Here is a 99,790-nt window from a genome sequence, read left to right as displayed (position 1 = left end):
GGTACGTGTCGCTGCGCACAAAAGGCCTTATCTGACCCGCCGCACCCTAGCCTGCGATCAGATCTTGGGCTTGATCCCCCAACCGGCGAAATTGTCACGCAGAGCGGGCCATTGCCGCAATGCAGCCTCCACGTCGGCCTTGCCGCCCTTGTCTCCGCTGTTCAGCCGGACCACCCCGCGCAGGTATCGCGAAGAACCCTGAGCGGGAGCAAGCCTCAGAACCTCGTCGAGGTCGGCAAGAGCCTCCGGCAGATTGCCCAGGCGGTAATGCACCAGCGCCCGGCTATCCATGGGGGCGGCTGCGTTTCTCGCGCTTTCGACGGCTCGTGTGCAGACCTCCAGCGCCTTGTCCAGTGCCGCAGCGAAGCGTCCGCGATACCAGCAGTCGGTATTCAGTATCTGGGCGGAAGCGTCGCGCGCCGCAGCCCGTTCGGCAATGATCTTCAGCCCTTCGTCCTCGCGCCCAGCCTCTGCCAGAATGTCGGCACGCGAGCCGGCGACGGTGTCGAGCGTCTCCTGCGACACCGGCAGAGCATCCAGAAGCTCGAGCGCTTCCTCGGTTCGGCCCATTGCGCCAAGTTGCACCGCTACCTCGGCGCCGATGGCCAGATCGGGCTGAAGGTCGTAAGCTGCACGCAGGTCGGCGAGGCTGCTTTCCTGAAGACCCAGCGCACTGGCAGCTTGTGCCCGCTCTAGGTACAGATCAGCCGTCGGTTCATGCTCGATCACGCTTGCGTAATCCGCCATCGCGCTTTCGTAATCGAAATATGTCGCCGCGAAACGCGCCCGCGAAAGCAGCGGGTTGTAATCGTCATCCTGTGCTTCGGCCACGGCCTGATCGTGCAGCTTCGCTATGGGCGCAAGCCTGCGGCTCAGTTCGGCCTCGGGATAGTCCCAGCGCCATTTCACATCTTGCGGTGCAAGCACGCGGAAGTCGGCATTTGCGAGCGCCAGAACCGCCTGTTTCTGCCCAGGGATCTCCTCGGGTGCGATTTCTCCGAGCATCCAGGTGACATCGTCAGATACGGTCAGAAGAGCGCCATCCTGGCTGAACGTACGGCGGTAAAGGGTGTTGGCAGCCGTGGTATCGACATTGCCCTCACCCTCCACGCGGTAATTCGCGCCGCCGTCGGGCAGGGTCATCGCAATGGTCCATCGCTGGCGTCTCGGGCCGTATGTCGCCACGGGAATGTCGCGCCACGCAGATCGGGCACGGTCAGCCGTGAATTCTCCACCGCCGGTCAGGATTTTCAGGTCTGAAGATATTTCGCCGCCGTCATAGCCGAAGGCGGGGGGCGCCACTCCGACGAAGTTCAACGTGCCCACAGCCGCTTCGTCGTCATAGTCCAGATCGACCGAGACGATCTGTCCACCGTCCATCCTGTTCGCACCAATGGTACGGGCCAGTTCGCGGCGAGCATCCTCATCTGCCGCATCGACGAATCTCTCGATGTCCGCGCTGCTTACTCCGGCGAAGTGCATCGTCATTTTGACGACGGACGGCAGATCGAAACCTGCAGACTGGTCCAGTCGAATGTCGACGATGTTGTCGGGATATGGCTGCGCCCTCTGGGTCATGGGCACCAGATCGGCACCTTCGGCCAGGAGAGGCAAGGCGTAGTGGAATGCCGGCACTTCACCGATATTCGTTATTCGCGTCGCCGTGCTGGTTCCGTCGAGCCAGTAATCCTTGCCGCCGATATTCGCCCGCACGATCATGTGGTCGAAATTGCCCGGCATGGGCAGCAGTTCAGGCACAGCATCGCCCCCCTCGGTGGTCACCAGCACCGGGTCGGCAGCAATGCCCATCTGGCGCAGCATGGCCGTCAGCAGAACGGATTTTGCCTTGCAGTCGCCGTAACGCTTCGCCCAGGTATCGTCGGCGTCCTGCGGCAGGTAGTTGCCGCCGTCCAGCCCGTCGAGCAGATAGCTTATTTCGTCCTGAACCACCCGCGTCGCCATCGCCGCACGCTCCAGCGGATCGGAGGTCGCCGCCATGATCTGCGCCACCTCGGCCGCCGCTTCTCCATCCGCAGCGATCTTTGCCGCCGCGATGTAGTGGGGTGCCATGCTGCGCGACAGATCCTGCCAGCCATCATAGGTCGACATGCGGACCATGCTGGGACGGTTGAATCGCGAAGGCGCGTCTTCGGGCACCGGGTCGCGCTTCGCCAGCGGAAAGTCGGCGCGAAGCCAGCGATAGCCGTTTCGAAGTTCCGGCTCAGGCAGATCCGCATCCGGCCCCGACTGCCATCTCAAATCCAGATCGGCGGGCCAGCTGGCCACCATCTTGCCGGTTCCGATCCGGTAGGGCGCGGAAGGCAGATATTGATAGGCCTGCATGTCCTTGCCCATTGCCTGATCGCTGACCGTGACCGAGTGGATCAGTCGCAACACGTCGCCTTGCTTCAGACCGGGTACGGCAAGCGTGGCCGTGAGTTCGCCGTCGAGCAGACGGTTTTCGAGGTCGCGCTCACGCCTGATCACCTCGAAGGTCTCACCGGCGGCGAGCAGGTCGATCGTTTCTCCACCGCGCAGGATCTGAAGCGCATGGATGAAGAGGTCGCCCTTGTCGGGCATCCATTCGAGCTGCAGCGTTCCCTCGGCGGTCAGCGAATCGCCATTGTCGATTCGCACGGCGCGGTCACGATAGGACTGCACCTTCCCGTCCTCCAGCCGGTGCTGCCAGACCAGCAGCACTTCGGCAGGGCCTTTTTCATCGCCTTGCGACACGATCTGCTGCGGTTCGACCCATTCCGGTGCATCTTCGTAGCGGACGGTCTCGCCGGCCAGCGCTGGCGCGGCAATCGCAATTGCGGGCAGACTCGCCCAGTAACGCCAAACCCCAGCCATATGTGCCCCAATTCCATTTAACCCCTGTAGAGCACCGTTCAACCACGAAAATGGTGACCTTACAATTATCAAATTCTGGCTGTTCGGCGATATTGTGGCGCAGTGGCCGTCGTTCCTGCGCCTGTTGCTCTTGCGCTGGAAGCCAGACACCCTTAGCCGCGCACACGGTGCAGCACGGCCTGCCCCGCTGCGCCTGCCGATCTTCAACCCTCCGCGACGTTCAGAACGGAAACATCATGGTCCCCCGCTACGCCCGCCCGCAAATGTCCGCCATCTGGGAAGCGGAAGCCCGGTATCGCATCTGGTTCGAGATCGAGGCGCATGCCACCACGAAGCTCGGGCAATTGGGCGTGGTGCCGGAAAGCGCGGGCAAGGCGCTGTGGGACTGGTGGAACACGAACCCTGTGATCGATGTCGAGGCTATCGACGCGATCGAGGCCGTGACGAAACACGACGTCATCGCCTTCCTGACGTGGGTTTCGGAACAGGTGGGCGAGGAAGCCCGCTTCATGCACCAGGGCATGACCTCGTCCGACGTGCTCGACACGACTCTGGCGATCCAGCTGGCACGTGCTTCCGATATCCTGCTCGAGGATCTGGACCTTCTTCTCGCCGCGCTGAAGAACCGTGCGGAAGAGCACAAATACACGCCGACCATAGGCCGCAGTCACGGCATTCATGCCGAACCGGTCACCTTCGGGTTGAAGCTGGCGCAGGCCTATGCCGAATTCAAGCGCTGCCGCCAGCGGCTGGTGAATGCGCGGGCGGAAATCGCGACCTGCGCAATATCGGGTGCGGTCGGGACCTTCGCCAATATCGACCCTGCGGTCGAGGCGCATGTGGCGGAGCGGCTGGGCCTCGCGGTCGAACCCGTCTCCACGCAGGTGATCCCGCGCGACCGCCACGCCATGTACTTCGCCACGCTGGCGGTCATCGCCGGTTCCATCGAACGGCTGGCGGTCGAAATTCGCCATCTGCAAAGGACTGAGGTTCTGGAAGCCGAGGAGTATTTCTCGCCCGGTCAGAAGGGTTCGAGTGCGATGCCGCACAAGCGCAATCCGATCCTCACGGAGAATCTGACCGGCCAGGCGCGCATGATCCGCGCCTATGCCTTGCCGGCGCTGGAGAATGTCGCCCTTTGGCACGAGCGCGATATTTCGCATTCGAGCGTCGAGCGCTTCATCGGGCCGGACGCGACCATCACCCTCGACTTCGCGCTCGCCCGCCTGACCGGTGTCGTGGACAAGCTGCTGGTCTATCCCGAACGGATGCAGGCCAATCTCGACCGGATGGGCGGCCTCGTCCATTCGCAGCGCGTGCTGCTGGCCCTTACGCAAGCCGGCGTCTCGCGAGAGGATGCCTATGCCATCGTCCAGCGCAATGCGATGAAGGTGTGGGAATCCGACGGGCGGCTCAGCCTTCTGCAATTGCTCAAGGACGACAGCCAGGTCACCGCCGCGCTTTCCGATAAGGAACTGGAAGAGAAATTCGACCTCGATTACCATTTCCGCGAAGTGGACACGATCTTTGCCCGGGTCTTCGACTGAACGCCCTGCTTTCCAAAAAGAATGAAGCGGCCTAGCATCGCTGCCAATAGAAACGACCGGAGCGTTCAGAATGCAGGTTTTCCGTACCATCGCCTGGGGTCTTTTGCTGTTCGGCCTGCTGCTATTCTCCTTTGCGAACTGGGACCAGAAGGTCGCGGTTCAGATCTGGAGCGATCTGGTGGTGGAAACCAACATCCCCGCCATCGTCATCATCTCGTTCCTGCTCGGCTTCATCCCGCTGTGGCTGTTCCATCGCGGTGTCAAATGGCGACTGTCTCGCCGTATTGCGCATCTGGAGAACGAAATGCGCCCGGCAGCCACAGACGACACAGTTCCGGTTGCCGCCCACGATAATGCTGCGCCTGCTCTGGACGAGCCTGTCGTCACCGACCATGAAACCGCGCGCGACCGCTACACCCCCATCGCGCCCAATGCCGACACTGCTCCGCGCCCCGTCCGACATGACAGGGACGGCCTGACAGTCGATCAGGACGAAATTTCCGCGCGGCCTCGGGACAGCGAATGAGCCATCCCGTCTATCTTGCGCTGGACCTCCCCAGCCTCGGCGCTGCCACCGATCTCGCCCGCAAGGTGAAAGCGCATGTGGGCGGGCTGAAGCTCGGCCTCGAGTTCTTCTGCGCTCATGGCAGCCACGGCGTGCATGAGGTGGCCAAGATCGGCCTGCCTATTTTTCTCGACCTGAAACTGCATGACATTCCCAACACCGTCGCAGGCGCGATGCAGGCCGTGAACGTGCTGGAGCCCGCCATCGTGACCGTCCACGCCAGTGGAGGCCGGGCGATGATGGAAGATGCCAAGGCCGCGGCACGCGAGAATACGAAAGTCGTTGCCGTGACCATGCTGACCAGCCTCGACGAACGGGACATGGCCCGCACGGGAATGATGGGCAGCGCGCATGATCAAGTGCTGCGTCTGGCCGAACTGGCCCGGACGGCCGGCCTGGATGGCATCGTGTGCTCCGGGCATGAGATTGCCGCCGTTCACCGGGAGTGGAAAGACGGTTTTTTCGTCGTTCCGGGTCTGCGTCCGGAAGCGACCGGGTCGACTTCTGGCGGGGCTGACCAAAAGCGCGTGGTGACGCCGCGCGCGGCCCGCGATGCAGGTGCCAGCGTGCTCGTCGTCGGGCGGCCGATCAGCCGCGCTGCCGACCCGTTGCAGGCTGCTCGTGATATCGAGGCGACGCTTTGATGAAGCGGCTTGCGAAAAGTGCGTTCCTCGCCACCGCGGCATCGATGCTTTCGGCTTGTTATCAGATGCCGGGCGATGCCTACCGTCTCGCAGAAACCCGCCAGACCTATGCTTCCGAGACCTTCGGCGAAGTCGTTTTCAGCCGCATTTCCGACGATGTGGTCATGCATACCAGCACCCTCGATCTTCCCGGAATGGGGCCAGTGCGCTCCAATGGGCTGATCGTCATTGCTGATGGCCGCAGCATCCTGGTGGATACAGCCTGGAGCGATGCGCAGACCCGCAACATTCTGGATTACGCCGAACAGGTGCTGGAAGCGCCGGTCAGCGATGCCGTGGTCACCCACGCGCATCAGGACAAGATGGGCGGCATTGGCGCGCTGAAAGCTGCGGGCATCACCAGCTGGGCGCATCCGCTGACCAACAGCGAGGCAGTTTCCCAGGAACTTCTGCCAGCGGAAAGAACGCTCACCTTTGATCGGGGTTGGGCGGTGGGGCCGTCGCGCCATCAACTGGCACCGCTTGCCATCTATTATCCCGGCGGCGGTCACACGGTCGACAACATCACGGTCGGGATCGAAGGCACCAATATCGCTTTCGGTGGATGCCTGATCAAGGGGAGCGATGCGCAGACCCTCGGCAACCTCAGCGATGCGGATGTCCGAAACTATGCGTCGTCCGCGCGCAACTTCGGCGCCGCGTTTCCGGCGGCTGACACCATTCTGGTCAGTCACTCACCGCCGCAGGGCCGCCGCGCCATTGTTCACACGATTGCTCTCGCGGAACGGCTCTGATCCGCGATGGCAGCAGAGATCAAGATATGCGGCATTGCGGCACCCGACGCGCTCGAGGCGGCCATCAAGGCCCGCGCCGAATACGCTGGCTTCGTCTTCTATCCGCCTTCTCCCCGTAATCTGGCGCCCAAAGTCGCAGGCGATCTGGCCCGCCGAGCAGGCGACCGGATCCGCCGCATAGGTCTGTTCGTCGATGCTGACGACACACTTCTGAACGAGTCGGTGGAAGCAGCCGATCTCAACGGCATACAGCTTCATGGGTCAGAGCCGCCCGCCCGCGTTGCCGAGGTAAAGGCGCGCTTCGGCCTTCCCGTGTGGAAGGCCCTGCCGGTTGCCAGCAGCAACGATGTCGCGGCGGCGGAAAAGTATGAAGGCGCTGCCGACCTCATCTTGTTCGACGCCAGGACACCGAAAGGGGCTCTGCCGGGCGGGATGGGGCTGGCATTCGACTGGAGCCTGCTCACCGCATGGCGCGGGCGTATGTTCTGGGGTCTGGCGGGCGGATTGACACCTGACAATGTCGCGGACGCACTCCGCCGCACCAAGGCTCCGCTGGTCGATACTTCCTCGGGCGTCGAGAGCGCGCCTGGCGTCAAGGATGTGGACAGGATTGCCGCCTTCTGCAAAGCGGCACGGCGATGAGCAAGCCAATGACAGAGACGCCCAATTCCTTCCGCGCCCAGCCGGACGAGGCAGGCCATTTCGGCGAATATGGCGGACGCTATGTCGCCGAAACGCTGATGCCGCTGGTGCTGGATCTTGAGCGCGAATACCGCGCCGCGCAAGCCGATCCCGCCTTTCGCGAACAGTTCGACGATCTGCTGGAACATTATGTCGGCAGGCCCAGCCCACTTTATTTCGCGGAACGGCTGACCGAGGCGCTCGGCGGCGCGCAGGTCTGGTTCAAGCGCGACGAGCTCAACCACACCGGCGCGCACAAGATCAACAATTGCATCGGGCAGATCCTGCTGGCGATCCGCATGGGCAAGACGCGGATCATCGCCGAAACCGGCGCGGGCCAGCACGGCGTGGCCACGGCTACGGTCTGCGCGCGCTTCGGCCTTCCCTGCACCATTTACATGGGCGCGACCGACGTCGTCCGCCAGCAGCCCAATGTCTTCCGCATGAAGCTGCTCGGGGCAGAAGTCGTGCCCGTGACCAGTGGCGCTGCGACGCTGAAGGATGCGATGAACGAAGGCATGCGCGACTGGGTCGCGAATGTGCACGATACATTCTACATCATCGGCACCGCCGCCGGGCCACACCCATATCCGGAGATGGTGCGCGATTTCCAATCGATCATCGGACGCGAAGCGCGCGAACAGATGCAGGGACGGGTCGGTCGCCTGCCCGATCTGCTGGTCGCCTGCATCGGCGGCGGAAGTAATGCCCTGGGTCTGTTCCATCCGTTCCTCGACGACCGCGACGTGAAGATGCTGGGAGTCGAGGCTGCGGGCCATGGGCTGGACGGGACCGAACATGCAGCGTCCCTGCTCGGCGGGTCGCCCGGGGTGCTGCATGGCAACCGCACCTACCTGCTGCAGGACGAGGACGGGCAAATTACGGAAGGCCATTCGATCAGTGCCGGGCTGGACTATCCCGGCATTGGCCCGGAACATGCGTGGCTGAAGGACAGTGGCCGCGTCGAATACACCGCCGTGACCGACGACGAAGCGCTGCAAGCGTTCCAGCTGCTCTGCCGCACCGAGGGCATCATCCCCGCGCTGGAACCCAGCCATGCGATTGCCGCCGTGCAGAAGCGCGCCAAGGACATGCCGAAGGACAGCATCATCCTCGCCAATCTGTGCGGGCGCGGAGACAAGGACATCTTCACTGTCGCTGAAAAGCTGGGAGTGGAGATTTGAGCGAACGGCTCGCTTCGGCTTTTGCGAAGGGACACCCCGCCCTCGTCTGTTTCCTGACGGCTGGCGACGGTGATACCGCCGCCAATCTCGATGCGCTTGTCGCCGGCGGCGCGGATGTGATCGAGCTCGGGATGCCCTTCACCGATCCGATGGCGGATGGCAGCGCAATTCAGAACGCGAATATCCGGTCACTGGCTAAGGGTACGCGCACGGCGAACATTTTGGAAATGGCGGCTCAGTTCCGCATCCGGCATTCCGAAGTACCGCTGGTACTCATGGGCTATGCCAACCCGATGATCCGTCGCGGGCCGGAATGGTTTGCCTCCGCCGCTCATGAAGCCGGCGTCGATGGCGTGATCTGCGTCGATATACCGCCGGAAGAGGATGAGGCGCTCGGCCCCGCATTGCGCGCCAAGGGCATCGCCCCGATCCGTCTCGCCACTCCGACAACTGATGCGAAGCGTCTGCCACGGGTGCTGGAGGGATCTAGCGGCTTTCTGTATTACGTCTCCGTCGCCGGCATCACCGGCAAGCAGCAAGCCGCGCAGGCCAGCATCGAGGATGCGGTGGCCCGGTTGAAGTCCGCGACTGACCTTCCTGTGGCAGTCGGCTTCGGCGTGCGTACGCCCGAGCAGGCGGGCGCGATAGCCCGGGTTGCCGATGGTGTCGTGGTCGGTTCCGCTCTGGTCGAACTGGTTGCGGAACATGGCGAGGCGGCGCCGGAACATCTCCGCACCCTCACCGCATCACTGGCGCAGGCGGTCCACGCCGCGCGAAAGGTTTGACATGAGCTGGTTCAACAAAGTTCGCAATTCTCTGCCGTTTCTGCCGAAGCGGGAATCGCCCGATACATTGTGGATCAAATGTCCCGGATGTCAGGAAATGATCTTCGCAAGGGAATATCACGATAATCTCGAGGTATGCCCGAGGTGCGACCACCATGGCCGGATCGGTGCAGACCGCCGCCTGGAGCAGATGCTCGATGCTGGGTACGAAGTGCTTCCGCAGCCGGAGGTGCGTGAAGATCCCCTGAAGTTCCGCGACACCAAGCCATATGTCCAGCGGCTGAAGCAAGCTCGGGCGAAGAACCCGCACCGCGATGCCTATACGGTGGGTTCGGGGATGATCGAGGGCAACCCCGCCGTGATCGGCGTGCAGGATTTCGGCTTCATGGGCGGCAGCATGGGCATGGCCGTGGGCACTGCGTTCTGTGCCGGCGCGCAGCGGGCGCTGGAACGCGGCTGCGCCTATATCGTGGTCACGGCAGCGGGCGGCGCGCGGATGCAGGAAGGCATCCTCAGCCTGATGCAAATGCCCAAGGCGACGGTGATGACGCGCCGCCTTCGCGAGGCTGGCCTGCCTTATATCGTGGTGCTGACCGATCCGACGACCGGCGGTGTCACTGCAAGCTATGCCATGCTGGGCGATGTGCAGATCGCAGAACCCGGCGCGCTTATCGGCTTTGCCGGCCAGCGGGTCATTCAGGATACCATCCGCGAAAAGCTGCCCGAAGGTTTCCAGCGCGCGGAGTATCTGCATCGCCACGGCATGGTCGACATGGTGGTGGAGCGCGGCAATCTGCGCAGCACATTGGCGACGATGCTGGACTATCTTCAGCCTCGCGCGGCAGCCTGAATCTGAAATGCCCGGCGCGGGCGGCGATTTCGCACGGTCCGACAATCCCGCCGTGCAAGAGCAACTGGACAGGTTGGCAGCGCTCAGCGTCCCGCAAGGGCGGCTCGGGACTGACACTATCCGGACGCTGCTTGGACGGCTAGGCAATCCGCAGGACCGCTTGCCTCCTGTTTTCCACGTTGCCGGAACCAATGGCAAAGGATCGACCTGCGCCTTCCTGCGCGCGATGATGGAGGCCGAGGGCCTGCGCGTCCACGCCGCGATCAGCCCGCATCTGGTGCGCTACAACGAACGCATCCGATTGGCCGGCACGCTGATCGACGACGCCGCTCTTGCCTCGGTTCTGGCCGAGGTTCTGGATGCCGGTGCCGATCTGGCACCCAGCTTCTTCGAGGCGACTGTCGCGGCGACTCTGCTGGAATTCGCGCGTACTCCGGCCGATGCCTGTGTCGTAGAGGTCGGCCTCGGAGGGCGTTTCGACGCGACGAATGTCTTCGAAAGCCCGGCCGCTTGTGGCATCGCCACGCTCGGCATCGATCATGAACAGTTCCTTCTGCTGCCGGAAGCAGGAACGCCCGAAGTGCCGCTGGCGCGCATCGCTTTTGAAAAGGCTGGCATCGTTCGCCCGGGCTCGAGCCTCGTGACCCTGTCCTATCCGCCGGAAGCGGAACTTGAGGTCGAACGCGCGGCCATGGCAGCGGGCGCACCGCTCGCCATGCGGGGTCGGCATTGGACCTCAAGTGCAGACGATCTCTTCCTTGAATATCAGGACCGGCACGGGCGTTTGACCCTGCCGGTTCCGTCGCTGCCTGGCGCGCATCAGGCAGACAATGCCGCTCTCGCTGCCGCGATGTTGCGGCATCAGGATTTCATCACCGTATCGCCGGAAGCGATGGCCGCAGGCATTCGCAAGGCGAAATGGCCTGGGCGCTTGCAGGCCATCAGGACCGGTCCTTTGGCAGTAGCCGCGACTGGTCACGAATTATGGCTCGATGGTGGCCACAATCGTAACGCTGGCGAAGCTGTCGCCCGGCACTTCGCCGAGCAGCACCTGCATCTTGTTATCGGCATGCTCGCCAACAAGGACCCCGGGGCGTTGATCGATGCGCTGGACGATAGGCTGGTCAGCATTACGGCCGTTCCGGTTCCGGGGCATGACTATCATCAATCGGAAAACTACGGCAGCCGAGTGCGGATGGCCGATGATGTTTTCGTCGCCTTGCAAGCTATCCCTCCAGACGGCCTTCCGGTGCTGATCGGCGGGTCCCTTTATCTCGCCGGAGACGTCCTGCGACTGTCGGGAGAAATCCCCTATTAAGGCCGGTCAGGCTGCTGCAATCCCCCGATCGGGAACAACGACCCCCGACTTGGCTCCTAGCCGGGCGATGCGTACCCACTCCACGATGCACAGGAACACGGCGAACATGCCGATTGCAGTCGTCAGGATGAACACGTCGTAATAGCCCTGCACCTCGATCATCTTGCCCAAGGCGCCGCGCCCCAATGTGCCCACCAGCAATGTCAGTGAAGAGAGCAGCGCATATTGCACGGCGCTAAAGCCTTTGGACACGATGGAGGAGAGATAGGCCACGAAAGCGGCCCCTGCTATTCCGACGGCGATATTCTCTCCCGCGATCGCCATCATCAGCTTAGCAAGGCGGGCATCGCCGCCGGTCTGCGTAACCAGCCATGTAAAGCCTGTCGCGTTGCTGACCGCTTCCATGGTCTGGCCGCCAAGCGCGAGATCGGCGTAGAGCAGGTTGGTCGCAGCGGCCAGGAACGCGCCGAGCGTCAGCGTCAGCATTCGTCCGATTGCGGTCAGCAAATAGCCACCGAGCGCCAGCCCGAGGATCAGCGCACCCACGCCGAAGAACTTCGATGCGACAGCAACCTCGTCCTTCGTATATTGCAGCTCACCCAGGTAGAATGGATAGGCGAAGCTACCCCAGATCGCGTCGGTGATCCGGTAGGTGAGCACAAGGGCGAACACGATGATCAGCGCCCAGCCGAGACGGCCCACGAAATCGGTCAGCGGCAGGATCAGAGCCCGGTAAAGATGGTCCATTGCCCGCTCGCCGGTCGTCGCGGCAGGCCGGGTTTCCCGCACCAGATGCTGGCCGGACCGCTGCATCTTGACCAGCCAAGCCGCTATCAACGAGGGCAGAACGACGGTCGCCACGACGATCAGCGGCCCCATGGTCGAGATGAATTCGACCGAATCCGGCCTCGCTTCGGGATCGCTGCCGAGCGATCGGACCATGAACACCCCGACGGTTACCAATGCCCAGCCCCAGAGCAGCCCCACGGCGCCAAGGGCGATGCCGCGCACGCGTGGGGTCAACTCGCCCTCGTTGCGCATGGCGAGCATGGCATCGGCATCTTCCGCATCGGGTGCGGAGGCATCCGTATCGGGCGCCCATAGTCCTGCGAAGCCAACCAGCAGCATGACGCCGCCCATCACGAGGTAAACGGTCGGCCAGTCGGTGCGCTCGGCAAGGAAAAGGGCTAGCGCCCCGCCCACCAGCGCGGCCACGCGGTAGCCCATCTGGTAAACCGTGGAAAGAATGTCGATCGTGGCAACATCGTCCGCGACATCGACGCGCCATGCATCGATTACCACGTCCTGCGTCGCGCTGGCGAAAGCCCCGATCCCCGCCAGCAGCGAAAACACGCCCAACGCGCCGAGCGGGTCCAGCGTGGACAGGATCACCAGGATCGCGCCCAGCAGGATCTGGGCCGTCACAATCCATTGCTTGCGCTTGCCCAACCGGCGCAGTCCCGGAATATCCACGCGGTCGAGCGCTGGCGACCAGAGGAATTTGAAAGCATAGGCCAGGCCGATCAGCGAGAACACGCCCATCGTCTCCAGATCGACCTCGGCGTCGGACAGCCAGGCATATAGCGTGCCCAGCAGCAGGGCATAAGGCAGACCAGCGGCAAAGCCGAACAGTAGCATATAGGCGGTTTTCGGATGCTTCAGCGCCCGCAACACCCTGCGCCAACCAGGCTTGCCGTCCTGTTCCGCCGTTTCTGCCATATACGCCCGTCCCTTTTTTCGTGTCGCGATCTGATGTAGCCTTAACAACGCGCTCGATTAAGGGAACCCCGCAATGAACGACAGCCGAACACCCGTCATCGGCAACCAGCCGGCAATCGGCGGCAATCCGACCGCGGGCATGCTCGCCCTGGCCCAAAGGATCGCTGAAGGCGGGGGTAGCGGCGACGAATCTCGACAGATCCGCCATGTGCCAGCGAGCGTCTATACCGAACCTGCGCATTGGTTGCGCGAGAAAGCTGCGCTGTTCGACCGGATGCCGCAGGTCATCGCACCTTCGGCCCTGCTTCCCGAACCGGGCATGGCGGTGCCGCATGACGCCACCGGGCGTCCCCTGCTCATCACGCGCGACAAGCAGGGAGACATACACGTGTTCCTGAATGTCTGCCGGCATCGCGGCACGAAGCTGGTGGAAGGAACCGAGGTGCAATGCGCCGGTCGCCTCGTCTGCCCCTACCACGCCTGGACCTACAGGCTTGACGGTGCCCTGATCGCCCTGCCCCGGCCAGACACCTTTCCGGAATTGAACAAAAGCGACTTCGGACTTGTCGAACTGCCTTCGCGCGAAACCGGCGGTCTCATCTGGTTCTCTCCTGCCCAAGACGCCGATTTCACCCATGCGGAAGCCTTGGGTGAGGATTTCGACGCACTCGGCATGGCGGACCATGTGCTTTACAGGCGGCGAACGCACCATGTCGCGGGGAACTGGAAGCTCATCATGGATGCTTTCCTTGAAAGCTACCACGTGACGCGGCTTCATTCGCAAACGATCGGACCCTTCTTCAAGGACGGCATCACCGCAGGCGACATGATCGGTCCCCATCAGCGTTCCGCCGTCGGCCGGGCGGAGGATCTGACCGATCCGGCGGCGATGGATATGGCGGCAATGCGCCGGCACATAACCTTCGCCTACCAATTGCTGCCTGCAACAGTCATCGTGCCCAGCCCGGATTATTTTAACGTCATGGTGCTGATGCCGCACAGCGAGAAGGAGACGCTGGTAGAAGACTTCATGCTCATCCCCGAAGCGCCTCAGAACGACAAGGCACGGGCGCATTGGGAGAAGAGCTGGAACCTGCTCGACGGCGGCGTCTTCGCTTCGGAAGATTTCCGTGCTGCCGAACTCGGCCAGCAAGGGCTGACCAGCGGCGCGATATCACGGCTGTCGCTCGGCACATTGGAAAGCGGCATCCACCGCTTTCACGAGACCTTGGGCGAGATCCTGCGCGCGTCCAACTGATTGCTTGGCTCACCCCCGCTCTGTCCCTATTGCGCCTGAATGACCGACAAGACCAAAACTGACAGCTGGGATCCAGCCGCCGACCGGCCCGAGGGCCACCGCATCGCCAAGCTGCTTGCCCGCGCTGGTGTCGCCAGCCGCCGCGAAGTGGAACGAATGATCGCCGACGGGCGCGTGGCGATAGACGGTAAGGTGCTGGATACTGCGGCCACCATCATCCCCGATCTGAAGGGGGTGACCGTCGATGGCAATCCGGTCGGCAAGGCCGAAGCCACGCGCCTGTTCGTGTTTCACAAGCCCACCGGCATGTTGACGGCGGAGCGGGATTTTTCCGGCCGGCCCACCATCTACACTGCCCTGCGGAATGCCCTTCCCGCGGATGCGCCGCGGGTCATGCCCATCGGCAGGCTGGACATGAATACCGAAGGCCTGCTGCTGCTCACCAACGATGGCGAATTGAAGCGGGCAATGGAACTTCCCAGCACCGGCATGCCGCGCACCTATCGCGCCCGCACCTTCGGCGGCATTACGCAGGCGCAACTCGAAGAACTAATTCACGGCATCACCATCGAAGGCGTCCGATACGGCCGGATCGACGCCAATCTCGAACGGGGCAAAGGCGTGAACCAGTGGGTCGAACTCACCCTGACGGAAGGCAAGAACCGCGAAGTTCGGCGCGTCCTGGAGCATTTCGGGCTGGAGGTTTCGCGCCTGATGCGGCTCGCCTATGGTCCGTTCACCCTTGGCAATGTTCAGAAGGGGCGCGTGTCTGAAGTTCCGCAAAAGGATGTCGAGCGCCTGCGCAAGGAACTGTTGCGCGGAAAATCCGAGCAGGCGGCCAGATCGGGCGGCCAGCGGGCGAGCGACGCACAATGAGGATTATCGCCGGCAAGTGGCGGGGCCGCAATGTGGCGGCACCCAAGGGCGAGTTGACCCGGCCCACGGCGGACCGGATGCGCGAAACGCTCTTCAACATGCTGAACAGCCGCCTGGGTACATTCGAAGGCCTGACCGTGGCCGACATGTTCGCAGGCTCCGGTGCGCTGGGGCTGGAGGCCTTGTCGAGAGGCGCGTCCCACTGCCTTTTCGTCGAGCAGGATGAGAACGCACTCGCAACCATTCGCACCAATGTGTCCAGTTTGGGTGCAAGGCTGTCTTGCGATGTTCGCGCAGGATCCGTTCTGACGCTTGGTCCGGCGAAGGTGCCGCACGATCTCATACTGCTCGACCCGCCGTATGAAACTGGTGCCGGCCCTGTCGCGCTCGAACGGTTGCTGCGGCTGGGATGGATCGGCCCTGCCACCTGGATCGCCTTGGAAACCGGCGCAAGAGAAGACGTCCTGTTGAAGAGCTTTACCATCGAAGCCGAACGCAAGGTCGGCAAGGGCAAGCTCCGACTATTGCGCCTGCGCAGCGCTGCACATGTTGCTGGCGACGCCGACGCCTGACCATGGCATGCACACGAAAACGGGCGCCGCTTAGGGCGCCCGTTTTGCGTGACTAAGAGTTGTTTGCGTGTTCGCGATCAGCGATTGCGCGGACCGGCTTCACCGGGGAAATATTCCAGCGGACGGTCTACACCCGGTCCCCGGCGCCCTGCTTCCCACGGGTTCATGCAATTGTCGGTCCGGCCATCATTGCAAAGCGGATATTCGCCCTGATGCGGAGCAGGAATGTTCTGCACGGTTGCATTGCTGACGTAGTTGATCCGCACGTTGCCGTTCATGGCTGAATTGTTCATGCCCGCCATATTGTTCGGCATGGTGTTGTTCGCCATCGGCGGCGTGGCACCACTCATCTGCGCCTGGATCGACGCCCAGGCCTGCGTGCGCTGCTGCGGCGTCATCGCCAGGACGCGGCTTCGCTGTTCGGCGGTCAGGGCCCACCAGCCTTCGCGCTGCTGCGGCGTCAGCGACCAGAAATATTCCTGTGTGCTGCGATCCCACTGCTGGTAATCGATGCGGTTCTCATCGTCCCAGTTCATGTACATTTGCTGCTGCTGCTGGTTCATCGGATAGGCTTCGGCGCTCATCGTGGTCGACATTTGCGCGCTTGCGACGTTCGGCATCATGCCCATGGCAGCGGCGGCGGCTCCGGCGAGAATAATGTTCTTCATGTGTTTAACTCCATACTATTGCTTGTGGAGTCTACGCCATAGCGCGCGGGTTGTTCCGGCAAAGCTTGCCTAGAGCAGCGATGTTCCCTAGCTGTTCACCTCTGACATGACTGACAATGCGCCCCTCCCCATGCCCGCAGACGCATCCAACGGCGGCTCGGTCCCTGCCTACGCAGCCAATCTCAACCCGCCGCAGCGCGAGGCCGTGCTGACGGTCGAGGGGCCTGTGCTGATGCTGGCAGGAGCCGGCACCGGCAAGACTGCCGCATTGACGGCGCGGCTCGCTCACCTGGTGGCGACGCGACGGGCCTGGCCCAGCGAGATCCTCTGCGTCACATTCACCAACAAGGCCGCTCGCGAGATGCGCGAGCGGGTCGGGCATCACATCGGCCCTGCGGTGGAAGGCATGCCATGGCTCGGCACCTTTCATTCGATCGGTGCCAAGATGCTGCGCCGACATGCCGAAATGGTGGGGCTGCAGTCCAATTACACGATCATCGATACGGACGACCAGTTGCGGCTTCTGAAACAGCTCATTTCCGACCAGGATCTGGACGAGAAGCGCTGGCCTGCTCGCCAGTTGGCGGGGCTGCTGGACAGATGGAAGAACCGCGGGCTGAACCCTGAAGACCTCGACGCTGTGGAGAACGAAGCCTATGCGAACGGCCGCGGACAGGCGATGTATCAGCTTTACCAGGATCGTCTGAAGGCGCTGAATGCATGCGATTTCGGCGATCTGCTCCTGCACATGCTGAATATCTTCCGCCGCGAAACCAGCGTGCTGGAACAATATCAGCAGCGCTTCAAATACATCCTCGTCGACGAATATCAGGACACCAACCAGGTTCAGTACCTCTGGCTGCGGCTGCTCGCACAGGCGCGCAAGAACATTTGCGTCGTGGGCGACGACGACCAGTCGATCTACAGCTGGCGCGGCGCGGAAGTGGCCAACATCCTGCGGTTCGAGAAGGATTTCCCCGGCACCAAGGTTGTGAAGCTCGAACAGAACTACCGATCGACGCCGCACATACTTGCGGCGGCTTCCGGTCTGATCCATGCGAATAGCGAACGGCTCGACAAAACCTTGTGGACGCAGTTCGAAGGCGGCGACAAGATCCGGGTCATCGGCATCTGGGACGGGCCGGAAGAAGCGCGCCGGGTAGGCGAGGAAATCGAGCGGCTTGAACGCGAAGGCGCATCGCTGGACCAGATCGCCATTCTGGTGCGAGCGCAATATCAGACGCGTGAGTTCGAAGACCGCTTCATCCAGATCGGCCTGAATTACAAGATCATCGGCGGGTTCCGCTTCTACGAAAGGGCCGAGATCCGGGACGCTCTCGCTTACCTGCGGGTGATCGCCCAGCCGCAGGACGATCTTGCGTTCGAAAGGATATACAACCAGCCCAAACGCGGCCTCGGTGCAAAGACGCTGGAGAAGATGCACAGCCACGCCCGGGCCACGTCATTGCCGCTCGCGGCCGCCGCGCTTGAACTTGCAGATAGCGACGAATTGCCGAAGCGCGCGGCGAACACCATCGGCGCTTTGATGCGCAACTTCCTGAATTGGCGAACAGTGTCGGATACGGTCTCCCCGTCCGAACTGCTGCGACAGGTGATTGAGGAGTCGGGATACGAAGCGATGCTTCAGGCCGAACGGTCTGCCGAAAGTGCGGGCCGGCTGGAAAACCTTTCGGAACTGGCCCGCGCAATGGAGGAATATGACTCGCTTGGCGACTTCCTCGAACATGTCAGCCTGGTGATGGACAATGAACGGGCCGGCGATGGCGAGAAAGTCACCATCATGACGATGCATGCGGCCAAGGGCCTGGAGTTCGACAACGTCTTTCTGCCCGGCTGGGAAGAAGGCGTCTTTCCGAGCCAGAGAAGTCTGGACGAAGGCGGCCTCGCCAGCCTGGAGGAAGAACGGCGCCTCGCCTATGTCGCGATTACCCGCGCCAGGCGACATTGCACCATTCTGCACGCAGCAAACCGGCGCATCTACGGGCAATGGACGAGTTCGATACCGTCGCGCTTTGTCGAGGAACTGCCGGAAGCGAATGTCGAGAGAGAGACGACCATGACAGGTGGCGCGTCGCTATGGCGTGCGAACTGGTCGGAGACCGAAGATCCTTTCGCCCATCTGGTCTCCAGTCGGCCCGACCGCAGTCAGCAACGCGGCCCCGGATGGCAGCGAGCGCTCAGCACGGGTTACGAGACGAAGCCGGTCCGCGTGAAGGAGCCCGGCCGAAGTGCTGCAAGCTTCGCCGCCAAGCCGCGCGGCGACATCGGCATGGGAGACCGGGTCTTCCACGACAAGTTCGGCTATGGCGAGGTCATCGGACAGGAGGGCAACAAGCTCGAAATCGATTTCGAGCAGAGCGGGCCCAAGCGCGTCATCGACAGCTTCGTAAAACCGGCAGATTGAGCGCTCGCACGAAGGCTTGCGACCCCTCTCCGCTGATCCTGCTCAGTTCAGCGCCGAAACGCCCAGGAACCCCGGAATGGGCCCGTTCCAATCGGCGTTCGTCAAGTCATCATCGAGATGCGTGACGGCCTTTCGAGGCTTGGATGCTCTAGCCTGACGCGATCCCTCGGGACTGCTGTCGCTTGTGCCGCCAGCGGAAGGCCCGTGATTGGCCTGATCTTCAGATCGGCGATCACGTGAACCGCGACGGGCCTTTTCTTCAGACGCGCTGTTATCTGTTTCATTCGCGGCAGGCTTGCGCCGGCTGCGCTTCGGCTTCTCTTCCACCGAAGAATTGTCATCCTGCTTCGGCGCAGGCTTCACCGGAACCGGGTTGAGGATGTCTTCCTTGCCAAAGGTCGGAATAGGGATGCCGGTCAGTTTCTCGACATTGGCAATCGCCTCGGCATCATCGGCCGTCACGAATGTGAAGGCACGGCCCTTTGCACCCGCCCGACCCGTCCGGCCAATGCGGTGCACGTAATCGTCAGGATGCCAGGGCGTATCGTAATTGAAGACGTGACTGACGTCCTTCACATCCAACCCGCGTGCCGCCACGTCGCTGGCGACGAGGATGTTGATCTCACCATCCTTGAAGCGCTGCAACTCGCGATTGCGCGTATTCTGATCGATGTCGCCGTGGATTTCCCCTGCAGAATACCCTTCCTTCTGAAGCGTCTTGGCGAGATCGCGAACGGTCGTCTTCCGGTTCGAAAAAACGATGGCTGTCCGCACGTCATCCGTGCGCAGGAAGTGGCGCAATGCCTCCTTCTTCTTGCGTGGCGAGACCGGCACCTTGAACTGCTGGATATTCTCGTTTGCCGTCGCGGCACGCGCCACTTCGATTCGCTTGGGATTGACGAGGAACTTCTTCGCCAGTTTTTCGATCGGGGGCGGCATCGTAGCCGAGAACAACATGGTCTGACGCGGCACCGGCAGCTTGTCGCAGATGAACTCGATATCGGGAATGAAACCCATGTCGAGCATACGGTCTGCCTCGTCGATGACGAGCAACTCGCAGCCATTGAGCAAGATCTTCCCGCGCTCGAACAGATCCATCAACCTGCCCGGCGTAGCGATGAGAACGTCGACACCTTCATCCAGAGCACGGACCTGATCGCCCATCTGCACACCGCCGATCAGCAGAGCCATCTTCAGATCGTGATTTGTGCCGTATTTCTCGAAGTTCTCGGCCACCTGTGCCGCCAGTTCGCGGGTGGGTTCGAGAATCAGCGAACGCGGCATGCGGGCGCGGCGGCGGCCACTTGCCAGCACGTCGATCATCGGAAGGACGAAACTTGCCGTCTTGCCCGTTCCGGTCTGCGCGATGCCGACCAGATCCTTCATCATTAGCACGGCTGGAATGGCCTGCGCCTGGATGGGAGTCGGTTCGCTGTAGCCGGCGGTTTCCACCGCCTTCAGCAGTTCGTCGGATAGGCCGAGATCGGCAAAGGTCATTATGGCAAATATGTCCGGATATGAGGGCAACGTGCCCGATTGATCGACAGGCAGATGCCCGCCGTGACTGGCCCGCCCATACAGGCCCAAGGCAAACCGGGCGCCCTTTGCGGGTTCACGGTAAAAAAGTCAAGATTCGTGTGGAGGACAGCTCGATCAGAGCGCGTCAGTTGACCGGCAGCAACTGCCTCAGACCGGCTATTTCACATCGCGCGCCGCTACGCGCCTGCAGCACATCGCGCCTTTCGCAGAGCATGCCGTCGCCAGCGGGTTCGACGTAGAAGCCGGAATAGAAATCGGCCGCACTGCAAGTATTGCTCATCACCGCACTGACCATCTGCTTATTGGGCAGATAGAAGACCAACCGATTGCTCTCCAGCGCCTGCACGGCCCTGATCGAAGAGAGCGAAAGGCATTCCGGATGCGGATGTTCCGCCATGCGGCGGGTCCGAACCCTCGTACCCTGCGACACGAGTTCCTGGCGAGATATGGCCGAGAGTGGCGATATACGGATCGTCACCCGGCGCTCTATGCGCACCTGATGCTGTATGGCGGCCCGTTCCAAAGCCTCGAGCGCGACCCAGCCACTGCCCGGCAGAGTCGCCGTCGGATCGGCGGGTGAAGCGGCCAGAGACATGGAAGCGGGCACTGCGATCAGCAGAGCGGCAGGCAGGAAGGCACGCAGCATCGACATTGTTGATTAAGCGGTCCTTCCCGTATCCAAGCCAGCACGGTTTCTCTTTGTCGCCTGAAGCACCTTGAAGGCGCACGCTTGAATATCCGCTTAATCGCAGAAACCCGTTTCGGGAACCGGGTGGCTAGAGCCCCGTGTTCTATGGCAGACGCAAGTAATGACTCGCATGAAGAACTTCCTGGCAAGTGCTGCCGAACTGCTTGGTCCGCGCGGTCTGATCAGCGATAAGGAGGCCATGGCGCCATGGCTGACCGACTGGCGGGGTCGATATCAGGGGCGCGCCTGCGCGATGGCCCTGCCCGTCTCCACGGATCAAGTCGCGAAGCTCGTCGCTTTGTGTTCGCACCACGGCGTCGCAATTGTTCCGCAGGGCGGCAACAGCGGCATGTCCGGCGGCGCCACTCCGGATCAATCCGGTGAGGCATTGCTGCTATCGCTGCGCTGCATGACGGCAATTCGCAATTTCGACACAGATGCCCGGCAGATCACTTGCGAAGCAGGGGTTATCCTTCAATCGTTGCAGGAAGCGGCATCAGCCGAAAAGCTGCGCTTTCCTCTCACCTTCGGGGGCAGGGGTTCCGCCACTGTTGGCGGGCTTGTCTCCACCAACGCTGGCGGGACACAGGTGCTGCGCCATGGATCGATGCGGTCCCAGGTACTCGGACTCGAGGCTGTGCTGGCCAGCGGCGATATCTTTGATGCCCTTGTTCCGCTGAAAAAGGACAATCGCGGGTTCGACCTCAAGCAATTGCTGATCGGATCTGAAGGCACGCTGGGAATCGTGACCGCGGCGACGCTCCGGCTCCTGCCGGAAATCGGCGGCAGGGTGGCAGCCTGGGTAGGCATGGACGATGTGCGACACGCTCGTAAACTGCTGCTGCAACTCCAGGACAAATTGCCTGAGTCTCTGGAGAGTTTCGAGATAATGCCGGCGCAGGCGATGGCGGCGGTGCTCGAACACTTGCCCAATGCTCGTCTGCCGCTGCAGAAGAATCACCCTTGGCATGCCCTGATCGAATTAACTTTCTCCGGCGGTGAAGATGACGGCTTGAACCACAAGATCGCGGGCCTGCTTTCCGAATTTTTGGATGATGGTATCATAGGCGACGCGACGATTGCGGCGAATGAAACACAGGCGGAGGCGTTCTGGACCTTGCGCGATTCGATCTCCGCAGCAGAGCGCGCGCTCGGACCGGCGATGCAGCACGATATCTCGGTGCCGGTACCGGCGATGGCAGATTTCATTGCCAAGGCGATCCCGCTTGTGGAGGCGCACTTTCCAGGCGCCAAGGGCGCCGCCTTCGGCCATTTGGGTGACGGGAACGTGCACTTTCACGTACTCGCCCCGGAAGGTGCAGCACCGGGCAAGTGGGAGAGCGAGCAGGGTCCGGCCGTAAGCCGTTTCGTGCATGATCTGGTTACGTCGGAAGGCGGATCCATCAGTGCAGAGCACGGCATCGGCCAGATGAAACGCGATGAACTCGGCAGAACGGGTGACCCGGTGCAACTGACCATGATGCGAGCGGTAAAGGGGGCTCTCGACCCCCATGGCATTCTCAACCCCGGCAAGCTGGTGCCGGTTGCAACCGAACGCAGTAATCCGTAAAGCGCATCGCTTCATACAGCCGGCGAGATATTCGCCGACCTGAACCGTTTATCCTTTGCGTTTTGGAGAGATCCCGATGGCCAGCGCGCCTCAGCCCACCCTGCCCTTGTTCTACAAGGATCTTATGCCCCTCAACAGCCGCGATCATTCGGATTACCGCAGCAAGACGATGGACAAGGCAGATTGGCTGATCGGCCAGCATGCCATTCCCCTGACTGTAGACGAATTCGCTCAGGCGCAACGCGATTACCCTATCATCTTTTCATCGGGTCCCAACCCGCTTCCGCTGGCACTGATGGGCCTGAACGAGGGCGTGAACACCTTTGTCAACGATGAAGGCAAGATTACGGACCCTGTCTACGTTCCCGCCTATGTCCGCCGTTATCCCTATTTGCTGGCCAAGCTCAACAACGATAGTGAGGAGCTTTCGCTCTGCTTCGATCCGACCTGCGAAGCGATCGGTGAATTCGATGAAGGCGACCGCCTGTTCGACGATGAAAAGAAGCCTTCGGAAGCTACGCAGAACATCCTCGCCTTTTGCCAGCGGTTCGAAGAAGCCGGCGTGCGGACCAAAACGTTCGTCGAGGAACTGCAAAAGCACGAGTTGCTGATGGATGGCGAGATCGCCATTACCTCGCCCGAGAATCCAGACAAGCCTTTCATCTATCGCGGTTTCCAGATGATCAATCAGGATAAGCTGCGCGAACTTCGCGGCGACACTCTGCGCGGTTGGAACCAGAACGGTCTGATTGCCCTGATCTACGCACATATGATGTCGCTGGACCTGATGAGGAACATCTTCGGCCGCCAGGTCGGTCAGGGCAAGGGACCGAAGCCGCAGGAACAGTTCAGCGAGGGCGACGGCACGGCAGGGAGTTTCGACCCTGTGAACTGAGTGCAGCCACCTGAGAAGGCGGCGAAAAGACGAATATTCGCGATGGGCCGAGTCTTGTAAAAAGGCTCGGCCTTTACCATTTCAGACGCATCCGGCGGTGCACCCCCCTCATAGCCCGCCGGACTGGCGCATTCATTTGCGCTTCCTCCCTGAACCTCGGCCACCTCGTGCATCGTGCACGGGGTGGTTTTTTTGGTCGTTCCGCATCATTCTGCCGCCATTCGGCCTTTCGGGGGTGACGATGCCAAATCCGCAACCCGGGCAGCGAGATGGCGGCAAAGATCATCCAGCAGATTACAAAGGGCGGACATTCCGGAAGCCGGCTGCGTCATCGGGTCGTCCAGGTACAATGATCGGGACACTTCCAGCTGCAATGCGTGGATATTCCGAGCCGGCGCCCCATGCCGGTCAAGAACATAGCCACCTGCATACGGGCGGTTATGGGCGGCCGCTTGGCCATACCCGGCGAAGAAGCGAAGAGACTCAGCTACAAGAGCAGGCGCGCAGCTTCCGCCAAACCGGTCGCCGAGAACGAAATCCGCGCCGTTCTGGCCCCGTTCTGACCGGAGAGGCGGCATGGAATGCAGGTCAAGCAGCAGCACCGCCCCCCAGCGATCGCGCATCGCTTCGAGCGCCGCGCCGAGAACCGCGTGATAGGGGCGATGTACAAGCTGAATTCGGTTTTTGAGATCCTCGGCAGCCAATCTCCTGCTCCATACCTCTCCCGTGCCCGGCAAACGGCGGGGCACCAGGCCCAGACCGCTACGTGCCCGTCGATTGTTGCCGTGCCGAACGGCATTTTCCGGCGCCGGTCCGCTGACCATGCTCCAGTCCACATCGTCGGAAGATCGGTTGAGATCGATGATCGCACGAGGCACGTGCGCGATCAGGCTTGCCGCGCCGACACTTGTTGCGACCGCGCGCGCCACAAGATCGATGAACCGGTCTTCCAGTTTGACCGAGACACTGTCGAAATCTCGCATGTTCTGCACCACGTCGGCACCGTAATTGCGCCCGCCGTGCGGCGCAGCGATCAGTAGCGGGACAGCACACTTGTCGATGCCACTGATTGAAAACGGAGCGACATCTCGCCAGGAGTTCTTCAGGTCAGCTGTTCCATCGCTCATCCTGCTGGAATGGACGCTTGACGAATGTGTGTCAAAATCGTCCAGCTTCGGTTTTGCCAAAGAATTCTTAAGCGATACCGGCTAGGGAATGATCATGAGCAAATCACCGGACAGCCTGCGCATCCTTCTGGCCGAAGATAACGAACCCATGCGCACATATCTGACCCGTGCGCTGGAAAACGCCGGGTATGATGTTACAGGCGTGGCTTGCGGAACCGAAGCAGTCCCCCTTCTGAGCGAAGGCTTCGATTTGTTGCTGTCCGATATCGTTATGCCGGAGATGGACGGGATCGAACTTGCACAACGTTGTAGCGAGGTAAGTCCCGGCACGAAGGTCATTTTCATTACCGGATTTGCAGCGGTCACGCTGAAGGCCAGCAGGGAACAGCCTCAGGCAAAGGTGCTGTCCAAGCCCTTTCACCTGAAGGACCTCGTCATGGAAGTCGAACGTGTCTTCGAAGGCGATGCGGCTATGAGCCTGTGATGTGTGTTCGGGACAGTACAATTGGCCTTGCGCGCAAGGTGCAGCACGGCTAAAGGGCTGCTTCCCGAAGGGTCTTGGGCTCGGACGGACTGCAAATGGTGTGGGCGTATAGCTCAGTGGTAGAGCACTGTGTTGACATCGCAGGGGTCGGAAGTTCAACTCTTCCTACGCCCACCATTTGAAACCCCGCGGGTCATTTGACCAGCGGGGTTTTTCGTATCTTCAGCACGGGCATTAGCGAGGCGGCACAAAAAACCGCGCCGGAGTACGTGCTCCGGCGCGGCATGGTTTTTACACTATTTCAGGCGATGGCGGTGTGAAGCGCCAATTGGTCGAAGTGATCGAACCGGCTGCCTTCGGCGAAGAAGGCGTGACCTGCAGCAGAACCGCCATCATTGACGGGGGCAAAGGCAGCCATATCGACCAGTTCATGAGCGCCGCCATGATGATGAGCGTCCGTGTTACCGGCCAGCAAGTGGTCCATGCTGTCCCCGGCGAACAATTCGGCGGCATCGAGCGGGGATTCGGGCGCGGCGGCAATCGCAGCCCCTCCTATCCCGCCGCTGGCGGCAAGGACGTTGGCCAGTGAAGCCGAGATCGTTCCTTCAGCGCCGAACTCACCACCGAGATCGATGAAATCACCCATCGACACCGAAGAGGTTCCGATAAGAACAAACGCGAAATCCGCGCCTCCGCCATCTACATCACCGAAAACGACAGTGACCTTGCCAAGGTTGGTATTCGGACCGGAATAGCCGGGAATGTCGATGCCCAGCGACTTTTCGGCAGCATTGAGATTTCCGAACGTCTTGGTGTAAAGTTCACCGGCCTGGCCGCTTTCCTTCTTCACGAAGACGAAGCCCTGCTGGCCATCGACCCCGGTATTGGCGTCGATCAGGCCCAGATCGATCTTATCGGTGCCGGATACGAAATCGGTGACGATATCCAGTGAAACCGGCCCGGATTTGCTCGCTACGGTCGTCGAATTGATCTCCGCAAAGAAGGTGTCCCTTCCCGCGCCGCCAGTGAGGCTATCGATCCCGTCACCGCCGACCAGCGTGTCGTCGCCAGCATTGCCGGTCAGCACGTTGGCGACGCGGTTCCCGACCAGCAGATCATTGCCCGAACCGCCGACTGCATTCTCGATCACCGCGCCGTATGCAATACCGACATTGTCGGTCAATTGCCCCACTACCGGGTTCTGTTCGAGAACCGCCATGTTGGCGTCATAAGTTGCGCGCGCAATCGGAGGGAAGCCGGCTTCCGCCCGGTTCGCATTTACTTCTTCGAACGAAGGAGCGGTTTCAAAATTGACGCCGCCGATGCTGGAAAGAGATCCTTCGCGCAGATCGATGATCTGGTTTGTAGCATATCCCGATGCATCCAGCGTATCCATTCCGCCTGCGTCCCAGATCGCCATGACCGGTGCCGGTGTCGAATCGAAATCAAATGCGTCACGCCCTGCATTGCTGTTGAAGCCGTAGGTGGTGTCGCCCGTACGCGTCGTCATGTCGGCGCCGTACATCGCCTGGATGGCAGCGATATCATGGATCAACGGCACGCCGGCGTAAACAGTCGTCGACAGATTGAAATCGAAGTGGCGTGCACCCGTTGAACTCGCGTTAAAATAGGACATGACGGAGTACGCACGCGTGTCCTGATAATATTCGGCATTGTTGCCGTAGGTGATGCTCAGGCCCGGAGCCGCGTTGTAGCCGCCTGGGTGCGAAAGGCCGAGAGCATGGCCGACTTCATGTGTCAGCGTCTGCAAACCGTAACCCCCTTCATCCAGCTGGAAGTTGCTGGCCTGGCTTGCAGAAATCCACACGTCGCCGGCAATCGGCTGGATCTGCGCGTTCAGGTCGGGATTGGCCGTCAGAGTTCCGAATGGCAGGCGGGCATAGGCCTGTGTCGTCGGTGCGCTCGCCAGATTGCCGAAATTGATGTCGGCATCACCTGCCGCGGTTTCGACGAAGGTCACCGCAGCGACATCGTCCCAGCTCTGCATCGATTCCCGCGTCGCGCCGCGCTGCGCTTCTGTAAAGGCGGCGAAGTTGAAATATTCGCTGAAGCCGTAGCCATTCGCACCAATGAAATAAACATAGCCGTTTTCGAAAAGCTCGTTCTGATTTTCGAAAAAGCCGAAGGTAATCGTATTCGGATCCTCATCACCACGCTGCGGCGCCGGGTCCGGTCCTTCCGTCCAGCTTGCGCCTGAACGGTTCAGGTGGGCAGAGATCTGTTCGACAGACCAGATCGGCTTGCCGTTTGCAGCGGTCGTGCCGGCAAGGTAATCCACGGACGCGCCGACGCTGTCGGAAGCCGGGACATGCGCTGTCAAAATATCCGGATCGAATGCGGGTTCCGCGCCCGTAGAAATAATCGGCTTTGCCATCGCCCCACCCGTGGTCCCGGCATAAAGTTCAGTCTTCATTTTGCTCATCCTCTCCAAAAACTATTGAATTCAGTAATTTGTTTATTCGGTAATCCGTTTTGCGGCAGTCTCCCCTCGGCACCAAGGGAGCAATTCATCCAAAGCTTTACCGATGGCGGCCTTCCTTGCGGGATCATCGTCGAAGCGGATCACCTGCGGCGGGGCACCGAACAGGATGTCGGATTGCCCGCCGGTCACCCGATAGGGACGCATGGCAAGCACAAGAACTCTTTCGCCGCCATCTCCTGCAATCGAGCCATGTGTCAGAATTGTAAGGCTGCCGGGTGCCAGAACCTGAGGATCGCCGAGCGCTATCGCCGTAACCGGTACGGGAGACGCCCTGGACGCTTCGCTGACAACGGCATCGCAAAGCCTGTCCCTCTCCACCGGCGGTGCAACGCCATTCTCACCTTGCAGCAGGCAGAGAACCTGAAGTCGCTCCACGCCCTGAAAAGCCAGAGGAACGCTCATGCCGGATCTCGACGTGACTTCCTGCCCGTGACCCGTTCCGGAACACGCAAGAAGCGCAACTGACGCGCTGGCAAGCAGGATAACAGATGTACGAAAGATAACATCGACCCTCGACACCGGCAGAGTTCAAGCGACCGTTCGCCGCCGGTAAGGACGCCTTGAGTAAGGATTAAGGTGCTAGGAAACAACAATTATTAAATTACGTTTTGCTTTGCTCATGTAACGTGAGGGCGCTCTTCTATTCCCGGAAGGCTCGCTCGGTCACGCGCGTGATTGGCGTCAGGATGTAACTCAGCACCGATCTTTTATCGCCGAGCAGGCTGATCGTTGCGGTCATGCCAGGGCCTATGGGCAGTTCCCGCCCGTCCGGACCTTTGATCGACTGGCTGTCCGCACGCACGGTCAGCAAGTAAAACGACTCGCCGGTGCGTTCGTCCTCAGTCGCATCGGGACTGATGGTGACGACGCGCCCATCGAGCGATCCGTATATTGCAGAATCGTAAGCTGTAATGTCGATCCTGGCGGGTTGGTCGATCCGCACGAAACCGATGTCCTGTGGCCTGACCCGTGCCTCCAGCACAAGGCGATCTTCACTGGGCACAAGCTCAACCAGAGGTTCGCCCGCAGGTGCACTTCCGCCGATTGTGGAAACCAGCACCCGGTTCACCCGGCCAGCCACCGGAGCCGTCAGAACGGTGCGGCGCGCCCTGTCGGCAAGCGCCGGTAATGTGGCGCGCCTTGCGCTAGCCTCAGCCTGTGTGCTCGCCAATTCGCTGCCCGCCTGTGAGCGCCAGTCCTGTCTGGTCTGCGCCAGCGATGCGCGTGCTTCAGCGACAGCAGCGCGCGCACGGCTTACCGACTCGGCGGCGGCGGCGACTTCGCTGTTGTTCACGGCAATTCTGTTCTCAAGCTGCACCAGCGCTAGCCGCGGCTCGATCCCGCGTTCAACCAACGGCTGAATGGTTTCATATTCGGCTTGTGCTGCCCGCCTTTGCGACAGGCGCGACTGGTAATTCGCCTCGGCCTCGGCAACGCTGCGCTCCGCCTGATTGATGCGTGCCTGCGCAGCAGCAATCGTGCTGTTTAGATCAGCGGCTCGCGCTGCGTAGAGCTGTCGCTCGATACCTATCTGCTCCGCCTCGCGTGCATTACTCGTACCTGGAAACGCAGGCGTGCGGCCCGTCGCTTCCGCTTCGAGCCTGGCCAGCCGGGCGTTCTGCGCAGCAATGGTCGAGCGCGTGCTGTCCAGTTCCGCATCGGCAAGCGTTTGGTCGAGCCGGACAAGCGGCGCACCCGCTTCCACCTGTTCACCCGCCTCCACCAGAATTTCGCTGACAATCCCGCCTTCGAGGTTGGAAATCACCTGCAATTGCGAACTCGGCACCACGCGGCCCGGTGCGCGAATGCTGCGGTCGATGTCTGTCAGTGCCGCCCAGGCAATGGCGATGACGAGGAACGCGAGAATGATCCAAAGCAGCAGACTGGATGCGGCTTTTGGCCGAAGTCGCTTGGTGAAGTCCTGCGGTGCGCCCTCACGGTCATCTTCGCCAGCCATGTTCATGCCGCAGCCCTTTCCTGCCCCAATTCGCGCAAGATAGCGTCGCGCGGTCCGTCGCGTACTATCTTGCCGCGCTCCACGATGGCGATCCGATCGACGAGCCGCAGCAACGATGGGCGATGCGTCACTAGAATGACCGTGCGCCCCTTCAATTCGGTTTCGAGGCGAGTGAGCAAATCCGCTTCCGACCGGGCATCCATCGCACTCGTCGGTTCATCGAAGATCATGACCGGCGGCTTGCCAGCCAAAGCGCGCGCAATGCTGATGGACTGCCGCTGGCCACCCGACAATCCCTCGCCGCGGTCTGCAAGGACGAGGTCGTACCCGTTAACGATGCTGCCCATGAAATCATGCGTGCCGGAAAGGCGTGCGGCGCGCAGCATCTCCTCGTCGTCCAGTCCGGGCCGGTCGAGCAGGATGTTTTCGCGCACAGTGCCCGACAACAGGGATGTTTCCTGCACCACCGTGCCGATCCGGGCCCGCATGTCCGATGGAGAGAGCTGGCGAATGTCGTTATCGTCGATCAGGACCAGGCCTTCCTGCGGTTCGAACAATCCTAGCACTAGCCGGGCAATGGTCGATTTGCCGGAGCCGACCTTGCCGATCAGAGCTATACGTTCGCCCGCTGCAACGCGCAGATTGACGCTGTCCAGCGCCTTCTCCACCTTGCCGGGATAAGTGAACGACACGTTGCGCAACTCGACGGCTCCAGCCGTGGTGCTGGGGCGCAAGGGCGTCCTGACCGGCCCTTCGGATGGCTGGCGCATCATTCCCTCCACCTGATCGTAGGCGATGCGAGTCGTGGAGAGCCGCGACATAAGACCCGCGATGGTCGTCAGTGGCTGCACGGCACGGCCCGAAAGGATTGAACATGCAACGAGCCCGCCGACGGTCAGCTGCCCGTCCGCCACCAGGAACACACCTGCGATCACTACGCCCGCATAGGAGAGGGTGTTCACCGTGGTCGCTACTGTGACTGCGATGCTGGAGATCAGCCGCTGCCGCAGCGAATTGTCGGAATGTTCGTCGATCGCCTGAATCCAGCGCTTGCGAAGCATCGGCCCCGCCCCGCTCGCCTTCACCGTTTCGAGAGCGCCGATGGACTCCACCAGCACTCCCTGCTTGTAGAGGCCGCCGTTCATCGCCCGGGCCGAAACTCGGTCCAGCGCGGGCTTCGTCGCCAACCCCGCCACCAGCACCAGGGGGATCATGGCCAGCGGTACGAAGACGATAGGCCCACCAATCAGCGCAATGACCGCAAGGGTCAGGACGATGAAGGGGACATCCACGAGTGCGGTTATGCTGGCACTAGCGAAGAAATCGCGCAGGGTTTCCAATTCTCGCATCATGCCCGTGAGCGCACCTGTCGATCCGCGCTTGCTGTCGAGGCGTATCTGCATCAGCCGGTCGAATACCCGGCGGCCCACGTCGCGGTCGATATCGGCGCCTGCGAGGTCGACGAAATAGGCGCGGAGGATGCGCAGGACGAAATCGAAGATCAGGATGATGCCGAGACCGATCGACAGCGCTACCAGTGATTCTATGGCATCGTTGGGCACGACCCGGTCGTACACCGTCATGGTGAACAGCGAGGTGACGAGGCCGAATAGGTTAATGACGGCGGCAGCGACGCCGACCTTGATGTAAGTCGCCCGATTTTCCCGGATCGGCTCGGAAAGCCACTCCGCAAACCGAGGCGGCTTTTCGGCATAGATGCTTCTGTCGTCATGGCCGGAACTGCTGCCAAGCTGCTGGTAATCGCTCATTCGCTTGAACCTTCGGGAAATTGGGCGCGATTTACGCCAACATCGTCGCTTTGCTGGGCGGAGGGGGCCTGTTCCGACAGCACCGCCCCGATGTCTCCATCGGCGATCTCGATCGCCGGCAGCAGTTGTCCGGTCCGGGCCAGCAGAACATAGCGCGCCACGCCGAGTTCGGTCATCACCTGAACATAGCGCGCGGCAACCTGAAAGAAATTGTCTTCAGCCGCGAGCACGTCGAAAAGGCTCCCGCGCGCTACTCGAAACCTCTCGAGCAAAACGTCACGTGCCGTGCGACTGGCGATGTAATTAGCTTCGATCGCCGCCGCCGCAGTTTCGAGAGCTTCGACGTCACCCCAAGCGATGCGCGCGTCGCGAAGCGCCTGATTGCGTATTCGCCTGTAAGACGCTTCTGCCGACAGCTCGCGTGCTTCGGCAGCATCCACCCGCGCCGGACCGCTGCCGCCCAGTCGGTAGGTCAGGGCGAGGTTTGCCCGCACGTCGTAATCACGGCCGCTATCCACGACACCGTAGTCACCGGCGTCGATGCCGGCGGTCAGCCGCGGCAATTGGTCGGCCCTTGTCGCCGCGACGTCCAGACCCGCTGCATCGGCTCTCTTGCGAGCGGCTAGAACGACTGGAACGGACAAGGCGAAACGTTCGGCAGCAGAAAGGTCGGGCACCGGCGCAATCACGGGAACAGGGCCGATGGATTGCGGCGGCAGTGTCCCAGTCAACTCGCGGAAGGTGGCTTCAGCACTTGCGGCAGCGCGGCGATAATCGGCAAGCCGCGCATCCGCCGCTGCGAGGTAGCTTTCTACCTGGGCGTAATCGCCGCGAGCAGACACGCCGCTGGCGATCCGTTCCTCCACCAGAGCGCGCAGGTCTTCCTGCGTGCTCTGGAAGGCGCTGCCAAGGCGAACCAGGGCGCGAAAGCCGAACACGCTGTTCCAGGCGTTCACCGCGTTGAGCGCGACCGTGTTTGCAGCAACGCTTTCGCCATAAATCGCGGCGGCCACCCTGTCCCGTTCGGCGGCGACCCTGCTGGCGCTGGCTCCAAAATCGATCAGCGGCTGCTGAATGCGAAGCAATGCATCGGCGCGCGAGCGTGGCCGCGATCGTTCGAGCAAATTGCCGGGATCGTCCGAAAAGTTTCGTGCAATGGTTCCGAAATAGGAGAGCGTGAAATCCGCCACCGGATAGCGCGTGCTGATCGCCAAATCCTCGTTCGCCTCCGCTTCCGCCGTTTGTGCGAGCGCTTCATCCGTGACCGGGTTCGTTGCGATTGCAGAAGCCAGGGTTGCCCTGAACCTTTCGGCGTCATCGCTTTGTCGCACCATGATCAGGATCGGATCAGTAGCCGGATCAATTGCAAGAGGGTTTCGGTCGGGCAGCGGCAGACCGGGAAGCGGGGTCAAAGAGGGCACCACTTGCCCTTGCCGATCCAGCGGCCCCGGAACAGCATCGGTCTGCTGCTGCGCCTCTATTTCGCCTCGTTCTTCGACATCGCGCTCGAGGGGAACTGGTGTTGCACCCTGCTGCGGATTGGCCTGCAGCCCTTTGGGTTCCTGAAGGGATGATCTTTCGGCACTTTGGACAGCGGATAAAGTCGCGATCAATGCCCCAGCGCAAAGAAGGTCAAGCATGATGAAAATGCAGCATCATGTCACAATTTGCCTCTCTCGCTCTGATTGAACGCGTTCGCACCATCATCCCGAGATGTGCCGCACGATGCTGGTTAGGCAGGCCCGCCACCGTTGGCAATGGGGCCATAATGCATCATGGTGACGGAACCTATGGCATCATCTAGCGCTTTGACACCGACAATGCATCGAAAACGGCCCGCTCCGCGCATCAACGCGATCGCCACTGCGGTTCCAACCTGCGACGTACAGCCAACCTATCGCGAATGGGCAAACCGGCAGTTGACCGATCCGCGTAAGGCAAAGCTTTTCGCGCGCATGTGCGAACGTTCGGGTATCGAGCATCGCTGGTCCGTTCTGCCCGAAGCCGACGCGAGACTTGAACCCGGCAGCTTGTATGCGGGCGAGACACCCCCGGGTACTGCGGACCGGATGCGCATTTACGCCCGGGAGGCTCCTGAACTTGCTCTTGAAGCTATCGGAGCCTTGCCGGACCTTGGACAGGTAACGCACCTGGTGGTCGCGAGTTGCACAGGCTTCATAGCCCCGGGCATAGATCAGATCATCGCAAGGCGTCTCGGCCTTTCCGATCATGTCGAACGGGTGCTGATCGGGTTCATGGGATGTTACGCCGGTGCGGTCGCATTGCGCACCGCGGGGCATCTTGCCCGATCCGTCCCGACTGCACGGGTGCTGGTGGTGACCGTGGAACTCAGCAGCCTGCATCTGCAACCCGCAGACGAGATCGAACCGCTTCTGGCCATGCTGCAATTCGGCGATGGAGCAGCGGCGGCCATCGTCAGCAATGAAGGGCGAGGCCTGAAGATCGGCGAAGGACTGTCGGTGGCGCTGGAAGAAAGCGACGAACTCATCACCTGGACCATCGGCGACACAGGTTTCGCCATGCATCTTTCCGGCGCGGTTCCGGGCCGACTGGCCGAAGCTCTGGCTAACCCTGAACTGGTCCGGCGAATTGCGGGTACCGACGCGATCAGCGACCTGGACGCCTGGGCCGTCCACGCAGGGGGACGGTCGATCCTGGATGCAGTGGAGCGCGCGCTGGCTCTACCTGCGAACAGCCTCGACGCTTCGCGCGACGTGTTGCGCGCCTTCGGGAACATGTCGTCGGCGACATTGCTGTTCGCCCTTGCGACCATCATGGAAGAACAGCCTGAAAAAGGCGTCGCTCTGGCTTTTGGCCCGGGCCTCGCGCTGGAAGGTTTTCGCTTCGGGTGGACCGACGATGCTGGCTGAACGCCTCATTGCCGAAGAATTGATGGATGATCCCGATCTGGATCCCGTCACTTACCAGGATGTCGTTCATGACCTCGCCAGGGTCAATCGCATCACCTTGGCCTACCGGCCAACTCTCGCTTTTCTCGAGCGCGCAATCGGCAGCAAACGGCGGTTCAGCCTGCTGGATGTCGGCTTTGGCGATGGCGACATGCTTCGCCGCATTTCGCGCTGGGCGAGGAAGAACGGCATCGAGGCGAAACTCGTCGGTGTCGATCTCAACCCCCGCAGCGAACAGGCCGCACGTTCTGTCCGTCATTCTGGCAGGCCTATCGAATACCTCACCGGCGACTATGCAGACCTTGCGGGAGATGGTTTCGATTGCATCGTCTCCAGCCTGGTCGCCCACCATATGTCGCGTGACGAGTTGATTGCCTTCCTTCGTTTCATGGAAGCCGAGGCTGCGCTTGGCTGGTTCATCAACGATCTGCACCGGCACCGCGTCGCCTATTTCTTCTATCCGCTGCTCGCGGGTTTGATGCGATGGCACCCGATCGTGCGGCATGACGGCAAGACGTCTATCGCGCGAAGCTACAGGCCCGGCGAATGGGCCCCGCTCCTCGCCGAAGCAGATGTGAGGGACGCACAGGTAAACCGCTATTTTCCATACCGCCTCTGCGTCGAAAAGCTGCAATGAACGGCCCGGTGATCGTGGGCGCCGGGCCTGCCGGATGCGCCGCCGCGATCGTTCTTGCGCGTGAAAATGTCGCATCGCTGCTTGTCGACCGTGACGCGGAGGCAGGCGATCCCTTGTGCGGTGGCTTTCACAGTTGGCGAACGATCCGTACTCTTGAGAGCCTTGGCATCGACATCCAGGCTTTGCGTGCAGCGCCTGTACATCGCGCTGTTCTGTTCGCGAAGAACCAGACGGCGGAACTGGCGCTACCCCGCCCCGCTTTCGGCCTATCCCGACACAGGCTGGACAGCGCCTTGAGGCGCAGAGCTGAATATCTGGGTGTGCAGATCGATGTGGACACGATCAGATCGGTCGAACCCGGCGCGGCAATTGGCCGGAGCAGGCATCATGAGGGAAACGGCCTGTTTCTTGCAACAGGCAAGCACGATGTGCGTGGCGAGAGCCGTCCGCGCAACGCTAGCGATCCGGCACTCGGGATTCGGCTGCGGGTGCCAGCCGATGCTGCCCTCAGCCGGATCATCGGGGATGCCATCGAACTGCATCTGTTCGATGGCGGCTATGCGGGGATCGTGATGCAGGATGGTGGATATGCAAACATCTGCCTTGCCTTGAAGAAGTCGCTGTTCGAGCAGGCGAACAAGGACCCGCACGAGCTTCTTGTGATGTTGTCTGAGGAGCACCCCCGATTTCGCGAGCGATTGCCGGAAGGCTGGCGGGAACAGCGAATCGACAGCATCGGAGCGGTGCCCTATGGATGGATCGCTCAACATACCGAGGAAGGACTGTACCGATTGGGGGACCAGGCCGCCGTGATCCCCTCTCTTGCTGGCGAAGGCATTTCCATCGCGCTCGCCAGCGGAACCATGGCAGCCCGTTACTGGCTGGCAAACGGATCAGCGGGATCACGCGCCTATCAGGCAGCATTCGCGGCAAGGGCGCGCCGACCCGTCATGTTCGCGCGTATGGCGCGCTCGATAGCAGAACACCCTGTAAGAGCATCAACCGGGATTCGTGCAGGTCGGGCCTTTCCATCCGCGCTTCGCCTGCTGATGCATCTCACGCGCATCGGCTGACCCGTAACGTCCGATCTCGCCCCGCCTTGCGCTGTCGGGCGGCGCTGTCTAGGAGCGCAGCAATCTTTTTTCTGAATTGAACGAGCAGGATGACAATGGCCAAGATCAAGGTGCAGAACCCGATTGTCGAAATCGACGGCGATGAAATGACCAGGATTATCTGGGAATGGATCCGCGAGCGGCTCATTCTCCCCTATCTGGACGTCGATTTGAAATATTACGATCTTTCCATCGAGAGCCGTGATGAAACGAACGACCAGATCACGGTCGATGCCGCGAATGCCATCAAGGAGCATGGTGTCGGCGTCAAATGCGCGACCATCACGCCCGACGAGGCACGGGTCGAAGAGTTCGACCTGAAGAAGATGTGGGTTTCGCCCAACGGCACCATCCGCAACATCCTGGGCGGCGTCGTCTTCCGCGAACCCATCGTCATTGAGAACGTACCGCGTCTGGTGCCGGGCTGGACCGATCCCATCGTGGTCGGCCGCCATGCATTCGGCGACCAGTATCGCGCAACGGACACCCGCATCCCGGGTGCCGGCAAGCTGCGCCTCGTGTTCGAGGGCGAAGACGGCAAGAAGATCGACCTCGACGTATACGAATTCCAGGAACCCGGCGTCGCGATGGCGATGTACAATCTGGACGATTCGATCCGCGACTTCGCCCGTGCATCCTTCAATTACGGTCTCGATCGTGGCTGGCCGGTCTATCTCTCGACCAAAAACACCATTCTCAAGACCTATGATGGCCGTTTCAAGGATCTGTTCGAAGAAATATTCGAGAAGGAATTCAAGGACAAATTCGCCGAAAAGGACATTACATACGAACATCGCCTGATCGACGACATGGTCGCTTCGGCCCTGAAGTGGAACGGCAAGTTCGTCTGGGCCTGCAAGAATTACGATGGTGACGTTCAGTCCGATATCGTGGCGCAGGGCTTCGGCAGCCTCGGCCTGATGACTTCGGTGCTGATGACTCCTGATGGCAAGACGGTGGAAGCGGAAGCGGCACATGGCACCGTCACCCGCCACTATCGCCAGCATCAGCAGGGCAAGGCGACGAGCACGAACCCGATCGCGTCCATCTTCGCATGGACGCGCGGCCTGATCTATCGCGGCCGGTTCGACAATACGCCGGAAGTCGTGAAGTTCGCCGAAACGCTGGAACGCGTCTGCATCCAGACGGTCGAAAGCGGCAAGATGACGAAGGATCTCGCCCTTCTTATCGGCCCCGGACAGAACTGGCTCACGACAGAACAGTTCTTCGAGGCCATCGTCGACGGTCTCGAAGCCGAAATGTCGAAAGCAGGTTGAAGTTATCCTGCCCGATGAAAGCCTCTCGATCGAGCAAAGAGTAGCATGACCGAACAACGCCGGAAGGCCCGTCTGGAAATCCGTCGGGCCAAACCGAAGGACGTGCGCGCAATCGCCGATCTGGTGCGCCGGGCCTATAAGGACCTTCCGGCCTATACTCACGGTGAAATCCGCGGGCAGATCAACAATTATCCCGACGGATGCTTCGTCGCCAAGCTGGACGGTGTGCTGGTCGGCTATTGCGCCTCTATGCGCCTGGACGAGCGCATCGCCCTGTCGGATCAGAACTGGGATACGATTACCGGCAACGGCTTCGGCAGCCGCCATGACCCCACCGGCGACTGGCTCTACGGATACGAGATGTGCGTCGATCCCGCTACGCGCGGCACCCGCATCGGGCGACGCCTGTATGAAGAACGGCGCAGTCTTGCCGAGCAATTGGATCTGACCGGCATCGTTTTCGGCGGGCGAATGCCGAACCTGTCGCGGCATTGGCGCAAGGTAGAGGGGCCGCAGGATTATCTCGACCAAGTTCTGGACGGCAAACTGCACGACCCTGTCCTGCGCTTCCAGCTGGCCAACGGCTTCGAGCCGATGGGCATTCTCAAGAATTACCTACCCGAAGACAAGAAATCGAAAGCCTTCGCGGTCAAGATGGCCTGGCGCAATCCTTACATCGACAGCGATGCGCCCAAGAAGCATCGCCTGCCTCGGGGCGTCGAAAGTGTGCGGATTGCCACATGCCAACTGCAGGCACGGGCAGTTGCAGACTTCGACGAGTTCATGCGCCACGTAGAATACTTTGTCGATGTTGCAGCAGATTACGAGGCGGACTTCATAGTCTTTCCCGAACTCTTCACACTCATGCTCCTGTCCTTCGAAGAGAAGGAACTGAGCCCGATGGAGGCCATCGAGGCCTTGAGCAAATACACGCCTCGCATCCGCAAGGCGCTGTCGGACATGGCACTGAAGTTCAACATCAACATCATAGGCGGCTCGCATCCCACCCGCATGGATGACGGCGACATCCACAACGTTGCCTATGTTTGCCTCCGCGACGGGTCCGTCCATAGTCAGGAGAAGATACACCCCACGCCTAACGAAGCCTATTGGTGGAACATAAAGGGCGGCGACTCCATCGACGCCATTCCCACCGATTGCGGCCCCATCGGCGTATTGATCTGTTACGACAGCGAATTTCCCGAACTCGCCCGGCGACTGGTCGATGAGGGCGCCCGAATCATCTTCGTCCCCTTCTGCACCGACAGCAGGCAGGGCTACATGCGGGTACGCTATTGCGCGCAGGCGCGTGCGATCGAGAACCAGTGCTATGTGGTGATGAGCGGAAATGTAGGCAATCTGCCGAACGTCGGCAACATGGATATTCAGTACGCGCAAAGCTGCATTCTAACGCCCTGCGATTTCCCCTTCGCCCGCGACGGCATCGCTGCCGAGGCCACGGAGAACGTCGAGACGCTGACCATCAGCGATGTCAATCTGGCGGATCTTTCATGGGCGCGCGCAGAAGGCACGGTGCAGAATCTGGCGGATCGGCGTTTCGATCTTTATCGCATCGAATGGGACAAGAGCGTCGGATCGCTACCCCAGCATACCCGCATTGGCGAAGATCACGACTCCTCCGCTACAAGGCCTACCGGACCGCCGACCCCAGGCGGCGGGTAGACGGAAACCGCGTTCAAGCTCGTATGCTTTGTTAAACGCGGCCTAGTCGCCCTGCAGTAGTTACGCTAACACTCGCCTAGATGGCAGCCGAGTTTTCCTCCCCCGCATTATCGGACGCGCTGGTGATCCTGGGAGCGGCAGGGATCGTGATCCCGGTCTTTACGCGGTTCCGCATCACGCCCGTAATCGGCTTCATCCTGATCGGAATTGCCGTCGGGCCGTTCGGATTGGGCAGTCTGGTCTATCAGCAGCCTTGGCTGACCCACATCACCATCACAGATCCGGAGGCGCTCGAACCCTTTGCCGAGTTCGGCATCATTCTCCTCCTCTTCACCATCGGCCTTGAATTATCTTTCAACAGATTGTGGAAGATGAGGAGGCTGGTCTTCGGCCTCGGCGCGCTGGAGCTGCTGATCATCGGCTTGCTGATCTCGATCTTCCTGTCGATGATGGGCCAGTACTGGACGGGAGCGCTGGGCCTTGGACTGGCGCTGGCGCTGTCCTCGACCGCGATCGTCTTGCCCATCTCCGGCACGCAATCGCCCGTTGGACGTGCGGCGCTGTCCATGCTGTTGTTCGAAGACATCGCTATCGTGCCGATAATCTTCATGCTTGGCGCAATGGCACCATATGCGGCGAGCGATGGCTGGGAGGGCCTGCTCGAAACATTATGGCTCGGCGGCGCGGTGGTGATCGGACTGCTGGTTCTCGGACGTTTAGCCCTCCCCCGCCTCTTCGCTCAGGCTGCCCGCACTAAAAGTCCTGAGCTGTTCCTTGCAGCGACTTTGCTGGTCGTCATCGGCGCCAGTCTGGCCACGGCGCTTGCCGGACTTTCACCAATCGTCGGGGCATTGCTCGCTGGTCTGCTCATCGCCGAAACCGAATATCACGGCGAGGTCGAGACGATTATGGAACCGTTCAAGGGGCTGGCTCTTGGCGTGTTCCTCATCACCGTGGGGATGAGCATCGACCTGAACACGATCTGGGACAATCTCGGCATGATTGCCCTTGCGCTTGTGCTGGTGCTGACCTTCAAGGCTACGGTGACCGGCGTGCTGCTGCGGCTGATGGGAGCGCGCCGGAGCACTGCCGCCGAAACCGGCATTCTGATGTCGAGTCCTTCCGAGACGACCCTCATCGTGCTTGCCGCAGCAAGTTCGGCCCTGCTCATCCAGCCTGGAACCGCGCAGTTCTGGCAGATCGTGACGGCTATCGGTCTGACCGTGACGCCGATACTCGCGCGGCTCGGTCGCAGCATAGCGCGCCGCGTGGAGCCGCAAGTTGAACTGCCGCCGGAAGATCGCGGTGTTCCCCGCGTCATCATCATCGGCGCGGGCCGGGTCGGCCGCCTTGTCGCGCAGATGCTCACAACGCATGAGAAGAGCTACATCATGCTCGATTCGGATCCGGAGATCGTCGACCAGGCGAAAAGGCGTGAATACCGCGCCATGTTCGGGGATGCAGCGCGCGGCGATACGCTGGACCGACTTGGTGTCGAAAATGCGCCGGCGGTAATCCTCACGATGGACGAACCCATCCTGGCGCAGCGCCTGACGACCAAGCTGCGGAAGGCTTATCCCGAACTGCCGATCATCGCGCGCGCCCGCGATACGGCTCATGCAGCGGAACTATATCGCAGCGGAGCCAGTCACGCAGTTCCCGAAACCCTGGAAAGCTCCTTGCAATTGTCGGAAGCCGTGCTCGTCGATCTGGGCGTTCCCATGGGTCCGGTAATCGCCTCGATCCATGAAAAACGCGATCAGTTCCGTTCGCAAATTCAGGAACAGGGCGCCTTGTCGGCCAAGCCGCAGCTGCGGACGCGGACGCTGGGTAGCAGCTAGTTTCTGCAATCATGCCGGCAACTTTCTGCCTTTCCGACCATTGGTTAATGAAGGAGAGCAGATATGACCGACAAGAACGATCCCACAAAGCCAAAGAGCAATGACGAGAAATTCAAGCCGCAGAACGTGGCGGATGAAAGCGCCGGAAGTGTGACAAGCAAGGGCCGCGCAGACCGCAACATGAGTGACGATACTGCCCGCGGCAGCGAGCCCGAAAATCAGTCCCGATCAAGCAACAGGCAAAGCTGAGCAAGCAGCCGTGCGCTCAGCCCTGCAAGCTGCTGCGCACGGCTTCGATCGCGTCCTCAGCCCGTTCGCCCGAGGGCCCGCCGCCCTGAGCCATATCCTTTCGGCCACCGCCACCTTTGCCGCCAAGTGCTGACACCCCGGCCTGAACCAGGCTTACGGCGTCCAACCGATCGGTCAAGTCGTCGGTAACGGCGACCGCAAATGCGGCGCGGCCTTCGTTCACCGCAACGATCGCTGCTACCCCCGAGCCGATCCGACTCTTCGCTTCGTCCAGAAGCCCGCGCAAATCCTTCGGATCAAGTCCATGCAGGACCTGGCCGCTGAACGTAACGCCGCCAATATTTTCGTCTGCCGCGCCAGCTTTCTCCGCACCACCGCCGCCCAAGGCAAGTTGACGGCGGGCTTCCGCAAGTTCGCGTTCCAAATTCTTGCGCTCGTCCAGCAACGCCGCGATCCGGTCTTTTACATCGTCCGGCCCGGTCTTGAGCGTGGCGGCAATGGTCTTCAGCTCTTCCTCACGTTTGACCAACCACTGCCTCGCTCCTTCTCCCGTAAGCGCTTCTATGCGTCGAACGCCTGATGACACGGCGCTTTCGGCGATGATCCGGAACAAGGCGATGTCGCCGGTCGCATTGACATGGGTGCCGCCGCAGAGTTCAACGGAGTAATTGCGGCCCTGCATGGTGCGCCCCATTGAAAGCACGCGCACCTCATCGCCATATTTTTCACCGAAAAGGGCCAGCGCACCTGCTTCGACCGCTTCATCAGGGGTCATCAAGCGGGTGGCGACCGCTTCGTTCGCACGTATCTCTGCATTCACTTCCGCTTCGATCGCGGCGATGTCCTCGGCAGTCAGCGGCTTTGGGTGCGAAAAATCGAAGCGAAGGCGCTCCTGTGCTACCAGTGAACCTTTCTGCGTAACGTGTTCGCCAAGGCGGCCACGAAGCGCTGCATGGAGGAGGTGGGTCGCAGAATGATTGGCCCTGATCGCGTCGCGGCGCTCGACATTGACATGCATGTGGACAGTGTCGCCAACCGAGAGCTTCCCCTTCAGCACCTTGCCATTATGCGCATGCAATCTTCCCAGCGGCTTCGATGTCTCGGTCACCTCGATCATCAGGCCTTCCGGCATCGTGATCGTGCCGGCATCACCGGTTTGCCCGCCACTTTCACCGTAGAAAGGCGTTTGATTGGTGATGACGGTAACGCTTTCGCCTGCGCGCGCCAAGTTCACCTCGCCGCCGTCCTGCACGAGGGCGACGACCCGGCCCTCACCGTCTGTCGACGAATAACCGGTAAACTCCGTCGATCCCTCGCGTTCGGCAATGTCGAACCAGAATTCGCCAGATGCCGCTTCACCAGAGCCCTTCCAGGCAGCCCGTGCGGCAGCCTTTTGCTGGGCCATCGCGGCATCGAACCCGCTTCGGTCGACGCCGATGCTGCGGTCGCGCAAGGCGTCTTCCGTCAGATCGTAGGGGAAGCCATAGGTGTCATACAGCTTGAACGCTGTCTCTCCATCAAGAGACTCGCCGGCAACCATCGTGGCCGTCACATCGTCGAGCAGACGCAATCCCTTGTCCAGGGTCTGCCGAAAGCGTGTTTCCTCACGCTCCAGAACTTCCTCTACAAGAGCCTGCGCTCGCTGCAATTCCGGATAGGCCTGGCCCATTTCGGTAACGAGCGCCGGAACAAGGCGGTGCATCAACGGGCGTTCGGCACCGAGCAGATGTGCATGCCGCATGGCGCGGCGCATTATGCGCCTTAAGACATAACCGCGGCCTTCGTTGCTAGGCAGGACGCCATCGGCCATCAGGAAGCTGACCGACCGCAGATGATCGGCAATGACGCGGTGACTGGCGCGCGACGCTCCTTCTGCGGCGACGCCGGTCAGATTGACGGATTCCTCGATCAATGCACGAAACGTATCGATATCGTAATTATCGTGAACGCCCTGCATAACGGCGGCAATCCGCTCAAGGCCCATGCCAGTGTCGATGGACGGACGCGGCAAATCATGACGGCTGCCATCCGCTGCCTGTTCGAATTGCATGAAGACCAGGTTCCAGATCTCGATAAACCGGTCACCGTCCTCGTCCGGCGAACCAGGAGGTCCACCGGCAATGTGATCGCCGTGATCATAGAAGATCTCGCTACATGGCCCGCATGGACCCGTATCACCCATCGACCAGAAATTATCGCTGGTAGCGATACGGATGATCCGGTCTTCGGGCAGGCCTGCAATCTTGCGCCAGAGTTCGAACGCTTCATCATCGGAATGATAGACAGTCGCAAGCAAGCGGTTCGGGTCGAGGCCCCATTCACCGGTCAGCAGTGTCCAGGCATTCAGGATCGCTTCTTCCTTGAAGTAATCGCCGAAGCTGAAATTGCCGAGCATTTCGAAAAACGTGTGGTGGCGCGCGGTGTAGCCCACGTTGTCGAGGTCGTTGTGCTTGCCACCGGCGCGCACGCATTTCTGGCTACTGGTTGCCCGATCGGCCGGAGGTGCCTCAAGACCGGTGAAAGCGTTCTTGAAAGGAACCATGCCCGCATTCACGAACATCAGCGATGGATCGTTATAGGGCACCAGCGGCGCACTGGGCACCTTGAGGTGGTCCATGCCCGCAAAGAAATCCAAGAAGGAGCGGCGAATGTCGTTGGTCGAGAACATGAGACCGCAGGTAATCGTTCGTACAGGCGGCGACAAGCAGGATTAGCAGCAGTGTATTGGTCGTGCGGTGCAGGAGTGATCGTCAGATCGGGCGGGCAGTAACGATCCAGGCAGCCGCTTCGAATGCCACGATGTCGTGATCGCACCTTTTCCGCAGCAAGGCTTCCATGCCGCTTTCGAACCGGTCGCGAGCCGACCCCGCGAGCTTTGCCGCGGCAGCGGCAGCAGGCCCGATGGCAAGGAGATAGGCTTTCGCATCTTCGACGGCCTCTGAACCTGCTCCGGCTACATAGGCGTAGTCAATCGGTTCACAATGAATGTCGCCCCATCCTGCATCGGAAAGGACATTGTGAATGCGCTCCTCCCGTCCGAAAGCGAATGGACCGGGAGCTTCTTCGACCGGTTCGCCCTCTTGGGGAGCGAGTTCGGCAAACTCGGTCGCCCAATCGTTGTATCTGCGTTCACGAAAGCAGGAAAAGATCAGCCTTGCATGCGAGAATGCTTCGCCGCGAAGATTGCTGAAGGCAGCGACGGGATCATCGAAGAACATGGTTCCATGCCGGGAGATCAAGAGATCGGCCTTCTGTCCTTCAGCGCTCCACTCTTGTGCGTCGCCGGTCACGAACTCAAGATTGTGCAGATTACCGCCCCTTGCTCTCGCAACCTCGATCAAGTCGGCGCTCACATCTATGCCGGTCACCGACGCTTGCTGATTTGAACGCGCTAGTGCGAGCGAGATTTCTCCGGCTCCGCAACCGATGTCGAGCACATTGTGCACCGGAATGGAGAGAGCTTTCCTGAGCAACTCTTCCGTCAGGCCCGTGAAGCTGCGGTCGGTCCGGCGCCATTCGGCCGCCCACTTCGCGCCGACACCGGTGCGCCATTCGTCTCTTCCCGTCATTTATCGGCCCCTGCTGAGTGATGCTGAGTGATGCTGAATGTGCGACCGACGGGTTCTTGTGCCCCTTGCGGCAGGGTCTAGACTTAGGAAAAATCAAGTCAAACCTTTGTTTGGCAATCTTGTGGAATGCTCCCAAAGAAAAGCCGCCTCCAATCTGCTCAGATCGAAGGCGGCCTGGAAATCGCGCGAATGATTTACTAAATTTCTCGTTACTCTGCGTCGTCCTCCGACGACGGACCGGTCATCATTTCCTCGGCAACCTTGTCTTCCCGGCCGCGAATAGCGGCTTCGAGCTTGGCCTGCATTTCCGGATTTTCCTTGAGGAATGTCTTGGCGTTTTCACGGCCCTGACCAATTCTGACGCTGTCATAGCTGAACCAGGAACCAGACTTCTCGACGATGCCTGCCTTGACACCCAGATCGAGAATTTCGCCGATCTTCGATATGCCTTCGCCGTACATGATGTCGAATTCAACCTGCTTGAAAGGCGGCGCAACCTTGTTCTTGACAACTTTCACACGCGTTGAATTGCCGATGATATCGTCGCGATCCTTAATCTGCCCCGTCCGGCGAATGTCGAGCCTGACCGAAGCGTAGAACTTGAGCGCGTTACCGCCCGTGGTCGTCTCGGGGTTACCATACATCACGCCGATCTTCATCCGCAGCTGGTTAATGAAGATGACCATGCATTTCGACCGGTTAATCGAGCCGGTAAGCTTGCGAAGGGACTGCGACATCAGACGGGCCTGCAGGCCGACGTGACTGTCCCCCATCTCGCCTTCGATTTCCGCACGCGGGACAAGAGCGGCAACGGAGTCGACAACCAGCACATCGATCGCGTTGGAACGCACCAATGTGTCGGTAATCTCCAGCGCCTGTTCGCCAGTATCGGGCTGCGAAACGATCAATTCGTCAATGTCGACGCCCAGCTTTCTCGCATAGACGGGATCGAGCGCATGTTCCGCATCGACGAAAGCCGCAGTGCCGCCATTCTTCTGCGCTTCCGCAATGACATGGAGTGCCAGCGTCGTCTTGCCCGAACTTTCAGGTCCATAGATCTCGATGACACGGCCCTTGGGCAGGCCACCGATTCCGAGGGCGATGTCAAGGCCGAGCGAGCCTGTCGAGATCGCCTCGACGTTCATGGCCTCCCGACTGCCAAGCTTCATTGCCGAGCCCTTGCCGAACGCGCGATCGATCTGGGCCAATGCGGCATCGAGTGCTTTCTGACGGTCCACGTTGTTTTCCTTGCCTTCAACCAGTTTCAGATTCGCTGCCATGACACGGCCTCCATCTATTTCCTAGGCCAGCACCAAGCTTATGCCCGGCACCTATATAATCAGATGATGGGGGCGGAACAAGAGGGGAACATTTATTTCCTGCGTCAGCTTTGCTGTCGTTTGCCGCTGCTCGCCAGGATCGCACCTACCTGCTCGCCAATCTGTTGAACGCTGAACGGCTTGGCGAGGAAATGCATGTTCTCGACATCGATGTCCCGGCGGAGCTGTTCTTCAGCATAGCCGGACATGAACAATACCGGCAGGTCGGGTTTGACCCTGCGGATTGCGCGCACCATGGCCGGACCGTCCATGCCCGGCATGACCACGTCGGAGACCACCATGTCATATTCCCCGCCGTTGGCGATCGCAGCCAAACCCTCTTCGCCATCCGAGCAAGGCGTGACCTCGTAGCCTGCGCGCGACAACGCCCGTTCGGCAACGGCGCGGACCATGTCCTCATCCTCCACCAGCAGTACGCGCCCCCCGCCGGACCACGAACTGGCCTCGGCCTGCACCTCTGCCGGTGCGGCGCTTTTTCGCTCCGGCAGGTCGCCGTGATACACGGGGAGGTAGACGGTGAAGCGCGCGCCTTCGGGCTTCTCGCCTGCAGTGCCGATGTTATCGGCGAAGATGAAACCGCCGGATTGCTTGACTATCCCATAGACTGTGGAAAGGCCAAGTCCCGTTCCCTTGCCAAGCTCCTTCGTCGTGAAGAAGGGTTCGAAAATCTTGCTCAGCTTGTCTGCGGGTATGCCGCCGCCGGTATCCTGAACCAGCAGCACCGTGTAGTCTGCGACCGGCAGGATATCCGAACCCATCTTGCGAATGTCACTTGCAGAGACACGCCGGGTGGCGAGCGTCAGCCGGCCCGTGCCCTCGGGCGAAGCAAGCATCGCATCGCGCGCGTTGACGGCCAGGTTCACGATGACCTGCTCCAGTTGCTGCGGGTCGGCGCGCACGGGCCCAAGATCCCGATCGTGCCGGACCCTCAGAGTCACTTTCTCGCCCAGAAGCCTGTTCAGAAGCTGACTGACCTCGCTCACCACATCGGGCAATTGCAGAATTTCGGGCCGCAGCGTCTGCTGGCGCGAGAATGCAAGCAATTGCCGCGTCAGGCTGGCCGCACGATTGGAATTCGCCCTGATCTGCTGGATGTCATCATAGTCACTGTCGCCCGGCGTATGGCGCAGCAACATCAGGTCGCAATATCCGATTATCGCGGTCAGGACATTGTTGAAGTCATGAGCGACACCGCCAGCCAGCTGGCCAACCGCCTGCATTTTCGTCGCCTGAGCCACCTGACGCTTCAGCCTCGTTTCCTCGCTGCTGTCCGCAAGGCTGAGCAAGACCGATGCCTCGCCTAAACCCCTCACCCCAGCCAAGCCCAACGACACGGGATCGTCAGGTTCGCTGAGAAGGCGCACTGCCATGTCGCCATTGTTCGCTGGGCCTTTCCCGAACCGGCGAACGGCATCGGCCAAAGCGCCCTTGTCCTCACGCATGACAAGATCGGAAGGATATTGCGGCATCGCCCTGCCCTCGAAGCCGACTGCCCGGGTGAATGCAGGATTGGCGAAAAGCAGCCGCCCGTCCCTGTCTGTCAGGGCAAGGCCCAGCGGCAGGGCACCGAGCAGCGCCTCCAACTGAGGCGTTGCCGAAGCGGTCGACGATCCTGCATCGAAACCGCCTCCGGAAGAGCCGCCGATACCCACTCCGCTATCGACCAGCAGCATCAATGAAGGCGCTTCGTCGGCAGACGGCGCCGCGCCTTCGGAAAGCGGCACGTGTATCAACGTCTGCGGAGTGCCGCGCCGCGCCTCGCGAGCGTAGTAAATGCGGTCCCTTTCGTCAGACCGCAACAAGCCGACGAAATCCTGCCCCGCCAGTGTCGCGCTGGCGTCGCCAGCTGCCCGTTCCGCAAAGCCTGCGGCCACGGCCTGGATAATGCCGTCAGCACCCACCAGCGCACTTTCGATGCCGGCCTGACTCAGCAAGCGGCCCAATTGGCCGGTAACCTGATCTGACAAGGTCTGCACAGGGTCGGGCGCAACCTGCTGGCTCACACGCCAGACGAGATAGTCGTCGCCCCGGCCCGCGCGACTGGCAGTAGCGGACCAGATTGCCGATCCGTCGTTCGCTTCCAGCGGATCGGCAGAGCCCGAACCATCCCGCCACGCATCGCGCGCCGCGCGGGTGAGTTTTTCAAGAGAAGCACGGTCCACCGGCAGATTGGGAGGCGCATGTGCAGTGCCGAACCACTGCATATAACGCGCATTCGCACAAACCATCCTGTTCGCCCGGTCGGTGATGGCGATCGCGGTTTCCGGCGTCTCTATGGCCGCAACCGTGACCGACCAGTCGGGTGCGGCAAGCGCGTCCTTCTCCGTTCGGCCGCCGAGCTTCGCGATAGCTGCCCCGCAGGCGGCAAACACGGCCAGACCGCAGGCGTATGCAATTGCAGCCCCTGCATTGCCGCTTACAATCCATACCAGAGCAACACTGAACGCAAATGCCACAGCCACGAACAACAACAGACGGTGTAGACCCGCAGCCTCGATGCCCGACTTCAAATCCTTTTGATATTTCACTCGTCAACCCGCGCTGAAGCAGAAGCTGTTTTCTCATGGAGGCGAACGCGCTTGTTCCGTCTGCGAACGACGATAATCCGCCAAACCATGCTCGCGATCAGGTAACCGATGGCGGCCGACACGATCGACATGACAACGAAGCCAAAGGCTGTGACACCGGCAGTTTCCAGAAACCATCCGAATTTCTGCCAACGCCCGCTAGCGAACTGGTCCTGCGCAACAAGCACCGTTTCCGGATCGACCTTCAACATGAATTCGCCGAGCCGGTTTGCGACAACAAGCCAGAATGCAAGGGTAAAGGGATTAGTGATGAAGGTTACCAGGGCCGACAGGGGAACGTTGGCCCTCGCAGGCAAGGCGAGAAAAGCGGCAAGAAATATCTGCCCAACCGGTACGATGAAGGCCGCAAACAGGCCCAGTGCTACTCCGCGGGGGACGCTGCGCCGGGTGAAACGCCACAGTTCCGGGCTGAGGAAGCGATGGGCGATCGGTGCGAGATAACGATTGTCGGCCATCTGCTCGCGCGTCGGCATGTGCCGCACGATCCAGTCTGCCAGAAAGGTTTTCGAAGGCTTGCGGTTCATTGTTTCGCGCTTCCCTTGCGCGCCCGTTTGCAAGAGCGCAACCCTGCGATGCAGTGCATCCCAGTCGCGAGCGCCAAGGCGTTGTTTACGAGCGCCCGCCCTAGCTGAAACGGCATGGCCGGCTACTGAACGGCGCTTCCCTAATTATGCTCGCGCATGACCCGCGCCTTGTCGCGCTGCCAGTCCCGGTCCTTGATGTAAGCGCGCTTGTCCTGAGCTTGCCGACCCTTTGCCAGAGCCAGTTCAACCTTGGCGCGGCCGCTCTTGTTGAAATAGATGCTCATGGGCACCAGCGTCATGCCCTTCCGCTCGACCGCGCCCGTGAGGCGAGCAATCTCGCGCTCGTGCAACAACAGCTTCCGCGGTCGCTTCGGTTCATGGTTTAGGCGGTTGCCGTGGCTGTACTCAGGTATGTTGGCGTTGATCAGCCAGACCTGACCGTCGCGAACTTCGGCATAGCTTTCCGCAATGGTGGCCTGTCCTGCACGCAAGGCTTTTACCTCGGTCCCTTGCAGCGCCAGCCCTGCTTCGACCTTGTCGTCGATCGCGTAATCGAAACGCGCGCGGCGGTTCTCCGCAACGGTTTTCTGCTTGTCGAAAGTCTCGGGTTTGGGGCGTGCCATATGTGCGATGTAGGACCGGTTGGCGGAAAGGGAAAGGTAACTGGCAGGTGATTGCGCGGGCCAATTTGCTGCAGCCATGGTAGCATGACACCCGAACTTACCTGATGCCGGCATGTTCCAGCGCCGCATCCACCGCCGCACGAGCCTCGGCGCTGGCGGAGCAAAGAGGCAGGCGCACCTCGTCAGTCAGCCAGTCGTGAACGCGGGAAAGCGCGTATTTGACCGGCGCGGGACTGGCATCTTCAAACATGGCGTAGTGCAGGGGATACAGCCTGTCGTTCAATTCACGCGCGCGCACCAGATCATTGCCGGCGCAGGCCTTCTGGAATTCTGCACACAGCTTCGGCGCGACGTTGGCGGTGACAGAGATGCACCCCGCCCCTCCCGCGGCATTGAACGGCAGGGCCAGTTCGTCGTTGCCGGACAATTGGCAGAAGGAATGCCCGATGCCCATGCGGTGGTCGGCAACCCTGGAAAGATCCTCGCTCGCGTCCTTGATGGCCACGATGCGATCGGGGAATTTCTGCGCGAGTTCGCACACCGTTTCCGGCGCGATATCCGTTACCGTTCGCGCGGGCACATTGTAGAGAACGATGGGCAGGTCGCAATTGCTGGCCAGATGGCTGAAATGGGCGATCAGGCCCCGTTGACTTGGCCGATTGTAGTAAGGTGCGACGCATAGCGCCGCCGCAGCGCCGGCTTTCTTCGAGAACTGCATGTGGAGCAAGGCATTCTGCGTGTCGTTGCTGCCGCATCCCGCAATGACAGGCACACGCCCGGCTGCCTGTTCCACGCAGATTTCGACGACCCTGTGATGCTCTGCATTCGAAATGGTCGACGCCTCACCGGTCGTTCCGCAAGGCACGAGAGCAGACGATCCGCTTTCGATCTGCCAGTCGATCAGCCGCCGAAAGGCGCTTTCATCCACCTTCCCTCCGCGGAAAGGCGTAATCAGGGCGGGGATCGATCCGGAAAACATCTAGGCCTCATGCATTTGATCCGATACAGAAAACGTGCGGCCTCAGGCCATACGCGTAACGGGTTCTATTCATTGCCTGATAATGAGCGATACGGCATTATGTCCAGCATGGACCGTATCTCACTCACATTCGCAAGCATTCTGGCCAGTACTGCTCTGGCCTCCACCGCAACTTCCGCCATGGCACAGCAGGTTAGCTTGCCGAGCTCCGCAGGTGACCAGATCCGCGCCCAGATGGTCGCGCAAGCTCCCACGCGTGCGGATGCCGCTGTCGACCGCTGGCGCTATCTTTCGAAAAATGACGGCCTCAGCTTCGAGGATTACGCTGGCTTCGTTCTGGCAAATCCGGATTTTCCAATGGAGGCCCGTCTTCGCACTTATGCCGAAGACGCTCTCGATCGTGATCCGGTTAGCCCGGAGAAACTGGTCGCCTATTTCGACGCCAAGCCGCCGCTGACCAACAGCGGGCTTGCTCGTTACGCCCTCGCCCTCGCCACACTGAACCGGCCCGAAGCGCCAGATTACGCCCGGAAGGCGTGGCGCGGGGGCGAGATGAGCGGACCTGCGGAAGCCTATATCACCGGCCTGTTCGGGTCGCGTTTTTCGGCAGAAGACCACGATGCGCGCATGGACGCGCTGCTGTGGCAGGGCAAATCCGAAGCGGCCGCTCGCCAGATCGTCAATGTTTCCCCCGCCTATCGCGACATAGCGATGGCGCGCCTGGCTCTTCTGCAAGGGCAGGATCCCGCGCAGGCCGGTCTGACCATCCCCGCAAGCGCATCCAGCGATCCTGGCTATGTCTACAATGTGGCCCGGCAGTATCGGAACGGCGGACAGAGCAGTGCCGCAGTGTCGCTCCTCGCCAACCGCCCGGCCTTTTCGCGTCCGGCGGTCAATCCAGAGGCCTTCGTTACCGAAATGCTGGCGAATGCCCGCAATGCGTCGGCGCGTGACGCCGTCAGGATCGCAGCTTCCGCTGACGACCTCTTCGCTCCCGGAGCCGACGTTTCGACCATGAGCTATCGTCTTCGCGACGATTACACTTCGCTGATGTGGCTCGGCGGAACAAATGCGCTGTATCAGCTCGGCGACGGAAATGCAGCGGCACCCCTGTTCTATCGCTACGGGGCGGCTGCACAGACTCCGCAGACGCGCTCGAAGGGTTTCTACTGGGCCGGGAACGCGTCGGCACGGGCCGGTAACGCAGCCGAAGCAAACCGCTATTTCGAGATGGCTGCCGAATACCCCGAATATTACTACGGGCTGCTGGCCCTCGAAAGACTTGGCCGCTCTGTTCCATCCTATGCCGGACAGACACTGGCTGTCCCGACACAGGAAGAGCGCGCAGCTTTCATTAGCAGTCCGCTGGTGCAGGCGATCCGCTCCCTTTCGCGGGGCGGTTCGGACTGGCAGACAGCGCGGTACTTCTACACGGCGCTTGCCGATTCCGCCGATACGCCGGGTGAACTTGCCCTTGCCGGTGAACTCGCCAGCGGGCTGAACCTTCCCGAACTTGGTGTCGTGGTCGGCCGCGTCGCTCCGGAAAAGAATTTCTCCGGTTTCACTGAAATTGGTTTTCCGACCCTCTCCACGCCGCAGGGCGCGAACTGGACTTTCGTACATGCCATCGCGCGTCAGGAAAGCGAGTTTGACGAAACGCGGGTCAGCCATGCTGGCGCGCGGGGGCTGATGCAGCTGATGCCCGGCACTGCGCGGGAACAGGCAGGCAAGCTCGGTATGAACTACATGTCCAGCGATCTCATTGGCAATCCGACCTACAATCTGCAGCTAGGCACAGCCTATTTCGACAGGATGCTGAACTATTACGGCGGCAGCTATCCGCTCGCAGTTGCAGCATATAATGCCGGGCCTGGCAACGTTAACAAATGGTTGCGTCAGAACGGCGACCCGCGTGAAGGCAACATCGATTGGTTGCGCTGGATCGAGGAAATCCCGTTTTTCGAAACGAAGAACTATGTGCAGCGCGTACTGGAAAACGCGGTGGTTTATGAAGCGATGAACCCCGGACGGGCGGAATACGGCCGACCCCGGACCGTCAGCCAGTTCCTCGGCAAAGCTCCTGGCTGAGCTCAACACTCTGAACATTATAAGGCCGCGCCGATTGAAAGATCGCGCGGCCTTTTTCTTGGCGTGAGAGAGTCACTCTGGTAGCTCTCCGCTCATGACACCAGCCGCAGATGGCAGCAGGGCTATCCTGCCGGTAAGGCGCGTTTGCGCTACCCTGACAATTTCGCTGGCGATGATCGTCGCTACCGTCCCATTTGCGGCTAGCGCACGAGATAGCCTCGGCATATTTCAGAATTGGGGGGCTTTTCGCGACGGGACAGTCCCGCGCTGCTACGCCATTGCCAAGGCGGAACCCAGTACTCTGTCTCGGCAATACCGCCCGTTTGCGTCCGTCGGTACCTGGCCTAAACGGAACATCCGCGGACAATTGCACATCAGGCTATCCCGGGAGTTGGCGCCGCAAGCGACTGTTACCCTTTACATCGGCGGAGAGCGTTATCGGCTCGCCAGCGGCGGCGGAGATGCCTGGGCAAAGGATCGCGCCATGGATGCAGCGATTGTTGCTGCCATGCGGGTTGCAGGCCAGATGATCGTTGGCGGCCGTGACAGCAGCGGACGAAGGTTCTCGAATACTTACGACTTGTCTGGTGCAGCAACCGCGATGGATGCGGCGACGGTGGCTTGTGCGCGTTACCGATAGCCAGAACGGAAAAGGGCCGGAAGCTTGCGCTTCCGACCCGTTCCCCTCGGTGGTGGTGAATTAGATTAAATCAGAACCGGTAGCCGAAACCTACCATGACCTGATGACGATCGGTATCGAGATCGAATCGATCAGTGTCGGGCACATCGGCGTCAAAGTCGATTTCGCCTTCGCCATAGTTCGAATAGCGATATTCGATCTTGGTGTAGCTGTTTCCGCTGAGGGCATATTCAAGGCCCGCACCGATACGATAGCCGTCGGCATCGATGTCCTGATCGAATTGGCGGGTGCCATCGGTGCTGCGTAGATTGTACTTGGCGTTGGTATATCCGCCCTTCGCATAGACCAGCAGGTCGGGCTGCGCCAGCACACCGACGCGGGCGCCGACGTAAAGGTCACGGCCGGTCTCGACATTGCCGAAGCCGAAACCTTCGAAATCGCCGTCGACGAATTCAGTGTCTGCGGTCGATCCGGTATATTCGGCTTCAGCACCGACGAGCACGCCGCCGAAGGCAACGTCGTAACCGATTGCCGCGCCGTAGGTGATGCCGTCGATCGACTGATCGTTATCGACGTTGATGTCGTCATCGATCGTGGAGCCTGCTGTGGAGCTGTCATAGCCCGCCAGAACTTCGGCGCGGGGTCCGGTGAATGCAGCATTCGTATCCTGCGCCAGCGCCGGGGAGGCGAGCGCGGCAACCGAGCTGGCAGCGAGAATTGCAACTGTATACTTCATTGGGTAGTTTCTCCGTTCATGCCGACCCGGCGTGCATGTAAGTTCGCCGCGTCGTGGATCAGTGAAACGGTATCGTCGGGTGCTTTGTTTCATTAACATAGCACAACGATATATATGGTGCATAACCGCAACACATTCTTGCGCAGACATTAACGACTGGCAGCGATCATGTCTGCCGCGTGGCACGCAACTTTTCCTCTCCTGCTTTGCGCTTTCTCGCTTCACACTCTATATCAGGGCCATGTCGCACACTGCTTTGATGCCGATACCCGGCCAGATAGATCCCGTCCCGGTTGCCCGGGACGTCACACCGCGGCCCGATGGCCGGATAGACCTGACGGGACTTGCGCGCACTCGCATCCGGGATCTTTTCGAAGAAGCAGGAATGGAACCGAAGCAGGCGCGCCTTCGCTCTAAGCAGATCTACCACTGGATGTATCATCGCGGCGCACGCGAGTTCGACCAGATGACGGATATGGCGAAAACGTTGCGGCCCTGGCTAGAGGAACGTTTCGTGGTGGGCCGCCCTGATGTGGTCGAAGCGCAATTGTCCGAAGACGGCACCCGCAAATGGCTGTTGTCGACCCCTGATGGCCATGAGTTCGAGATGGTCTTCATCCCCGACGACGATCGCGGCACTCTGTGCGTGTCCAGCCAGGTCGGCTGCACTTTGAACTGCACCTTCTGCCACACGGGAACCATGCGCTTGGTCCGAAACCTGACGCCCGGTGAGATTGTGGGACAGGTGATGCTGGCTCGCGATGCCCTCAGCGAGTGGCCGGAAGGCACAGCGAAGCTGGCGCAAGAGCCTGAAGGGAGTGATGACGGATCCTATAATCCTGCTGGCAGACGCCTGACAAATATCGTCATGATGGGGATGGGAGAACCGCTCTACAATTTCGACAATGTTCGTGACGCCCTGCAGTTGGTCATGGATGGTGACGGCTTGGCATTGTCCAAACGCCGCATCACACTATCGACCAGCGGCGTCGTACCCATGATGGCGCGGTGCGGCGATGAAATTGGCGTCAATCTCGCCGTGTCCCTACACGCCGTGACCAAGGATGTGCGGGACGAGATCGTTCCGATCAATCGCAAATATGGCATCGAGGAACTGCTCGCGGCCTGTGCAGCCTATCCCAGCGCTTCCAACGCGCGCCGCATCACTTTCGAATATGTCATGCTGAAGGACAAGAACGACAGCGATGACGATGCTCGGGAACTGATAAGGCTGATCCGCGAATATGATCTGCCTGCCAAGGTGAACCTGATCCCATTCAACCCATGGCCGGGCGCTCCGTATGAATGCTCCACGCCGGAAAGGATCAAGCGCTTCTCTGCCATCGTGTTCGATGCTGGGATCAGCGCTCCGATCCGCACACCGCGCGGCAGGGATATCGATGCAGCCTGCGGACAGTTGAAGACCGCCGCCGAAAAGAAAAGCCGTGCTCAACGCGACCGGGAGGCGGCAGAGGTTGGGTGAATGTTCGTGCCATTAGCAGGACCCCACGCGTGACCCGGAGATCCGTTCTCGTGACCGGCGGAGCACGCCGAATAGGCGCCGCAATCGCGCAAGAATTCGCTGATGCAGGTTGGCACGTCATCATCCACTATGGCACCTCGCACAAGGAAGCACAGGAATTACGCGCAAGCTTACCATCGGCAGAAACAGTTCGCTGCGACCTAGCAGACACTTCGGCCGCGCGAGCGATGGTTGCCGAATTGCTGGAGCGGGCGCCCGACTGGCGAGTACTGGTCAATTGCGCTTCGATCTTTCGGCGGGACGGTGCCGATTGCCTCGACGAGGACGTATTCGACCGCTCCATGGCCGTCAACGCGCGTTCGCCTGCTGCGATGGCGCAGGTTTTCCTTTCAGATCGACGGACAAGAGCCGGACGCGTGGTGATCAACGTCACTGACCAGAAACTGGAAAACACGAACCCCGATTTTTTCTCCTACACGGCCAGCAAGCATGCTCTGGCTGCTGCGACGGGCATGCAGGCGCTGGACGAAAACGCGCATGCTGATGATCGCGTCTATGGACTAGCGCCTGGCGCAATTCTGCCCAGTCACGACCAAGCTCCCCGGGAAACGGAGGTATCGCACCGCCTGAACCTCTTGAGGCGGAAGACGGAAGCAGCAGAAATTGCGCAGGCGGCATTGTGGTTGTCAGAAGGCTGCATGCAGAGCGGCGAAACTCTCTTCGTCGACAGCGGACAGCATCTGCTGTCACAGCCGCGCGACGTTATCTATCTGGCACGAGAGGGGCTGCGGCAGTGACACCGGGCACGAACACAGCGTCTGCGGAAGCGCCGCTCGAAACTCATCGTAAAGACACCCCGCCCCGCGCTTCTGCTGAAGACGCACGCCCACGGCACCGCCTGTCGACGCGGCTGTGGCACTGGATGAATTTTGGCTGCCTCGTCATCTTGTTCATGTCGGGGCTGAACATCTCCAACGCTCATCCATGGCTTTACTGGGGTGATGCCGGCTTCTTGCCTGAAGAAGCATGGATTTCCGTCATGCGGTTTCCCGGTTGGGCAACGATCCCGGACTACTACAGTCTCGCTCCTGCAAGAGATTGGCATCTGAGCACAGCCTGGCTGTATGCAATCGGGCTGCTGTTCATCTGGATCAGCATGCTGATCAATCGACACTTCCGCCGCGACATCGCGATCCGCCGCAGGGAGTGGAACTGGACAGCCATCAAAGAGGATGTACGAAATCATCTGCGCTTCAAATTCGATCCCGAGGAAGGCAAATACAATTTCTTCCAGAAGCTTTCATACGGTCTGGTCTACGTCATCCTGCTCCCGCTGATGATCTTTACGGGAATGGCAATCAGCCCCGGTTGGGAACCTACGCTGGGCTGGATGATCGAACTGATGGGTGGACGACAATCTGCAAGATCGCTCCATTTCTTGGCAGCCTGGGCGCTCTTCGCATTCTTCGTCCTCCATGTTGCGCTGGTCTTCGTGTCCGGCCCACTCGGGCAACTAAGATCCATGATCCTCGGAGATCGGAAATGAGTCTTCACCGCAGAAACATGCTGCTTGCAATGGGAGCGGCTATGGTCGGGGCTTGCTCGAAAGTGGCTGACAGCGGCGGATCGAGTGTGTTCGATGCAGCCGAAGATCTTCACCGCAAGGCGCAACAGCTTTTCCGCAGCCGGACAGCACTGGTGAAAGAATATTCTCCCGCAGACATTTCTCCCTTCTTTCGGGGAAATGGCACAACCCAGCCCGATCAGGCTTCCTATGCGCTATCTGCCGCAAACGGTTTCGCTGATTGGCGTCTGACCGTCGGTGGGCTTGTTGATAATCCCCTCAGCTTCAGTGTCGATAACATACGCCGACTGCCTCAGCGGACACAAATTACGAGGCACGACTGCGTTGAAGGGTGGAGCGCCATAGGGCAATGGACTGGCCCTCGTTTGTCTCTCATCCTCGACGCAGCGGGATTGCAGAATAGCGCCCGTTTCATCGTGTTCCGCTGCGCTGACGAACTGAACGGCAGCGCCTACTACGAAAGCATCGACCTACTTGATGCCTACCATCCGCAAACCATCATCGCGCATCAGTTGAACGGCGAGCCCTTGCCTGTCAGAAATGGCGCGCCCCTAAGGATGCGTATCGAACGGCAACTCGGTTACAAACATGCCAAATATCTGACCGGCATCGAAGCAGTCGCCAGCCTCGACGGCATAGGCGGAGGCGAAGGCGGCTATTGGGAGGATCGCGGCTATCAATGGTACGCTGGCATCTGACATTCCACACGGGCAAGCCCTTCTTGTTTGCGATGCCCCTGCGCGGCTGATAGGCGCGCCCGGACACCATTAACTTACAACCGGGATCGCGCATGTCGGATATCAGGAAAGTCGTCCTTGCCTACTCCGGAGGCCTGGACACGAGCGTCATTCTAAAGTGGCTTCAGGTTACTTACGGTTGTGAAGTAGTTACCTTTACTGCCGATCTCGGGCAGGGTGAAGAACTCGAGCCTGCCCGGCGCAAGGCGAGCGCCATGGGTGTGCCGGACGATCACATCTACATCGACGATCTGCGGGAGGAGTTCGTCAGCGACTTCGTCTTTCCGATGATGCGGGCCAATGCGCGATACGAAGGTGACTACCTTCTGGGCACATCCATTGCGCGTCCGCTTATCTCCAAGCGGCTTATCGAGATCGCTCGCGAAACCGGTGCCGATGCCATCGCACATGGTGCGACCGGCAAAGGCAACGATCAGGTCCGTTTCGAACTCAGCGCATACGCCCTGAACCCAGACATCCGTATCATTGCCCCATGGCGGGAATGGGACCTGACATCGCGCACCGCGCTGATCGAATGGGCGGAACGCCACCAGATCGAAGTTCCCAAGGACAAGCGCGGCGAAAGCCCATTTTCCACCGATGCTAACCTGCTGCACACATCTTCCGAAGGGAAGGTGCTGGAAGATCCGTGGGAAGAGACCCCGGATTATGTCTATTCCCGCACCGTCGATCCCGAAGATGCGCCGGAGGAAGCGGAGTACATCACCATCGACTTCGAACGAGGCGACGGCGTCGGCCTGAACGGCGAGAGCATGAGTCCGGCCACCTTGCTTGCCACTCTCAATGATCTTGGCCGCAGGCACGGTATCGGGCGGCTGGATCTGGTCGAGGGCCGCTTTGTCGGCATGAAGAGCCGCGGGATGTACGAAACGCCCGGCGGGGAGATCTATGCCCGGGCGCATCGCGGGATCGAGCAGATCACCCTCGACCGCGGGGCGACGCATCTGAAGGACGAATTGATGCCCCGCTATGCCGAGATGATCTACAACGGCTTCTGGTTTTCGCCCGAGCGCGAGATGTTGCAGGCGGCCATCGATCACAGCCAGGCGAAGGTCAGCGGCACGGTCCGGCTCAAGCTGTACAAGGGCAGCGTCAGCGTCGTCGGGCGCAAGTCGCCCAACAGCCTTTATTCGGAGCGGCATGTCACTTTCGAGGACGATCAGGGTGCCTATGACCAGCGCGATGCGGAAGGGTTCATCAAGCTGAACGCCCTGCGCCTCAGGCTGCTGGCCCAGCGGGACCGTCGCTAGGCGATTCTCTCCTTCGGTTTCGCGCTATAACTTAGGTTGTGCACAAAGGTTCCCGCATTTTCGGGACGGGTTGAGTGATTCCAGGGGCGGAGCGGTTTGGCTGGACTGCCGCTGTTTAGGTTCGCCCTGTAAAAGCACCCTTCATGAACAGCCCCAAGCTTTTCGCCCGTCCCCGGCTCAGCCGGACAGCCAGCCGCCGCATCGCCACCGTTGCCGCCGTGCTGCTCCTCCCCAATCTCTCCGGCGCGCCGGTTGCGGCGCAGCAGGCCGTTTCCGCCGAGTTCACGGCGGAGTTCGTCCGTTTCCGCGCCCTGCCCCCCGCGCCGCAGCCTGCAGGCAACGTGGTGGACATCACCCAGATCGACCCGCCGGTCGAGGAAGAGCCCGCCGCACGCATCATCGGATCGGGTAACGCCAGCTATTACGGGGCGCGTTTCGCCGGGCGGCGTACGGCCAGCGGCGAGCGGTTCGACCCCGGCCAGTTGACCGCCGCGCATCGCACCCTGCCCTTCGGATCGATGGTGCAGGTGACCAACCCCGCCAATGGCCGCAGCGTCACGGTGCGGATCAACGATCGCGGGCCGTTCCATGGCAATCGCATCATCGACCTGTCCCGCTCCGCCGCCGAGAACATCGGCATCGTCCAGCGCGGCCACGGCCATGTGGAACTGGCGCTGCTGGACTGAACCGCCCCCTCAGGCCGCTTCTTCCGGCGGGTTGAAATCCTCTTCTCCGGTGACCAGCCACCAGCCTTCCTGACCGGCCTCGAAGGCCTCCAGCTGCCAATATTCGACCTCGTCCGCATCGCCCATCTGGTGCGGCAGCAGAGCGCCGGACGGGCGCGCGAATTCCATTGCGTTCAGGCGACGGCTTAACGGGGTGGAATTCTCGAACTCGCCGTCCCCGTATTTCGGCCAATCTTCTGGCCAGTCTTCCGGCCAATCTTCCGGCCAGCCCTCCCCTTCATCGTCCATGTCCGCATCTTCGCAGGAGCGGGATGGAACGGGTGGAACACGGTCCTGAACCTCTTTTTCCGGAGCCGCCTGCGGCAGATCCTCCCCGCGCCGCAGCGCGTCGATCTGATCGTCGAGCAGCGGGAGAGTGGCGGCCACATCGTCCCGCGCTTCCAGCCGATCGAGCCGCGCCAGATGGGCGAGCAGCAGGCGGGAGTCGAACCGCCGCCGCCGCGCGACCTCCTCCCCGTGATAGAACACCGCCTCCTCCACCCCGTTGATCGCGCGGTCCGCCAGCACCTCCTCGGCATGAGCGCGCACGCTGAGCAAAGCCGCATCCCAGCCCCTCGCAAACCCGGCAAGCCGCCGCCGCGCCCGATAGGCCGTCTGCGGCGAAACCGAAGCCGCGCGGCAGGCGAGCCGCACATTGCCGTAGAGTTGCAGACTCGTGAGGAAGTCAGCCTGCCGCTCGGGAGTGAGGATTGTGTGGTTTGCTGGCGTGGTGGTGGCGGTGAAGGTGTCGTGGGCGACAAGAGCGGTCATGGTTCACCTGCTAGGTATGTTCAGGGGAACCGAACCAGTTATACAAGTCGCAGCAAGTAGGACAGGAGGAATGCTATGGCCACTCTGGCAGAGCTGAAGAACGCAGTACGCGAATATTGCGCGCGGTATCACATCCAAGAATTCGAAATCAGCGAGCCGTATGATCTACATGCAAGTTGGCAGAGCACATCTTTTCCATTTGCGGAAAAGGCTGGTTGCTATGCGTTCTTCGATGAGGGAGGCACACTGCTTTACGTTGGTAAGGCATCTTGCGGCAGCACGATTGGCCGGCGAGCAGACACGTATTTTCAATGGGATGGAAAAATAAACAAGCTCGCGCGAACCGGCTCAGAGTCTTGGACTAAGGTACCGGCTATCCTGCACACCGTTCCTGTCCACGAAGCGCATCAAGCGCCGTCGCTAGAAGAGTACATAATCGAACAACTTGATCCACCTGCAAACCGGAATGGTCGTCGTTCTATCCAACCAGCCGTTTAGTCAACTTAACTCCTGAGGCATTGCTCCAGCCACTGAGTTGCGGATGTCTCTTAGTTTACGAACACTGACGTGACCCCCTGATTTTCCTCCAAGTTGGATTAGAGTCCGGCCCTGACAGAAGGACGGACGAGATGAAGAGAACGAGGTTTACCGAAGAGCAGATCATTGGCGTGTTGAAGGAAGCGGAGGCGGGTGCGAAGACCGCCGACCTGGCTCGGCGGCACGGAGTGTCGGAAGCGACGATCTACAACTGGAAGTCGAAGTATGGCGGGCTGGAGGTGTCCGATGCCCGGCGGCTCAAGGAGCTGGAGAGCGAAAACGCGAAGCTGAAGCGGTTGCTGGCCGATGCGATGCTGGACAAGGCTGCGCTGAAAGATCTTCTGGCAAAAAAGTTTTGACGCCCGCCGCGCAGCGGGAAGCTGTTGCTCATCTCCAGGCCTGCCACGGAATGAGCGAACGGCGGGCGTGCCGTGTCATGGATGCCGATCGCAAGAGCGTGCGATACCGTTCCACGCGGGACGATAACGCTGGTCTGCGTGAGAAGCTGCGCGAGCTGGCCAACCAGCGTCGCCGGTTCGGCTATCGCCGTTTGCATATCCTGCTGCGCCGGGAAGGGATCATGATCAATCGGAAGAAGACCCAGAGGCTCTACAAGGAGGAAGGGCTGGCAGTGAGGCGACGACGCAGCCGCAGGCGTGCTGTCGGCACGAGGGCTCCTGCTCCGGTTTTGGCTCTGCCGAACCAGCGGTGGAGCCTCGACTTCGTTCATGACCAGATGGCGTCGGGCAGACGGTTCCGGGTGCTCAACGTGGTCGATGATGTGACCAGAGAGTGCCTGGTAGCGGTGCCGGACACGTCGATCTCCGGTCGCCGCGTGGTGCGGGAACTGACCGAGCTGATCGCCCGGCGTGGCAAGCCCGGCATGATCGTCAGCGATAATGGGACCGAACTCACCAGCAATGCGGTGCTGGCATGGTGCGGCGAGATCGGCGTGGAGTGGCATTACATCGCGCCGGGAAGGCCGATGCAGAATGGCTATGTCGAGAGCTTCAATGGCCGGATGCGGGACGAACTGCTCAACGAGACGCTGTTCTTGAGCATGGCTCATGCACGTGTCGAGATCGCTGCCTGGGTAGATGACTACAATCGGGAGCGACCGCATTCATCCCTCGGCTACGCAACACCGGCGGCGTTCGCCGCCGAACTGGATAAGCAATGGCCTGCTTCGCTACGCCCTACGGGCTCCGCTACGCAGCCCATTGCTTCAACCGCGCTCATGCGCAACAAAGCTGTCCGGCTCTAATCCCAGCTGGAGGAAAGCTGGGGGTCATGTCAACCCTAGAGAACTTGATAGGAACGATATACATTGGGTTTGGCGGCCTTATTGGATCTACTTTCGCCGGTGTTAAAGAAGGACTCAAAACATCTGCAAAGATCATCACAGTGACGGTTCTTTTGTCTTCAATTGCAACTAGCGCCTACAATTTATCGCCCTCCGTTAGTAAGGTAATAAATTCGGACTGGCTCGAAAAGGCATCGAAAATCGTCGAAAAGTCGTTAGCATCCTAATGATCTTCCTGCGAGGTGTGGCATCAACTTGCTTCTCGTTCTCTCACTCTCTCCAACATCGGCGCAAGATAGTGCCCCGTGTAGCTGCGCGGCTCTTTCGCCACTTGCTCCGGGGTGCCTTCGGCCACGATCTCGCCGCCGCGGACGCCGCCTCCGGGGCCGAGGTCGAGGATCCAGTCGGCGACCTTGATCACGTCCAGATTATGTTCGATCACCACCACAGAATTGCCCTGGTCCACCAGTCGCTGGAGGACTTCGAGCAATTTCCGCACATCCTCGAAATGCAGGCCCGTCGTCGGCTCGTCCAGAATATACAGCGTCTGCCCCGTGCTGCGGCGGGCGAGTTCCTTCGCCAGTTTCACGCGCTGCGCCTCGCCCCCTGACAGGGTCGTCGCCTGCTGGCCCACCTTGACGTAGCCCAGCCCCACCTCGTTCAGCATCGCCATCCGGTCGCGGATGGGGGGGACGGCCTTGAAGAACTCCTCCGCATCCTCGATCGTCATGTCGAGCACGTCGGCGATGCTCATGCCCTTGAAGCGCACCTCCAGCGTCTCGCGGTTGTAGCGCTTGCCATCGCATTGTTCGCAGGTGACATAGACGTCGGGCAGGAAGTGCATCTCGATCTTGATCAGCCCGTCGCCCTGGCACGCCTCGCACCGGCCGCCCTTCACATTGAAGCTGAACCGCCCCGGCTTGTATCCGCGCGCCTGGGATTCCGGCAGGCCCGCGAACCAGTCGCGGATATTGGTGAAGGCGCCGGTATAGGTCGCCGGGTTCGAACGCGGAGTGCGGCCGATGGGCGACTGGTCGATTTCGATCACCTTGTCGCAATTTTCGAGGCCGGTGATCTTGTCATGCGCTCCGGCGATCACGCGCGCTCCGTTCAGCGCCCGCGCCGCGCCTGCGTGCAGCGTGTCGATGGTGAAGCTGGACTTGCCGCTGCCCGATACGCCGGTGATGCAGGTAAAGGTGCCGAGCGGGATGCTGGCGGTGACGTTCTGCAGATTGTTGGCGCGGGCGTTGTGGACGGTGACCTTCTTGCCGTTGCCCTTGCGGCGCTGTTTGGGGACGGCGATCTCGCGCGTGCCGTTCAGATATTGGGCGGTGAGCGACTTCTTGGATTTCAGCACCTGTTTCAGTGTGCCTTCGGCCACGATCTCTCCGCCATGCACGCCGGCGCCGGGGCCGAGGTCGACCACGTAATCGGCGGTGCGGATCGCGTCCTCGTCATGCTCCACCACGATGACGGTATTGCCGAGGTCGCGCAGGCGCTTCAGCGTTTCGAGCAGGCGGTCGTTGTCGCGCTGGTGCAGGCCGATGCTGGGTTCGTCGAGCACGTAGAGCACGCCCGACAAGCCGCTGCCGATCTGGCTGGCGAGGCGGATGCGCTGGCTCTCGCCGCCCGACAGCGTGCCGCTGGTGCGATTGAGGTTGAGGTAGTCCAGCCCGACATTGTCGAGGAAGCCGAGCCGTTCGTTGATCTCCTTCAGGATGGCACGGGCGATCTGCTGCTGCTGGTTGGTGAGTTTGAGTTCGAGGGTGAGGAACCAGTCCTTCGCATCGGCGACGGACATGCGGGTGGGGCCGGCGATATCCTCGCCCGCGACCTTCACCGCCAGCGCCTCGGGCTTGAGGCGGGCGCCGTGGCAGGTCTCGCAAGGCTGCGCGGTCTGATACTTGCCGAGCTCCTCGCGCATCCAGGCGCTTTCGGTCTGCAGCATGCGGCGGTTGAGATTGCCGATCACGCCCTCGAACGCCTTGTTGACCGTATATTGCTTGCGCCCGTCCTTGAAGGTGAGCGGCACGGGTTTGCCCTTCGTCCCGTGCAGGACGGTGTCGCGCTGCTCCTGCGTCAGGTCCTGCCAAGCGGTGGTCAGGTCGAAATCATAGGCGCTGGCGAGGCTGGAGAGCACCTGCATGTAATAAGGCGACGGCGGGTTGGACTTCGCCCATGGGACCACTGCGCCCTTCTTCAGGGTGAGCGCTTCGTTCGGTACGACAAGCTGCGGGTCGAACAGCATTTTTTCGCCCAGCCCATCGCAAGTGGGGCAGGCCCCCTGCGGCGCATTGAAGGAGAACAGGCGCGGTTCGATCTCCTCGATGGTGAAGCCGGACACCGGGCAGGCGAAGCGTTCGGAGAAGACGATGCGGTTCGCTGGAAGGCCTGCGCCTTTCATCTGCCCACCGTCGGCACCTGCGCCGTCTGCCACGCGTCCTGGCACGACGCCGTCGGCCAGGTCGGCATAGGCGAGGCCGTCGGCCAGCTTCAGCGCGGTTTCGAAACTGTCGGCCAGGCGGGTCTGGATGCCGTCTTTGACCGCCAGCCGGTCGACGACAACTTCAATGTCGTGCTTGAACTTCTTGTCGAGAGCGGGCGCTTCCTCGATGGCATAGAGTTCGCCATCGATGCGCACGCGGGTGAAGCCGGCTTTCTGCCATTCGGCCAGTTCGCGGCGGTATTCGCCCTTGCGGCCCCGCACTACCGGCGCGAGCAGATAGAGCCGCGTGCCTTCGGGCAGCTCCATCACCCGGTCGACCATGGTGGAGACGGTCTGCGCCTCGATCGGTTCACCGGTAACGGGCGAATAGGGAATTCCGACCCGCGCCCAGAGCAGGCGCATATAGTCGTAGATCTCGGTGACCGTCGCCACCGTGGAGCGCGGATTGCGCGAGGTGGTCTTCTGTTCGATGCTGATCGCAGGACTTAAACCGTCGATATGTTCGACATCCGGCTTCTGCATCATCTCGAGGAACTGCCGGGCGTAGGCCGACAGGCTTTCGACATAGCGGCGCTGCCCTTCGGCATAGATCGTGTCGAAAGCGAGGCTGGATTTGCCCGATCCCGAAAGCCCGGTGATGACGATCAGCGCATCCCGTGGCAGGTCGATATCCACGCCCTTGAGGTTATGTTCGCGCGCGCCGCGCACGGAAATCTTGGTTAAGGCCATGAAGGGCGTGTTCCGCAAATGTTCGGTTGGGTCAAGTGCGCCGAATGCGCTCCGCGCGATGTGGGCGCTGGGCATGACATTTCAACCGGAAGGGCCGCAGGCGACGCCCGGCGGCGGCGAGTGGCGAGCGGATCCGCACGGACGTACACCGTGATTTTCTGAACCGCAGGTTGCTGAAATGTAAGGTATATTTACATCCGGCGCCTGCCTGGATCGTTCGTCCTTGCTATGCAACGGCTGGTCCCGCGCGCTCTTACAAATGCGAAAAGACCTCCGATTTCCAGTAGAGCGAAACCGCCAGCCGGTCCTCCGACAGGACGAAATCCGGACCTATTGCCGTCATTGTCCGTTGATTGGGCAGAGGGGCAGAACATGCCGGGCCGCACAAAGACCAGTGAGGCCAGAACGCCGATTGGCAGACCAGCGATCGAAATCGCGGCTTTCAGGAAATCAGCAGATACGGGGTAGAACCATTAGTACTTTGAACATCAACATGCCGGAAATGCGAACTGCGCCGGGGCTTTCGACCCCGACCGGCCTCGACCGCGCCATGGCGCTGATCGTCAAATTGCGGCTGCGGGCGCGCGATGCTGGCCGCGAGCGGATCCAGCGCGATGCTACGATCCAGCGCGATGCTACGGTTGCCGGCAAAGGCAGTTCGGGTAGGAAAAGCCCTGCGGACAAGCTTCGCGGCGTTGGTCGCCGGAAATCCGCCGTCATGGCGCTGTCGGCAGGGGCAATGGGCCTTGCTGCCTTCACCACCCAGCCGACGGAGAGCCAGAAGCAGACGGCTCATGCGGCGCCGATGGTGCAGGATCTTCGCCAGAACGCGCACTTAATGAAAACCAGCGAGAGCTTCAAGGAAGCGCTGGTGCAGGAAGAAGGCGTACGCCTCACCGTCTACCGTGACGTCGCAGGGTACCCGACAGTAGGCGTCGGCCATCTGGTGACGCCGGCCGACAATCTGTCGGTCGGCCAGCGGATCAGCTATGACCAGGTCATCGCTTTCCTCGAAGCCGACCTCGCCAAGGCAGAAGCCGCCGTAGCACGGCTGGTCGGCGGGCTTGCCCTGCACCAGCATGAATTCGATGCGCTGGTCGATCTCGTCTACAATGTCGGTGAAGGCAATGTCAGCGAAAGTGAGAGCCCGCGCCTGAACGCAGCAATCCAGGCAGGCGATTATGACGGAATCGCAAGAGAACTCGACTATACCCATGCCGGCGGTCAGGTGGCAGGCGGCCTCGTGAACCGCAGCGAACGCCGCATGGCGATCTTCATGGAAGCCAATTACGAAGACCCCCGCCTGGCCTGATCGCAGGGGCGGCTTGGGTCGAGAGCCTGAGTCGAGGTATCGCAAGAGTGCACAGGATCTTCATCGGCATACGCCCTCCGCCGCCCACCCGCGATCTCCTGATAGATACGATGGACGGTGTTGACGCGGCGCGTTGGCAGGATGAGGATCAGCTTCACCTGACCCTCCGCTTCGCCGGTGAATGCGAAACGCCGCAGGCCAACGATCTTGCCGATGCGCTGACGAATGTCACGATGCCGGCTTTCGAATTGCAGATTGCCGGCACCGGCTTCTTTACGCGCAAGGGAGCGGTTCGCGCCCTGTGGGCGGGACTTGCCCCCTCCCCCGAATTGCACCGCCTGCAGCACAAGGTAGAGCGCGTTTGCCAGTCTGTCGGCCTGCCTCCGGAAACACGCAAATCCACGCCGCATATCACCCTCGCCCGGATGAACACCATGAGCGGCGATGCGGCAGAGTGGCTGGCGCGATGGGGAAATCTGCGCAGTTCACCCTTCACCGTCGATGCAATGACCCTGTTCGAGAGCCATCTACGCGACGCGGGCTCAGCCTATGAGACAGTGCTCAAGATTTCACTGCCCGGAGAGACTGGGTCGGAAGCGCCCTTCGACGAGGCAGATTTCGAACAATCCGGGGCAACTCAGGCGGGTTCCGTGCGTTGATTCAAGAGCGGCACGAGCAATTCGGCCGCAGCTTTCCGCGATCCGCCGCCCCGCTTCACAATTTGCCGACAAAGGATATCATGAGAAATCGCCTGCAGCCACCGCGCCCCCATCTGCCCAACTGGCGGAATGGTCTTCCGGCGCTTCTTCCAGCCTTGCTGCTCGCAGCCTGCGGACAGGCGCCGCCCGCCACTCCGCCCGAGCGGGCGACATCGGCGCGGGATGCGATACTCGCCTCTGCCACCCAGAGCCCTGCGGAGGATTGCCTGCTTCTCGTCTGGGAAAGACAGGCCGCCAACGGAGCCGCTCCCGATACGGATTTCGACCGGGCCAATGACCGGGCAGAAGGCGGCGCGATCTCCTGCGCAACGGGATCGTCCCCCAGCCAGTTCGAAGCTGCGCTGGAGACAATCCGAACCGCTGCAAGGCGCGGCGACAAGGCAGCCATATTGCACGAGGTCGGCATTCCCGTCCTCCACATCGATGCCGAGGGCAACCGCCGCGAACTGACCGCGCAGGCGGACGTCGATGCCGCTTTCGACGAGGTGTTCGACGCGGGCATTCTGGACATGATGAAGACCGTCGATCTGGACGACATGGCGGTGGTGGAAGGCAAAGGCGGCTATTTCGAACTGGGCTCGCTCTGGCTGGTGGTGCCGGAACCCGGCGAGCGGCCCAAGATCGTCACCGTGAACAGGCAGGCGCTCGGCGAAGCAGCGAGCGCGGCGAGCCAGCAGGCTGACGCGGGCGGAGGGCGTGACCTTCCGGCACAATGAGCCGCCCTGAGTGATCGGGCGCCGGCTGACGGTTACAAAAGAAACCGATTGGCCTTTTCGACGTTTATCGGGCAATCGGGATCTGCGCGACTTCAGCGTGCATACATGCGCGCCCAGCTAAGGTCTTGCACTGTAACGATAATGACGACTTGGACGGAGACGATATGAAAGCCCAGTATATGGCCGCAGCCGCAATTGGCGCGCTGCTCGGAGGATGCACCACGATGAACGACATGGACATGGCCTCCGCCCAGACGAATGAAGTTCTGCCCGGCACCGAGGCAGGGCCTTTCGAAAACGCCGATATCCCTGCGGGTACCGGCTATTTCGCCGCCGACAGCACGCTGCCTTTCCTGGCGCCCGACTTCAACCAGATCCAGCCTGCCGATTTCCGCCCCGCTTTCGAGCAGGCGATGCAGATTCACGCTGCCGAGGTTGCGGCCATCGCGAACAATCCCGCGCCCGCGACTTTCGCCAACACCATCGTACCGCTTGAAACATCGGGCCGTATGCTGAACCGCGTCGCGTCCGTGTTCTACGCGCTGACCGGCGCAAACACCAACGACACGCTCGATGCGATCGATGCCGAGATCAGCCCTGCGCTCTCCGCGCATTCCGACGCGATCCAGCTGAACCCGCAGCTTTTCCAGCGGGTCAAGGCGGTTTACGACAATCGCGCCGCGATGGCGATGGTGCCCGAAGATGCCAAGCTGCTGGAGGAAACCTACGAGCAGATGGTCCATGCCGGCGCGATGCTGAACGAGGCGCAGAAGGCCGAGGTCAAACAGATAAATTCGCGGCTGTCGACGCTGACGACCGAATTTTCGCAATTGCTGACCAAGGCGACGAATGAGAATGCGCTCGTGGCCGACGATGCCTCGCTGCTGCAGGGCCTGTCGCCCGCAACCATCGAGGCGGCCTCCAAGGCTGCTGCCGAACGCGGATTGCCGGGTAAGTACGTGATCGCCCTGCAGAACACGACGCAGCAGCCGCTGCTGCCTGAGATGGAGAACCGCGACGCGCGTGAGGCTCTGTTCATGGCCAGCATCAATCGCGCCAATCGCGGCGATGCCAACGACACCCGCGCGATGGTGGCGGAAATCTCCGCATTGCGGGCGCGCAAGGCCGCCCTGTTCGGCCAGCCCGACTGGGCAAGCTATGTCATGTACGACCGCATGGCGAAGAACCCCCGCACGGCCATCGACTTCATGGAAGCCATGGTCCCCGCTCTCGCCGCGACCCAGCGGCGCGAGGCAGAGGTGCTGAACGCGGCCATCCGTGCCGAAGGCGGCGACTTCGAAGTGCAGCCCTGGGACTGGGACCGGTACGCCGAAAAGGTTCGCAAGGCGCGCTACGACCTCGATGAAAACGCAGTGAAGCCCTATTTCGAAGTCGAGAACGTCCTAGAAAACGGCGTGTTCTACGCTGCCAACCAGCTTTACGGCCTGAATTTCGAACAGCGCACCGACCTGCCGGTCTATCATCCCGACGTCACTACCTACACCGTGTTCGACCGCGACGGATCGGAACTGGGCCTGTTCTATTTTGACCCCTATCAGCGCGACAGCAAGCGCGGCGGGGCGTGGATGTCGAACTTCGTCGACCAGTCCAAGCTGTATGACACCAAGCCGGTCATCTACAATGTGCTGAACATCCCCGAGGCACCCGAGGGCGAGCCGCAGCTGGTCAGCTTCGACAATGTGCAGACCATGTTCCACGAATTCGGCCACGCGCTGCACGGCTTCTTCGCGGACCAGACTTATGCCTCGCTTTCGGGCACGGCCACGGCGCGGGACTTCGTCGAATACCCCAGCCAGGTGAACGAGATGTGGGCGACCGATCCCAAGGTGCTGGCGAATTATGCCAAGCATTACCAGACGGGCGAAACCATCCCGGCCGAACTGATCACCAAGATCGAGGAAGCCGCGCAATTCAACCAGGGTTATGCCCTGGGCGAAACGATGGAGGCGGCGCTGCTCGACATGAAGTGGCATTCGCTCAGCGCGGCCGAGGCAGCTGCCATCGACACGCCGGAGGAAGTGAGCGCATTCGAAGCGCGTTCGCTGGGCGAGCTCGGCCTTGAAACGGAACTGGTGCCGCCGCGCTATCGCAGCCCCTATTTCCGCCACATCTTCAGCAGCCCCGCCGGTTATTCGGCAGGCTACTATTCCTATCTGTGGACGGAAATGCTGGACCGCGACAGCCGCCAGTGGTTCCGCAACAATGGCGGTCTGACCCGCGCGAATGGCGACCATTTCCGCGAAACCGTGCTCAGCCGCGGCGGGACGATGGATTATCTCCAGATGTTCGAGAACTTCGCCGGACGCCAGCCCGACGTGCAGCCGATGCTGGAAGCGCGCGGCCTGGTCGGTAACGATCCGAAGCCGAACCTCGCCGACGAAACCGGCTGAGGTAGAACACTCCCAATCGGGTCAGCGGGGCAATGATTTGCCCCGCCAGACCAGCGAGCGGCGGTTGAGAGCGGCGAGGTCTTCCTCCCCTTTCGCCGCCGCTTCGCCGAGGGCGACAGCTTTCGCGAGCTGTTCGTCGCTTGCGTTGCGATAGGCAGGCGGGCGAATGACATCGCGCCATGCCATGCCAACTGCATTGTCGAGCAGGATGCGCTGGAAACAATGATCGAGATGAACTGGCCAGCCCTGCTCGCGCGCCATGCCCGGCAATTCTTCCCGCGTGAGCGAAAACCAGCGCGCCTCCAGTTCCTCGCGGGTCATCGGGCAGGTCCGTTGGACAGCGCGAAGCGGCCTTCGCTTCCCAGCCATTCGCATTCTACGCCCCAGACGCGGCGAATGATTGAAGGGTCGAGAGCCACCCCGCCGGCTCCATCTGCCGCCACATGTCCCTGATCGAGCACCACGACGCGATCGGCATGGTTCATCGCCAGTGCCAAATCATGCAGAACCAGCACCACCCCCGCCCCGCCCCGCGCGGCGTGCCCGAGGTGGCGGATGAGGCTGTCCTGATGAGCAATGTCCAGCGCCGCCAGCGGTTCATCCGCCAATATCCACGCAGGCGTTCCCGCCAGCACACGCGCCAGCAAGGCACGGGCGCGTTCGCCACCTGAAAGCTGCGAGACTGGCCGGTCGGCGAAGGGCAGCAGATCCAGTGCCTTCATAGCCTGGTGAACGGCCCCTTGTCCGGCGGGGTGATCGGCATCACGGTGCGGCATGCGCCCCAGCTTGACCAGGTTGCGCACCGCAACGTCCCAGGCGATCTCGGCAGCTTGCGGCAGATACCCGACACGCCGGGCGCGTTCCAGAGCAGCGATATCGGCAAGCGCCCTGCCGCCAAGCAGGACGTTGCCGCTTGCTGGCCTGTTCAGCCCTGCCAGGGCTTCGAGAAGCGTCGATTTTCCCGCGCCATTCGGGCCGCAAATGGCTGTGATCGTGCCCTGTTCCAACCGCAGCGATACATCGTCGAGGACGCGCCGTCCGCCGCGCGTGACTGAAAGGCCCGCGGCTTCCAGTCCGAGCGACGCGCTCATGTCAGCCGCCTGCGCATCTGCAGCAGCAGCCACAGGAAGAAAGGCGCGCCGATCAGGCTGAGCGCGATGCCGAGCCGCAACTCCGTCACAAGCGGCAGGATGCGGCAGATGCTATCCGCCACCAGCACCAGCAGCGCACCGGCAAGCGCGCTCGGCACGATCAGGCTGGACGGCTTCTGATCGGTCAGCGGGCGAACCAGATGCGGCACGATCAGCCCGACGAAGCCGACGATGCCCGCCACCGCCACTCCGCTGCCGACGGTCAGGCCGACACCAACGATCAGCAGCGCCTGCAATCGCGCCGGATTCATGCCCATCGACCTGGCAGCCGCTTCCCCGAGGATGAGCGCGTCCAGCCCCTTTCCGGCGAGGATCAGACACGCGATCCCCACCACCGTCAGCGGCAGGGCGATCCAGAAATCACCCCAGCTGCGATCGGTCAGCGCGCCCATCAGCCAACTGACGATCTCCGACATGGCGAAGGCGTTGGGCGCAAGGCTGATGGCAAGGCTTGTCAGCGCTCCCGCAAGGCTGGCGATCATCATGCCCGCCAGCGTGAACAGGGCGATGCCTCCCGTGCGCCCGGCGATGAGCGAGAGCAGTGCCATCGCCCCGCCCGCTCCGACAAGGGCGAAGATCGGCACCAGCAAGCCGGTCGAGGCGAAAGGGAGGGCCGCGCCAAACCACAGGCAGATGACGGCACCCAAAGCTGCGCCCGGCGCGATGCCGAACAGGCCCGGGTCCGCCAGCGGGTTGCGAAGGTAGCCTTGCATGGCGGCCCCGGCAGCACCCAGCCCGGCACCGATCACAAGCGCCAGCAGGCCGCGCGGCAGGCGCAGTTCAGCGAGGATCACCGACGCGTTCGGCGTGCTGGCAGGATCGATCCAGACCCGGCCAGCGAGCAGCGACAGCGGAAGGGCCGCGCAAATCAGCAGGGCGAGCAGCAAATTGGGGCGGTGCAAAAGACCGGGTTTGGCCGGCAGCGTCATGTGCCCGGCATCTCCGCACGAATAGCTGCGAGCCGCCCAGCCGCCCGGACGATGGTTGGCCCGCCGCAGTACAGTAGCGCAGGATCGAAACGGGCGTGGTGCATGCTGTCCATCTCCGCTAGCGAAGGATGCCGCTGCATTCGCTCCTGCCCCGCCACAAGCACCAGATCCGGCGGATCGGCAAGCAGGCGCTCGAGCGGCAGGTAATCGGCCTGCCCCATGCCTTGCTCCGCGCTGTAGCTGGTAAAGCCGGTGCGCCGCATCAATTCGCTGACCAGCGCATTGTCGCCCGGTACGATGCCGCCCGGCTGCCACAGGATCGTTCGTACGGGCGGCTGATCCTTGGCCGGTTCGGCGGCGGTGAGAACGTTCTCGATGCGGGCGGCGAGCCTCTCTCCATCCTCTCCGTGCCCTGCAACATTCGCCACATCGCGCACCTGCGCCAAGCTCTCGGCCACGCTGCTAGCGATGCCGAAAGTCTCGACGCGGATACCGAGATTGTTGAACGCGGCGCGAGCCGCGGGAGGCAGGAAGGCACCGGCGACAACGATGTCGGGGTCCAGCGCCAGCACCTCCTCGACCGTACCGCCGGTTGCGGGGAAACGCATCGCCACAGGCAGATCCATCGACGTCGCCCGGGGATCGTGGCTGTAATGCGAAATGGCAAGCAGTTGCGCCGGATCCGCCACTTCCGCGAGGATCGCGTCCGTGCAGGGATTGAGGCTGACGATTGTCGGCAGGGGCGGTGCAGCTTCTGCCGCCTGCGCCGGGGTGCGTGAGAGGCCAGGTGCCGTAGCGGCCGCATCGGGCGGCGCACAGGCAGCGATCTGCACCGTCAGCGCGGCGAGGATGAGGGCGGCGGCGTGCCTCATAACCGCAACCGCGCACCGACATAGGCGGCCCGCCCCTGCGTCGCGTAGCCTGCTACCTCGACATAATCCGCATCGGTGACATTCTCTACCCTGCCGAACAGTTCGAAACTGTCGCCGAAGGGCAGGCTGGCGCGAATGTCGGCCAGTGCATAGCCGTCCAGCGGGACGAGATTGCCCGCATCGTCGAAGCTGTCACCGACCAGCCGGATGTCCCCGCCCAGCACCAGCCCGAGCGGCGTCTGCCAATCGGCACTGACGGTCAGCGCGTGCATGGGTCTCCGGGCCAGTTCGTTACCGAATGCGCTGCTGTCCGGGGTGCGGTTTTCCATGTCGATATAGGCGTAGACGAGGCCGAAGCGGGTATTTGCGTCCGGTGCGATGCTGCCTTCCACCTCCACGCCCTGCGCCCGTGCTTCACCGATATTGTCGTATGTGCCGAAGGGACGGTCGACGCAGATCGGCGCGGCGGAACCGAAACAGGAAACGAAGTCGATCAGATCCTTGCTGTCGCGGCGGAAGGCTGTGATCGCGGCGAAGAACGCCTCATCATGCGCTCCGTATTCCAGCCCAGCATCGTAGGATGTGCTGCGTTCGGGCTGCAAGGCGCGATTGCCTAAGTCGGACAGCAACTGGAACAGCGTGGGCACCTTGAATCCCTCGCCATAGGATGCACGAACGCGAAGATCAGGTGCGATGGAGTAGGCCGCATTGGCGCCAAGGCTCCATTCTCCGCCGAAGCGCGAATGATCGTCGTAGCGCGCGCCGCCGGCGATGGTCAGGCGCGCTCCGTAATGGCCGACCAGCGCATGCAGGCTGCGCAACTCGGCAGAGCCTTCGGTGGCAGCGAAACCGTCATCGGCACGAAAGTCGGTCCACTCGTAATCGCCGCCGAAATCGAGCGCGAATGGTCCGGGCAAACTGAGGCGGCCGAAGGTTTCCGCGCGAATGGACCGTCCATCGGTCCGGTAATACGGTTCCGGTCCGACCGCTTCGTCGACAAGGTCGCGGCTGATGTCGGAAAGAGCAATTCCGCTGCGCAGCGTCAGCGCTTTGCCAAGATAATCCGCGCCGATGCGGCCCGAAATCTCGCGCTGGTCCTGCCGCTCGAGCGTATCGGCAAAGGTGAAGGCTGGCGCAGGGAAGCCATCGATCTCAAGTTCCGAATGGGCATAACGGCCATTAGCGTTTAGCGAAACGCCGCCGCCGAGTCTTACGTCCAAGCGTCCCGTGGCGTTGTACTGGCGGAAGCCATCTGCCTCCGTTCCCGCAGCGGCGGAAGAAGAGCCTGCTTCATTGACATAGCCTCCGCCAAATGTTGCCGAGAGCGCGCCGTGGTCGATGCCATAGGCCAGATTGCCGCTGTACCGCTCGTCGCCGCCATATTCCGCATCGGCTTCGAGGCCCGCAGCGCGCCTCGTGGTCAGGTTCATCACCCCGCCAAGCGCATCGGAACCCCAGATCACGGAGCTTGATCCGCGCAGCAATTCGACGCTTTCGACCGCTCCGCCCATCAATCCGCCGAAATCATAGCCGCCGCCGGGGCTGGAGACGTCATTCACCCGTACGCCGTCGACCAGCACCAGCACCTGTTCCGCCCCGGCCCCGCGCACTCTGACGCCGGTGAAGCCACCCAGCCCACCGTTGCGGGTCAGCGTGACACCCGGCAGCCGCCGCAGGGCACGCGACAGGTCAGGGCCCTGGACAGAATCCAGCACCTCTCGGGTCAGAACGGTGATCGCCTGCCCGGTACGGTCGGCGGCATCGGGTAAGCCGGTGGCGACGACGATCAGCTCGTCCTCGGCTGCCTCTTCGAGTTCGGCACCTGACGGCGTATCCTGCGCCAAGGCAGGCGCGGCAATGGCGAGAGCGGATAGAGAAACAAATGAAATGAGAAATTTGCGCATGATACTTCCCGTAATGGACGAACACATGTCGCCCATGACGGGAGCCAGGCGCAGCGCCTGCCTCACATCTGCCTCCGATACACCCCGCCCGGCGGCTGGTACGACCGACAGGGGCAGGTCTCCTGGCTCCCGGATCGACACCTCGCGTTCCGCCTTCCCGGCCAGAACCTGCATGCAGCAGGCAGCGGCCAGTGGCTCGATGGAACGCAGGCTCCCCGGTCACAGTTGCGGGGGCAGCGCCGGTGTTGCACCGGCTTCCCTCTTAGGCCCGCACCGAAACCGATACGGGCAACCCATGACGTGATGCGCCCCTAACCTGCTCCCGCATAGTCGGCAAGCGTGCTGCTGACTTGTGCCGCTGTAGGCCGCGTTAACTTCATCGCTTTACCTGTCCTGCTATGGGGCAGCGCCGTCCTCAGGAGTCGCCTGCAGCGCTCCGGAGAGATACGCGCCGAGGCGCGACATTTGCAGGAGACTTTAGCTGCCCCCATACGCCAACCCTCTCAGCGAAACATTGCTACGCGACGATGAACGGCCTGCGGATTTCCGCGCGCGTTTTCGTCGCGGGGCCATGGCTCGGGCCGGGGTCCAGCGTGCAGCAGCACATCGCCGGCGGCGTTTGATAGCCCTGTCGGCGGCGATTGCGCTTCCGGCCCTGATGGCGCCGGGGAGCTGGGAAGTGGCAGGCGCATGGCCCATGTGGAAGGACGATAGCGCTTCTGCCGACTCGGCTGGCTCTCAGTTCTCCGGAAGGACAGGAGCAGGCTTCCCTGAGACAGACCTCTACTATCTTGCGGAAACGCGAAACGCTGCTGGTGATGCCGGATCGGGCGATAAATCCGGCATCAACACGCTTCCTGCAAGCAACCATGCGGTTGCGCCTGCTGAGCTTGCCGCCAGCCGGATCTCCGAGACGGCACGGGGCTTCCGGGCAGCAGGCAGCGGGATCGACAAGGCACGGGCGCTGCAATGCCTGTCCATGGCGGTTTACTACGAGGCGGCGAGCGAAAGTGCCGACGGTCAGCGCGCGGTGGCACAGGTGGTACTCAACCGTGTGGCGCATCCCAGCTATCCTGCAAGCGTTTGCGGCGTCGTTTTCCAAGGTTCGGAACGGCAGACCGGATGCCAGTTCAGCTTTACCTGCGACGGAGCACTGGCGCGGCGTCCCTCGCCTTCCGCCTTCGCCCGTGCCCGGCAAGTGGCGCATCAGGCGCTGAGCGGCGCAGTCTATGCTCCCGTCGGCCTTGCCACCCATTATCACACGATCTGGATATCGCCCTATTGGGCGCCGAGCCTGCACACGATCGGCTCGATAGGGGCGCACAAGTTCTATCGCTGGCGCGGTGCGGCCGGAATGAAAAGCGCTTTCTCCGTACGCTACCGCGGCGGCGAGCCGGTGGCCGCTCCTCACCCCCGCGACACCGCGCCCGAGCCGGCCAGCGCGACCGATCCCATTCTGCTTGCGCGTGAATACGAGCGCGTTTTCGCCGAGGCACGGCGAAAAGCGCAGCAAGCCGCTACCCTCGATGGGGCCGGCGCTGCCGCGACACCCCGAGACGTTTCGCCGCACGCACCGACACCCGCAGCGGCCCTGCGGCGGCTGCAGCCGACCTCCCGAGCGGAAGTCGAGGCAATGGAGACCGTGCCGCCTGCGCAAGGATCGCCTTTGCCGGAATCCGGCAGCGTAAGGCCCGAATTCCGCAACAGCGGGCGCTGGATAGCTCAGCCAAACTGAAGCTCGTCACATCGTTAAGAAGCCGGAAACCCTGCGTCGGAACAAAGCCTTAGCGCCTTGAGGTTAGTGCCTTGCCGAAGGGCGACACATGATCGCCGGTTTCATAAGGTCCACACCGCCATGACGGTCCACTTCGCCGCCGCGCGCTCCGCCGCTGCCTGCTCCCCGGTCGCACGGGCGCTTTCGCGGCGCGCGCCTGCACGGCATGCGAACGACAATGGCTCGGCATCCGACCGGGCACGAATGGCCGACGATCTTCAGTTGCAGCAATCCCTGCGCCACTTCGCACTTCACGGAATGAATGCGGCCGATGTTGCCATGCAGAATGGGTTGGAGGCGTTGAAAGTTGGTCATATGGCGGATTATCGCCACTGGCTCGGCATCTGCAGCAAACTCGACCGACGCGCCGCTGCGCAGCTGCAAGCATTGGCAGTCATGCACAAACAGCGGTAGAACTTCTGCACGGCGACCGTGCCTGACGGGAACCTTCGGCCTGCCGGCCGCCTCAAGGAATGGTGGCAAGCTACCGTATGCGCCTGAAATGGGGCGGGCCAAGGGAACGAAGCCGCCTGCGAAACGTCATTCCGGTGAACACAAAAAGCCTTGCTGCTAATGCGAACTGTTTGCAAAGATAGTCTGCAGGATCAGGGCTTTGGTGTTGCAATCATTAGTCGCCGGGCCTAGTCCGGCGCGCAAGTTCATCGGGCATCGGCCCCGCCGCGGGACGTGGGGGTCGTTTGCCAAATCGCCGCAAATCCGATCCCGCCCGGGAAGGACCACACGACACGCATGGCCAAAGATACTGCCAACAACGCCGGCAACCCCGTCCGCCGCAGGAAGATTGCGCTGATCGGCGCCGGGATGATCGGCGGCACACTCGCCCATCTCGCCGCGATGAAGGAAATGGGCGATGTCGTGCTGTTCGACATCTCCGAAGGCATGCCGTCTGGCAAGGCTCTCGATCTGGCGCAGGCCGCACCGGTCGAAGGGTATGATGCGAAGCTGAAAGGCACCAGCGATTACGCCGATATCGCCGATGCCGACGTTTGCATCGTCACCGCTGGCATTCCGCGCAAGCCGGGGATGAGCCGCGACGATCTGCTCGCTACCAATCTCAAGGTCATGAAGGCCGTCGGCGAAGGCATCAAGGCCAATGCACCCAATGCTTTCGTCATCTGCATTACCAACCCGCTCGACGCGATGGTCTGGGCGCTGCGCGAATTCTCCGGACTGCCGCATGGGAAGGTTGTCGGCATGGCCGGTGTGCTCGACAGCGCACGCTTCCGCCACTTCCTGGCCGATGAATTCGACGTTTCCGTCGAAGACGTGACCGCATTCGTTCTTGGTGGCCATGGCGACACCATGGTGCCGGTGCTGGAATATTCGACTGTCGCGGGCATTCCTGTGCCCGACCTTATCAAGATGGGCTGGTCGACGCAGAACAAGATGGACGCGATCGTCGACCGCACCCGCAAGGGCGGCGGCGAGATCGTCGGACTGCTCGGCAATGGCAGCGCCTTCTACGCGCCCGCCACCAGCGCGATCATGATGGCGGAAAGCTATCTCAAGGATAAGCGCCGGGTTCTGCCCGCCGCCGCGAATCTGACCGGCCAGTATGGCGTGAACGATCTGTATGTCGGCGTGCCGGTGGTGATCGGTGCGAACGGCGTGGAAAAGATCGTCGAGATCGAGTTGAACGCCGAAGCCAAGAAGAACTTCGACGTCAGCGTCGATGCAGTCAAGGAACTGCTGGAAGCCTGCAAGGGCATTGATAGCAGCCTTGCATAAGGCATTCGCCTTCCTTGCCCCGGCGGTAGTGTTCGCCGGGGCTTCGGCCGCCATGGCCGCTCTGCCGGTCGCCACTGGCGATAGTGCGGCAGAGGCTGTGCAGGATTGCGCTGCCGCGACTTCGGCGAAATCCGTGGACCCCGCAGTCCTTATAGCGCGGGGCTGGACCGAGGCACGCTTCAAGAAGGACGGTAGGGAAATCGAGGCCGAGATGTCGATTTTCGGTAAGGCGCAGGGTGCGCCGCTCGTCATGCTTTCCGAAGATGCGGCCGTTTGCATGGTAGTTGGCGGGTTGTCGTCTCCGGCGGCCTTCGACGAACTGCGCAGCGCCTTTGGCGAAACCTTTGCCGATGCCGGCAGCAAGGATGGCGATTTCAGATATATGGCAGGTCGCGATTTCGTCCTGCTGAAACCGACAGGATCGAAGCGGCAACCGGCGTTCCGAGCCACGGTAGTCGAAGTTGGAGATTAGAAGATGAGCATTCTCGTAGACAAGCACACCAAGGTTATCACGCAAGGGATGACCGGTGATACCGGCACGTTCCACACGCAGCAGGCGCTGGATTACGGCACCAAGATGGTCGCGGGCGTGACCCCCGGCAAGGGCGGAACCACGCATATCGGCCTGCCGAACTTCAACACCGTGCGGGAAGCGAAGGCCGAAACCGGTGCAACCGCATCGTGCATCTATGTGCCGCCACCATTCGCCGCTGACGCGATCTGCGAAGCCATCGATGCCGAGATCGAACTGATCATCGCCATCACCGAAGGCATTCCGGTGCTCGACATGGTGCGGGTGAAGGCAGCGCTCGAAGGCAGCAAGTCGCGCCTGATCGGTCCCAACTGCCCCGGTGTGCTGACGCCCGGCGAATGCAAGATCGGCATCATGCCCGGCTCCATCTTTAAGAAGGGCAGCGTCGGCGTCGTCTCGCGTTCGGGCACGCTGACCTACGAAGCGGTGCACCAGACCACTCAGGTCGGCCTGGGTCAGACCACGGCTGTCGGCATAGGCGGCGATCCGGTCAACGGCACGAACTTCATCGACGTGCTAGACTTGTTCCTGAGCGACGACGAAACCAAGTCGATCATCATGATCGGCGAGATCGGCGGCAGCGCAGAAGAAGAAGCGGCAGCCTTCATCAAGGAACAGGCTGCGAAGGGCCGCCGCAAGCCGATGGTCGGCTTCATCGCCGGACGCACCGCGCCTCCGGGTCGCCGCATGGGCCATGCCGGGGCGATCGTCTCGGGGGGACAGGGCGGCGCTGACGACAAGATCGCGGCGATGGAAGATGCGGGCATCCGCGTTTCGCCCAGCCCCAGCGAACTCGGCACCACGCTTGATGCAATGCTGAAGGAAAACGCCTGAGTTCAAGCCGGGCGGGCCAGCGCTGGTCCGCCCTGCCCTGCCAGACGATGTTTATGATTGCGGCGATGTGACCGTCCGCGCGAAAGGTGACCCGCATGGGTAATGAAAGCCACGATTTTCTGCCCGATCAGGAAGGACCGCAGCCCGGTCCATCCTGGGACCGGCCAAACTGGCCTTTGCTGGACAGCGCCGATGATCTGATCGCCGCACTCGACCCCACGGCGATGCAGATCGCCGTCAAGGCTGCAGCGGCGAAGGCCGGGAAGGTCATGGACGATGCGGCTGTGGAGCGCGCAGCGGGCGATTCCATCCGTGCCATGCTGCTGATCCGCACCTACCGCGTGCGCGGGCACCTGGCTGCCGATCTCGACCCGCTGAACCTGTCGCAGCGCGAATTGCCCGAAGATCTCAAGCTCGACTGGCATGGCTTCACCGGCGAGGCGCTGGACCGCGAGGTCTATCTCGGCGGCACGCTGAACATGGAATGGGCCACCCCGCGCGATCTAGTGGACGTCCTGCGTGCAAATTACTGCGGGCAAGTCGGCCTCGAATACATGCACATCTCCGATGTGGAGGAACGGCGTTTCCTTCAGGAGCGGATCGAGGGGCCTGACAAGGTCATCCAGTTCACCGACGAGGGAAAGCGCGCAATCCTGTCAGCCGTCGTGCGCGGCGAACAGTTCGAGAAATTCCTCGGCAAGAAATATGTCGGCACCAAGCGTTTCGGCCTGGACGGCGGCGAAAGCATGATACCGGCGCTGGAAGCGGTGATCAAATATGGTGCGCTTCTTGGCGTGCGCGAGATCATCTACGGCATGGCGCACCGCGGGCGGCTCAACATTCTCTCGAATGTCATGGGCAAGCCTTACAAGGTCATCTTCCACGAATTCCAGGGCGGCAGCGCCAATCCCGACGATGTCGGCGGCTCGGGCGATGTGAAGTACCATCTCGGCACCAGCACCGACCGCGAGTTCGACGGCATCAAGGTGCATATGAGTCTGGTTCCGAACCCCAGCCATCTGGAAGCGGTGGACCCCGTGGTTCTCGGCAAGGCGCGCGCGCAACAGGCGATCCGCGACGATCTGAAGAAGCATGAGCAGGTCCTGCCAGTGCTGATCCACGGCGATGCGGCCTTCGCGGGACAGGGCATCGTGTGGGAATGCCTCGGCTTTTCGGGTGTGCGCGGGTACAATACCGGCGGCTGCATTCACTTTGTGATCAACAATCAGATCGGCTTCACCACCAGCCCGCAATTTGCGCGCTCCAGCCCCTACCCCAGCGATGTGGCCAAGGGTGTTCAGGCGCCGATCCTGCATGTGAATGGCGACAATCCGGAAGCCGTGACCTTCGCCTGCAAGCTGGCCATCGAGTATCGCCAGCAATTCGGCCGCGACATCGTGATCGACATGTGGTGCTATCGCCGCTTCGGCCACAATGAAGGCGATGAACCCAGCTTCACCCAGCCGCTGATGTATGACCGCATCCGCGCGCATGACAAGGTGAGCGTGCTCTATTCCAAGCGCCTGGTCGATGAAGGCGTGATCGCCAAGGACGACCTCGATGCGCTGGAGACGGAATTCAGCGACCATCTGACCGAGGAATTCGACGCCGCAACCAGCTACAAGCCCAATGAGGCCGACTGGTTCACCGGCCGGTGGAGCGGCCTGCACAAGCCTGCCGATGCCGAAACTTCGCGTCGCAATGTAGATACCGCGATCGAAGGCAAGCTGTTCGACAGCCTCGGCCGCACGCTGACGACTGTTCCCGAAGACCTGAACATCCACAAGACCCTGGGCCGCGTGCTCGCTGCCAAGGCGAAGATGTTCGAGAGCGGCGAAGGCTTCGACTGGGCAACAGGTGAAGCGCTGGCCTTCGGCAGCCTCGTTACCGAAGGTCATGGTGTGCGCCTGTCTGGTCAGGATTCAGGCCGCGGCACCTTCAGTCAGCGCCATTCCATGTGGATCGACCAGACGGATGAACGCAAATATCTCCCCCTCGCTACCCTGCCCCACGGCAAGTTCGAGGTCTATGACAGCCCGCTGTCCGAATATGGCGTGCTCGGCTTCGAATATGGATTCGCGCTTGCGGACCCGAAGACCCTGGTCTTGTGGGAAGCGCAATTCGGCGATTTCGCGAACGGCGCGCAGATCATCATCGATCAGTTCATCGCTGCTGGTGAGGTCAAGTGGCTGCGGGCGAACGGCCTCGTCATGCTGCTGCCTCATGGCTACGAAGGACAGGGTCCGGAACATTCCAGTGCGCGGCTCGAACGGTTCCTGCAGCTTTGCGCCAATGACAACATCCAGGTCTGCAACATCACGCTGCCGGCCAATTACTTCCACGTCCTGCGGCGGCAGATGTTGCGGCCCTTCCGCAAGCCGCTGGTCATCATGACGCCCAAATCGCTGCTGCGGCATCCGATGGCGCGTTCGGCTCGTGCGGACTTCACCGGCGACAGCCACTTCCGCAGGATCGTTTCAGATACAAAGGACATCGCCGACGACAAGGTGCGGCGTCTGGTGCTCTGTTCGGGCAAGGTCGCTTTCGACCTGATCGAAAAGCGGGATGCCGAGGGGTTGGATGATGTCTCCATTGTGCGGATCGAGCAGCTCTACCCCTTCCCGGGCGAACCGCTGGCCAAGCGCATCGCGCGAATGAGCAATCTGGAAGATATTGTCTGGTGCCAGGAAGAACCGCGCAATAACGGTGCCTGGTTCTTTGTCGATCGCCAGATCGAGGATGCCGCCGTGGACGCCGGGAAGACAATGCGGCCGCTGTATGCCGGACGTGAGGTTGCGGCCAGTCCGGCGACGGGCTTTGCGAAGCGTCACGAGGTTCAGCAAGAGGCGCTGGTCAAGATCGCGCTCGGCCTTGCCGATGGCGGCCACGCCGAACGCGAAGGCGCGCGCGTCGGGTCGACCCTGATCACGCCGGGCGCGGCATCCCAGACACAGACCGAATCCAGGAAAGCGAAATAATGGCAAGCGAAGTCAAAGTCCCGACACTGGGCGAATCGGTTACCGAAGCCACTATCGGCGAATGGCTGAAACAGCCGGGCGATGCGGTCGCGCTGGATGAACCCATCGCCAGCCTCGAAACCGACAAGGTCGCGGTCGAAGTGCCCTCGCCCGTCGCCGGTGTGCTCAGCGAACACAGCGCCGCAGTCGGCGACACGGTCGAAGTCGGCGCAGTCATCGCGCTGGTCGAGGAAGGCGCGGCTCCCGCTGCTGGTGGATCGGAAGCCGGACGCAAGCAGGAGGAGAAATCTTCCGGCCCTGTCGGCGGCGACCGGAGCGAAACTGCCGCGCCTTCTTCTGGCGATGAAAGCGCAGGCAATCAGACCTTGTCGCCTGCGGTGCGCCGCGCCGTTCTGGAACACGGCATCGATCCTTCCAGCGTCAAGGGATCTGGCCGCGATGGCCGCCTGACCAAGGAAGACGTGTTGGAGGCGGCAAAGTCCAAGGGCTCGGGCAGTCAGGCAGCAGCGCAGGCTAGCGAAACCGCTCCCGCCGCCTCGGCGTCTGCCGCTCCTGCAGGCGAACGCCGCGAGGAACGCGTGAAGATGACGCGCATGCGCCAGACAATCGCCCGGCGCCTGAAAAGTGCGCAGGATGAAGCGGCGCTGCTCACCACCTTCAACGATTGCGACATGAGCGCGGTGATCGCGACGCGTGAGAAGTACAAGGATCTGTTCGCGAAGAAGCACGACATCAAGCTCGGCTTCATGGGCTTCTTCGCCAAGGCCGCCTGTCTTGCGCTTAAGGACGTCCCCGCCGCCAACGCCTATATCGAGGGCGACGAGATCGTCTATCATGATTACGTCGACATCTCCGTCGCCGTCAGCGCGCCGAACGGCCTGGTCGTCCCGGTCATCCGCAATGCCGACCAGAAGGGCTTTGCCCAGATCGAAAAGGACATCGCCGATTTCGGCAAGCGGGCCAAGGAAGGCACGCTGACGATGGACGACATGAAGGGCGGCACCTTCACCATCTCGAATGGAGGCGTGTTCGGATCGCTGATGTCCACGCCGATCATCAACCCGCCGCAGAGCGCCGTTCTCGGCCTGCACCGGATCGAGGATCGCGCCGTCGTGGTCGATGGCGAGATCGTCATCCGCCCGATGATGTATATCGCCCTTTCCTACGACCACCGCCTGATCGACGGGCGCGAGGCCGTCACCGCACTCAAAATCATGAAGGAGGCGATCGAGGATCCCACGCGGATGCTGATCGACCTTTGAGGACCGAACATGGCTGACCACATTTACGATTACGACGTTCTTGTCATCGGTGCCGGACCCGGCGGCTATGTCGCCGCGATCCGCGCCGCGCAGCTTGGCCTGAAAACCGCCTGCGCGGAAAGCCGCGAGACGCTCGGCGGCACTTGCCTCAATGTCGGCTGCATTCCGTCCAAGGCACTGCTGCACGGCAGTGAGTTGTTCGACGAAGCGAATGGCCACATGGCGAAATGGGGCATCAGGGCTCCGAATGTGGAGCTCGACCTCGGCACCATGATGGGCGAGAAGTCGAAGGCGGTGAAGGAACTGACCGGCGGCATCGAGTTCCTGTTCAAGAAGAACAAGGTCGAATGGCTGAAGGGCCGCGCGTCGTTCGAAGATGCCCATACGGTTTCGATTGGCGGCAAGAGCGTCACCGCCAAGGACATTATTATCGCCACCGGGTCCAGCGTCACGCCCCTACCCGGCATCGATGTCGATAATGACGCGGGCCGCATCGTGGATTCCACCGGCGCGCTCAAGCTGGAGCAGGTGCCGGAACATCTGGTCGTGATCGGCGGCGGGGTTATCGGGCTGGAACTGGGTTCCGTCTGGCGCCGCCTGGGAGCCAAGGTGACGGTTGTCGAATTCCTCGAGCAATTGCTGCCCGGCATGGATGGCGATGTGCGCAAGGAAGCGGCCAAGATCTTCAAGAAGCAGGGCATGGACCTGAAGCTGAAGACCAAGGTCACCGGCGCGAAGGACACGGGCAAAGGCGTCACCCTGACGGTCGAACCCGCAGATGGCGGCGAAACTTCGACCATCGAGGCAAGTCATGTGCTGGTTTCCATCGGGCGCCGCCCCAATGTCGAGGGGTTGAACCTCGACGCGATCGGGTTGAAGCAGAACAAGCGCGGCCAGATCGAAACGCATCACGACTTCCGGACCGCAGTAGACGGCGTCTGGGCGATCGGTGATGTCATCCCCGGGCCGATGCTCGCGCATAAGGCTGAAGACGAAGGCATCGCCGTGGCCGAAAATATTGCCGGGCAGACCGGCATCGTGAACCACGATCTTATTCCCAGTGTCGTCTATACCATGCCGGAAATGGCGGGTGTCGGCCTCACGGAAGAAGAAGCCAGGGAAAACGGCCGCAAGATCAAGACCGGCAAGTTCCCGATGATGGCTAACAGCCGCGCCAAGACCAATCGCGAGCCGGAGGGCTTCGTAAAGGTCATTGCCGATGCGGAGACAGACCGCGTACTCGGCGTGTGGTGCATCAACTCGCTGGCGGGCACCATGATCGCGCAGGCGACGCAGGCGATGGAATTCGGCACGACGGCCGAGGACATCGCCTACACCTGTCATGCCCACCCGACCCATTCGGAAGCGTTGAAGGAAGCCGCGATGCTGGTGAACGGCAGCGCGATCCATATCTGAGGCGAGTTCTTCCATGTCCCTGCGTCCCTTCCACCTGGCCTTCCCCGTTCACGATCTGACCGCCGCGCGGGCGTTCTGGGGCGGAGTGATGGGCTGCGCGGAGGGGCGCAGCAGTGCGGATTGGGTGGATTTCGACTTCTACGGCCACCAGATCGTGGCTCACCAGGCGCCCGGGCTTGTCGCGGATCGTGCCGCCGCGTCGAACCGTGTGGACGGAGATGACGTGCCGGTCCCCCATTTCGGCATCGTGCTGTCGATGGCGGACTGGCAGGAACTGGCCGACAGATTGCGCCAGGCCGATACCGAATTCGTGATCGAACCGCACATCCGCTTCGCCGGTCAGGCAGGCGAACAGGCGACGATGTTCTTCCACGATCCCAGCGGCAACGCGATCGAAATGAAGGCCTTCGCCGACGACAGCAGGATTTTCGCGCGCGACTGATGCGACCGCGCTGGCACTGCGCTCGCTAGTACTTTATCGGCCCGCCAAACGGCTGCAGGACGCCAAGGATGAGTTTATCGACAATGCATCGCCATCTGGCGCGGTGGCACATCTGGCTCGGGTGGTTGGCGGGTGTGCCCCTCGTGATGTGGACCGTAACAGGCCTCGTCATGGTTGCCCGCCCGATCGAAGAAGTGCGCGGCGAGCATCTGCGCAAGCATGTTCCCGAGTTACCGCTGCCTGCGGGATCAGAAATCGACATTTCTCTGCCTCAGGGATCCGATCGCGCGATCACGGCGGTAGAGACCACCATGGAAGGGCGAGCGCCGGTTACGCGCATAACCTACATGGACGGCGTCGTGCAACGCTATGCAGAAAACGGCGTGAAAATGCCGCCGCTTTCCGACGTTTCCGCACGCATGCTGGTTGCCGATGCTATCGTCGGCGGGGAGAAAGTGATCGACACCAAGCTGTTCACGGCTGAGGCTCCTCCGCTCGATTTCCGGCGCCCCGTCGATGTCTGGAGAGTGTCACTTGCCGACGGCACCTACGTCTATGTAGGCCACGAAACGGGCCGGATCGAAGCGGTTCGGACCCGGTGGTGGCGCATTTTCGACATGATGTGGGGCCTGCACATCATGGATCTGGACGAGCGGGAGGACACCTCACACCCCATCCTCATAGCGACGGCGACCCTCTCTTTCGTTGCAGTGCTGATCGGCGTTATTCTGCTGTTCCGCCGCCGCAGGGCGGTCGCCCGTTGACCGGTCCGATGATGTCCGTGGAAGTCCTGACGCCGGTTCTCGACTGGCTGGATCTGCTGGGCGTGGCGATCTTCGCCCTGTCGGGAGCGCTGATCGCGGCGCGCGAGGGGCAAACCTTCGTCACCATGTCGTTCTTCGCACTGGTCACGGGCGTCGGCGGCGGCACAGTGCGCGATCTGCTGATCGGTGCGCCCGTCTTCTGGATCGAGGATGCCTGGGTGGCAGCGGTGTGCCTCGGCGTTGCTTGTATATCGTGGCTGACGCCAACGCGCTGGTGGGAAGGCAAATTGCTCGAATTTGCCGATGGTCTGGGGCTGACGGGCTATGCCGTACTCGGCACGGCCAAGAGCCTTTCCTATGGCATTCCGCCGATCCCGGCGGTAGTCATGGGTGTGGTCACCGGCTGTGTCGGGGGGATCATCCGCGACATCGTTGCAGGGCGTCCGTCGATCCTGATGCGCCCCGAACTCTATGTCACCGCCGCTGGACTGTCTGCCTTGCTTGCGATGGCGGGTGAATTGGCGGGCCTGCCGCGCTACGTCGCATGGCCGGTCGCCACCTTGGCCGGATTCGCCCTGCGCGCCGCTGCGATCCAGTGGAAACTGGCCCTACCTGCCTATCGGGAAAGGTAGGGCCGCTCCCGTCTACCTTCATCGTTCGCGAAACGGATCGTCTTCGCGTTGGTATTCGTCACCAAAATCCTCACCTGGGAGCGGTCCGCCGGGGTATGCTGGAAAGCTTTCCTCTGCGGCGGAGTCAATCACCGGTGCCGCGCCATCGACGCGCAGCCGCGCCTGCCGATAGATGTCCGCATTATGCTGCCGGTCGTCCACCACTGCTGCCTCGGTATAGTCACCCCGACCATCGGAGCCGTAAACATCATCGGATGGCAAAACATAGGCGCCGCTTGCCGCCACGCCATAGCTGATTTCATCGACACGGCCCGAGCGATCGATGGAACAGGAGAATGCGCTTCCGTCATAAAGAGTGCCGGATATTCGCCACCCTTCCGACGTGCGATCCACCGTATCCACCGCAGCGACCCGTACCTCTTGTTCGACTTCGCGGATGCAGAGATCGACGGAGCGGTCGATGCCGCCGCCGTCCCGCCAGCTATTATCGCCGCGCACCCGATATCGATAAGGCTGCTGCGGGTAACGGGCATCGCGGTAACGGTACCGATCATTGCGGCTCGCGGAAGTAGCGGCGCTGGCGACCGCAGCTATGCCGCCGATGACCAGCACACCCGTCAGAATGTCGCCTAGATCGGTGCCGCTGCGGCGATGGCGGTAATTGCCATAACGTCCGCGCCGGTAATTGTGCATGTCAGTCGCTTCTCCGTCGAAGGAACCGATATGCGCGATGCCGCTCTGCGGCAGACCGGCGGGCAATGGTGCCGCAATCGCAGGCGAAGAAGCCATGGATGCTGCTGCCAGCACGGCAGGAACCCCGATCAGACGGCGAAGTAGCATGGATGTCCTCTCAATCATGAAACTGGCTCCTTCAGAAGCGACGGCCATTCAGCGCATGCCGCGCCGATCAGCGGAGACCGCGAATGCCGCTGTAATCGATATCGGTTATACGGCCATATTTGATGTCGCAGGTAAACCGCCCCGTATCATACCCGCGGCGATCGTTCCGATAGCGATATCCTCGGCGGGAAGCATATCCGTCATCCACAGCGATGGTGCCCTTCACGCGGTAGCCGTTTCGCTTCCGGTCGACATCACGGATCTGGGTGACGTTGGCCCGGCCATAGGTGTACCGTCCGGCGTCCTGCTCTGCGGCACGTACGCAGCGATCGATCGCCTGGCGTGCCGAGCCACGGCGATAATTGTCGCGATAGTCATATCGGTCACGATAGCGATCATCATACCGGTCGTAGCGATCGTAGCGATCATATCGGTCGCGCCCCGCTGAGGACGCAATCGCAGCGATGCCACCTAGGATAACGGCCCCGGCGATGATTTCACCCGCACTGATGCCATCATTGTCATCGTAGCGGTCATTATATCGCTGGGCAGACGCGGGGCTTGCCGAAGCCACCGCCATCGCCCCTGCGGCGACGGTTGCGACCGATGCTTTGGTCAGGGTTCTGGAAATGGTCTTCATCGTTCAAACCTCCGGTTACCCTCGCCGCAGGAGTGCCGCGAGTTCACCACGGGTTCTACCAGCTTCCAGCTTCGTCGAAGCTGAATTGCGATGTCAGGAGGCGTTCACATTAGAAGCCTTTATTATGAACACCGGTGCTTTGCGTTCGACGGGAGGTACATATGGACGGAATTCTGTTCGGTCAGCGTCCTGTGGCAGACGTTCGAGAACGTCGCGCGTGAATGCGGCGATGTCGAACCGGCTCCCTGCCGGGTCTTCGCCCCTGCGCACCATCACCACATCACGGCTCGGCACGATCACGATATATCGCGCACGCTTGCCCATGGCGGCGAACGTGACTGCCAGCACTCACTGCTATCTTTCAGAAGCCAGAAGCCGGCGCCGTAGCCAAAAGGGTCCGGGTTGCGGGCCTGCGAAAGCGGACATGTAGCTTAACCGTTTCTCAGGCAGAATACGCGTTTGATTCCAAACCCCGTCCTGCAGGTAAAGCTGGCCCAACTGGCCCAGATCGCATGTCGTGGACCAAGTCATGACTGGAGAGGATGTAATTGCCCTGCCAGTCGGTCTCACTAACGGTGGTTTGCATGCCTAGGCGGCCAGACAGTTCTGCCGGAGGATGAGCCGCGAATGGCGGTGCGATCGCCTCCACAGCCATCAGCGTGTCGTTTTTGGCATAGCGGAAAATGATGCCGGGCGGATGGAGCAGCGGCCATGTCGCCGCGCCCTTGTCCACGGTGGCCCCGCCCCAGTAGATCGGATCGATCCTGTTTCCCGGCGTGTCGGAATAGCGGCCCGACTGCATGCACGGCGGATTATCGACCGTGATCGCCCGCCTGGGACCGCCTTGAGCGGACTACGCCTCTATCGCGGCAGGAGCCAGAACATCTATATCGCCGCGATACACCGCCGCACCGATCAAGGTCGCAGCGACGCTTTTGGCTACGGACCAATTGCGTTGCGAAAGATCACCGTCGAAGCCGGCGGCATAGGCCTAACCAAGAATACGGCCCGACTGCATGATCAGAGCACCGGTCCCACGCTTTCCTTTTCAGTAGCTCTCACCGAGTGCCAGTTGCGCGGTCGCGGTCAGGTCGCTGCGGATCTGGGGGGCGTCAAGTCCAACTTCGGCATGTGCGGGTGGAAGGTGCTGCGATCTTGTCACCTTCACGTCGCCAGCAGGCACGGCCGCTCCGATCGGCAAGAACCTGCACCGGCCGGAACTGCTGAACACTGCCACTCGCGGCGGCATGTCCGACGCCCGGTCGACGGTGACGCGGTCGAACCGGCCGTCCGATCCTGTAATCAGCCGGTACAGAAGATCGCGTAAAAAACCGTCCAGCGCTGGTTAGATGCCCTGCAGTTCGTATTCGTTTACGGATTGCACGTTTCGCCGGAGACCGTCTGGTCCCGAATTGCCGATGGCGCCGCACAACATCAACACCTTGTACCCTGCCGTCAACGCCCGATCATAGCGGCCACTCTCCTCCCCTTCCTGCGCAAGTGAAGAGGCTGGAGCAAGGATTCCCGAAAGCAGCGACAGAGCGCCCATTAGGTGGAGCTTCATCGTCCCAATCTGCACCTAGCCGGATGCGCTCTCAAAGCAGATACGAAAAAGGCCGGCGAAATCGCTTCCGCCGGCCCACTCGGTGTCTTTGTAGAAAACCGCTTTAGGCAGCTTCGAATTCTTCTTCGTCCTGGTTCATGACCGGGCCGCTATCCTGCCCCTTGGCAGCAACGTCGCGGTCAACCAGTTCAATGATCGCCATTTGCGAAGCATCGCCTGCGCGATAGCCGGCTTTGATGATGCGGGTGTAGCCGCCTTCTCGATCGGCATAGCGCTCAGCGAGGACTTCAAACAGCTTCCGCGCCTGCGCATCGTCGAGCAGACGTCCAGCAGCCAGGCGGCGGTTAGAAAGCCCGCCGCGCTTCGCCAACGTGATCAGCTTCTCGATATAGGGGCGCAGTTCCTTAGCCTTTGGCAGGGTAGTCTTGATCTGCTCATGCTTGATCAACGCACCCGCCATGTTGCGGAACAGGGCCTTGCGATGCCCTGACTTGCGGCCGAGTTTACGTTGTGAAATACCGTGACGCATAATTCTTACTCCGTTCGTAAGGGGCCCGTATCAGGTAGCCCGGTACTGGCGGCGCTTGCGGGTGCGCCGCCCTGACCCGTTCAACCAAGAAGTTCCTGTTCGAGCTTCTTGGCCATTTCCTCGATGTTTTCCGGCGGCCAACCAGGAATGTCCATTCCAAGACGCAGGCCCATGCTGGAGAGCACTTCCTTGATCTCGTTCAGCGACTTGCGGCCGAAATTCGGCGTGCGGAGCATTTCCGCTTCGGTCTTCTGGACCAGATCGCCGATATAGATGATGTTATCGTTCTTCAGGCAATTGGCCGAACGGACGCTGAGTTCCAGTTCGTCCACCTTCTTGAGAAGGTAGCGGTTGAGCTGGTTGGCGTCGCTCTCTTCCGGCTGCGCGGCCACACCAATCATGGTGCTGCTCGGCTGCGGAACGCCTTCCTCGAAGTGGACGAAGAGAGCAAGCTGGTCCTGCAGAATGCGCGCGGCATAGGCCACGGCATCTTCCGGGGTAACCGTGCCGTCGGTCTCCACCGTCAGGCTCAGCTTATCGTAGTCGAGTTCCTGCCCGACACGGGCGTTCTCGACCTTGTAGCTGACCTGCCGGATCGGCGAATACAACGAGTCTATCGGAATGAGCCCGATCGGCGCGTCTGCAGGGCGGTTCTGAACGGCAGGCACGTAGCCTTTGCCGATGTCCGCAGTCAGCTCCATGTTCAGCGAAGCGCCTTCGTCGAGATGGCAGATGACGAGGTTCTTGTTCATGACCTCGATATCGCCCGACACCGAAATGTCGCCAGCCTTCACCTCACCAGGACCGGTAACGGAAAGCTGCAGCCGCTTCGGGCCTTCGCCTTCCATCTTCAAGGCGATCTGCTTTACGTTCAGCACGATGTCGGTCACGTCTTCACGAACGCCGGCGAGGCTGGAAAACTCGTGGAGGACGTTTTCGGCCTTGATCGACGTGATTGCGGCGCCCTGCAGGCTGGAAAGCAGCACGCGGCGCAGGGCGTTGCCCAGCGTCAGGCCGAAGCCCCGCTCCAGCGGTTCCGCAACGAAGGTCGCCTTACGGCTCTTGTCGCCGCTTTCCTTGACCTCGAGGCCATTGGGTTTCTTGAGTTCCTGCCAGTTCTTCATATTGACGGACATGGATTTCCCCTAGGTTCAAATACGGGCGGAGCTGGCCTTGAGCGTGACACACGTTCTGACCGGCCCCTTGAGAAGTTGGCGCACCCGGACAAGCCGGGCCGCCGGGCAGGCTCAGACGCGGCGGCGCTTCGAAGGGCGCACGCCATTGTGCGGGATCGGGGTAACGTCGCGGATCGAGGTGATGGTGAAACCCACCGCCTGCAGCGCACGGAGCGCACTTTCGCGACCCGAACCCGGGCCCTTGACTTCGACTTCAAGCGTGCGAACGCCGTGTTCGGCGGCCTTCTTGCCTGCATCGTCGGCTGCTACCTGCGCAGCATAGGGCGTCGACTTCCGGCTGCCCTTGAAACCCATCATACCTGCGCTGGACCAGCTGATCGCATTGCCCTGCGCATCGGTGATGGTAATCATCGTGTTGTTGAAACTGGCGTTTACATGCGCAACGCCGCTGGAAATGTTCTTCCGCTCGCGGCGCCTGATGCGCTGGGGTTCGCGTGCCATGGTTCGTATCCTGTCTTTAAAGAAGTATGGGTAAGCAAAAGCAGGCCTGTCGGCCGATGCTTGGCTTACTTCTTCTTGCCGGCGATCGGCTTGGCCTTGCCCTTGCGGGTGCGAGCGTTGGTATGGGTACGCTGACCGCGTACCGGCAGACCGGCGCGATGGCGAAGACCGCGATAGGACCGCAGATCCATCAGCCGCTTGATGTTCATCGCCGTGTTGCGGCGAAGATCACCCTCGACCTGATAGTCGCTGTCGATCGTTTCGCGGATCTGCAGGATTTCAGCATCTGAAAGATCCTGGATCCGGGCGGTGTGATCGATACCCAGCTTGTTGGCAATATCCACGGCAGTCGTGCGACCGATTCCGTGTATGTAGGTAAGCGCGATGATAACGCGCTTGTTCGTGGGGAGGTTTACCCCGGCAATACGAGCCACTTTTTTCTCCATGCTCCACAGGGAACGCGCGATTGACCGCTACGGTCGAAAGGCGCCCCTATCTCATCGCTGATATTTCATCGAAACTGCAAGCGCACCGCAATGGCAAACATCCGGTCAACAGATACCTTTTAGGAATCTGCCCTCCGGACTTTACTCGAAAGCTTCGAATGAAGCCCGCTCTTATGTCGATTCGCATCAGGCGTCAACCGCCTGCCGGCAGATTAGCCGGAGAGAAGCCCCATACTGCTCCTGCTAGGCCAGCAGCTTGTCCAACGCGGAGGTCACTTCCTTGATCGTCGCCATTCCATCGACCCTGCTCACGAGGCCACGGCTCTCATAACCCGGCAGGATGGGTGCGGTCTTCGCGCGATATTCCCGCATACGCGTCCGGACGGTTTCCTCATTGTCATCAGGACGCCGCTTGAACTCGGTCGCACCGCATTTATCGCAAACACCAGCCTGCTTTGGCTGATTGAACACGTCATGGTAATTCGCGCCGCAATTCGCGCAGGAATAGCGCCCGCTGATCCGTTCGACCAAGGCGTCTTCGTCAACTTCGAGTTCTATGACATGGTCAAGGTCGCGGCCGTGGCTGGCGAGGATCCCGTCCAGGGCTTCAGCCTGAGCCGCAGTACGCGGATAGCCGTCGAAGATCGCACCGACATCCGATCCCATTGCGGTCAGTTCGGCGTCGATAAGTTCGGAAACGATTTCGTCTGACACGAGTTCGCCCCGCTCCATGACCGCTTTTGCCTTCAGTCCAATGGGAGTGCCGGCCTTGACCGCAGCGCGCAGCATATCCCCCGTGGAAAGTTGGCGCATGCCATGATGCTCCACAAGGCGCTGCGACTGCGTTCCCTTGCCTGCGCCGGGAGGTCCCAGAAGGATAATGTTCATGCCCGCGTCCCCCGTTCCGCTACGCTTAACGCAGTCGGCCTTTCAGCTTCGCTTTCTTGATCAGGTCTCCATACTGGTGCGCCAGAAGATGGGACTGGATCTGGCTGATCGTGTCCACGGTAACGTTCACCACGATCAGCAGACTTGTTCCGCCAAGGAACAGAGGAATGCCGGTCTGGGCAATCATATATTCCGGAATAACGCAAACCAGCGTGAGATAGATGGCACCGACAACGGTCACGCGCGTCAGTACGTAATCCAGATAATCCGCCGTCCGCTTGCCCGGGCGGATGCCAGGTATGAAGCCGCCGTTCTTCTTCAGGTTCTCAGCGGTTTCCTCGGGGTTGAAGACGACCGCGGTGTAGAAAAAGCAGAAGAATATGATGCCCGCCGCATACAGCGTCATGTAGATGGGCTGACCATGTTGAAGGTAGAAGTTCAGCGAGTTGATGAACCCTCCCATCGTCGTGTTGGGATCGATGGAGTTGCCGGCAAACTGGCTGATCGTCAGCGGCAGCAGCAGCAGCGAACTGGCAAAGATCGGCGGGATCACGCCTGCCGTGTTGAGCTTGAGCGGCAGATGCGAACGGTCAGCCTGCATCATGCCCCGGGCGCTTGCCCGCTTCGGATACTGGATCAGTAGACGCCGCTGAGCCCGCTCCATGAAGCAGATGAAGAGGATCAGGACCACCACCATCACGATGAACCCGATGATGATAACGGGGCTGATGGAACCGCTGCGACCGCCTTCGAACAGGTTTGCGGTAAAAGTCGGGAACTGGGCGACGATCCCGGCCATGATGATGAGCGAGACACCATTGCCGATGCCCCGGCTAGTGATCTGCTCGCCAAGCCATAGAAGGAACATCGTACCACCGATGAGACTGATGACTGCGCCGATGCGGAACATGATGCCCGGATCGACCACTGCCTGCATGCCACTGGCGGCACCGAAGCTCTCCAGCCCCGAAGCAAGGAACCAGCCCTGGACGGCGGTCAGGAAGACCGTTCCGTAGCGGGTGTACTGATTGAGCTTCTGTCGCCCGGTCGCCCCTTCCTTCTTGAGCGCAGCGAGCGCCGGATGAAGGGATGCGGCGAGCTGAATGACGATGGACGCGGTGATGTACGGCATCACGCCAAGGGCAATCAGACTCATCCGCTCGAGACTGCCGCCCGAGAACGTGTTGAAAAGATCGAGAATCCCGCCGCGAGCGGTGTCGTACAGCGATCCGAGGATGAGTGGATTGACGCCAGGAAGCGGAACGAAGCTCAGAAAGCGGAACACGATAAGCGCCCCGATAGTGAACCAGATTCGCTTCTTGAGTTCCGTCGCCTTTGAAAAATTGGCGAGACTCATGTTGCTGGCGATGTTGTCGGCGCGTGATGCCATTTTAGCGTGATTGTCCCGGTTTTGCGCCGATCATTGCGGCGCGGTCAGGATACATAAGGGGCGGCGGCCCGTCTGTCGAACCCCCGCCCCACGATTGGCTGATTATTTGGCAGCTTTCTTTGCTGCAACCCGTTCCGCCTGAGCGGTGACGCGCGGTGCGATCACCTCTACCGAACCGCCCGCCTTTTCAACGGCTTCGATAGCGCTCTTGGAAGCCCCGGCAACCTTGAAGGTTACAGCTGCGGAAAGCTCGCCCTTGTTCAGAAGGCGCACACCGTCCTTGCCGCCACGGGCAAGACCGGCCGCCTTCAAGGCGTCGTGATCGAGCGGACTCTTCGCATCGAGCTTGCCTGCGTCGATGAACTTCTGAACCATTCCGACATTCACTTCCGCGAAGTCCTTGCCGAACGGATTGTTGAAGCCGCGCTTCGGCAGACGCATGTGGAGCGGCATCTGCCCGCCCTCGAAGCCCTTCACGGCTACGCCGGAACGGCTCTTCTGGCCCTTCTGCCCGCGACCGGAGGTCTTGCCCTTGCCCGAGCCGATGCCGCGACCGACGCGCATCCGCTTCTTGCGGGCACCGGGATTGTCGTGGAGTTCGTTGAGATTCATGTTTGCACTCGCTTTCGCTTTTGTTCGCGCTGATGTGAACCCGGGCCACTAGCGTCAACGCGCTGCGGAGTCACCCCCCAATTCGCTTTTCACGCTTCAGTTCGGATATCTTGCTCGCTTGCGGCCACAACATCGCGTGCGAACCCTTCTGCCTGCTGGTCAGACCTGTTCGTCTGGAACGACGACCGCACTTTTCCCGCGCTTAGAAGCAGGCGTGACCCTGCCCGTTACCGCCTTGGTCGGCGCAAAGACTTGCCGCAGGCCGAGCGCGGGCTTTTCGATCAGGCGCCATGAAGCGGCCGCGAACATTATGGAGAGCATCATGGTAGCCGGGAAGAGCAGCATCAACTGAACCGGTTTGGACAGTTCGCCGATACTGGTAGGCGCAAAAACCCAGATCAGGGTTTGCACCAGCGGGAAGTGGTAAAGATAGATGCCATAGGAGTAGTCGGATTTGACCAGCCTGTCCCACCACGGAAAGGCCGTCATGCCGATGTACACCATCATGTAACCAAGCGGAATGCCGGCCAGGGGAACGACAATGTTGAAAAACATCATTGCCCAGTACGTGGCGCCGGCCATTAGAAAGAGCCACAGGCGCAGCGGCACCCTGTCGGCGTAGAGATAGTAGATCACGCCGAACCAGAACAGCGCAACGATGTACCAGGGCAAGAACATGTTCTCGCCCTTCGCATCGAAGTGGACTGGATCAAGAAGGTACAATGCCGTCATGATTGTAAGCGCGGCAATACCGGCAATCAGAAGCCATCCGCGTTTATGCACGATCCCGGCGGCCATGCAGCCTGCCATCAGGGCGTAACACCAGAATTCCGGCTGCAACGTCCAAAGCTGACCATTCACCGTGCGGGGCAGCGGATTGTCGAGAAACACGCCGGGAAGGAAATAATACACCCAGCCAATCATATTACCGAAATAGCGGAAGAATTCGGGGTTGCTGAAATATGCGCCGAAGGTCAGCGAGGTTACGATCGGCCCCAGAATCAAAGCTGAAAGCAGCGTCTCCACGCCCAGAGCAGGAAATATCCTCAAAGCCCTATTGGTCAGGAAACGACCGGTCGAACCTGTTCGCAGAGCAGAACCGGCGACCAGAAAACCGCTGAGTGCAAAAAAGATGCCGACCAGCGAATGGATGGCTGGCCTTACGATGTCCTCGAGATTGAACTCCGACGGGCGGGACAGTCCAACATTGATGGTTCCCTGCGACTCCAGCAGCAATGCGCTGTCAGCCCACCATAGCGCCTGCCGGCAGTGAAAGAGCACGATGGCCAGAGCGAGCACATGACGCATCAGGTGAAAGCCCGGGCCAATGTTGCCGTTTCTATCCAGAGCTTCCCGCAACGTCATGCGACAGAGCCGTCAGTGACAAAGCATCTAGGCGCGCCGCGCCCGAAATTGACAGGCAAGCTCATCTAAGGCCCTGCCGGCTCGTTCACGGCAGAAGTTTCAGTGATGACGGGCATTCGAGACCTTACCCATTTCGCACGCCTTTCATTCAACGGGCGATCTATCCACATCCAGATCAACCAGGAAATAATCGGTACCAGCGCGAAACACGTGGCTGCGACCGCGAGGCGTTCGCCGAACGAACCTGCAACGTCGTAAAACCAGAGGGCGCCTGCCCAATGGGCAAGGTAGATGATGTAGGATAGATCCGCCGCCATCTTGTCGACCTTGTCAGTTGTCCGGTGGACAGTGTGAAATGCAAATGGGATGGCCAGTAGCGCCAGAAGCACGTTGAGTGCGGGATTGTAGATCGCCATCTCGCCCGGCTCTGCCCCCAGCCAGAGCGCTCCCTCGAATGGAGAGACCGTAACAATCAACAACGACAGGAGGACAGACCCTGCCGACAGCTTCGCCAGTGTGTTCGAGGGGGTATAATCCCGGTTCGCAGCGACGATCCCGATTGCGAAGAATATCAGATAGACTGGAAGCACTATGTGGGGGAGCAGCACGAAAGATGCACCCGAGACTACCCCTGCAGCGACCAGGAAAACCCGGAAATCCACCTTTGCGACGAGCAGGGCCAGAAGCGGCGCAAACAGGTAAATTGCATTTCGACGTCGAGAGACCAGGCCGGAGCGATCGGAAGATAATCCAGCCAGGCGTATGCGAGGAAGAAGATCGTCGAGAAAATGAAATGAGCAGTCTGCGTCCCGGCAATGCCTACTTCACGAACTTCGAGGAACATAAGTAACGGCACCGTCAACACCGATACCACGATCATAACTGGTGCCAATCGCCAAAGGCGACTGATCGCGTAAGTGAAATACGGCGAGCGCGCCTTGGCATATCGCGCGCACCACATACGCTGGATCCAGAAACCGCTCAGCATGAAGAACACGTATACCGCCGAACCGCCAACCGCGAAGCTGGAGAAATGGTGGACGAACACCAGCATGGCGAGAAACAAGCGAAAAGCACCCGGGTCTCGCGGTAAAGCGAGGCGGAGAGGCAAGCTTAGAAATGCCCTCAGGTCACCAATCACGTAAGCGCCCCGCCCTTGAAGCAATCTCTGCCTCGTGACATGACCCCCAGCTTTCCTCCAGCTGGGATTAGAGCCGGACAGCTTTGTTGCGCATAAGCGCGGTTGAAGCAATGGGCTGCGTAGCGGAGCCCGTAGGGCGTAGCGAAGCAGGCCATTGCTTATCCAGTTCGGCGGCGAACGCCGCCGGTGTTGCGTAGCCAAGCGATGAGTGCGGTCGCTCCCGGTTGTAATCATCCACCCAGGCAGCGATCTCGACCCGGGCATGGGCCATGCTCAAGAACAGCGTCTCGTTGAGCAGTTCGTCCCGCATGCGACCGTTGAAGCTCTCGACATAGCCATTCTGCATCGGCCTTCCTGGCGCGATGTAATGCCACTCAACGCCGATCTCGCCGCACCATGCCAGCACGGCATTGCTGGTGAGCTCCGTCCCATTATCGCTGACGATCATGCCGGGCTTGCCACGCCGGGCGATCAGCTCGGTCAGTTCCCGCACCACGCGGCGACCGGAGATCGACGTGTCCGGCACCGCTACCAGGCACTCTCTGGTCACATCATCGACCACGTTGAGCACCCGGAACCGTCTGCCCGACGCCATCTGGTCATGAACGAAGTCGAGGCTCCACCGCTGGTTCGGCAGAGCCAGAACCGGAGCAGGAGCCCTCGTGCC

At 61.2% G+C, this 99,790-nt stretch carries 92 protein-coding genes, 1 tRNA gene and 1 riboswitch; of the genes, 51 read left to right on the top strand and 42 right to left on the bottom strand.

Annotation, left to right across the window (positions count from 1 at the left end; all coding sequences use genetic code 11):
* Positions 1 to 57 precede the first annotated feature (57 nt).
* Positions 58 to 2,853, bottom strand: coding sequence for a DUF3857 domain-containing protein (locus G7A66_RS07850; protein ID WP_174295135.1), 2,796 nt, complete (start codon positions 2,851 to 2,853; stop codon positions 58 to 60).
* Positions 2,854 to 3,089: 236 nt separating this feature from the next.
* On the opposite strand from G7A66_RS07850, the gene purB reads away from it, so the two are divergent.
* The 9 genes from purB to G7A66_RS07805 all read left to right on the top strand — a co-directional run bounded on the left by purB (position 3,090) and on the right by G7A66_RS07805 (position 11,221).
* Entirely contained in the window at positions 3,090 to 4,400 is a 1,311-nt protein-coding gene (purB, locus tag G7A66_RS07845; protein WP_174295134.1) for an adenylosuccinate lyase, read from the top strand.
* 70 nt (positions 4,401 to 4,470) lie between these two features.
* Positions 4,471 to 4,926 (top strand): LapA family protein, encoded by a 456-nt coding sequence (locus tag G7A66_RS07840; protein WP_174295133.1) that lies wholly within the window; start codon positions 4,471 to 4,473, stop codon positions 4,924 to 4,926.
* Positions 4,923 to 5,609: an orotidine-5'-phosphate decarboxylase gene (gene pyrF, locus G7A66_RS07835; protein ID WP_174295132.1), complete on the top strand. Its 687-nt coding sequence runs from the start codon at positions 4,923 to 4,925 to the stop codon at positions 5,607 to 5,609. Before G7A66_RS07840 ends, pyrF begins: the two co-directional genes overlap by 4 nt.
* Entirely contained in the window at positions 5,609 to 6,403 is a 795-nt protein-coding gene (gene bla, locus G7A66_RS07830; protein WP_174295131.1) for a subclass B1 metallo-beta-lactamase, read from the top strand. Before pyrF ends, bla begins: the two co-directional genes overlap by 1 nt.
* A 6-nt stretch (positions 6,404 to 6,409) precedes the next feature.
* A complete protein-coding gene (locus tag G7A66_RS07825) occupies positions 6,410 to 7,045 on the top strand; it encodes a phosphoribosylanthranilate isomerase (protein ID WP_174295130.1) in 636 nt (211 codons plus the stop codon).
* Positions 7,046 to 7,053: 8 nt separating this feature from the next.
* Positions 7,054 to 8,268: a tryptophan synthase subunit beta gene (gene trpB, locus G7A66_RS07820; RefSeq protein ID WP_232366739.1), complete on the top strand. Its 1,215-nt coding sequence runs from the start codon at positions 7,054 to 7,056 to the stop codon at positions 8,266 to 8,268.
* On the top strand, positions 8,265 to 9,053 hold the full coding sequence (gene trpA / locus G7A66_RS07815; RefSeq protein ID WP_174295128.1) for a tryptophan synthase subunit alpha: 789 nt from the start codon (positions 8,265 to 8,267) through the stop codon (positions 9,051 to 9,053). Before trpB ends, trpA begins: the two co-directional genes overlap by 4 nt.
* Before the next feature lies 1 nt (position 9,054).
* Positions 9,055 to 9,903: an acetyl-CoA carboxylase, carboxyltransferase subunit beta gene (gene accD / locus G7A66_RS07810; protein WP_174295127.1), complete on the top strand. Its 849-nt coding sequence runs from the start codon at positions 9,055 to 9,057 to the stop codon at positions 9,901 to 9,903.
* A gap of 7 nt (positions 9,904 to 9,910) precedes the next feature.
* Complete coding sequence (locus G7A66_RS07805) at positions 9,911 to 11,221, top strand: bifunctional folylpolyglutamate synthase/dihydrofolate synthase (protein ID WP_174295126.1); 1,311 nt, start codon at positions 9,911 to 9,913, stop codon at positions 11,219 to 11,221.
* A gap of 6 nt (positions 11,222 to 11,227) precedes the next feature.
* On the opposite strand, the gene G7A66_RS07800 is transcribed toward G7A66_RS07805, so the two are convergent.
* Entirely contained in the window at positions 11,228 to 12,940 is a 1,713-nt protein-coding gene (locus tag G7A66_RS07800) for an AmpG family muropeptide MFS transporter (protein WP_174295125.1), read from the bottom strand.
* A 73-nt stretch (positions 12,941 to 13,013) separates the two neighbouring features.
* Here G7A66_RS07800 and G7A66_RS07795 point away from each other — a divergent pair, with 73 nt between their 5' ends.
* Genes G7A66_RS07795 through rsmD form a run of 3 tightly spaced genes read left to right on the top strand, consistent with a single transcriptional unit; the run spans position 13,014 to position 15,646 of the window.
* Positions 13,014 to 14,198 (top strand): aromatic ring-hydroxylating oxygenase subunit alpha, encoded by a 1,185-nt coding sequence (locus tag G7A66_RS07795; RefSeq protein ID WP_232366738.1) that lies wholly within the window; start codon positions 13,014 to 13,016, stop codon positions 14,196 to 14,198.
* A gap of 39 nt (positions 14,199 to 14,237) precedes the next feature.
* Complete coding sequence (locus G7A66_RS07790) at positions 14,238 to 15,074, top strand: pseudouridine synthase (RefSeq protein ID WP_174295124.1); 837 nt, start codon at positions 14,238 to 14,240, stop codon at positions 15,072 to 15,074.
* On the top strand, positions 15,071 to 15,646 hold the full coding sequence (rsmD, locus tag G7A66_RS07785) for a 16S rRNA (guanine(966)-N(2))-methyltransferase RsmD (protein ID WP_174295123.1): 576 nt from the start codon (positions 15,071 to 15,073) through the stop codon (positions 15,644 to 15,646). The genes G7A66_RS07790 and rsmD overlap by 4 nt, the downstream gene beginning before the upstream one ends.
* Before the next feature lie 77 nt (positions 15,647 to 15,723).
* On the opposite strand, the gene G7A66_RS07780 is transcribed toward rsmD, so the two are convergent.
* Complete coding sequence (locus G7A66_RS07780; protein ID WP_174295122.1) at positions 15,724 to 16,314, bottom strand: hypothetical protein; 591 nt, start codon at positions 16,312 to 16,314, stop codon at positions 15,724 to 15,726.
* Positions 16,315 to 16,444: 130 nt separating this feature from the next.
* On the opposite strand from G7A66_RS07780, the gene G7A66_RS07775 reads away from it, so the two are divergent.
* Positions 16,445 to 18,739, top strand: coding sequence for an ATP-dependent helicase (locus G7A66_RS07775; protein WP_232366737.1), 2,295 nt, complete (start codon positions 16,445 to 16,447; stop codon positions 18,737 to 18,739).
* A 42-nt stretch (positions 18,740 to 18,781) separates the two neighbouring features.
* Here the strand turns inward: G7A66_RS07775 and G7A66_RS07770 are convergent, their stop codons facing one another.
* Together G7A66_RS07770 and G7A66_RS07765 are read right to left on the bottom strand one after the other, a co-directional pair.
* Positions 18,782 to 20,236 (bottom strand): DEAD/DEAH box helicase, encoded by a 1,455-nt coding sequence (locus G7A66_RS07770; protein ID WP_174295120.1) that lies wholly within the window; start codon positions 20,234 to 20,236, stop codon positions 18,782 to 18,784.
* A 166-nt stretch (positions 20,237 to 20,402) separates the two neighbouring features.
* A complete protein-coding gene (locus G7A66_RS07765; RefSeq protein WP_174295119.1) occupies positions 20,403 to 20,930 on the bottom strand; it encodes a hypothetical protein in 528 nt (175 codons plus the stop codon).
* A 157-nt stretch (positions 20,931 to 21,087) separates the two neighbouring features.
* On the opposite strand from G7A66_RS07765, the gene G7A66_RS07760 reads away from it, so the two are divergent.
* Together G7A66_RS07760 and G7A66_RS07755 are read left to right on the top strand one after the other, a co-directional pair.
* Positions 21,088 to 22,536, top strand: coding sequence for an FAD-binding oxidoreductase (locus tag G7A66_RS07760; protein WP_174295118.1), 1,449 nt, complete (start codon positions 21,088 to 21,090; stop codon positions 22,534 to 22,536).
* A gap of 76 nt (positions 22,537 to 22,612) precedes the next feature.
* Positions 22,613 to 23,431: a SapC family protein gene (locus G7A66_RS07755; protein WP_174295117.1), complete on the top strand. Its 819-nt coding sequence runs from the start codon at positions 22,613 to 22,615 to the stop codon at positions 23,429 to 23,431.
* 206 nt (positions 23,432 to 23,637) lie between these two features.
* On the opposite strand, the gene G7A66_RS07750 is transcribed toward G7A66_RS07755, so the two are convergent.
* Positions 23,638 to 24,558 carry an N-formylglutamate amidohydrolase gene (locus G7A66_RS07750; protein WP_174295116.1) on the bottom strand — a complete coding sequence of 307 codons (921 nt, stop codon included), beginning with the start codon at positions 24,556 to 24,558 and terminating at the stop codon, positions 23,638 to 23,640.
* A gap of 94 nt (positions 24,559 to 24,652) precedes the next feature.
* Here G7A66_RS07750 and G7A66_RS07745 point away from each other — a divergent pair, with 94 nt between their 5' ends.
* Together G7A66_RS07745 and G7A66_RS07740 are read left to right on the top strand one after the other, a co-directional pair.
* Positions 24,653 to 25,042: a response regulator gene (locus G7A66_RS07745; RefSeq protein WP_408609248.1), complete on the top strand. Its 390-nt coding sequence runs from the start codon at positions 24,653 to 24,655 to the stop codon at positions 25,040 to 25,042.
* Positions 25,043 to 25,144: 102 nt separating this feature from the next.
* Positions 25,145 to 25,219, top strand: a tRNA-Val gene (locus G7A66_RS07740).
* Positions 25,220 to 25,343: 124 nt separating this feature from the next.
* Here the strand turns inward: G7A66_RS07740 and G7A66_RS07735 are convergent.
* The 5 genes from G7A66_RS07735 to G7A66_RS07715 form a co-directional block, all read right to left on the bottom strand.
* The gene (locus G7A66_RS07735) at positions 25,344 to 27,476 is read right to left on the bottom strand and encodes a M10 family metallopeptidase C-terminal domain-containing protein (protein ID WP_174295114.1); all 2,133 of its coding nucleotides are present in this window, start codon (positions 27,474 to 27,476) and stop codon (positions 25,344 to 25,346) included.
* Positions 27,477 to 27,518: 42 nt separating this feature from the next.
* On the bottom strand, positions 27,519 to 27,947 hold the full coding sequence (locus tag G7A66_RS07730; protein WP_174295113.1) for a hypothetical protein: 429 nt from the start codon (positions 27,945 to 27,947) through the stop codon (positions 27,519 to 27,521).
* Between the two features lie 238 nt (positions 27,948 to 28,185).
* Positions 28,186 to 29,502, bottom strand: coding sequence for an HlyD family type I secretion periplasmic adaptor subunit (locus G7A66_RS07725; RefSeq protein ID WP_174295112.1), 1,317 nt, complete (start codon positions 29,500 to 29,502; stop codon positions 28,186 to 28,188).
* A 2-nt stretch (positions 29,503 to 29,504) separates the two neighbouring features.
* Positions 29,505 to 31,271 (bottom strand): type I secretion system permease/ATPase, encoded by a 1,767-nt coding sequence (locus G7A66_RS07720; protein WP_174295111.1) that lies wholly within the window; start codon positions 31,269 to 31,271, stop codon positions 29,505 to 29,507.
* Entirely contained in the window at positions 31,268 to 32,605 is a 1,338-nt protein-coding gene (locus G7A66_RS07715) for a TolC family protein (RefSeq protein WP_206675122.1), read from the bottom strand. Before G7A66_RS07715 ends, G7A66_RS07720 begins: the two co-directional genes overlap by 4 nt.
* Before the next feature lie 90 nt (positions 32,606 to 32,695).
* Here G7A66_RS07715 and G7A66_RS13945 point away from each other — a divergent pair, with 90 nt between their 5' ends.
* The 8 genes from G7A66_RS13945 (at position 32,696) to G7A66_RS07680 (ending at position 41,000) form a co-directional block, all read left to right on the top strand.
* Positions 32,696 to 32,845 carry a hypothetical protein gene (locus G7A66_RS13945; RefSeq protein WP_206675121.1) on the top strand — a complete coding sequence of 50 codons (150 nt, stop codon included), beginning with the start codon at positions 32,696 to 32,698 and terminating at the stop codon, positions 32,843 to 32,845.
* Between the two features lie 246 nt (positions 32,846 to 33,091).
* A complete protein-coding gene (locus G7A66_RS07710; RefSeq protein ID WP_174295109.1) occupies positions 33,092 to 34,162 on the top strand; it encodes a type III polyketide synthase in 1,071 nt (356 codons plus the stop codon).
* Entirely contained in the window at positions 34,152 to 34,838 is a 687-nt protein-coding gene (locus G7A66_RS07705) for a methyltransferase domain-containing protein (protein WP_174295108.1), read from the top strand. Before G7A66_RS07710 ends, G7A66_RS07705 begins: the two co-directional genes overlap by 11 nt.
* Before the next feature lie 8 nt (positions 34,839 to 34,846).
* A complete protein-coding gene (locus tag G7A66_RS07700) occupies positions 34,847 to 35,911 on the top strand; it encodes an NAD(P)/FAD-dependent oxidoreductase (protein ID WP_174295107.1) in 1,065 nt (354 codons plus the stop codon).
* Between the two features lie 95 nt (positions 35,912 to 36,006).
* Complete coding sequence (locus G7A66_RS07695; RefSeq protein ID WP_174295106.1) at positions 36,007 to 37,227, top strand: NADP-dependent isocitrate dehydrogenase; 1,221 nt, start codon at positions 36,007 to 36,009, stop codon at positions 37,225 to 37,227.
* Positions 37,228 to 37,272: 45 nt separating this feature from the next.
* Positions 37,273 to 38,910, top strand: a complete 1,638-nt coding sequence (locus G7A66_RS07690; protein ID WP_174295105.1) for a bifunctional GNAT family N-acetyltransferase/carbon-nitrogen hydrolase family protein — start codon at positions 37,273 to 37,275, stop codon at positions 38,908 to 38,910.
* A gap of 80 nt (positions 38,911 to 38,990) precedes the next feature.
* The gene (locus G7A66_RS07685; RefSeq protein ID WP_174295104.1) at positions 38,991 to 40,751 is read left to right on the top strand and encodes a cation:proton antiporter domain-containing protein; all 1,761 of its coding nucleotides are present in this window, start codon (positions 38,991 to 38,993) and stop codon (positions 40,749 to 40,751) included.
* Between the two features lie 63 nt (positions 40,752 to 40,814).
* Complete coding sequence (locus G7A66_RS07680) at positions 40,815 to 41,000, top strand: hypothetical protein (RefSeq protein WP_174295103.1); 186 nt, start codon at positions 40,815 to 40,817, stop codon at positions 40,998 to 41,000.
* Positions 41,001 to 41,016: 16 nt separating this feature from the next.
* On the opposite strand, the gene alaS is transcribed toward G7A66_RS07680, so the two are convergent.
* From alaS to dapA, 7 genes are all read right to left on the bottom strand, one after another.
* On the bottom strand, positions 41,017 to 43,668 hold the full coding sequence (gene alaS, locus G7A66_RS07675; RefSeq protein WP_174295102.1) for an alanine--tRNA ligase: 2,652 nt from the start codon (positions 43,666 to 43,668) through the stop codon (positions 41,017 to 41,019).
* 82 nt (positions 43,669 to 43,750) lie between these two features.
* Positions 43,751 to 44,569, bottom strand: coding sequence for a class I SAM-dependent methyltransferase (locus tag G7A66_RS07670; protein WP_174295101.1), 819 nt, complete (start codon positions 44,567 to 44,569; stop codon positions 43,751 to 43,753).
* 209 nt (positions 44,570 to 44,778) lie between these two features.
* Positions 44,779 to 45,849, bottom strand: coding sequence for a recombinase RecA (recA, locus tag G7A66_RS07665; RefSeq protein ID WP_174295100.1), 1,071 nt, complete (start codon positions 45,847 to 45,849; stop codon positions 44,779 to 44,781).
* A 104-nt stretch (positions 45,850 to 45,953) separates the two neighbouring features.
* Complete coding sequence (locus G7A66_RS07660; protein ID WP_332310517.1) at positions 45,954 to 48,371, bottom strand: response regulator; 2,418 nt, start codon at positions 48,369 to 48,371, stop codon at positions 45,954 to 45,956.
* 62 nt (positions 48,372 to 48,433) lie between these two features.
* Positions 48,434 to 49,021, bottom strand: coding sequence for a DUF2062 domain-containing protein (locus G7A66_RS07655; RefSeq protein WP_232366735.1), 588 nt, complete (start codon positions 49,019 to 49,021; stop codon positions 48,434 to 48,436).
* Between the two features lie 140 nt (positions 49,022 to 49,161).
* On the bottom strand, positions 49,162 to 49,644 hold the full coding sequence (gene smpB, locus G7A66_RS07650) for an SsrA-binding protein SmpB (protein ID WP_170004579.1): 483 nt from the start codon (positions 49,642 to 49,644) through the stop codon (positions 49,162 to 49,164).
* Between the two features lie 97 nt (positions 49,645 to 49,741).
* Positions 49,742 to 50,623 (bottom strand): 4-hydroxy-tetrahydrodipicolinate synthase, encoded by an 882-nt coding sequence (gene dapA / locus G7A66_RS07645; RefSeq protein WP_174295099.1) that lies wholly within the window; start codon positions 50,621 to 50,623, stop codon positions 49,742 to 49,744.
* Positions 50,624 to 50,731: 108 nt separating this feature from the next.
* Between dapA and G7A66_RS07640 the strand changes: the two genes are divergently transcribed.
* Positions 50,732 to 52,711, top strand: a complete 1,980-nt coding sequence (locus G7A66_RS07640; RefSeq protein ID WP_232366734.1) for a lytic transglycosylase domain-containing protein — start codon at positions 50,732 to 50,734, stop codon at positions 52,709 to 52,711.
* A 94-nt stretch (positions 52,712 to 52,805) separates the two neighbouring features.
* Positions 52,806 to 53,351: a hypothetical protein gene (locus G7A66_RS07635; protein WP_232366733.1), complete on the top strand. Its 546-nt coding sequence runs from the start codon at positions 52,806 to 52,808 to the stop codon at positions 53,349 to 53,351.
* A gap of 70 nt (positions 53,352 to 53,421) precedes the next feature.
* On the opposite strand, the gene G7A66_RS07630 is transcribed toward G7A66_RS07635, so the two are convergent.
* The gene (locus tag G7A66_RS07630) at positions 53,422 to 54,087 is read right to left on the bottom strand and encodes an outer membrane protein (protein ID WP_174295098.1); all 666 of its coding nucleotides are present in this window, start codon (positions 54,085 to 54,087) and stop codon (positions 53,422 to 53,424) included.
* 241 nt (positions 54,088 to 54,328) lie between these two features.
* Between G7A66_RS07630 and rlmN the strand changes: the two genes are divergently transcribed.
* The 6 genes from rlmN (at position 54,329) to G7A66_RS07600 (ending at position 59,849) form a co-directional block, all read left to right on the top strand.
* Positions 54,329 to 55,570 carry a 23S rRNA (adenine(2503)-C(2))-methyltransferase RlmN gene (gene rlmN / locus G7A66_RS07625; protein WP_174295097.1) on the top strand — a complete coding sequence of 414 codons (1,242 nt, stop codon included), beginning with the start codon at positions 54,329 to 54,331 and terminating at the stop codon, positions 55,568 to 55,570.
* Positions 55,571 to 55,599: 29 nt separating this feature from the next.
* Positions 55,600 to 56,367, top strand: a complete 768-nt coding sequence (locus G7A66_RS07620) for an SDR family oxidoreductase (protein WP_332310516.1) — start codon at positions 55,600 to 55,602, stop codon at positions 56,365 to 56,367.
* 101 nt (positions 56,368 to 56,468) lie between these two features.
* A complete protein-coding gene (locus tag G7A66_RS07615; protein ID WP_269748178.1) occupies positions 56,469 to 57,116 on the top strand; it encodes a cytochrome b/b6 domain-containing protein in 648 nt (215 codons plus the stop codon).
* Positions 57,113 to 57,853 (top strand): molybdopterin-dependent oxidoreductase, encoded by a 741-nt coding sequence (locus tag G7A66_RS07610; RefSeq protein WP_174295096.1) that lies wholly within the window; start codon positions 57,113 to 57,115, stop codon positions 57,851 to 57,853. The genes G7A66_RS07615 and G7A66_RS07610 overlap by 4 nt, the downstream gene beginning before the upstream one ends.
* A gap of 92 nt (positions 57,854 to 57,945) precedes the next feature.
* Positions 57,946 to 59,163: an argininosuccinate synthase gene (locus G7A66_RS07605; protein WP_174295095.1), complete on the top strand. Its 1,218-nt coding sequence runs from the start codon at positions 57,946 to 57,948 to the stop codon at positions 59,161 to 59,163.
* Positions 59,164 to 59,306: 143 nt separating this feature from the next.
* On the top strand, positions 59,307 to 59,849 hold the full coding sequence (locus G7A66_RS07600; protein WP_174295094.1) for a septal ring lytic transglycosylase RlpA family protein: 543 nt from the start codon (positions 59,307 to 59,309) through the stop codon (positions 59,847 to 59,849).
* 9 nt (positions 59,850 to 59,858) lie between these two features.
* Here G7A66_RS07600 and G7A66_RS07595 read toward each other — a convergent pair whose 3' ends face one another.
* Positions 59,859 to 60,659, bottom strand: coding sequence for a hypothetical protein (locus G7A66_RS07595; protein ID WP_174295093.1), 801 nt, complete (start codon positions 60,657 to 60,659; stop codon positions 59,859 to 59,861).
* Between the two features lie 75 nt (positions 60,660 to 60,734).
* Between G7A66_RS07595 and G7A66_RS07590 the strand changes: the two genes are divergently transcribed.
* Positions 60,735 to 61,157 (top strand): GIY-YIG nuclease family protein, encoded by a 423-nt coding sequence (locus G7A66_RS07590; protein ID WP_174295092.1) that lies wholly within the window; start codon positions 60,735 to 60,737, stop codon positions 61,155 to 61,157.
* 131 nt (positions 61,158 to 61,288) lie between these two features.
* Positions 61,289 to 62,460 (top strand): IS3 family transposase gene (locus tag G7A66_RS07585; RefSeq protein WP_174295091.1). Its coding sequence is split into 2 segments (ribosomal slippage): positions 61,289 to 61,541 and positions 61,541 to 62,460, totalling 1,173 coding nucleotides; the frame shifts between segments, so codons are not numbered across the junction.
* A 289-nt stretch (positions 62,461 to 62,749) separates the two neighbouring features.
* Here the strand turns inward: G7A66_RS07585 and uvrA are convergent.
* Entirely contained in the window at positions 62,750 to 65,674 is a 2,925-nt protein-coding gene (uvrA, locus tag G7A66_RS07580; RefSeq protein ID WP_174295090.1) for an excinuclease ABC subunit UvrA, read from the bottom strand.
* Between the two features lie 493 nt (positions 65,675 to 66,167).
* Between uvrA and G7A66_RS07575 the strand changes: the two genes are divergently transcribed.
* The 4 genes from G7A66_RS07575 (at position 66,168) to G7A66_RS07560 (ending at position 70,832) form a co-directional block, all read left to right on the top strand.
* Positions 66,168 to 66,986, top strand: a complete 819-nt coding sequence (locus G7A66_RS07575; RefSeq protein ID WP_232366732.1) for a lysozyme — start codon at positions 66,168 to 66,170, stop codon at positions 66,984 to 66,986.
* 47 nt (positions 66,987 to 67,033) lie between these two features.
* On the top strand, positions 67,034 to 67,645 hold the full coding sequence (thpR, locus tag G7A66_RS07570; RefSeq protein WP_174295089.1) for an RNA 2',3'-cyclic phosphodiesterase: 612 nt from the start codon (positions 67,034 to 67,036) through the stop codon (positions 67,643 to 67,645).
* An 80-nt stretch (positions 67,646 to 67,725) separates the two neighbouring features.
* Positions 67,726 to 68,421, top strand: coding sequence for a hypothetical protein (locus tag G7A66_RS07565; RefSeq protein ID WP_232366731.1), 696 nt, complete (start codon positions 67,726 to 67,728; stop codon positions 68,419 to 68,421).
* A gap of 164 nt (positions 68,422 to 68,585) precedes the next feature.
* Positions 68,586 to 70,832: a M3 family metallopeptidase gene (locus G7A66_RS07560; protein WP_174295088.1), complete on the top strand. Its 2,247-nt coding sequence runs from the start codon at positions 68,586 to 68,588 to the stop codon at positions 70,830 to 70,832.
* A 21-nt stretch (positions 70,833 to 70,853) separates the two neighbouring features.
* Here the strand turns inward: G7A66_RS07560 and G7A66_RS07555 are convergent, their stop codons facing one another.
* The 5 genes from G7A66_RS07555 to G7A66_RS07535 are packed head-to-tail and all read right to left on the bottom strand — an operon-like array spanning position 70,854 to position 75,688.
* Positions 70,854 to 71,153, bottom strand: coding sequence for a GCN5-related N-acetyltransferase (locus G7A66_RS07555; protein WP_174295087.1), 300 nt, complete (start codon positions 71,151 to 71,153; stop codon positions 70,854 to 70,856).
* Positions 71,150 to 71,923, bottom strand: a complete 774-nt coding sequence (locus tag G7A66_RS07550; protein WP_174295086.1) for an ABC transporter ATP-binding protein — start codon at positions 71,921 to 71,923, stop codon at positions 71,150 to 71,152. Before G7A66_RS07550 ends, G7A66_RS07555 begins: the two co-directional genes overlap by 4 nt.
* Positions 71,920 to 72,912, bottom strand: coding sequence for a FecCD family ABC transporter permease (locus tag G7A66_RS07545; RefSeq protein ID WP_174295085.1), 993 nt, complete (start codon positions 72,910 to 72,912; stop codon positions 71,920 to 71,922). Before G7A66_RS07545 ends, G7A66_RS07550 begins: the two co-directional genes overlap by 4 nt.
* Positions 72,909 to 73,784 (bottom strand): ABC transporter substrate-binding protein, encoded by an 876-nt coding sequence (locus G7A66_RS07540; RefSeq protein ID WP_174295084.1) that lies wholly within the window; start codon positions 73,782 to 73,784, stop codon positions 72,909 to 72,911. Before G7A66_RS07540 ends, G7A66_RS07545 begins: the two co-directional genes overlap by 4 nt.
* On the bottom strand, positions 73,781 to 75,688 hold the full coding sequence (locus tag G7A66_RS07535; RefSeq protein ID WP_174295083.1) for a TonB-dependent receptor plug domain-containing protein: 1,908 nt from the start codon (positions 75,686 to 75,688) through the stop codon (positions 73,781 to 73,783). The genes G7A66_RS07540 and G7A66_RS07535 overlap by 4 nt, the downstream gene beginning before the upstream one ends.
* Before the next feature lie 95 nt (positions 75,689 to 75,783).
* Positions 75,784 to 76,000, bottom strand: a riboswitch (cobalamin riboswitch).
* Between the two features lie 346 nt (positions 76,001 to 76,346).
* Here G7A66_RS07535 and G7A66_RS07530 point away from each other — a divergent pair.
* The 11 genes from G7A66_RS07530 to G7A66_RS07480 all read left to right on the top strand — a co-directional run bounded on the left by G7A66_RS07530 (position 76,347) and on the right by G7A66_RS07480 (position 88,071).
* The gene (locus G7A66_RS07530; protein WP_232366730.1) at positions 76,347 to 77,423 is read left to right on the top strand and encodes a cell wall hydrolase; all 1,077 of its coding nucleotides are present in this window, start codon (positions 76,347 to 76,349) and stop codon (positions 77,421 to 77,423) included.
* 243 nt (positions 77,424 to 77,666) lie between these two features.
* Positions 77,667 to 77,876 (top strand): hypothetical protein, encoded by a 210-nt coding sequence (locus tag G7A66_RS14215; RefSeq protein WP_232366729.1) that lies wholly within the window; start codon positions 77,667 to 77,669, stop codon positions 77,874 to 77,876.
* 336 nt (positions 77,877 to 78,212) lie between these two features.
* Positions 78,213 to 79,211 (top strand): malate dehydrogenase, encoded by a 999-nt coding sequence (gene mdh, locus G7A66_RS07520; RefSeq protein ID WP_174295080.1) that lies wholly within the window; start codon positions 78,213 to 78,215, stop codon positions 79,209 to 79,211.
* Positions 79,204 to 79,683 carry a hypothetical protein gene (locus G7A66_RS07515; RefSeq protein WP_206675120.1) on the top strand — a complete coding sequence of 160 codons (480 nt, stop codon included), beginning with the start codon at positions 79,204 to 79,206 and terminating at the stop codon, positions 79,681 to 79,683. The genes mdh and G7A66_RS07515 overlap by 8 nt, the downstream gene beginning before the upstream one ends.
* 3 nt (positions 79,684 to 79,686) lie before the next feature.
* On the top strand, positions 79,687 to 80,577 hold the full coding sequence (gene sucD / locus G7A66_RS07510) for a succinate--CoA ligase subunit alpha (protein ID WP_174295078.1): 891 nt from the start codon (positions 79,687 to 79,689) through the stop codon (positions 80,575 to 80,577).
* Between the two features lie 95 nt (positions 80,578 to 80,672).
* Complete coding sequence (locus G7A66_RS07505; protein ID WP_174295077.1) at positions 80,673 to 83,555, top strand: 2-oxoglutarate dehydrogenase E1 component; 2,883 nt, start codon at positions 80,673 to 80,675, stop codon at positions 83,553 to 83,555.
* A complete protein-coding gene (gene odhB / locus G7A66_RS07500) occupies positions 83,555 to 84,817 on the top strand; it encodes a 2-oxoglutarate dehydrogenase complex dihydrolipoyllysine-residue succinyltransferase (RefSeq protein WP_174295076.1) in 1,263 nt (420 codons plus the stop codon). Before G7A66_RS07505 ends, odhB begins: the two co-directional genes overlap by 1 nt.
* 9 nt (positions 84,818 to 84,826) lie before the next feature.
* Positions 84,827 to 86,233: a dihydrolipoyl dehydrogenase gene (gene lpdA, locus G7A66_RS07495; protein ID WP_174295075.1), complete on the top strand. Its 1,407-nt coding sequence runs from the start codon at positions 84,827 to 84,829 to the stop codon at positions 86,231 to 86,233.
* A 13-nt stretch (positions 86,234 to 86,246) separates the two neighbouring features.
* Entirely contained in the window at positions 86,247 to 86,675 is a 429-nt protein-coding gene (locus tag G7A66_RS07490; RefSeq protein ID WP_174295074.1) for a VOC family protein, read from the top strand.
* A gap of 68 nt (positions 86,676 to 86,743) precedes the next feature.
* Complete coding sequence (locus tag G7A66_RS07485) at positions 86,744 to 87,439, top strand: PepSY domain-containing protein (RefSeq protein ID WP_174295073.1); 696 nt, start codon at positions 86,744 to 86,746, stop codon at positions 87,437 to 87,439.
* 11 nt (positions 87,440 to 87,450) lie between these two features.
* The gene (locus G7A66_RS07480) at positions 87,451 to 88,071 is read left to right on the top strand and encodes a trimeric intracellular cation channel family protein (RefSeq protein WP_174295207.1); all 621 of its coding nucleotides are present in this window, start codon (positions 87,451 to 87,453) and stop codon (positions 88,069 to 88,071) included.
* A gap of 18 nt (positions 88,072 to 88,089) precedes the next feature.
* Here G7A66_RS07480 and G7A66_RS07475 read toward each other — a convergent pair whose 3' ends face one another.
* From G7A66_RS07475 to G7A66_RS07460, 4 genes are all read right to left on the bottom strand, one after another.
* Entirely contained in the window at positions 88,090 to 88,929 is an 840-nt protein-coding gene (locus G7A66_RS07475) for a hypothetical protein (RefSeq protein WP_174295072.1), read from the bottom strand.
* Positions 88,930 to 88,978: 49 nt separating this feature from the next.
* Positions 88,979 to 89,551, bottom strand: a complete 573-nt coding sequence (locus G7A66_RS07470) for a hypothetical protein (RefSeq protein WP_174295071.1) — start codon at positions 89,549 to 89,551, stop codon at positions 88,979 to 88,981.
* Positions 89,552 to 89,644: 93 nt separating this feature from the next.
* Positions 89,645 to 89,899 carry a hypothetical protein gene (locus G7A66_RS07465; RefSeq protein WP_174295070.1) on the bottom strand — a complete coding sequence of 85 codons (255 nt, stop codon included), beginning with the start codon at positions 89,897 to 89,899 and terminating at the stop codon, positions 89,645 to 89,647.
* Positions 89,900 to 89,993: 94 nt separating this feature from the next.
* Complete coding sequence (locus G7A66_RS07460; protein WP_174295069.1) at positions 89,994 to 90,353, bottom strand: hypothetical protein; 360 nt, start codon at positions 90,351 to 90,353, stop codon at positions 89,994 to 89,996.
* Between the two features lie 42 nt (positions 90,354 to 90,395).
* Here G7A66_RS07460 and G7A66_RS07455 point away from each other — a divergent pair, with 42 nt between their 5' ends.
* A complete protein-coding gene (locus tag G7A66_RS07455; protein WP_174295068.1) occupies positions 90,396 to 90,878 on the top strand; it encodes a hypothetical protein in 483 nt (160 codons plus the stop codon).
* An 18-nt stretch (positions 90,879 to 90,896) separates the two neighbouring features.
* Here the strand turns inward: G7A66_RS07455 and G7A66_RS07450 are convergent, their stop codons facing one another.
* The 12 genes from G7A66_RS07450 to G7A66_RS07395 form a co-directional block, all read right to left on the bottom strand.
* Positions 90,897 to 91,115: a hypothetical protein gene (locus G7A66_RS07450; RefSeq protein WP_174295067.1), complete on the bottom strand. Its 219-nt coding sequence runs from the start codon at positions 91,113 to 91,115 to the stop codon at positions 90,897 to 90,899.
* A gap of 103 nt (positions 91,116 to 91,218) precedes the next feature.
* Complete coding sequence (gene rplQ / locus G7A66_RS07445) at positions 91,219 to 91,644, bottom strand: 50S ribosomal protein L17 (RefSeq protein WP_174295066.1); 426 nt, start codon at positions 91,642 to 91,644, stop codon at positions 91,219 to 91,221.
* An 80-nt stretch (positions 91,645 to 91,724) separates the two neighbouring features.
* A complete protein-coding gene (locus G7A66_RS07440) occupies positions 91,725 to 92,780 on the bottom strand; it encodes a DNA-directed RNA polymerase subunit alpha (protein ID WP_174295065.1) in 1,056 nt (351 codons plus the stop codon).
* Between the two features lie 111 nt (positions 92,781 to 92,891).
* Positions 92,892 to 93,281, bottom strand: a complete 390-nt coding sequence (gene rpsK / locus G7A66_RS07435) for a 30S ribosomal protein S11 (protein ID WP_047820301.1) — start codon at positions 93,279 to 93,281, stop codon at positions 92,892 to 92,894.
* A 65-nt stretch (positions 93,282 to 93,346) separates the two neighbouring features.
* Complete coding sequence (gene rpsM / locus G7A66_RS07430; RefSeq protein WP_174295064.1) at positions 93,347 to 93,715, bottom strand: 30S ribosomal protein S13; 369 nt, start codon at positions 93,713 to 93,715, stop codon at positions 93,347 to 93,349.
* Positions 93,716 to 93,970: 255 nt separating this feature from the next.
* The gene (locus G7A66_RS07425) at positions 93,971 to 94,615 is read right to left on the bottom strand and encodes an adenylate kinase (RefSeq protein ID WP_174295063.1); all 645 of its coding nucleotides are present in this window, start codon (positions 94,613 to 94,615) and stop codon (positions 93,971 to 93,973) included.
* A 25-nt stretch (positions 94,616 to 94,640) separates the two neighbouring features.
* Entirely contained in the window at positions 94,641 to 96,005 is a 1,365-nt protein-coding gene (gene secY / locus G7A66_RS07420) for a preprotein translocase subunit SecY (protein ID WP_174295062.1), read from the bottom strand.
* 102 nt (positions 96,006 to 96,107) lie between these two features.
* Positions 96,108 to 96,617 (bottom strand): 50S ribosomal protein L15, encoded by a 510-nt coding sequence (gene rplO / locus G7A66_RS07415; protein ID WP_174295061.1) that lies wholly within the window; start codon positions 96,615 to 96,617, stop codon positions 96,108 to 96,110.
* Positions 96,618 to 96,776: 159 nt separating this feature from the next.
* Entirely contained in the window at positions 96,777 to 97,982 is a 1,206-nt protein-coding gene (locus tag G7A66_RS07410) for an acyltransferase family protein (protein ID WP_174295060.1), read from the bottom strand.
* Between the two features lie 65 nt (positions 97,983 to 98,047).
* Positions 98,048 to 98,644, bottom strand: coding sequence for an acyltransferase family protein (locus G7A66_RS07405; protein ID WP_174295059.1), 597 nt, complete (start codon positions 98,642 to 98,644; stop codon positions 98,048 to 98,050).
* On the bottom strand, positions 98,608 to 99,123 hold the full coding sequence (locus tag G7A66_RS07400) for an acyltransferase family protein (protein WP_332310515.1): 516 nt from the start codon (positions 99,121 to 99,123) through the stop codon (positions 98,608 to 98,610). Before G7A66_RS07400 ends, G7A66_RS07405 begins: the two co-directional genes overlap by 37 nt.
* A 67-nt stretch (positions 99,124 to 99,190) precedes the next feature.
* Positions 99,191 to 99,790: IS3 family transposase (locus G7A66_RS07395; protein WP_174294263.1), on the bottom strand; the 600-nt coding region annotated here is incomplete at its 5' end.

It is taken from the genome of Alteripontixanthobacter muriae (assembly GCF_013336795.1).
GTDB classification, from domain to species: Bacteria; Pseudomonadota; Alphaproteobacteria; order Sphingomonadales; family Sphingomonadaceae; genus Pseudopontixanthobacter; species Pseudopontixanthobacter muriae.
The sequence above is the reverse complement of the archived record's forward strand: the minus strand, read 5'-3'. Positions and strand labels throughout refer to the sequence as shown.

Bases quoted from the DNA above. Each gene is read 5' to 3' on its own strand.
- odhB (WP_174295076.1), top strand. From the start codon at position 83,555: ATGGCAAGCGAAGTCAAAGTCCCGACACTGGGCGAATCGGTTACCGAA.
- G7A66_RS07670 (WP_174295101.1), bottom strand. From the start codon at position 44,569: ATGACGGGAAGAGACGAATGGCGCACCGGTGTCGGCGCGAAGTGGGCG.
- G7A66_RS07610 (WP_174295096.1), top strand. From the start codon at position 57,113: ATGAGTCTTCACCGCAGAAACATGCTGCTTGCAATGGGAGCGGCTATG.
- G7A66_RS07425 (WP_174295063.1), bottom strand. From the start codon at position 94,615: ATGAACATTATCCTTCTGGGACCTCCCGGCGCAGGCAAGGGAACGCAG.
- G7A66_RS07565 (WP_232366731.1), top strand. From the start codon at position 67,726: ATGAGAAATCGCCTGCAGCCACCGCGCCCCCATCTGCCCAACTGGCGG.
- sucD (WP_174295078.1), top strand. From the start codon at position 79,687: ATGAGCATTCTCGTAGACAAGCACACCAAGGTTATCACGCAAGGGATG.
- G7A66_RS07685 (WP_174295104.1), top strand. From the start codon at position 38,991: ATGGCAGCCGAGTTTTCCTCCCCCGCATTATCGGACGCGCTGGTGATC.
- secY (WP_174295062.1), bottom strand. From the start codon at position 96,005: ATGGCATCACGCGCCGACAACATCGCCAGCAACATGAGTCTCGCCAAT.
- G7A66_RS07705 (WP_174295108.1), top strand. From the start codon at position 34,152: ATGCTGGCTGAACGCCTCATTGCCGAAGAATTGATGGATGATCCCGAT.
- G7A66_RS07490 (WP_174295074.1), top strand. From the start codon at position 86,247: ATGTCCCTGCGTCCCTTCCACCTGGCCTTCCCCGTTCACGATCTGACC.
- G7A66_RS07725 (WP_174295112.1), bottom strand. From the start codon at position 29,502: ATGGCTGGCGAAGATGACCGTGAGGGCGCACCGCAGGACTTCACCAAG.
- dapA (WP_174295099.1), bottom strand. From the start codon at position 50,623: ATGTTTTCCGGATCGATCCCCGCCCTGATTACGCCTTTCCGCGGAGGG.
- G7A66_RS07755 (WP_174295117.1), top strand. From the start codon at position 22,613: ATGGCCAGCGCGCCTCAGCCCACCCTGCCCTTGTTCTACAAGGATCTT.
- G7A66_RS07715 (WP_206675122.1), bottom strand. From the start codon at position 32,605: ATGGTGCGACAAAGCGATGACGCCGAAAGGTTCAGGGCAACCCTGGCT.
- G7A66_RS07750 (WP_174295116.1), bottom strand. From the start codon at position 24,558: ATGAGCGATGGAACAGCTGACCTGAAGAACTCCTGGCGAGATGTCGCT.
- G7A66_RS07550 (WP_174295086.1), bottom strand. From the start codon at position 71,923: ATGAGCGCGTCGCTCGGACTGGAAGCCGCGGGCCTTTCAGTCACGCGC.
- G7A66_RS07410 (WP_174295060.1), bottom strand. From the start codon at position 97,982: ATGACGTTGCGGGAAGCTCTGGATAGAAACGGCAACATTGGCCCGGGC.
- G7A66_RS07780 (WP_174295122.1), bottom strand. From the start codon at position 16,314: ATGAAGAACATTATTCTCGCCGGAGCCGCCGCCGCTGCCATGGGCATG.
- rplQ (WP_174295066.1), bottom strand. From the start codon at position 91,644: ATGCGTCACGGTATTTCACAACGTAAACTCGGCCGCAAGTCAGGGCAT.
- G7A66_RS07475 (WP_174295072.1), bottom strand. From the start codon at position 88,929: ATGATTGAGAGGACATCCATGCTACTTCGCCGTCTGATCGGGGTTCCT.
- G7A66_RS07505 (WP_174295077.1), top strand. From the start codon at position 80,673: ATGGGTAATGAAAGCCACGATTTTCTGCCCGATCAGGAAGGACCGCAG.
- G7A66_RS07690 (WP_174295105.1), top strand. From the start codon at position 37,273: ATGACCGAACAACGCCGGAAGGCCCGTCTGGAAATCCGTCGGGCCAAA.
- G7A66_RS07800 (WP_174295125.1), bottom strand. From the start codon at position 12,940: ATGGCAGAAACGGCGGAACAGGACGGCAAGCCTGGTTGGCGCAGGGTG.
- G7A66_RS07605 (WP_174295095.1), top strand. From the start codon at position 57,946: ATGTCGGATATCAGGAAAGTCGTCCTTGCCTACTCCGGAGGCCTGGAC.
- G7A66_RS07825 (WP_174295130.1), top strand. From the start codon at position 6,410: ATGGCAGCAGAGATCAAGATATGCGGCATTGCGGCACCCGACGCGCTC.
- G7A66_RS07805 (WP_174295126.1), top strand. From the start codon at position 9,911: ATGCCCGGCGCGGGCGGCGATTTCGCACGGTCCGACAATCCCGCCGTG.
- G7A66_RS07770 (WP_174295120.1), bottom strand. From the start codon at position 20,236: ATGACCTTTGCCGATCTCGGCCTATCCGACGAACTGCTGAAGGCGGTG.
- rpsK (WP_047820301.1), bottom strand. From the start codon at position 93,281: ATGGCACGCGAACCCCAGCGCATCAGGCGCCGCGAGCGGAAGAACATT.
- G7A66_RS07440 (WP_174295065.1), bottom strand. From the start codon at position 92,780: ATGTCCGTCAATATGAAGAACTGGCAGGAACTCAAGAAACCCAATGGC.
- G7A66_RS07640 (WP_232366734.1), top strand. From the start codon at position 50,732: ATGGACCGTATCTCACTCACATTCGCAAGCATTCTGGCCAGTACTGCT.
- G7A66_RS07680 (WP_174295103.1), top strand. From the start codon at position 40,815: ATGACCGACAAGAACGATCCCACAAAGCCAAAGAGCAATGACGAGAAA.
- G7A66_RS07460 (WP_174295069.1), bottom strand. From the start codon at position 90,353: ATGCAGTCGGGCCGCTATTCCGACACGCCGGGAAACAGGATCGATCCG.
- G7A66_RS07450 (WP_174295067.1), bottom strand. From the start codon at position 91,115: ATGAAGCTCCACCTAATGGGCGCTCTGTCGCTGCTTTCGGGAATCCTT.
- G7A66_RS07735 (WP_174295114.1), bottom strand. From the start codon at position 27,476: ATGAAGACTGAACTTTATGCCGGGACCACGGGTGGGGCGATGGCAAAG.
- G7A66_RS07790 (WP_174295124.1), top strand. From the start codon at position 14,238: ATGACCGACAAGACCAAAACTGACAGCTGGGATCCAGCCGCCGACCGG.
- G7A66_RS07695 (WP_174295106.1), top strand. From the start codon at position 36,007: ATGGCCAAGATCAAGGTGCAGAACCCGATTGTCGAAATCGACGGCGAT.
- G7A66_RS07560 (WP_174295088.1), top strand. From the start codon at position 68,586: ATGAAAGCCCAGTATATGGCCGCAGCCGCAATTGGCGCGCTGCTCGGA.
- G7A66_RS07760 (WP_174295118.1), top strand. From the start codon at position 21,088: ATGACTCGCATGAAGAACTTCCTGGCAAGTGCTGCCGAACTGCTTGGT.
- G7A66_RS07720 (WP_174295111.1), bottom strand. From the start codon at position 31,271: ATGAGCGATTACCAGCAGCTTGGCAGCAGTTCCGGCCATGACGACAGA.
- G7A66_RS07630 (WP_174295098.1), bottom strand. From the start codon at position 54,087: ATGAAGTATACAGTTGCAATTCTCGCTGCCAGCTCGGTTGCCGCGCTC.
- mdh (WP_174295080.1), top strand. From the start codon at position 78,213: ATGGCCAAAGATACTGCCAACAACGCCGGCAACCCCGTCCGCCGCAGG.
- G7A66_RS07795 (WP_232366738.1), top strand. From the start codon at position 13,014: ATGAACGACAGCCGAACACCCGTCATCGGCAACCAGCCGGCAATCGGC.
- uvrA (WP_174295090.1), bottom strand. From the start codon at position 65,674: ATGGCCTTAACCAAGATTTCCGTGCGCGGCGCGCGCGAACATAACCTC.
- G7A66_RS07590 (WP_174295092.1), top strand. From the start codon at position 60,735: ATGGCCACTCTGGCAGAGCTGAAGAACGCAGTACGCGAATATTGCGCG.
- smpB (WP_170004579.1), bottom strand. From the start codon at position 49,644: ATGGCACGCCCCAAACCCGAGACTTTCGACAAGCAGAAAACCGTTGCG.
- G7A66_RS07655 (WP_232366735.1), bottom strand. From the start codon at position 49,021: ATGAACCGCAAGCCTTCGAAAACCTTTCTGGCAGACTGGATCGTGCGG.
- G7A66_RS07635 (WP_232366733.1), top strand. From the start codon at position 52,806: ATGACACCAGCCGCAGATGGCAGCAGGGCTATCCTGCCGGTAAGGCGC.
- G7A66_RS07850 (WP_174295135.1), bottom strand. From the start codon at position 2,853: ATGGCTGGGGTTTGGCGTTACTGGGCGAGTCTGCCCGCAATTGCGATT.
- G7A66_RS07540 (WP_174295084.1), bottom strand. From the start codon at position 73,784: ATGAGGCACGCCGCCGCCCTCATCCTCGCCGCGCTGACGGTGCAGATC.
- rsmD (WP_174295123.1), top strand. From the start codon at position 15,071: ATGAGGATTATCGCCGGCAAGTGGCGGGGCCGCAATGTGGCGGCACCC.
- G7A66_RS07730 (WP_174295113.1), bottom strand. From the start codon at position 27,947: ATGAGCGTTCCTCTGGCTTTTCAGGGCGTGGAGCGACTTCAGGTTCTC.
- G7A66_RS07765 (WP_174295119.1), bottom strand. From the start codon at position 20,930: ATGTCGATGCTGCGTGCCTTCCTGCCTGCCGCTCTGCTGATCGCAGTG.
- rplO (WP_174295061.1), bottom strand. From the start codon at position 96,617: ATGAATCTCAACGAACTCCACGACAATCCCGGTGCCCGCAAGAAGCGG.
- G7A66_RS07555 (WP_174295087.1), bottom strand. From the start codon at position 71,153: ATGACCCGCGAGGAACTGGAGGCGCGCTGGTTTTCGCTCACGCGGGAA.
- accD (WP_174295127.1), top strand. From the start codon at position 9,055: ATGAGCTGGTTCAACAAAGTTCGCAATTCTCTGCCGTTTCTGCCGAAG.
- recA (WP_174295100.1), bottom strand. From the start codon at position 45,849: ATGGCAGCGAATCTGAAACTGGTTGAAGGCAAGGAAAACAACGTGGAC.
- bla (WP_174295131.1), top strand. From the start codon at position 5,609: ATGAAGCGGCTTGCGAAAAGTGCGTTCCTCGCCACCGCGGCATCGATG.
- G7A66_RS07530 (WP_232366730.1), top strand. From the start codon at position 76,347: ATGGCGCCGGGGAGCTGGGAAGTGGCAGGCGCATGGCCCATGTGGAAG.
- G7A66_RS07600 (WP_174295094.1), top strand. From the start codon at position 59,307: ATGAACAGCCCCAAGCTTTTCGCCCGTCCCCGGCTCAGCCGGACAGCC.
- pyrF (WP_174295132.1), top strand. From the start codon at position 4,923: ATGAGCCATCCCGTCTATCTTGCGCTGGACCTCCCCAGCCTCGGCGCT.
- G7A66_RS07485 (WP_174295073.1), top strand. From the start codon at position 86,744: ATGAGTTTATCGACAATGCATCGCCATCTGGCGCGGTGGCACATCTGG.
- alaS (WP_174295102.1), bottom strand. From the start codon at position 43,668: ATGTTCTCGACCAACGACATTCGCCGCTCCTTCTTGGATTTCTTTGCG.
- G7A66_RS07545 (WP_174295085.1), bottom strand. From the start codon at position 72,912: ATGACGCTGCCGGCCAAACCCGGTCTTTTGCACCGCCCCAATTTGCTG.
- G7A66_RS14215 (WP_232366729.1), top strand. From the start codon at position 77,667: ATGGCCGACGATCTTCAGTTGCAGCAATCCCTGCGCCACTTCGCACTT.
- purB (WP_174295134.1), top strand. From the start codon at position 3,090: ATGGTCCCCCGCTACGCCCGCCCGCAAATGTCCGCCATCTGGGAAGCG.
- lpdA (WP_174295075.1), top strand. From the start codon at position 84,827: ATGGCTGACCACATTTACGATTACGACGTTCTTGTCATCGGTGCCGGA.
- G7A66_RS07470 (WP_174295071.1), bottom strand. From the start codon at position 89,551: ATGAAGACCATTTCCAGAACCCTGACCAAAGCATCGGTCGCAACCGTC.
- trpB (WP_232366739.1), top strand. From the start codon at position 7,054: ATGACAGAGACGCCCAATTCCTTCCGCGCCCAGCCGGACGAGGCAGGC.
- G7A66_RS07575 (WP_232366732.1), top strand. From the start codon at position 66,168: ATGCCGGAAATGCGAACTGCGCCGGGGCTTTCGACCCCGACCGGCCTC.
- G7A66_RS07745 (WP_408609248.1), top strand. From the start codon at position 24,653: ATGAGCAAATCACCGGACAGCCTGCGCATCCTTCTGGCCGAAGATAAC.
- G7A66_RS07710 (WP_174295109.1), top strand. From the start codon at position 33,092: ATGCATCGAAAACGGCCCGCTCCGCGCATCAACGCGATCGCCACTGCG.
- rlmN (WP_174295097.1), top strand. From the start codon at position 54,329: ATGTCGCACACTGCTTTGATGCCGATACCCGGCCAGATAGATCCCGTC.
- G7A66_RS07595 (WP_174295093.1), bottom strand. From the start codon at position 60,659: ATGACCGCTCTTGTCGCCCACGACACCTTCACCGCCACCACCACGCCA.
- G7A66_RS07840 (WP_174295133.1), top strand. From the start codon at position 4,471: ATGCAGGTTTTCCGTACCATCGCCTGGGGTCTTTTGCTGTTCGGCCTG.
- G7A66_RS07775 (WP_232366737.1), top strand. From the start codon at position 16,445: ATGCCCGCAGACGCATCCAACGGCGGCTCGGTCCCTGCCTACGCAGCC.
- G7A66_RS07535 (WP_174295083.1), bottom strand. From the start codon at position 75,688: ATGCGCAAATTTCTCATTTCATTTGTTTCTCTATCCGCTCTCGCCATT.
- G7A66_RS07480 (WP_174295207.1), top strand. From the start codon at position 87,451: ATGTCCGTGGAAGTCCTGACGCCGGTTCTCGACTGGCTGGATCTGCTG.